We start from the raw sequence: 115,343 nt of genomic DNA, 5'->3' as shown, positions 1-115,343 counted from the left end.
GCCCGACGGACAGCCGGTGGTGGCCATCAGGCCCTTGGAGTTGGCCGCCAGCAGCTCCCGGTCCATCCGCGGCCACTTGCCCAGCTGGCCCTCGAGGCTGGCGTAGCTGGAGGCGCGCATCAGGTTGTGCAGGCCCTCGTTGCTGGCCGCCCAGATCGTCTGGTGCGTGTAGGCGCCGCTGGCCGACACGTCGTCGTTCTTCTGGTGCGGCTCGCCCCAGGTGATGCGCCGCTTGTCATGTCGGGAGCCCGGCGCCATGTACGCCTCGATGCCGACGATCGGCTTCACCCCGGCGGCGGTGGCCTGCCTGAAGAAGTCGTAGGCCCCGTACATGTTGCCGTGGTCGGTGATCGCCGCCGCGGGCATGCCCAGCCGAGTGCACTCGGCGAACATGTCCTTGAGCTTGGCGGCTCCGTCGAGCATCGAGTACTCGGTGTGCACGTGCAGGTGCACGAACGAGTCGGACATTGGTGACGGCCTCCCCTGGGCTCAGCGACGTGCCCGCCTATCTTGCCTCCTCACCCGCGCCCCGCCGGCATCGGACACACGGACTACTCTCCGCTACTTCCACTGGACAGAAAGTCCCAGCTCAGCATCGGGCATTCGCGACTGTCGGCGAACACGAGGTCACGGGCGTCTAGGGGCCTGCCCCCTTCCGCCCGGGCGCGGTCTTGGTGAGCATGCCGGCCATGGACGATCTCCTGGCCACGGCGCGGCGGAGGTTCGACGCGGGGGACGCAGTGGCAGCGCTTGCACCGGCGCAGCGGGCGCTGGCCGAGGCGGAGCCGGGCTCCGCGCAGGCGGCCAACATCCACGTGGCGTTGAGCGCGATCCACGAGCGGCTCTCGCAGTACGACGAGGCGGAACACCATGCGCGACAAGCGGTAGCGCTCACCGACATGCCGCCGCACGGCCGGTTGCGGGTGCACGCGCTGGCCAGCCTGGCGGTGATGGCGCGCATCCGCGACCGTCTCGACGAGGCCGAGGGGCTGTACCTGTCGGCGCTGGCGCTGGCCGAGGAGGACACCGCGAGCCTGCTGTGCGGCCTCGGCATCGTGCACAAGTGCGCGGGCCGTTACGACGACGCGGAGCGGGTGTACCGGGAGGCGCTGGCGCTCATCGGCCCGGACGAGCCCGAGGCCGCCGCCGTGTGGCACAACCTGGGCGGCATCGAGCACTCACGCGGTCGGCACGCCGAGGGCGAACTCCACGCGCGGCGGTCGGTCGCCTTGCGGGAACGGGCGTTGGGCCCCGATCACCCCATCGTGGCGGCCGACCGCGCGGCGCTGGCGTCGCTGTTGGTGGGCCAGCGCCGGTTCGACGAGGCGAAGGACCTGTACCGCCAGGCTTTACTGGTGTTCCAACGCGTCTACCCCGCCGACCACCACAGCGTCACCGTCACGGCGCGGAATCTCGCGGCGCTGGAGCGCTGAGCGGCACGAGCACCGGGCCGGACTGTTGACAGGCCTGGCCGCAGGCGCTCTCCAGCGTGCAGCACAGAGAGCAGACGGCGCCGCCGTGGTGCACGCAGTCGACGATGTCCGGCAGCTCGAAGGGGTCTTCGCACACCTCGCACACGTGCGTGGCGGTGAGGTCGACCGCACCGGATTCGGGGCCGGACACGAGGTTCGGGCGCGCGAGGTAGTACTTGCCGCCGGTCAGCTTGGCCATCACCGGCACCGCGACCATGGCCAGCACCAGCGCGATGAACGGGCTCCACGCGGCGGCGATCGGCCCAAAAGCGCCGAAGTAGGCGACGACGGAGACGAGCGAGGCCAGCACCATCGAGCCGAAGCCGACGGGGTTCACGGCGTACAGGTAGGCCCGCTTGAACTCGATGTACGGCGGGCTCCAGCCCAGCGGCTTGCAGATCACCAGGTCGGCGACGACGGCCCCGATCCACGCGATGGCCACGTTGGAGTAGAAGCCGAGGATGTTGTTCAGGAACGCGAACGCCCCGAACTCCATGAGGGCCAGCGCGATGCCGCAGTTGACCAGCACGTACCAGGCGCGGCCGGGGTGGCGGTGCAGGACGCGGGAGAAGAAGTTGGCGAACGACAGCGACCCGGAGTAGGCGTTGGTCGTGTTGATCTTGATCTGGGAGACGACCACGAACAGCGCGGCCAGCGGCAGCGTGACGGCGCCGAGCACCGGGCGCACGGCCTCCACGTAGGGGGCGATCGGCTCCAGGACGGCGGACTGTCCGATCGCCCCCAACGCGCAGAACGCCAGGAACGCGCCGCCCAGCTGCTTGAGCGCCCCCAGCACCACCCAGCCGGGCCCGGCGGCGATCACGGCCGCCCACCAGGCCCGCCGGTTGGCCTCGGTCTTGGCCGGCATGAACCGCAGGTAGTCGGCCTGCTCCCCGATCTGCCCGATCAGCGACAGCGCCACGCCGGCCCCGAGACCGACCCCGGTCAGCGACAGGCCGCCGCCGAACGTCGTGAACTGGCCGAACCGCTCCGGGTGGGTGGCCAGCACGACGACGAACGGCAGCACCAGGCCGGCCAGCCACACCGGCTGCGTCCACGCCTGCAGCCGGGCCAGCGCCCGCATCCCGAACAGCACGAACGGCAGCACGATCAGCGTGGTCAGCAGGTAGCCCAGCGCCAGCGGCAGCCCGAAGGCCAGCTGGAACGCCTGGGCCATGATCGACCCCTCCAGCGAGAAGAAGATCACCGTGAAGCTGGCGTAGATCAGCGAGGTCAGCGTGGACCCGAAGTAGCCGAAGCCGGCGCCCCGGGTCAGCAGGTCCATGTCCACGCCGTAGCGGGCGCAGGCGGTGGCGATCGGGATGCCGGTCAGGAAGATGACCACCGCCGCGATGCCGATGGCCAGCGCCGCCGAGGAGAAGCCGTGCAGCATCACGATGCTGGCCCCGATGGCGAAGTCGGCCAGGTAGGCGATGCCGCCCAGCGCCGTGCCGGCCACCGCGAACGGGGACCAGCGGCGGAAGGACTGGGCGGCGTAGCGCAGCGAGAAGTCCTCGCTGCCCTCGTTGGCCGCGAGCCACGCGTAACGGCGCTTGGGCCCGGTCTTCGGCGCGGTGATGGTCATGGCACCCGACGGTAGGAAGCCCCTTTTACGTCCAGGTTCCGGCACTGTTACCCCACCGGGCAGGTGATCTTCGCGGATGCGACGCACCGGGACGGACGGTGCGCGGGTCGACCGGGTAGCGTGCCAGGCGTGGCCGTGCCGGATCCTGTCGACTTCCGTCTGCTCTCCCTGATCGCCGAGATGGGTCGGGCCGCGGTGCATGACGTCGCAGCGCGCCTGGGCATGGACCCTCGGGAGGCCGCCGCGCGCCTGGTGGCGCTGTCCGCGCAGGGCATGCCGCTGTTGGTCGGCGTGGAGTGCGACCCCAACGGCATCCGGGCCGCGCTGGCCGCCGCGAGCCGGCCGCAGCAGCAGTGGCCGCAGGGCTATCCCCAGCAGCAGCCCCAACAGCAGCCTCAGTACGCCCCGCCCCAGCAGCAGATGCCGCAGCCCCAGTACCAGCAGCAGCACCCCCAGCCGCAGTACGCCCCGCCGCCCCAGTACGCGCCGCCGCCGCAGAGCGTGCCGTTCCCCGCGCAGCAGCCCGCCGCTGCGCCCACGCCCGCGCAGCCCGCGGCCCCCGTGCCGCAGCCCGCCGGGGGCACCTGGGGTCCGCCGCAGACCTCGGCGTGGGCCCGTGGCGACGAGCAGACCGTCAAGGCCGAGCCCGTGCCCCCGCCCAAGTTCACCGTGGGCACCTCGCAGCAGACCGTGGGCCTGGAGGGCGAGCAGCTGTCCATCCAGCTCGTCGAGGTCGTCGACCCCGCCGACTTCCTCTTCACCGCCGCCGGCTACCGCCTCCAGGAGGGCGAGCGGGCCGTGGTCGTGCACACCGAGCTCACCAACCGCGGCACCGTGCCGTTCTCCTCGCTGCCCGACCTCTACCTGCTGCTGATCGCCGCCGACGGCCAGACCGTCTCCAAGGCCCCCGTGTCCCTGTCCTCCCGCCCGCCCCACCGCATCGGCGTCCAGCCGGGCGAGACCGCCGGCGGCCACACCGTCTACGTGCTGCCGGACTCCACGGAGCTCACCTCCGTCCGCTGGAGCCCCCGCCCCGACGACCCCGCCCACTCCCTCACCTGGGAGATCGAGCTCTAACCCCTGTTTTTTTCGCTACGTGAGTGGCTTAGGCGGCTTCTGAGCGAAAATGAGCCACTCACGTAGCCCTTGTTCCCCACCTGAGTGGCTCAAGTGGCGTCAGAAGCGAAATGAGCCACTCACGTGAGAAAAAGGCGGGGTCAGCTCTCCGCGCGGATGCGGTCGAGGGCGATGCGCAGGTCGTCCGGGTACTGGCTCTCAAACGTCACCCACTGGCCGTCGGCCGGGTGGTGGAAGGACAGGGACTTGGCCTGGAGCCACTGCCGGGTCAACGCCAGGCGCTTGGCCAGCACGGGGTCGGCGCCGTAGGTCAGGTCGCCGACGCAGGGGTGGTGCAGGGCGGAGAAGTGCACACGGATCTGGTGGGTGCGGCCGGTCTCCAGGTGCACCTCCAGCAGCGAGGCGGCGCGGAAGGCCTCCAGCATCTCGTAGTGCGTGATGCTGGGCCGGCCGGTGGCCACGACGGCCCACTTGTAGTCGTGCTTGGGGTGCCGGTCGATGGGCGCGTCGATGGTGCCGCGAGTCGGGTCGGGATGGCCCTGGACCAGCGCGTGGTAGACCTTGTCCACGGTGCGCTCCTTGAACGCCCGCTTCAGCACGGTGTAAGCGTGCTCGCTCTTGGCCACGACCATCACACCGGTGGTGCCGGCGTCCAGCCGGTGCACCACGCCCTGCCGCTCGGCCGCGCCGGAGGTGGAGATCCGGATGCCGGCGGCGGCCAGGCCGCCGAGCACGGTCGGGCCGGTCCAGCCGGGGGTGGGGTGCACGACCACGCCCACCGGCTTGTCGACCACCACCACGTCGTCGTCCTCGTGCAGCACGACGAGGCCCTCGACGGGAATGGCCTGCACGGTGACGGGCTGCGCGGGCGCGGGCAGCGTGACCTCCAGCCACGAGCCGGCGATCAGGCGGTCGGACTTGCCGACGGCGCGGCCGTCGACCACCACGTCGCCGGAGTCGGCGAGGGTGGCGACGGTGGTGCGGGACAGGCCGAGCAGCTTGGACAGGCCGGCGTCGACGCGCATGCCGTCGAGGCCGTCGGGCACGGGCAGCTCGCGAAGGTCACTCACTGGTCTTGGCCTCTCGCGTGGAGCGGCCGTCGTAGTCGCGGCCCAGGATGGCCATCAGCACGATGAGCGCGCCGCCGACGCAGATGGCCGAGTCGGCGAAGTTGAACACGGGGAAGTACTGGGCGTTGGGCCCGAACACGGAGATGAAGTCGACGACGTGCCCCTGCAGCGCGCCGGGGGCCCGGAAGATGCGGTCCAGCAGGTTGCCGAGGGCGCCGCCGAACACGAAGCCGAGGCCGACGGCCCAGCCGCGCGAGCGCAGCCGGGGCGCGACCCAGACGATCGCGGCCAGCACGCCGACGCAGATCACGCTGAACACCCACGTCATGCCCGTGACGCCGAGCGAGAACGCGGCGTACGGGTTGCGGATCACGTCCAGGTAGACCAGGCCGCCGGCGAGTTCGAGCGGCGGCTTGCCCTCGAGGTTCGCGACGACCAGTGCCTTGGTGACGATGTCCAGCGCCAGGGCGACGACAGCCGCTGTCACCAGCATGCCGATCCGGCGGGGCAGCAGCCGCTGCGCCGCGACCGGTTCGGTGTTGGGCTCGGTGCTCACCGGGCCATTGTCCCTCAGGCGGCGACGAAGGGCGGCAGCGGCCGGTTGTCGTCGGCCGGCACCCACCTGCCGTCCTCCTGCACGTACGTCCACTTCGGCCCGTTGGTGACGAGTTCACGCAGCGCGGCGACGAGACGGTCCACGTGCTCCACGGTGCTGCCGAGGCCCAGGCTGGCCCGCAGCGCGCGCTGCTCAGTGGCCTCCACGCGCTCCAGCAGGCGCCGGGTCGCCACGTGCGCGCAGAAGGCGCCGTCACGGACGCCGATGCCGTACTCCGCGGACAGCGCGGCGGCGATCAGGCCGGCCTCGTGGCCGTGGACGGTGAAGCTGACGACGCCGACGCGGTCGTTGTCGCCCTGGAAGATGGCCAGCTCGTGCAGGCCGGGGACGGTCTTGAGGCCCTCACGCAGCCGGGTCAGCAGCGCCTGCTCGTGGGCGACGATGCGGTCCCAGCCGTGGCGGGTGATCGTGTCGCAGGCCGCGGCCAGCGCGTGCACGCCGACGACGTTGGGCGACCCCGCCTCATGCCGCTCCGGCACGGCCGACCACGCGACGCCGAGGTGGTCGCCCCAGTCGACGACGCTCTTGGTGGCGCCGCCGCCGACCAGGTACGGCTCGGCCGCCTGCAGCCAGTCGGCCCGGCCGATCAGCGCGCCGGCGCCGTAGGGGGCGTACAGCTTGTGGCCCGACAGCACGGCGTAGTCGACGTCGAGGGCCTTGATGTCCACCGGGCGGTGCGGCGCGAGCTGCGCGGCATCCAGGGCGATGCGCGCCCCGAAGCGCCGGGCCACCTGGGCCAGCTCGGCCACCGGCCACAGCTCGCCCGTGACGTTCGAGGCCCCCGTGACCACGACCAGGCGCGGGCCCTCCGGGCACAGCTTCAGCGCCGCCTCCAGCGCCGGCACGGCCGCGGCCGCCGACTCCGGAGTCTGAATGCGACGGACGTTCGGGCCGCGCCAGGGCAGCAGCGCCGCGTGGTGCTCGGTGTCGAACAGCACCACGGAAGTGCGGCGCGGCAACGACTTCGCCAGCAGGTTGAGGGCGTCCGTGGTGTTGCGGGTGAACACCACCGTGTCGCTGCTACGGGCGCCCACGAAGCGCCGCAACGTGTTCCGGGCCTGCTCATAGACCTTTGTGGACACCTGCGAGGCGAATCCCGCGCCACGGTGCACACTCGCGTACCAGGGCAGCAGTTCGTCCACCGCGTCGCGGACCTGCTCCAGACACGGGGCGCTGGCCGCGTGGTCGAGATTGGCGTACGTGACGCGGTCTCCGGTCACCAGCGGCACGGACAGGCGGGCCCCGACCACTGCCGGCACGGTCGGGATGGTCTTGTCCGTGTTGCGGGCCGGCGGGATCGCGATGGTCACGGGGGTGCTCCTCGGGTCAGGGACCCGCACTGCACCCGGGTCCGCGCTTGCCCTTGTCGCCTGGTGCGACAGGGCCTGGTCCTCACCCGGGGCACCCCACCGCGGAGGAGGGTTGCCGGCCAGCAAGCCGGGGCTTGACGCTGGCACTCATGACCTAACGTCGACCACGGTAACCGACCGTGCGCGGATCCGTCGAGACGTCCTCTCACATCGTGAGAGCCGTCACTAACGGGTGTTTCTGTTCCCGGAGGGGTGAAGGCCCGGTCCATTTGCCGCCCGCCCGGCGCAGACTCGGCGGCGCACCACGTGTGGCCGACCGCCCGGAGGTAGTCATGTTCCGCGAGCTCGACGACGAGCTCAGTCGCCATCTGGCGATGCTCGCCGACCTCGCCCTCGATCCCGACGACCGCATCGTCAGCGGCGTCACCCGGGCCCAGCTCCCCCGCGTCGTCGACGCCGTCGCCACCCTGCTCAGCGAGCACTCCCCGGACCCGGCCGGCCGCTGCGGCGCCTGCCGCCCCGACCACTGGTGGCAGCCCCGCCCGGCGTTCCCCTGCCCCGCCTACCTGGCGGTGCACCGCGCCCTGTTCGCCGGCACCCTGAGCTGATCCCGCGTCAGGACTCCAGCCGGGTCTTCAGGTTGGCCAGGTCCTTGCGGTTGGCCCGGCGCATCTCCATCGCCATCATCGGCGCGGCCACGGTGGCGAAGCCGGACGGCGACCCGCTGTTACGCAGCGTCATCCGTGTCCGCGTGGGCCCGACCGCCTCCCAGGTGTAGGTCGTCCGCATCGGGAACGGCCCCTGGGCGGTCTGCATGACCAGCCGTGAACCGGGCTCATGTTCGACGATCTCGTAGGTGTAGGCCAGTTCCCGGCCGAGGAACCGCGCCACGAAGGCCACCCGCGAGCCGACGGCCACCGGCGGCTCGGTCTCCCAGCGCACGGAGCGGATGTTGACGTACCACTCCGGGGCATTGCCCGGGCCGGCCGCGTAGTCGGCGACCCGCGCGAGCGGGGCGTCGATGACGATCTCGGTCCGGACGTCGACGGCCATGCTCGTTTGTCGCTCCCGCGCCGCCCGGGGTTACCTCGTAGGTGTGCGCGAAACCGTATTTCGGTGTGTCGGAGAGCGGGACTCGCGGGGGTTCAGTCTCGCCCCGATTCGCCCTTCCAGCGGGCGAAACGGCCTGCGCGGTCGACGGCGCGGATGCGGCGCTCGGTGGCGTCGCGGGCGTCGTCGGTGGCCACGACGAGGAGTTGGTCCTCTTCCTGGAGCCGCGTGGTCGACTTGGGCGTGAAACCGGCCTCGCCACGGACGATGAGGCTGATGGTGGCCCCCACCGGCAGCCGGAGCTCCGAGAGATACACGCCATGGAGCTTGGATCCGGGCTGCACCCGCACCTGCAAGAGCTCGGCGCCCAGGGTGTCCAGCGGCGCGGAGTCGACTTCGATCTCCTGTGTGTCACCGGTTTTGACGAGACCGAGCCATCGGGCGACCAGGGGCAGGGTGCCGCCCTGGATCAACGTCAGCACGACCACGAGCACGAACACCGCGTCGACCAGGTGCTGGGCACCGGGAACGCCCTGGGTCAACGGAATCAGGGCCAGCACGATGGGCACGGCGCCGCGAAGCCCGGACCACGACAGGAAGACCTGTTCCCGCCACTTCACGCGGAACGGGGTCATGGACAGCAGCACGGACAAGGGCCGGGCCAGCAGCAGCAACACGGCCCCGGCGACCAGGGCCGGCACGAGGGCGCTCAGCAGCCGGGCGGGTGAGGCGAACAGGCCCAGCAAGACGAACAGGCCGATCTGGGCCAGCCAGCCGAGTCCCTCGGCGAAGGAGAGGGTGTCGGAACGGTGCGGCAGCCGGGAATTGCCGAGCACCAGGCCGGTGACGTACGTGGCCAGCAGGCCGGAGGCGTGCACGAGGTCACCGAACGCATAGGCCAGCACACACATGGCGACGGTGGCGACGGGATAGAGGCCGGTCGCCGGCAGGGCCGCGCGTCTCAGCCCGAAAGCGCCGAGCCAGCCGACGAGAATGCCGACGGCGGCGCCGATGCCGAGCTCGTAGACGGCGAGCAGCGGCGTGGTCCAGCCCACCGGATCGGCGGCGACGAGCAGCACGACGGCGATGAACACGGGCGCGTCGTTGAGGCCGGATTCCAGCTCCAGCGCGCCGACCAGCCGCTTGGAGACGCCGACCCCGCGCAGCACGCTGAACACGGCGGCGGCGTCGGTGGAGGACAGCACGGCGCCCCACAGCAGGGCCATTCGCCAGTCGAGGCCCAGCAACAGGTGTAACGCGAAGCCGGTGACGGCGATGCTGACCGCGACCGCCACTGTGGACAGTGCGATTCCCTGCCCCAGCGAGCTTTTCACGGCCGACCACCGCGTGGTGAGCCCGCCCTCGGCCAGGATCAGCACCAGCGCGGCGATGCCCAGCGACTGGGTGAGCGCGGCGTTGTCGAAGCGGATCCCGAAGCCGGCCTCGCCGATGAGCAGGCCGATGCCCAGGTACAGCAGGAGCGAGGGCAGACCGAGGCGCACCGATACGCGCACGGCGAACACGGAGAGCAGGAGTACCGCCGCACCTATACCGAGCGCTGTCGAAAGAGTAGGCATCCCACCTCCCGGATGTCACCTGTCGGCATGAACAGTGTGCGTGACGATCACGGAAAAGTACTAATCGGCCACTGTGGATGTCCACAGTGGACACTGCAACTCGGTGTTATCCTAGAAGTTCGCGCAACCGGTCGTAGGCGTCCGGCAGCTCCACGAGTTTGTCCCGGCTGCGCTCGCCGGACACGATGAGCACGTCCTGACGGCGGATCCCGAATGCGCCGGCCAGCGCCTTGCGCACGGCCTCGTTCGCCTTGCCCTCCACGGCCGGCGCGGCGACGGCCACGATCAGCGCCCCGTCGCCCCACACGCCGCCGACGGCCTCCCGCCGCGCACCGGGTTTTACGCGCACAGCGAACTTCACGAATCGAATCCTACGGCGCGGTCAGCAGCCGGAAGGCGTCGCGCGCGTACTCGACGGGATCGCTGATCTCCACGCCGCGCCGCACCATCTGCACGTGTCCGAGCAGAAACGTGTGCATCTGCAGAGCCCGCTCACGGGCGGTGGCGGCGGTGAATCCCAGCTCCGCCAGCCGCGACTCCACGAGCGCGAGCCGCCCATCGCTCAGGCGCCGCATCGCCGCGGCCACCTGCGGGTCGTCGGTCGCGGCGATCATGGCGAACTCGAGATCGTTCTCGGGGCGGTCGACCACCACCCGGCTGAAGATCAGCCACAGCTGCTCCTCCGGCGGCCGTTCGACCGCGGCGAACGCGGCCATACCGCTGAGGATGTCGTCGGTCCACCGGTCCAGCGCCGCCTGTAACAGCGCCTCACGACTGGGAAAGTGCCAGTACGCGCTGCCCTTGGTGGCGCCGAGCCGCTGCGCGAGCGGTTCGACGGCGAGGGCGCTCACGCCCTTCTCGGCAATCATCACGAGGGCGGCTGCGACCCAGTCGTCCTTCGTCCGGCGCTTCCCGGCCACGGGTCCATACGCTACCGTATGGACCCGGGATCCGTACGGCTGCGTACGGAAGTCCCGCGCGAGCCGCAACAGCCGGTGGCGACCCCGGTGCCATGGGGGTGACCGGGGTCGCCACCACCTTTCTCAGGCCTTGACCACCTGCACCGCGACCTCGCCGCCGTCGCCCACCGCGCCGGTCACTCCGCCCTCGACCGCCCCGTACGCCACGGCGTCGGCCAGGGTCTCCGAGGCCAGGAACGCCTCGTGGACGCGCACAGCGGCCACCACGTCGTCGGCCGCCGAGACGGTCAGCGTGATCCGGTCCGACACGTCCAGGCCGGCGTCGCGGCGGGCCTGCTGCACCACGCGGACCACATCCCGCGCGACGCCCTCGGCCGCCAGCTCGTCGGTGACCGCGGTGTCCAGCACGACCAGGCCGGAGCCGCCGGGCAGCGCCGCCGTGGCGGCCGGGTCGGTGGCGACCAGCCGCTGCTCGTACTCGCCGGGCAGCAGGTCGATGCCGGCCGCGGACACCGAGCCGTCCTCGGCGGCGGTCCACTCGCCGGCCTTCACCGCCTTGATCACCTTCTGCACGGCCGCGCCGAGCCGCGGGCCGCAGGCCCTGGCGTTGACCGTGAGCTGGAACTGGCCGTGCGCGGCCACATCCGTGGTCAGCTCGACCGACTTCACGTTGACCTCGTCGCCGATGAGACCGACGAAGGGCCGCAGCGCCTCGGCGTCCGGCGTGGCCACCACGAGCTTGGCCAGCGGCAGCCGCACCCGCAGCTTGTTGGCCTTGCGCAGGGACAGCGCCGCCGAACAGACCTGCCGCACCTCGTCCATGGCCGACACGAGGGCCGCGTCGGCGGGCACCTCGTCGACCTTGGGGAAGTCGGTCAGGTGCACCGACCGGCCGCCGGTCAGGCCGCGCCACACCGATTCCGTGGTCAGCGGCAGCAGCGGCGCCGCCACCCGGCTCACCAGCTCCAGCACCGTGTGCAGGGTGTCGATCGCGTCCTGCTCGCCGGCCCAGAACCGGTCGCGCGAGCGGCGGACGTACCAGTTGGTCAGCACTTCGAGGAAGTCCCGGACGGCGAAGCACGCGCCGGCCAGGTCGTAGTCGTCCAGGGCCGCGGACACCTCGGTCACCAGGTCGTGGGTCTTGGCCAGCACGTACCGGTCGAGCACGTGCTCGCTGTCGACCCGCCAGGCGCCCTGCACGCCGGCCGCGTTGGCGTACAGCGCGAGGAAGTACCAGGAGTTCCACAGCGGCAGCACGGCCTGGCGCACCGAGTCGCGGATGCCGCGTTCGGTGACGACCAGGTTGCCGCCGCGCAGGATGGGGCTGGACATCAGGAACCAGCGCATGGCGTCCGAGCCGTCGCGCTCGAACACCTCGTTGACGTCCGGATAGTTGTTGAGCGACTTGGACATCTTCTGGCCGTCGTCGCCGAGCACGATGCCGTGCGCGATGCAGTTGCGGAACGCCGGCCGGTCGAACAGGGCCGTGGCCAGCACGTGCATGTTGTAGAACCAGCCGCGGGTCTGCGCGCTGTACTCGACGATGAAGTCGCCGGGGTAGTGGTGCTCGAACCAGTCCGTGTTCTCGAACGGGTAGTGGACCTGGGCGAACGGCATCGAGCCGGACTCGAACCAGCAGTCCAGCACCTCGGGCACCCGGCGCATGGTGGACTTGCCGGTCGGGTCGTCCGGGTTGGGCCGGGTCAGCTCGTCGATGACCGGGCGGTGCAGGTCGTTCGGGCGCACGCCGAAGTCCCGCTCCAGCTCGTCCAGCGAGCCGTAGACGTCGGTCCGCGGGTAGGCCGGGTCGTCGGACATCCACACCGGGATCGGCGAGCCCCAGAACCGGTTGCGGGAGATGTTCCAGTCGCGGGCATTGGCCAGCCACTTGCCCATCTGGCCGTCGCGGACGTGGTCGGGCACCCAGTTGATGCCCTGGTTGAGCTCGACCATGCGGTCGCGGAACTTGGTCACCGCGACGAACCAGGACGACACCGCCCGCTGGATCAGCGGCGTGTCGCAGCGCCAGCAGTGCGGGTAGGAGTGGTTGTACGTCTCGTGCCGCAGCAGCACGCCCCGCTCGCGCAGGTCCTTGATGATCTGCTTGCTGGCCTCGAACACCTGCACGTCGGCGTACGGCGGCACGTCGGCGGTGAACCGGCCGCGCGCGTCCACCGGCACCACGGGCTCGATGTCCGCGGCGTCGGTGACGACCTTGTCCTCCTCACCGAAGGCCGGCGCGATGTGCACGAGCCCGGTGCCGTCCTCGGTGGTGACGTAGTCGGCCGGCAGGACCTGGTGCGCGTTGCGCCGCCCGGCGAAGAAGTCGAACACCGGCGTGTAGCGGCGGCCCAGCAGCTCGGTGCCCTTGAAGCGGGCCAGCACTGTCGGCTCCTCGCCCAGCTCGCGGGCGTAGGCGCTCAGGCGGGCCTCGGCCAGCACGTACTTCTCGCCATTGGCCTCGACCGACACGTAGTCGACGTCCGGGTGCACGGCGATGGCCAGGTTGGACGGCAGCGTCCACGGCGTGGTGGTCCAGATCAGCGCCAGCTCGCCGGAGTCGAGGCGCATGCCCACCGTGACGGCCGGGTCCTGCCGGTCGCGGTAGGTGTCGTCCATCTTCGTCTCGGAGTTGGACAGCGGCGTCTCGCAGCGCCAGCAGTACCACAGGACGCGGAAGCCCTCGTAGACAAGACCCTTGTCCCACAAGGTCTTGAACGCCCACATGACGCTTTCCATGTAGTCGAGGTCGAGCGTCTTGTAGTCGTTGTCGAAGTCGACCCAGCGGGCCTGGCGGGTGACGTAGTCGCGCCACTCGTCGGTGTAGCGCAGCACGGAGGTGCGGCAGGCGTCGTTGAACTTGTCGACGCCCAGCGCCTCGATCTCCGCCTTGGACGAGATGCCCAGCTCCTTCTCGGCGCGGACCTCGGCCGGCAGGCCGTGGCAGTCCCAGCCGAAGCGGCGCTCGACGTGCTTGCCGCGCATGGCGTGGTAGCGCGGGACGACGTCCTTGGCGTAGCCGGTCAGTAGGTGGCCGTAGTGCGGCAGGCCGTTGGCGAAGGGCGGGCCGTCGTAGAAGACGTACTCGTTGCTGCCGTTCTCGCCGGCCGGGCGACCGTCCACACTGGCCTGGAAGGTGCGGTCGCTGCCCCAGTAGTCGAGGACCGCGGTCTCCAGCTTGGGGAACGAGGGCTGCGCGGGCACGCCGCCCTCGGTGAACGATTCGAGTGGATAGGCCATCCGTGTTGCTCCTCGCGGTCCCGTCGTCAGTCCTGACGGGGACGACGCACCTTCCGGCGCACCGCGGTACCACCCCGATTGCCGCCGAGGCGGCCACTCGTTTGCGGGCTGTGACGGGCCCACCCGTCCGGTTCTACTGGGGCTCGCGCCCGTTCTTCCGGAGGCTCCCCGGTGATGGCCGGATCAACGCCTGTGCTGTGCCAAGGGTAACGCGGGCTGCCAAATCGCTTCCCGGCCAGTGCCACGTGCGCTTCCCACTTGCGCTCTGACGCCACGGGGGAAGCGCATGTGGCATCACGGGTGGCGGGTGGCGGCGGCGAGGGTGGCGTCGGGGGCGCACACGGCGCAGGGGGTGAAGCCCAGTTGCCGGGCCTCGTTGACCGGCAGCGGGATGGTCGGGCGCTCGCCGACCCAGTCGCAGGCGGCGAGGTGGTAGCGGGGGCGCTCGTCGAGCACGAGCACCTCGTCGGTCAGCTCGGAGACGACCAGCGCGTCGGCCGCGTCGGTGTCCTCCTCGGCCGGTTCCTGCTGATCATCACGATTCGTGCCGATCCGGACACCCCCGGTGGCAACGTCCTCAAGATCACCTGTAGCCTGCGAATCACCCGGTCCACCCTCGTCTTCCTGGGGGTCCGCATCATCGTCGTCACCGCCGTCGACGGTCTTCCCGGCGACAGCCACCCCACCCGTAGACGGGCGCGCGTCGACGCGCCGGCGGCGCTGCCAGTCAACCAGCAGCACCACGGCGCCGACGATGCTGAGCGCGACGGAGCCCCACGCCCACAGGGTCAGGGTGGACACGAGGGCGACCACCAGCAGCGCGAACGCGGCCAGCACGCACAGCAGCACGACGTACAGCAGCCCGGAAGACCTTCCGGAACCGCCGGACGACGCTGTGTTGTTCGACGACACGCAGCGACCCTACGTCAACCCGCCGCTGTCCACGGCGTAATGACGCGTGCTGATTCGGTGGCGCGTGCCATCGCGAGCAGACCCGACCAGCAGGTCTGCCGTCTTTGGAGAAGTGGACCCGACTACTCAGCCGGCTTCGGCGCGGGCGCCGAACGTGTAACCACCGCTCTGGCGTCCCTCGCTGGGGGCGGCCGAGGTGCGGTCGTTGAGTTCGGCCAGCTGCGACTCGAGCAGGCTCTTGAGGCGGGTCCGGTACTCACGCTCCATGGTGCGGAGCATGTCGATCTTCTTCTCCAGCGCGTTCTTCTCCTGGGTGATGTTGCCCATCACCTCGGCGTGCTTGCGCTGCGCGTCGCGGTCCAGCGCCGCGGCCTTCTCCCTGGCGTTGCGCTCCAGGGTCTCGGACCGGGTCCTGGCGTCGTTGAGCATGGTCTCGGCGCGCGTGCGCGCCTCGTTGACCATGGTGTCGGCCTTCGCCCGCGCCTCGGAGAGCAGCTGCTCGGACTTGGTGCGGGCCTCGGCCAGCATCGAGTCCGCCTCGCCCTTGGCCTCACCGGTGAGCCGGTCGGCCATCTCCTGGGCGAGACCCAGGACCTTGGCCGCCTGCACGTGGTGGTCGCCACCGGGCGTGGTCTGCTCCATCACCGACGGCGGCGGGACGGAAGCGAGGCGACGGGGTTCCTCGCGGCCCGGCATCGGGCCGGAGCCCACCTTGCTCCGAGCGTCGTCCAGGTCGGCGCGCGCGGCCTCCAGCTGGGAGTCCAGCTGCTCGACCTGGGCGCGCAGGTCGGAGTTCTCCTCGATCAGACGGGCCAGCTCGCCCTCAACCAGGTCGAGGAAGGCGTCAACCTCGTCCTCGTTGTAGCCCCGCTTCCCGATAGGAGGCTTGCTGAACGCGACGTTGTGCACGTCAGCGGGGGTCAACGGCATCAGATCACCTCACGGCAGTCACGACCGCAGCAGCGCCGGGATCCCCGTCACCCGGGCTGCGACAGCCGCATCAGGATGTATGCGTCAGTTGCAGACTCAGTTGCATCAGTATGTACACAACCAGGAACACGACCATAATCGATAGGTCCAGCCCGACGCCCCCGATTCGTACCATCGGTATCACGCGACGGGCCAACCGGACCGGGGGGTCTGTCACTGTGTAGATGGTCTCCAGCGTGACCGCAACCCCACCGGCTGGCCGCCACTCCCGGGAGAACGCCCGGACGTACTCCACGACCAGGCGGGCCGAGAGCAGCAGCCAGAAGAAGAACAGCACGTAGTAGACGACCACGAAGACCGGTTGCACGCCACCACTGTGCCATCCGTCATGACTTGGGGAGGAAGCCACCCTCCGCGAGGCGCCTGCGGTCCTCGGCGGTCACGTCGGTGTTCGGCGGTGAGAGAAGGAACACCTTGTTGGTGACCTTGTCCATGCTGCCCCGCAGGGCGAAGGCCAGCCCGGCCGCGAAGTCGACGAGTCGCTTGGCGTCCGCGTTGTCCATGTCGGTCAGGTTGATGATCACCGGCGTGCCGTCCCGGTAGTGCTCGCCGATGGTCCGCGCCTCGGTGTAGCTGCGCGGATGCAGGGTGATGATCTTGGCCAAGGGGTGTGCCACCGGATCCTGGGCCGGTCGCAGGCGCGTGACCGGCTCGTGCTTGGGCTCGACCGCGAGCGCGCCGTGGGTCGGCGCCTCGGTCGCCCAGCTGCGGCGGCCACGGGGCCGGTCCTCGGGCAGCTCGTAGCCGTCCTCGTCGTAATCGGCGCGGTAGGACGAGCGGGCCGACAGCACGCTGTCGGACGAGCGTCGCCGACCGCTCGGGTAGCGATCGTAGTCGGCTCCGAGGGCGGAACGATCATCGCGGTTGCGGTCGTCGTAGTCGTCCCGGTAGTCGGCGACGTAGCGACCGTCCTCGTCGTAGCCGTCGAGGTCTTCGGCCGGCACCATCCCGAAGTAGGCCTTCAGCTTCTGAAGCGCACTCATGCCAGCCCTTCCTCCGCGACTCCCCGACGACCTGGACGCGCGGCGACGCGCCCTGGTTCCCCGCCGCCTACGGCGAGGCTAGACCTCTGTACCCCAACAGGCCCGTTCCGACACGCACGCACGTAGATCCCTGTCCGATCGCCGCAGCTAGATCGCCCGTCATGCCGGCGGAGAGCTCGACCGCCGTCGGATGATCGGCCCGAACCCTCGCTGCTGCCTTGGACAGGAGTTCGAAGGCCGCCGCTGGATCCATCGACAATGGTGCGACTCCCATCACACCGCGCAAGATCAGTTCACTCGATCGGCCTATCTCGTCGGCCAGCTCCATGAGTCCGGACAGCGCAACGCCACCGCGCTCGGTGTCACCGTCCAGGCTGGCCTGGATCAGCACGCTGAGCGGCTTCGAGCGGGTCCCCCTGGTCCGGGCCCCCGCGACGGCCTTGGCGAGCGCAGCGGCCAGCCTGGGCGAGTCCACGGACTGGGCCTCGTCCGCCCAGCCCACGATAGAGCGAGCCTTGTTGCGCTGCATCCGGCCCACCATGTGCCACCGGACGGGCGTGTCCGGCAGCCCCAGCGCCACCTCCGCGGCCTTGGGGGCCGCCTCCTGGTCCCGGTTCTCGGCGAAGTCGGTGACGCCCAGGCCGGCCAGCAGGATGGCGTCGGAGGCCGGGAAGGTCTTGGTGACGGCGAGCAGCTTCACCTCATCGGTGGACCGCCCGGCGGCCCGGCAGGCGTCGGCGATCTGCTCCCGCACGGCCGCCAGGTTCTCGGCGATCTGCCGGCGGCGCTCCTCGGTCATGCCTCGATCCAGGTCACGGCGGCCAGCCGGCCGGTCTTGCCGTCCCGGCGGTGGCTGAACAGGGTCTTGTCCTCGACCGTGCAGCGCGGGTCCACGCCGACCTTGGCCACGCCCAGCCCGGCCAGCTGGTTCCACAGGCCGGCCCGCAGGTCCAGGGCCGGCGTGCCCTTGCGGGACTTGGCGGCGCTGCCCGGCAGGTGCGCCTCGACGTCGTCCCGCATCGCGGCCGGCACCTCGTAGCACTCGCCGCAGACGCTCGGGCCCAGCAGCACCTCGATCCGGTCGGCCTTGGCGCCGGCCTCGACCATGGCGTTCACGGCCGCCGGCACCACACCGACCCGTGCCCCCACGCGGCCCGCGTGCACGGCGGCGATCACGCCGTTGTCGGGATCGGCCAGCAGCACCGGCACGCAGTCGGCCACCAGCGCCACCAGCGCCAGGCCCGGCCGGTTGGTGACCAGGGCGTCCGTCGCCTCGGCCGGGGCGTCGAGCGGGCCGTCCACCGTCGTGACGGTCCGGCCGTGCACCTGCTCCATCCACACCAGGCGGTCGGCGCTCAGGCCCACGCCCTCGGCCAGGCGGTCGCGGTTGGCCCGCACCGCCACCGGGTCGTCGCCGACGTGATCACCCAGGTTGAACGACTCGTAGGGGGCTGCGGACCGGCCACCGGCCCTGGTCGTGACGACTCGACGAACACGCATGCCGTTGATTCTCCCCGCCCGCCCCTACAACGACGTGAGTGGCTCACTTCGCGTTTTGCCCCCACCTGAGTGGCTCAGGTGGGCCCTGACGCGAAATGAGCCACTCACGTGGCTAAGAAGTGAGGTTGGGTCAGCGCCGCATGAAGGGGGGCACGTCTACCTCGTCGTCGGGGTCCTCGGGCAGCGGGACGCCGCGGGAGGGGAGCGAGCCGGGGCGCTCCGTCGAGTAGCCGTTGCCCTGGGTGGGGCGGCTGACCGGCGGCAGGCCGGAGTTGCCCTGGCCCACGGTGTTCTGCGGCTGGTAGCCCGTGTTGGCCGGCGGCACCGCGGTGTAGCCGTTGGACGGCTGCGGGGTGTGCGTCACGGGCGGCGCGTGGTGCTCCACGGGTGGCGGCGTGTACTGCTGGGCTTGCGGTTGCGGCGAGCTGATCTGGCCGGACTCGGCGACGGCGGTGGCCGTGGTCGACCTCGGGGGCGAGGTCAGCGCCGTTGGCTCCAGCTTCTTGTGCGTCGGCCCGCCACTGTCAAAACCCGCCGCGATCACGGTGACCCGAACCTCGTCGCCGAGCGAGTCGTCGATGACCGTGCCGAAGATGATGTTGGCGTCCGGGTGCGCGGCCTCCTGGACCAGCGACGCGGACTCGTTGATCTCGAACAGGCCCAGGTCGGAGCCGCCGGCGATGGCCAGCAGCACGCCGTGCGCGCCGTCCATGGACGCCTCCAGCAGGGGCGAGTTGATCGCCTTCTGCGCGGCCTGCACCGCCCGGCCCTCGCCCCGCGCCGAGCCGATGCCCATGAGGGCGCTGCCGGCCCCGGACATGACGCTCTTGACGTCGGCGAAGTCCAGGTTGATCAGACCCGGCGTGGTGATCAGGTCGGTGATGCCCTGGACGCCGGACAGCAGCACCTCGTCCGCGGAGCGGAAGGCGTCCATCAGGCTCACGCCCACGTCGCCGAGCTGGAGCAGCCGGTCGTTGGGAATGACGATCAGGGTGTCGCACTCGTTGCGCAGCTGGGTGATGCCGTCGTCGGCCTGCTTCGCGCGGCGCTTGCCCTCGAAGCTGAACGGCCGCGTGACCACGCCGATGGTGAGCGCGCCGAGCTTGCGGGCGATGGAGGCGACCACCGGCGCGCCGCCGGTGCCCGTGCCGCCGCCCTCGCCGGCCGTCACGAAGACCATGTCGGCCCCCTTGATGACCTCTTCGATCTCCTCGCGGTGGTCCTCGGCGGCCTTGTGACCGACCTCGGGGTTGGCGCCCGCGCCGAGGCCTCGGGTCAGCTCGCGGCCGATGTCCAGCTTGACGTCCGCGTCGGACATCAGCAGGGCCTGCGCGTCGGTGTTCACCGCGATGAACTCGACGCCCTTGAGCCCGACCTCGATCATGCGGTTGACGGCGTTGACGCCGCCGCCGCCGATGCCGACGACCTTGATCACCGCGAGGTAGTTGTGCGGGGGCGTCATCGGATCCGCCTTCCTGATCGTGGTACTCGAGCTCTCGTCCTGCGGTGGTCACCCTCCCGTCCTGGCCGCCCCCGGCCAGGCTCCGGTTTAACTCTCGACCTCAACCAGAGGCTTCGAGTTATGTCAACCCCGACATTGGGGTGGACGGTATGCACCGCAGGTGCGACGGTCCAGCAGCCACGCCGAACACGGACCCAGGTCTTCGACGGCCGAGTCGGCCGCACCTCTTTCAGGCATGTCCCCGAGTACGGCATCCACGCCGAACCACGCAATGCAGAGCGTAGTCTGTGCGGCCGTCACCCGTGTGGCGTGGGGCGATGTCCGGCGCGTTCCCGGACATCGGGGCCTCACTTGTGGAATAAGGCGCGGCGGCCCCGTTGACGGAGATCACCTCCGACCCGGCCGCGGTCACGCTGGGTAGCCACTACGGTGAAGCCGTGACTGGTCCTGTGCGCGTGTGCCCCGAGTGCGGTCGACAGTTCGAGTTCACCGATCCGGCGTGGCGCTGCTGTGGCGTGCCGATGCGGCTGGCCGCGCCGCCCGCGGCGCCCGTGCCGCTGGCCGAGTTGGCCGGCCGTCCCCTGACGACCTGGCGATACGGCGAGGCCCTCGGCGTGCCGGCGCAGCTGTGGCAGACGGCCACGCTCGGTGAGGGAATCACGCCACTGTTGTCCGCCGGCGACGGCATTTCCGTCAAGGTCGAGTACGCCAGCCCGACCCTGTCGTTCAAGGACCGCGGCGTGGTCCTGCTGCTGGCGCAGGCCTTGGCTGCCGGGGCGTCGAAGGTGATCGCCGACTCCAGCGGAAACGCCGGCACCGCGGTCGCGGCCTACTCGGCCCGGGTCGGTCTGCCAGCCGAGATCTTCGTGCCGGAGTCCACCTCGCCGAAGAAGATCGCCCAGGTCAGGGCGCACGGCGCGGTCATCAACCTGGTGCCCGGCAACCGCGAGGCGACCGCCGCCGCGGCCATCGCGGCCGTGGAGCAGGGCGACGCGTTCTACGCGAGCCACGTCTACAACCCGGTGTTCCACCTCGGCACCGCGACGTACGCGTTCGAGGTCTGGGAGCAGTTGGGCGGCCGGCTGCCCGACACCTTCGTGCTGCCGGTGGGGAACGGGACTTTGGTGCTCGGAGTCACCCGAGCGGTGGCAGGGTTGCTCGCCGCCGGGCTGATCCCGTCGGCCCCTCGCATCGTGGCCGTACAGGCAGCGAACTGTGCACCCTTGGCTGCCGCTCGGCGCGCGGGTTCGGCCCAGCCGCTCCCGGTGGAGGCTTCCGCCACCATCGCCGAGGGGATCGCCATCTCGGCGCCGGCTCGGGGGGCGGAGATTCTGGCGGCGGTGGACGAGTTCGCGACGGTGACCGAGGAGCAGGTGCTGGCCGGACGGTCGGAGCTGGCCCGGAAGGGTTGGTACGTCGAGGACACCGCGGCGGTGTGCTGGGCGGCGGCCCGGGCGGCCGGCGATAGGTGGGGCGAGGTTGTGGTGCCGCTGTCGGGCGCCGGCCTGAAGACCGGCTGGACCCCGGCGAGTCCCGCTTAGCGGCACACCGAATGTGTGAATCGGTTTCACACATTCGGTGTGCCTGTGGGCGGGACTCGCGGGGGTGTCAGGGGTTGGAGATGGTGGCCAGTTGGGGGCTGGAGACGTCGTAGACCTTGCCGGGCTGGGACATCAGGGCGGCGAGGACGGCGGCCTTGCGGGGGGAGTCGGCGGTGCCGCCCCAGCGGACCTGGCGGCCGGCGGACAGGGCCAGGACGACCGAGTTGGGGGACTTGGCGGACACGGAGAGGACCTCGGCGCGGATCTTGTCGGGCACGGCCATGAGCACCTGGACGACGGCGACGGCGGTCGGGTCGGTGATGGCGGAGCTGGTCAGCTGCAGCTCGGGCAGGCCGGCGGGGGCCGAGGGGACGGTGGCGAAGTCCTTGGCGGTGTGGTCGATCAGGTGCGCGCCGCCGGGAGTCTTGATCACACCGACGGCGACGCGCTCGGCGACGTCGATGCGGACGGTGGCGGGCCAGGACCGGGAGACGTTGACGGAGGCGACCCGGTTGAGGGCGGCGACCCGGTCGCGGATGGCGGCCAGGTCGATGGTCAGCATGGGATTGCCCGACGGCACGGCGGCGGCGTCGAGGACCTGGGGCTTGGTGAGGTCCTTGGTGCCCAGCACCTCCACGGACCGCACGCCGAGCAGGGGCGTGAAGTAGACGCCGTACAGCAGCCCGAGCGTGCCGAACACGACCACGAGGGCGACGATGCGGCGGCGGATGATCTTGCCGCGGCGGGGGTCGCGACGGCGAGAACGGGTGCGGGTGGTGCGCCGGGCCCGGTCGGAGACGACGCGCTCGCCGCTGGAACGCTCGGAGGAGGAACGGGTGGAACCGCCCCGGCCGGGGCGGGCGCCGCCGGAGCCGACCCGGCCCGAGCGAGACCGGTCCGCCTGCGAGTCCCGCGAACCGGCCCGAGCGGAGTCGGGCCGCGGGTCGACGCCGGCTCGCGAGGAACCCGACCGATCAGCGCCGCCACGATCCGAGCGGGCGTCCCCAGAACCGGACTGCCCCGAACCGGCCCGCCCCGAGCCCGAGCGGCCCGGCTCCGGCCGGCCGGAGCCGGGAGCGCCGGAGGCGGGCACGTCGGAGCCCGCCCCGGGGTCGGGGCGGCGGCGGGTCGGGTCCTCTTCGCTCACAGGGCCGCGAGGATCTCGGGACCGAGCATGGTCACGTCGCCGGCGCCCATGGTCAGCACCAGGTCCCCGGGCTTGACGACACCGGCGATCAGCGCCGGGATCCGGTCGAACGACGGCTCGTAGTGCACGGCCCCCTCGGGCAGGCGCACGGCGTCGGCGACCAGAACCCCGGTCACACCGGGCATGGGGTCCTCGCGAGCGCCGTAGACGTCCAGCACCACAACCTCGTCGGCCAGGCCGAGGGCCTCGCCGAACTGGGTGGAGAACTCCCGGGTCCGCGAGTACAGGTGCGGCTGGAAGATCACCAGCAGCCGGCCGTCGCCGGCCACCGGCCGGGCGGCCTTGAGAGCGGCGGCGACCTCGGTGGGGTGGTGCGCGTAGTCGTCGTACAGGCGAACGCCGCTGACGACGCCCTTGAACTCGAACCGCCGCCGCACACCGCCGAAGGCGGCGAGCCCGGCCAGCAACCCCTCCAACGGAGCGCCGAGCTCCAGGCCGGCCAGCAGTGCGGCGACGGCGTTGGAAGCCATGTGCGCGCCGGGAACGGCGGTGTGGACCTCGACCTGGGCGCCCTCGATCTCCACGACGGCCAGGCCACCGGTCTCCACCGGCTCGTACGACAGGATCCGCGCGTCGGGGCCGTCGGCGCCGTAGCGCCGGACCCGCACGCCGAGCTTCTCCGCACGGTCGGCCAAAGCCGCCGAGCCCGGGTCGTCGGAGCACGCGATCAGCACGCCGTCGGGCTCGATGCGCTGCACGAAGGAGTCGAAGACCCCCACGTACGCCTCGACGGTGCCGTGGTGGTCCAGGTGATCGGCCTCGACGTTGGTGACGACCGCGACCGACGGCGAGAACACCAGGAAGGAGCCGTCGCTCTCGTCGGCCTCGGCCACGAACACGTCGCCGCTGCCGTGGTGCGCGTTGGCCCCGGACTCGTTGAGGTCGCCGCCGATGGCGAAGGACGGGTCGACGCCGCAGTGCTGCAACGCCACCGTGAGCATGGACGTGGTGGACGTCTTGCCGTGCGTGCCGGCGATGCACGCGGCACGGCGGCCGACCATCAGCGACGCCAGCGCCTGCGACCGGTGCAGCACGGTGATGCCGCGCGCCTTCGCCTCGACCAGCTCCGGGTTGTCCTGCTTGATGGCGGTGGAGATCACGAGCGTCTGCGCGTTGCCGAGATGCGACGCCGCGTGCCCCAGCTCGATGCGCGCGCCCTGGGCCCGCAGCGCGAGCACGGTGCGCGAGTCCTTGGCGTCCGAGCCGGACACCTCGACGCCGCGAGCCAGCAGGATGCGGGCGATGCCGCTCATGCCGGCACCGCCGATGCCGACGAAGTGGATGGGAGGGATCACTTGTTCACCACCGAGAGAACCATCTGCGCCAACACGTCCGCGGCGACGCGGTGACCGCCGGAGCGGGCGGCGTTGCTCATCACGGCCAACCGCGTGCGGTCGCCGACCAGCGGCAGCACTTCCTCGACGACCCGCTCGGGCGTGAGCTCCTCGTCCGGGATGAGCAGGCCGCCGCCGGCTTCCACGATGGGCAGCGCGTTGAGCGACTGCTCGCCGTTGCCGTGCGGCAGCGGCACGAACACCGCCGGCAGCCCGACCGCGGACACCTCGGCCACGGTCATCGCGCCGGAGCGGCACAGCATCAGGTCGGCGGCCGCGTAGGCGAGGTCCATCCGCTCCACGTACGGCACCGCCACGTACGGCGGCGCGCCCGGCACCTGCTGCACCACGAGCGAGTTCTTGGGGCCGTGGGCATGCAGCACGCTCACGCCGGCGCGCGCGAACGCGGCGGCGGCGTTGGACACGGCGTTGTTCAGCGACCGGGCACCCTGCGAGCCACCGGAGACGAACAGCACCGGGGCGGTCGGGTGAAGCCCGAAGTACTGGCGGGCCTGCGCGCGCAGCGCCGCGCGGTCCATGGACGTGATCGAGTAGCGCAGCGGGATGCCGATCACCTGCGCGTCCGGCAGCCCGGACCCGGGCACGGCGGCGGCGACCTTGGCGGCGAACTTCGCGCCCACCTTGTTGGCCAGGCCCGCGCGGGCGTTGGCCTCGTGCACGACGATCGGCACCTTGCCGCGGGCGGCCAGGTAGGCCGGCAGCGACACGTAGCCGCCGAAACCGACGACCACGTCCGCGCCGACCCGGTCCAGCACGGCCCTGGTCTGCTTGATCGCGTCCCGGACCTTGAGCGGCATCTTGAGCAGGTCGGGCGAGGGCTTACGGGGCATCGGCACCGGCGGGATCATCTCCAGCGGGTAGCCGCGGGCCGGCACGATCTTGCTCTCCAGGCCGCGCGCGGTGCCCAGCGCGACCACCCGGGCGTCGGGCCGGGCGCGCATCACGGCGTCGGCCAGCGCCAGCGCCGGCTCGATGTGTCCGGCGGTGCCGCCGCCCGCGACGACAACGCAGGGGCCCATCCGGTCTGGGGCGGTCAACGCCGTCCTCCTTCTGTCGAACGTCCGTGTCCGGAGTGCCAGGCGCTCCGTCGCCGGTATTCGGTCGGCGGCGCAGAGCGGTGCACCCGTCGCCGCTCCTCGGGCGAGGGCACGGCGGCCCGGCTGCCACCGGTGCGCGCGGCTCCGCGCGGCGGTGTCGATGGTCGCACCGGTTTGCGCCGGGCCGGCGGCCGGTACGGCTCGGGCGCCGGCAGGCGCAGCAGGCCGCCGACCCGGCCGGGGCCGAGCGAGCGCAGCGCCGCCACCGCGTCCGGCTCGTTGCGGGCGCAGTTGGCGAGGATCCCGAACGCCATCATGGTTATCACGATTGACGTGCCGCCCGCCGAGATGAGCGGCAGTGTGATGCCCGTGACGGGAAGCAACCCGATGACGTAGCCGACGTTGATGGCGGCCTGGCCGACGATCCACGCGGTCAGCGCGGAGGCCACCAGCCGGATCCACGGGTCGGTGTTGCGGGCGGCGATGCGCAGGCCGACGACGGCGAGCATGGCGAACAGCCCGAGCACCACGATCGCGCCGATGAAGCCGAGCTCCTCGCCGATGAGGGCGAAGATGAAGTCGTTCTGCACGTTGGACAGGTAGTCGAACTTGGCCGCGCCCTGCCCGAGGCCGCGGCCGAACAGGCCGCCGTCGGCCAGCGCGTACAACGCCTGCAGCGGCTGCTGACCGGCGCCGAGCGGGTCCGAGCCCGGGTTGAGGAAGACAGAGAGGCGGTCGTTGCGGTAGCCGCTGCCGATCGAGGACACGATCACCGCGGCGGTGGCACTGGTCAGCACGACCGCGAACAGCCGGGCCGGCGCGCCGACGTACCAGAGCAGGGCCAGCAGCACGATGCCCAGGCTCACGGTGCTGCCCAGGTCGGGCTGCAACATGATCAGCGCGAACAGCACCATGGACACCGGCACCAGCGGCACCAGCAGGTGCCGGTACTGGCTCAGCAGGGCGCGCTTGGTGACGAGCACGTGCGCGCCCCACAGCGCCAGCGCCACCTTGGCCAGCTCGACCGGTTGGAACGACAGCGAGCCCAGCGTGAACCAGGAGTGCTCACGGCCGTTGGCGCCGGAGCCCAGCGGCGTCAGCACCAACGCCAGCAGGCCGCCGGCGATCAGCAGCAGGGTGGGGCTGAACTGGCGCAGCCAGCGCAGCGGGACGCGCAGCCCGAGGTAGAACCCGATCAGGCCCAACGAGTCCAGCAGCATCGGCTTGCCGAAGCTGGACAGCGTGGTCTTCTGCGCGTCCTGCACCGCCGACGCGGACAGCACCATCACCAGGCCGATCACCGCCAGCAGGCCGAACACGGCCAGCAGCAGGTGGAACGACGCCAGTGGGCGGCTCAGCCACGCGGTCAGGCCCTGCCGCACGCCGGCCAGCAGGCCGCCCTTGGCCTTGCGGCGGGACGAGCGGGCCGGCCGTTCCACGGACGCGGTCATGTCGGCAGCCCGAGACGGTTCAGCACCGCCTCGGCGAATGCCCGCCCCCGATGCCCGTAGTCGGTGAACATGTCCATGGACGCCGCCGCCGGCGCCAACAGCACGACATCACCCGGACGTGCGATAGCGCCGGCCAGGTCAACCGCTCTGGTCATGGCGTCATCGTCTCCCGAGGCCACCTGGGTGACCGGGACATCCGGCGCGTGTCGCGCCAGCGCGGCCGCGATCACGTCGCGGTCCTGCCCGATCAGCACCACCCCGGCCAGCCGTGGCGCGGCCTCGGCCACCAGGTCGTCCACGGAGGCGCCCTTGAGCAGGCCGCCGGCGATCCAGACCACCCGGTCGTGGGCGCGGATGGAGGCCGCCGCGGCGTGCGGGTTGGTCGCCTTCGAGTCGTTCACGTAGGTGATGCCGGCCAGCTCGGCGACCACGGCGGCGCGGTGGGCCGCCGGCCGATAGGCCCGCAGCCCGTCTCGCACGGCCTGTGCCGGCACGCCGTAGGCCCGGGCCACCGCCGCCGCCACGAGGGCGTCGGTCAGGCCGGGCGGGCCGCCGGGGGTGACCTCGGCGGCGTCGATGAGGTCCTCGGCGCCGAAGGCGCGGTCGACCAGCTTGCCGGCCTCGATACCGAGCTGGTCCTCGATCGGCTCGTCCAGCGTGACGCCGACCTTGCGCGGGGCCGGGGAGTTGATCAGCAGCTTGGCCACGTACGGGTCGTCGACGCCGCCGATGGCCACGGCGCCGGTCAGGGCCCGGGCCTTGGCCTGCGCGTAGGCCTCCAGCGAGCCGTGCCAGTCCAGGTGGTCCTCGGCGATGTTGAGCAGCGCCCCGACGGCCGGGCGGACCGAGGGCGCCCAGTGCAGCTGGAAGCTCGACAGCTCCACGGCCAGCACCTTCGGGTTGCCCTCCAACGCCTCCAGCACCGGCAGGCCGATGTTTCCGCAGGCCACCGCGTCCAGGCCGGCCGCCTTGAGTATCGACTCCAGCATGCCGACGGTGGTGGTCTTGCCGTTCGTGCCGGTGACGACCAGCCAGGCCGGCGGCTCGGCCATCGGCCCACTCGATTGACGCCGTCGCTGGCACAGCCGCCAGGCCAGCTCGACGTCGCCGATGACCTCGATGCCGGCCTCGGCCGCCGCCACCAGCAGCGGCGCGGTCGGCTTCCAGCCCGGGGCCGTGACCACGAGGTCGGTGCCGGCCGGCGGCTCGGTCAGGCCGGCGATCAACTCGACATCGTCCTGGGCCAGCTTGGCCAGGCGATCGGCGTTGCCGTCGGTGACCGTGACATGCGCGCCGTCACGCAGCAGCGCGCGCACCACCGAGGGACCGGTGACACCGGCCCCCGCGACCAGAACCCGCATGCCGTCAGCCACTCAGGCTCAGCCAGTCGCTGTAGAACAGGCCCAGGCCGAACATGCAGCAGATCCCGGCGAGCAGCCAGAACCTGATGATGACCGTGGTTTCCGCCCAGCCCGCGAGCTCGAAGTGGTGGTGGAACGGGGCCATTCGGAACAGGCGGCGCCTGGTCGTGCGGAACACCGCGATCTGGCTGCTCACCGAGACCACCTCGACCACGAACAGGCCGCCGATGATGATCATGAGCAGCTCGGTGCGGGTGACCATGGACAGGCCGGCCACCAGGCCGCCCAGGGCCAGCGAGCCGGTGTCGCCCATGAAGATCTTGGCCGGGGCCGCGTTCCACCACAGGAAGCCGATGCAGCCGGCCATCGCCGAGGCGGCCACCAGGGCCACGTCCAGCGGGTCGCGCACGATGTAGCAGCCCAGCGAGGACACCGTCGCGCAGTTCCAGCGGAACTGCCAGAACGAGATGATCACGTACGAGCCGAGCACCATCGCCGTCGAGCCGCCGGCCAGGCCGTCCAGGCCGTCGGTCAGGTTGACCGCGTTGGACCAGGCGCTGACCACGCCGTAGCAGAAGACGATGAAGCCGATCGTGCCGAACGAGATCACCGAGATGTCGCGCACGAACGACAGGTTCACCGAGGCCGGCGAGATGCCGTCCCGGTTGGCGAACTGGATGGCCAGCAGCGCGAACGTGATGGTGGCGACGAACTGGCCGACCAGCTTGGCCGTCGCGTTCAGGCCCAGGTTGCGCTGCTTGCGGATCTTGATGAAGTCGTCGAGGAAGCCGACCAGGCCCAGCGCCGAGGTCAGGAACAGGATCAGCAGGCCGGTGATGCTGATCGGCACGTCGGCCTGGCTGGAGCTGCGGGCCATGTAGCTGTACAGGTGGGAGACCAGGTAGCCGGCCCACATCGCGACCAGGATGGCGACGCCGCCCATGGTGGGCGTGCCGCGCTTCTTCTGGTGGCTCTCGGGCCCCTCCTCGCGGATCTCCTGGCCGAAGCCCTGCCGGGAGAACACCCGGATCAGGTACGGCGTGAGCAGGATGGACACGACCAGCGCGACGGCCGCCGCGACCAGGATGTTCTTCATGTGTTGAGCAGCTCCTCGGCGACCCGCCACAGGGCCTCGGAATTGGACGCCTTGACCAGCACGACGTCACCGGGTTGCAGTTCGTCACGCAGCAGCGCCACGGCCGCGTCGGCGTCCGGCACGAGCACGGACTCCTGACCCCATGAGCCTTCCAGATGCGCGCCCTGGTGCATCGGCCGGGCCGCGTCGCCGACCACGACCAGCCGGCTGACGTCCAGCCGCACGGCCAGCCGCCCGATCTCGTCGTGCGCGCTCACATGGGTGTCGCCCAGTTCGGCCATGGTGCCCAGGACGGCCCACGACCGGCGGCCGCCGGCCCGCGCCATCGAGGCCAGGCTCTTCAGCGCGGCCCGCACCGACTCCGGGTTGGCGTTGTAGGCGTCGTTGACGACCGTGACTCCGTCCGCCCTGGTTGTGACGTCCATGCGCCGGGCCGACACGCTGCGGGCCTGCGACAGGGCTTCCAGCGCCTGCTCCAGGGTCGCGCCCAGCTCTATCGCCACCGCGACGGCCGAGAGCGCGTTGCCGACCTGGTGCTCGCCGTGCACGCCGAGCGTCACCGGCACGCCGTTGACCTTGAAGCCGGCCCGGGCCTGCTCGTCCAGCTCGATGTCGGTCGCCCTGAGCTCGGCGGTTGAGTCCTCGCCGACCAGAACCACACGGGCCTTGGTGCGGCTGGCCATGCCCGCCACCAGCGGGTCGTCGGCGTTGAGCACCGCGACGCCGTCCTCGGACAGCGCCTCGACCAGCTCGCCCTTGGCCTGGGCGATGCCCTCGCGGGAGCCGAACTCCCCGAGGTGAGCGCTCCCGACGTTGAGCACGACGCCGATGCGCGGCGGGGCCACCTGGCACAGGTGCGCGATGTGGCCGGGGCCGCGGGCGGACAGCTCCAGCACCAGGTGCCGGGTGTTCTCGTCGGCCCGCAGGACCGTCCACGGGTGGCCGAGCTCGTTGTTGAAGGAGCCGGGCGGCGCGACCGTGGGCCCCATCGGGGCCAGCACCTGGGCGATCAGGTCCTTGGTCGAGGTCTTGCCGGACGAGCCGGTGACCCCGACGATCTTCAGGTTCGGCAGCCGGTCGACGACCGCGCGGGCCAGCTTGGCCAGCGCGGCCAGCACCGCGGCGCCGGAGCCGTCGGTGTCGCCGGCGAGCACGTAGGCGCGGCCGGAACCACCGGGGACCGGCGGGCAGATCACCGAGGGCGCGTCGATCTCCCTGGCCGCCAGCACGCCGACGGCGCCCTGGTCGACGGCGGTCTTGGCGAAGTCGTGGCCGTCGACCCGCTCGCCCGGGAAGGCGACGAACAAGGCGCCCGGGCCGATCTCGCGTGAGTCGAACTCGACGGAGCCGGTGACGATCTCGTCGCCCGTGCAGTTGTGCAGGCGGCCGCCGACGGCGTCGGCGATCTCGCGCAGGGTCAGTTCGATCACCGGGCGGCCTCGCCGATGGCCGCCGTCAGCTCGTCCCGATCGGAGAACGGGTGGATCACTCCTGCGACCTCCTGGCCGGTCTCGTGTCCCTTGCCGGCGACGACCACGACGTCGCCGGTGTGGGCGTGCCCCACGGCGTACCGGATGGCCTCCCGTCGGTCGGCGATCTCCACCACCGTGTCACGTCGGTCGGCCGGCACGCCCGCGAGCATCTGCGCCCTGATGTCAGACGCCTGTTCGCTGCGGGGGTTGTCGTCTGTGACGATCGTCAGGTCCGCGCGGACCGCCGCCGCCTCGCCCATCAGCGGGCGCTTGGCCGCGTCGCGGTCGCCGCCGCAGCCCAGCACCACGATGACGCGGCCGTCGGCGCGGGCCCGCACCGCGTCCAGCGCCAGGGCCACCGCCGCCGGCTTGTGCGAGTAGTCCACGACCGCTGTGAAGTCCTGGCCGAGGTCGACCCGTTCCATCCGGCCCGGCACCTGCACCTTGGCCAGTCCGGCCACGATGGCCTTCTCGTCGACGCCGACGGCGTCCAGCATCGCGATCGCGGTCAGCGCGTTGGCCACGTTGTACGAGCCGGCCAGCAGGATCTCCACCGCCAGCTTGCGGCCGTGGCCGTGGGCGTAGAAGGTCTGCGAGCCGCTGCGGGCGACCACGATGTCGCTGGCCGTCCACGTCGCCTCGTGCGCCGTCGACACGGTGATGGTGGCGGGCTTGATCAGCCGCTCGCCCCACGGCGTGTCCGTGCAGACCACCTCGACGTCGGCGCGGCCGTCGAACAGCTTCGCCTTCGTGCGGAAGTAGTCCTCCATGTCCGGGTGGAAGTCCAGGTGGTCCTGCGAGAGGTTGGTGAAGGCCCCCGCCGCGTAGTGCGTGCCGCCCACCCGGCCCAGGGCCAGGGCGTGGCTGGAGACCTCCATCGGCACGTGCGTGACGCCCTGCTCCAGCATCACCGCGAACAGGGCCTGGAGGTCCGGCGCCTCCGGCGTCGTCAGCGCGCTCTCGATCCGGCGGCCCGCGATGCGCATCTCCACGCCGCCCACCAGGCCCGTGCGCAGGCCCGCGGCCGCCAGGCCCGCCTCCAGCATGAAGGTCGTCGTCGTCTTACCCGACGTGCCCGTGACGCCCAGGACCTTCAGCCTTTGCGACGGGTTGCCGTACACCTCCGCCGCCGCCGCGCCGAGCACCACTCGGGGGTCGTCGTGGACCAGCACCGGGACGTCCTTGAGGGACTCTCGCTCCGCCCCCGCCGCGTCCGTCAGCACCGCCACCGCGCCCGCGCGCAGCGCCTCGTGCGCGAAGTCCGCACCGTGCGCCCTCGATCCAGGCAGCGCCGCGAACAGGTCCCCTCTTTGCACATGCTGCGCGCGCAGCGTCACACCCGTGACGGGCTTCGCGGCGTCGGCACGCTCCAGCCGCGCGCCGATCGACGCCGCCAACCGCTCGGGCGCGGTCGGCTCGATCTTGGACGGGCGTGGCGGGGCGGTCGCGACCTTGCCCGGTAGTGAGTTGGCAGGCACGCGCGGAAGGCTACTGTGTTTGTTGGCCCCGCCTTCGGCAGGGCGGGATCGGCCGCTCGTGACCGGTGCCTTCCCTGGCCGGATTTAACCCGCCGCATCAGCTCGGGTGGTCGGTTGCGTCGGGTGGCGGCGGGTGAAATCCGGCTACGGTCCAGGCACCGGCGCGGCCTCGCGACTCCACAGCGGACCGCACCACTCCTCGCCCAAGCCCCGAATCGTGGTTTGGAAGGGACCATTCCTCCACTCGGAGTGTGGGAATGGTCCCTTCACACCACCCCGCCCGCCAGCACAGGAAAGCGCTCGGCCCCGCCGGTGCTTCGCACGGTTGGCGGATTTCGATCGGCCGCCACCCAACGCGACCACCCACCCACGCCGACGCGGCCGATCGAAATCCGGCAAGGGCGAGGCACCGGTCACGATGGGCCGAGCCGCGACGCCGAAGGCGGCGCCATTCAGCACGGTTTGATGTTGCCGTTGTGGTGGAAGACGTTGTCGGGGTCGTAGGCGGCCTTGATGCGGGAGAGACGGTCGTACTTGGCGGGGCCGTAGGTGACGCGGACGCGGTCCTGCTCGTAGTCGGCCATGAAGTTCACGTAGCCGCCGGTGTTGCTGGCGTACGGCAGCAGCCGCTCCCAGGTGGACCGAACCCAGGCGCGGTCGAGTGGGAGGAGCTCGGGCACGGGGCAGATGGCGGTGAGGCCGACGACGAAGGAGGTGCGGCGGGGGCCGCCGAAGGCGGTGGCGTGGTCGGGAACCTCGGCGTAGGCGCCGCCGACGAGGGCGATGGGCGTGGCGGACAGGGGAGAAGCCTTGGCGGGCAAGGTGTTCACCAGCACGTCGATGAGCCCGTCGCTGAGGTCGTCGGAGTAGATGGCCTTCTCGTAGGCGAAGTTGCCGCGGAAGCCGATGCCGTCGAGCATCTTCTGCAACTCGGTGTACGGCAAGGGAGACACCATCTCGAACAGCGGCGGCAGTGCGTCGCGGACGCGCTGGGAGAGGGCGGCGAAGGCCTCGGTGCCGTCGAAGCCGGCCAGGATGAGGGCGTAGCCGACCTTGCCCTGGTGCTCCTCGGGCACGAAGGGAGCGGGCGGGGCGGTCATGCCGACGACCATGAGCCCGGTGGTGCCGAGCGTGGGCGCGAGCTCGCGGGCCAGGCGCAGGGCGTCGGCACCACGGTCGAGCTCCCAGAAGTACAGACCGGCGTCGACGAGCGGGCCGACGGGGTGCAGTTGGTACTCGAACTCGGTGACGACTCCGAAGTTGCCGCCGCCGCCCCGCAAGGCCCAGAACAGGTCTGGGTGCGAGTCGGCGGAGGCGCGGACGACCCGGCCGTCGGCCAGCACGACCTCGGCGGAGATCAGGTTGTCCACGGCGAGGCCGTGCTTTGCCGTCAGCCAGCCGAATCCGCCGCCGAGGGTGAGGCCGCCGATGCCGGTGTCGCTGTAGGTGCCGGCCGGCACGGCGAGGCCATGGGCCTGGGTTGCGGCGTCGAGGTTGGCGTTGGTGGCCCCGCCGCCGACCCGCGCGGTGCGGGCCTCGGGATCGACGTGGACGGTCCGCAGACCGCTCAGGTCGATCATCACGGCGTCGTCGGCGACCGCGGCGCCGCCCATGTTGTGGCCGCCGCCGCGGACCGTGACGTCAAGGCCGTTGGATCGGGCGTAGGCGAGGCAGGCGGCCACGTCGGCGGGCCCGGTGACCTGGGCGATCACCGCGGGCTTGCGGTCGATCTCCCCGTTCCACACACGGCGTGCGTCGTCGTAGCCCGGGTCGCCGGGGACCAGCTGCGGGCACGGTGCGTCGATGACTGGCGGCATGACGGACATCATGCGGCTGAACCGTCACCGCCGCGTCACGCGTAGCAACGGGGGACGATTTCCCAGCGGCAGAAGGGAATTCCATCGTGTCCGACGATGCCAACAACTGGTGAGAGCTAGGGACGGCGGCGGCGAGCCTGGTACCAGGTCAGGCCCGCCGCCGCCGCGACCAGTGTGCCGGTGATGCCGGCACCGGACAACACCGTCGGCGCGCCGAACTCCTCCGCGCACACGCCCGCGAGCAGCAGGCCGGTGCCCTGGGCGGTGCGCAGCGCCGTCACGGCGAGCCCGAATGCCTGGCCACGGCCGTGATCGGGCACCGACTGGACAAAGGCCGACCGGGCCACCATGTGGTACGCGGAGCCGATACCGGACACGACCAGAAGGGCAACCATCACCGGTACGGACGGGCGAAAGGCGCTCAGCGCCAACGGGAAGCAGGCCGCCATGGCCAGCGGCCCGATCAGTTTCAGGCGGCGGCCGGGCAGCAGCCGGCTGATCGCCCACATGCCCAGGATCGTGCCCGCCGGGCCGGCGGCCAGCAGCAGCCCGACGCCCCCCTCCGAGCCCGTCACGTCCATCGAGTACGGGACCGCCAGCGCCTCGATCGTCACGTAGAAACCGGCGACGCAGGCCAGCAGCACCAGGGCCCGCAGCTTCGGCGTCGTCCACACCGTCACCGCTCCCGTGACCAGCGACGGCCACCACGGCTGAACCGGATCTCGCACGGTCGGGAACGCCGGCACCGGGCGGTCGTGCACGCCGAGCCGCACGATCACCGCCGACACCAGGAACGTAGCCGCGTCGATTTGGAGGCCGCGGTCCGCGCCGAGGCCCACGATCACCAGGCCGCCGACCGCGAAGCCCAGCACCTGCGCCAGCTGGTCCACCATGTCCGCCGCGCCCGTGCCCAGCACGTAGCGGTCGCCCGTGAGGATCGAGGCCGAGCGTCGCCGCCCGCGCCGCGCTGAGCGGCGCCCCCAGCGCGTGCACGCCCACCAGCAGCCCGCACACCAGCGTCAGCGGCACCCCCGGCAAGGCCATGAGCGCCACCAGCACCGCGCGGGCCAGGTCCGTTGCCACCATCACCGTGCGCCGCGGGTATCGGTCGGCGATGCCCGCCAGCAGCGGCCCCGCGAACAGGTCCGGCAGGTACGTCAGGGCGTAGGCCAGCGCCGTCAGTCCGGGCGACTGGGTGCGGTTGAACACCAGCACCGACAGCCCCACCCGCGCGAACTGGTCCCCGACCACCGACAGCAGCTGGGCCGCGAACACCGCACGGAACTCCCGGAGGACGAACACGTCCGAATACCGCGCCGACTGTTGCTCGCAGACCATCCGCACCTCCCCAAGCCCGGCATCCCTTCGTACCTGACGCCCCGTCAAGGAGCCGACGCCTGTCACCCGATGAGCCCAGACGTCGGGCCTGCAATGCTACGTCTTTGGTAGCATCAAGGCATGCTCATCGCGACACCCCAACTCGACGCTGATGACCTGCGCGTGCTCGAAGAGATCGAGGAATACCGCCAGAAGCTGCGCTTTCAGGTACGAGAGCACCGCAAGTGGGAGGGGCAGCTCCGGCGCAGCCTCGTCGCCAACGCCATTCAGGGCTCCAACTCCATCGAGGGCATCCACGTCAGCTCGGAGAACGCCGCCGCGCTGGTCGAGCGCCAGGACATGTCGGCCGATGTGGACGACCAGACCCGGCGTGCGGTGGAGGGCTACTGCGACGCGCTCACCTGGGTGCAGCAGTCGGTCGAGATGAAGAACTTCAGCTACCACGAGATGATGCTGAGCACGCTGCACTTCATGATCCAGAAGTACGAGCTGCGCGAATGGCCCGGCCGCTATCGCGAGGGCAACATCTGGGTCACCGGGCGCGACCCGCTGACCCCTGCCTACACCGGCCCCGACCCCGACCTGGTTCCCGGGCTGATGGCCGAGATGGTCGACTGGCTGAACAACGGCGACCTGGAGTCACCGGCGCTGGTGCGAGCCTCGATGGCCCACCTCAACCTGGTGAGCATCCACCCCTGGCGGGACGGCAACGGCCGAATGTCCCGCTGCCTGCACACGCTCGTGCTGGCGCAGGACAAGGTGTTGGCCCCGGAGTTCTCCTCGATCGAGGAGTGGCTCGGCGATCCTCTCAATACCCAGGACTACTACCGCGCCCTGCAAACCACGCGCCCGACCTGGGAGCCCCAGGTCGCCGACGCGCATCAGTGGATGCGGTTCTGCCTCCGAGCCCACCACCAGCAGGCGCAATCGGTGCAGCGGCGGGTCGACCGCGCCTCGATGCTGTGGAGCGCGCTGGAAGCCGTCGTCGTGGAACACGAGCTCGACGAGCGCATGGTGTCGGCGTTGTATGCCGCAGCCGTCGGCGAGCTGCGCCGCGCCACCTACGCGAAGGACGAGAGCCTGACCCGCGACCAGTCCGTTCGGGACCTCCAACGGATGCGGCAGCATGGCCTCGTCCGATCCATCGGCCATGCCCGCACCCAGCGCTATGTGGCCGACGGCGAGCTCGCCGAGATCAACATGGCGGTCATGGACCAACTCCGCCGCCCGCTCGACGAGCCGTACGGCAGCTGACCGGGCGTCCTGGTGTCACATGCGCTTCCTCTGTGGCACCAGGACGCAAGTGGGAAGCGCACGTGGCACGAAAGGAGCGGTTACGGCAGCTGAAGCTGGACGACGGGGGCGGCGGTGGGGGACATCGGGATCTGGAAGTGCTGGACCAGGTAGGTGCCGAACTGGTGGAACAGGGGGGCCGCCGAAGAGCCGAGCTGGGTGCCGTACTTGGGCTTGTCGAGCATGATGCCGACGACCAGGCGGGGGTTGTCGGCGGGTAGGATGCCGGCGAAGGTGATCCAGTACTTGGTCTGGCTGTAGTTGCCGCCCAGCGCCGGGTCGGGCTGCTGGGCGGTGCCGGTCTTGCCGGACAGCTGGTAGCCGGCGATGGCGGCGGGGTAGCCGGTGCCGTTCTGCAGGGAGTCCTTGGGGTCCTTCTGCATGACGGCCCGCATCATGTCGCGCACGGTCCTGGCGGTCTGGGGGCTGACGACGGGCACGGGATCGGGCCGGGGCTCGTTGACCACGGTGCCGTCGGGCTTGGTGACGGACTTGATGATCCGGGGCGGCATGCGCACGCCGTCGTTGGCGATGGCCTGGTACATGCCGGCCATCTGCAGCAGGGTCATGGACAGGCCCTGGCCGATGGGCAGGTTGGCGAAGGTGGAGCCGGACCAGGTGCTGCGCGGCGGCACCGTGCCGGCGCTCTCGCCGGGCAGGCCGATGCCGGTCTTCTGGCCGAGCCCGAACTTGGTCAGCAGGTCGACGAAGCGGTCGGGGCCGATCTTCTGCGCGACCTCGAGGGTGCCGATGTTGGAGGACTTGCCGATCACGCCGGCAAAGCTCATCTGCACCTGGCCGTGCCCCCACGCGTCGGTGACGGTGCGGTCGGCCATCTTGAACGACGGCGCCACGTCCACGACGGAGTCGGGCTGCTCGATGCCGTACTCGATGGCCCCGGCGGCGGTGACGATCTTGTTCACCGACCCCGGCTCGTACGGCGTGCTGACGGCGGCGTTGCCGAGCTGGTCCAGCTTGTAGTCGCCGTAGTTGTTGGGGTTGAAGCCGTCGGTGACGGCCAGCGCGTAGACCTCGCCGGTCTTGGAGTCCATCACGACCATGGACCCGTCGGCGGCGCCGCTGGCGGTCTTGTAGGCGTCCAGCATCTTCTGGGCCTGGTACTGCACGTCGGCGTCCAGGGTGAGCTGCACGTTGGAGCCGGGCACGGCCGGCGTGCTGTCCCGCACGGTGCCGGGCAGCTCCAGGCTGTCGTTGCCGTTGGCGGTGTCGACGGTGGTGGTGCCGTTGACGCCCTTGAGGGTGTCGTCGTACGAGTTCTCCAGCCCGATCAGGCCCTGCGGCGTCTTGGCGTCCTCACGCCAGTTGGCGTAGCCGATGATGTTGGACGCCACGGTGCCGTCCGGGTACACCCGCTGCTGCCGCGCGGCCGGGGCGATGGACGCGTAGCGCTTGGTGATGGCGCCGGCCTTGACCGGGTCGGCGTCGCGGACCAGCAGCTGGTACGTGGTGCTGTCGTCCCGGATCTTGGTCAGCATGTCGGCGGCCTTGGCCTGGTCGCCGAGCTGCTGGTGGAAGAAGTCGGCCATGCCCTGGGTGTACTGCTCGTACGTGTCGCCGAGGCCCAGCGCCTTGAAGTCGGCGGTGTGCGTGGCCCAGTCGCTCTTCAGTTCCCTGGGGTTGATCGCCAGCGACCGGGTCTCCACGCTGAACGCCAGCTGGGTGCCGTTGCGGTCGAGGATCTGGCCGCGCAGCGCCTGCTGCACGGTCAGGGTGGCCCGCTGCCGCTCGGCCTTGGCCGACAGCTCGTCGGCCTGCACGCCCTGCACCTGCACCAGCCGCACGGCGGCGATCACCAGCACCGCGACCATGAGGATCCGGCTGAGCACGATCCGCCGGGGGTGGTTGCCGACGCCGGCGGCGGCCCCGCGGCTGGACTTGCGGGTCGCCGGGCGCGGTGCGGGCCCGCCACGGGCGACGGGACGCGGCCGGGTGGCCGGACGTCCGCCGGCGGTGCGGTTGGCGGGCATCTAGTGGCCTCCCCCTGAGGCTGGCGGCTGACTGGTCCCCGAGGTGGCCTGACCCGAGGGCGGCGGCGAGGACGTGGAGGACGAGGGCGGCGGCGTGGTGGTCGTGGTGGCGGCCACGGCGCTGCCGGTGACGCTGACCGAGCCGTCCTGGTTGACCTTGATCCGGGCCGGGTCCGGGGCCGGCACCATGCCGAGCTTGCGGGCCTCGTCGTAGAGCACCTCGGGCGACTCGCCCTTGGCCACGTCGGCCTTGAGCTGCTCGACGCGGCTGGTCAGGTCGGTGGTCTTCTTCTTGGCGTCCTCGAGGCGGTAGGAGTCGGAGACCGCCGAGATGGACAGGAACAGGGTGGCCAGCACGCCGGCCGCCAGCAGGGCCATCACCAGCAGCACGAACGGTGTGCGCGGGGCCAGCTTGGGCAGCCCGGACGGCGACAGCCGCAGCCAGCGCTTCTTGCGGCTGGCCTTGCGGGCGTAGGCGCGCTGGGCGGCGGTGGTCCGGCCGCGGGTGGCCCTGGTCCCGGGCTGCTCCGGCTCGCGCTCGATCTTGCGCTCGCTGCTGCGGCGCGCGGTGCGGGTGCGGGGCGCCGGCGCGCCCACCCGTGCGGGTGCGCTCATGACGCCCTCCGGATCCGTTCCGCGGCACGCAGCCGCACGGACGCCGACCGTGGGTTGTCGGCGATCTCCTGCTCGCCGGCCATCTCCGCGCCGCGGGTGACCAGCTTCAGCTCCGGGCTGTGCCCGGGCAGCTCCACCGGCAGGTCCAGCGGGCTGGTGGACACGGACAGGTCCGTCAGCGCCCGCTTGACCAGCCGGTCCTCCAGCGAGTGGTACGACTCGACGACGATGCGGCCGCCGACGGCCAGGGCCGACAGCGCGGCCGGCACGGCGCGGCGCAGCACCTCCAGCTCGCCGTTGACCTCGATGCGCAGGGCCTGGAAGGTGCGCTTGGCCGGGTGCCCGCCGGTGCGCTTGCTGGCCGCCGGCATGACGTCGTGCAGCAGCTGCACCAGCCGCGGGCTGGTGGTGAACGGCTCCTTGTCGCGCTCGGCGATGATCGCCTTGGCGATCTTGCCGGCGAACTTCTCCTCGCCGTACTCGCGCAGGATGCGGGCCAGGTCGGGGAAGGCGTAGCTGTTGAGGATGTCGGCGGCGGTGTGGCCCGTGGTCGGGTCCATCCGCATGTCGAGCGGGGCGTCCTTGGAGTAGGCGAAACCGCGCTCGGCCACGTCCAGCTGGAGCGAGGAGACGCCGAGGTCGAACAGAACACCGTTCACTTCAGCCACGCCAAGCTGAACCAACACCGTCGGCAACTCGTCGTAGACGGCATGCACGTATCGCACCCGGTCGCCGAACTCGGCCAGGCGTCGCCCGGCCAGGGCGAGGGCCTCGGGGTCGCGGTCCAACCCGATCACGGTGAGTTCCGGGTAGGCGGACAGCAGGGCGTGCGAGTGGCCGCCGAGTCCGAGCGTGCAGTCCACCATCACGGCGGGCTTGCCGGACAACGCGGGGGCGAACAGCTCCACGATGCGGTCGAGCAGGACGGGCACGTGCTTCGCCCTCGGCTGGTCGGACATGTCGGTCACGGCCAACCCCCTTCCACACGCGGTTGCCGCTCACTCCCCTCTCTCAGGTCGGTGGCCGGGTCGAACCGGAATCGGATGCAGTCAGGTCCCCGCCCGCCCGTCGAACCTGGCGCCGGGGAAGGTGCGCCAGGGCCGATAGCCGAGCGGACCGAGGCCAAACGGCACCCGGGTCGGTCATGACCCATTTCTCAGAACAGTCCGGGGAGAACCTCCTCCCGGGCCTGCGCGTAGTCGTCCTCGTGCTCGTCCAGGTAGCGCTGCCAGGCCTGCGCGTCCCAGATCTCCAGGCGGGTGATCGCGCCGATCACCACGCAGTCCTTGGCCAGTCCGGCGTAGCGGCGCAGTTCGGGGACGATGGAGACGCGCCCCTGGCTGTCGGGCCGCTGTTCGTCGGTGCCCGCGAACAGGTAGCGCTGGTATGCCCGGACCGCCTCATTGGTCAGGGGAGCCTCCGCCACCTTGCGGGCCATCTGCTCGAACTCCGCGCGTGGGAACACGTAGAGGCAGTGGTCCTGGCCCTTGGTGACCATGAGACCCCCTGCGAGCGCGTCCCGAAACTTCGCCGGCAGCGTCAGCCGGCCCTTGTCGTCCAGCTTGGGGGTGTGCGTGCCGAGGAACATCTCACGCCCACCTCCAACCCGAACCAGGACCCCGGACAGGGACCGGACCGGCGATGGGACCCCCGTTCGCCCCACCGGCCGCCACACTACCCCACTTTCCGCCACAGTCAACGGCGACAGGCCCGGCCGGATTCGTTTTTCTCGACGGTTTCCGCAGGTAGAAGCGGTGGGGGCAGGAGTGGGGCGGGATGGGGCTCACTCCACCCGGCGACACCTCCGTGATCGTCCGGGGAGCCCTCCGAGGGCCCTTCGGACACGAGGGCAGGGCGCGGCGGGTGGTCCGGGTGGGGCAAGGTGGGGAAGGCCGAGCAAAGCCGCCCGAAGAGGAATGCGCGGATTCCTTGGGGCACTTCGCCGCGATTTGACACACTGCTGAGAACGCTGACGCCACGCGAGCACATCGCGGTGGCCTTTGGAGGGCGAAGTTGACGTCGAGTACCCCGCCTACCACCCAGGCCGGTGTGCCTGAGCAGTCGTCGACGCTCGGCCGGCTGCACGACACCGTGCAGCGGATCGCGGCCAACGTCGAGCACGTGCTGGTGGGCAAGCCCGAGGTGGTGCGGATCGCGCTGGTCACCCTGCTGGCCGAGGGTCACCTGCTCGTGGAGGACGTGCCGGGCGTCGGCAAGACGTCGCTGGCCAAGGCGCTGGCCCGCTCCATCGACTGCACGGTCAGCCGCGTGCAGTTCACGCCGGACCTGCTGCCCAGCGACATCACCGGCGTCTCGATCTTCAACCGCAACACCAGCGACTTCGAGTTCCGGCCGGGCCCGGTGTTCGCCAACATCGTGGTCGGCGACGAGATCAACCGCGCCTCCCCCAAGACCCAGTCGGCCCTGCTGGAGTGCATGGAGGAGCACCAGGTCACCGTCGACGGGCACACCTACCCGCTCGGCTCCCCCTTCATGGTCATCGCCACCCAGAACCCGATCGAGATGGAGGGCACCTACGCCCTCCCGGAGGCGCAGCGGGACCGCTTCACCTGCCGCGTCTCGATCGGCTACCCGGACCCGCAGGCCGAGCTGGCCATGGTCGACGAGCACGCCGGCCGCGACCCGCTGGCGGACCTCCAGCCCGTCTCGGACGCCGAGCAGATCAAGCAGCTGGTGGCCACGGTCCGCGGCGTGCACCTGTCCCCGGAGATCAAGCGCTACGCCGTCGAGCTGGTCTCGGCCACGCGGCGTCTGCCGGAGCTGCGGCTGGGCGCCTCGCCGCGGTCCACGCTGCACCTGGTGCGCGCGGCGCGGGCGCAGGCGGCGTTGGCCGGCCGCGAGTTCGTGGTGCCGGACGACGTGCACGCGGTCGCGGTGCCGGTGTTGGCCCACCGCCTCGTGCTGACGGCCGAGGCGCTGGCCGCGCGGCGCTCCCCCGCCGACCTGATCCGCAGCGTGCTCCAGCGCGTGGTGATCCCGCACGGCGGCGCCAACGGCCAACAAGCCTCCCAACCGATGGCCACGCCCAACGGCCGGTGGTTCGGGACTCGGCAAGGGCGTTGATGAAGGTGCTCTCCGGACTGACGACCCGCGGACGCTGCCTGATGGCGGCGGGACTGGCGGCGGGCGTCTGCTCCCTGGTGCTCAACGAACGTGACCTGCTGCGCATCGCGGTGTTCGTGGTGGCGCTGCCCGTGCTGGCCGCGATCCTCACCGCGCGCTCACGGGTCGGCCTGTCGGCCACGCGAACCGTGGTGCCGGACCGTGTGCCGGTCGGCTCCACCGCGGAGGTCCGCATCGACATCCGCAGCGACGGTCGGCTGCCCACCGGCGGCCTCCTGTTGGAGGACGGCGTCCCGTACGCGCTCGGCGCGCGGCCTCGCTTCGTGCTGGAGCGCCTGCCACGGCACCACCAGGTGCCGCTGCGCTACCAACTGCGGCCCGTCCTGCGCGGCGTCCAGCACGTGGGCCCGCTGCTGGGCCGCATCACCGACCCGTTCGGCATGGCGGAGTTCGACCGTGAGCTGGCCGGCAACACCCGCCTGGTCGTCGTGCCGCGCGTGCATCAGCTGACCGGGCTGCCCAGTGGCGCCGGCCTCGGCGCGGGCGAGGAGGGCGCGGTGCGGCTGCGCTCGGGGCAGGGCGAGGACGACGCCGTGGTGCGGCAGTACCGGCACGGCGACGACCTGCGCAAGGTGCACTGGCGGTCCTCCGCCCGCCGCGACGAGCTCATGGTGCGGCTGGAGGAGAAGCCGTGGCGCGGCGGCACGACCGTGCTGCTCGACCACCGCTCCGCGGCGCACCGCGGCACCGGCCCCACCAGCAGCCTGGAGTGGGCCATCTCCCTGACCGCCAGCGTCTGTCTGCACCTGCACCGCCAAGGGCACCAGGTGCGGCTGGTCACCGAGGACGGCAAAGTGCTCGCCGGCGGGTACGCCGACGCCGGGCACAGCGACGTGGTGGTGCTGGACGCCCTGGCGTCGCTGCACTCGTCGCACCAGCGGGACCTGGTGTGCGGCGGCGACCCCGGCAACGGGCAGGAGCTGATCGCGATTCTCGGCGCCGCCAATCCGGTGGCCGCCACCGAGCTGATGCGGCACCGGCCGCGCGTCACGCGCAGCCTCGCCGTGTTGCTGGACGTGACGACGTGGGCGCCGGGCGCCGACACCACGACGGCCACCGAGCTGGCCGACGCGACGCGGCTGCTGCGCGGCTCGGGGTGGGGCGTGGTGATCGCCAAGCCGGACATGCCGATGGGCGTGGTGTGGTCGGAGCTGTGCCGTGCCGGCACCCGCGGCGGCACGCTCACCGTCGGCGAAGGGGGAGTCTCCTCATGACGATGGCGGACGTGCAACCGCCGCGGCCCACCAACCGGCCGCCGCAGCCGCCGCCGGCCGACCCGGTGTGGACGCTGCCGATGACGCCGATCGCCGCCGGCTTCGCCGTGCTGGCCGCGGCCACGGCGCTGTCCGGGGTCGTGCAGGGCACCCTGTGGCTGTTCTACCTGCTGATCGCCGTCGGCCTGATCGTCGGCACCGGCATGCTGCTGCGCTCGCTGCGGCTGTCCCCGCCGCTGGTGGCGCTGGGCGAGCTGTTCGCGCTGCTGTGCCTGGTGACGATGTCGTTCAGCACCAACGGGATCCTGCTGATCCTGCCCGGCCCGACGGCGCTGCGCGACCTGGCCGATGTGCTGGGCCAGTCGGTGACGGCGGTGCAGACCGAGGTGCCGCCGGTGCCGGCCGAGGCGCCGATCCTGTGCCTGATCGTGATCGCGATCGGCCTGGTCGCGGTGGTCGTGGACATGCTCACCGTGGAGGCCAAGGCGCCGGCCGCGTCCGGGCTGGTGCTGCTGTGCGTGTACGCGGTGCCGGCGTCTCTGGCCGACGAGATGCTGCCGTGGTGGAGCTTCGTGATGGGCGCGGCCGCCTTCGCCACGCTGCTCGCGGTCGACGGCCGGGCCAAGCACAAGGCCTGGCGGGGACGCCGGACCGGCCTGCCCGGCTACTCGCAGGGCGCGCCCAGCCACGAGGCCAGCAGCGTGGTGATCATCTCGGTGGTGCTGGCGCTGATCATCGGCTCCACCTTCACGGTCGTCGGCACCGTCGGGCGGCTGCCCGGCGGGGGCGGTGGCGGCGTGGCCGGCGGGCCGTTCGGGCTCAAGCCGTACACGAAGCTGGAGGGCCTGCTGACCGGCCAGGTCAACGTGGAGTTCTTCCGCGTCACCGGCCTGAAGTCGGAGGAGTACCTGCGGCTGGTCACCCTGGACAAGTTCGTGGACAGCGAGGGCTGGCAGGTCGGCGCCCAGATCACCGGCGGCGACCCGCTCGGCCAGCACGTGCTGGACACCAAGCCGATCGGCGACGGCAAGGTCAGCACCATCACCATCCAGCCCAACCAGTTCCAGGAGCAGTGGGCCCCGGTGTTCGGCCAACCGGTGTCGGTCAGCGGCCTGGGCTCGGAGTGGCGCTGGGACCCGACCGCCGACACCGTGTGGGCGCCGGGCACGCAGCAGTACGGCAGCTACGTGGAGCACGCGCAGCTGGCCTCGCCCACCGCCGAGCAGCTGCGGGCCGAGGGCGTGGTCGACGAGTCCAAAGTGGACGCTCGCTACCGGCAGCCGGCCCAGGTGGACGCCAAGGTCAAGAGCCTGATCAACCAGGTCACCGGCGGGCAGGCCTCGACGTTCGACAAGGTGCGGGCGCTGACCCGGTACCTCAACAGCGGCGAGAACGGCTTCAAGTACAGCCTGGACGCGACGCCGCAGGACCCCAAGGCGCCCAAGCTGGACGACTTCCTGTTCAACACCCGGCGGGGGTTCTGCGAGCAGTACGCGTCCGCGCTGGCCGCGATGACCCGCTCGATGGGCATCCCGACCCGGGTGGCGATCGGCTTCACGCCGGGTGTGCCGTACAACGGCGACCCCAACGTCCGCACGATCACCGGCGGCGACGCGCACGCCTGGGTCGAGGTCAACTTCCCGGACTACGGCTGGACCCGGTTCGACCCGACGCCGGCCGAGCCGCGGGTGATCCCGCCGCCGTACATGAACGACAACTCCACGGCCGGCAGCGACGACACCCAGCCCAGCAACACCGGCTCGTCCGGCCCGACCAGCAGCGCCGCGGTCAAGCCGCCGTCGGACACCTCGGCCGCCCCGGTGAACACCCAGGCCGACGCCTCGACCTCGATCTTCAACCCGAGCGCGCCGCCGCTGTGGCTGACCATCGCGCTGCTCCTGCTGGCGATCGTGTTGACCGCGCTGCTCCTGCTGACCATCGGCGGCGCGGCGGCGCGGTTGGTGCTGCCGCGCTGGCTGCTGCCCAGGTGGCTGGTGGTGTCGGCGGTCATCGGCTGGGCGGTTGTCCTGCTGCTCCTGACGTCCTACCTGTCGTGGTGGCTCACGGGCCTCGTGCTGGTGCTCATGGCCGTCGCCGCGCCGTCGGCGATCCGGGCGTGGCGACGGCGACGGCGGCTGCACCAGATCGCCGCGCTGGGGGCCGAGGCGGCCAACGCCGCATGGGCCGAGGTGCTGGCGGAGTCGGTGGACCGGGGCACTGTCGTGCCGCCGACCGAGACCGTCCGGGCCGCGGGCCGGCGGCTGGCCCGTGATCACGAGTTGGACGAGCCCGGCCGGGAGGCGCTGCGTCAGGTCATCACGGCCGTCGAGGGCTCGTGGTACGGCGGCCGTGAGACCGCCGATCCGGCGCTGGTGTCGGCCGTGGCCGAGCTGCGGGCCAGCATGCACCGGACCGCGCCGCTGGCGTTCACGGCCCGGGTGCTGCCCCGCTCGGTGGTCAACCGGCGCTGACGTGGTGGATGTGGTCGGAGATGAGCGTGGCCAGCTCCGACCACAGCTGCCTGGGCACGTTGTGCCCCATGCCGTCGAGGATCGCCAGCTTCGCGCCGGGGACGGCCGCGGCGGTGGCCTTGCCGCCGCTGACGTCGCACATGCGGTCGGCGTTGCCGTGGATCACGAGGGTCGGCGTCTTGAGGCTGTGCAGCCGGGGCGTGAGGTCGCCGGCCGCCACAGTGGCCACATCATGGCGCATCATCGCCAGCGGGTCGTAGCCGCGGTCGAAGTGCCGCCCCGCCCGCTCGGCGACCTTGTCTTCGTCCTGCGGGAAGGCCGGTGAGCCGAAGACCGGCAGCGCGCGCAGGTACCAGCCGATGTAGTTCTGGCGCTCGCCGTTGGGCTGCGGCCGCATCTCCGCGAAGACCTTGGGATCGGCCTGGCCGACGGCCCGGTCGCCGGTGCTGGACATCATCGACGTCAGCGAGCGCACCCGGTTCGGGTGCTCGATGGCCGTGAGCTGGGCGATGAAGCCGCCCATCGAGGCCCCGACCAGATGGGCGCTGTCGATGCCCAGCGCGTCGAGCAGGCCCACCGTGTCGTCGACCATGTCCTTGAGCGTGTAGGCGGCGCCGGTGAAGTCGCCCTCCAGCGCCGCCATCACCGCCTCCGGCGAGCCGCCCTCGAAGTGCGTCGAGCGGCCCGCGTCCCGGTTGTCGAACCGGATCACGTGCAGGCCGTGATCGGTCAGCCCCTCGCAGAAGCCCTCGGGCCAGCCGATCATCTGGGCGTTGGCCCCCATGATCAGCAGCACCGGCGGGTCGTCCGGATCGCCGAACCGCTCGTAGCAGAGCCGGATCCGGCCGCTGTCGGCGAACTGCTCGCTCATGGCCGGCCAGCGTAAGGGGCTCAGCCGTGCGCGGAGGCGAAGCCGGTGGCGATCCAGCCCTTAGGGGCTTTGTGCAGCTCGAAGCCGTAGGCCACCGAGCCCGGATCGTTGCCGTGCAGCTTCTTCATGGCGTCCCAGCCGTAGTCGCTCGGCTCGTCCGGGCGGTACGGGGCCTCCCAGTACACCGGCGTCGTCGTCCCGCCGCAGCTGCGGTGGCCCCAGAACTTCACCGATTGGGTGGCGTCGGTGAACACCGTCCTGGCGGTGTCGTCGACCGTCCACCAGTCCCGACAGTCCCGGCTGTTGGCCGCCGCCGTGCCGGTGAACACCACCCCGCCGGCGAGTGTGGCGGCCCCGATCAGCGCGATCCGTCGTGCAGCGGTCATGCGCACCCCCAAGCATCATGATCACCACCGACGCTATCCGCTATGTCCGTTATGTCAACCCCCGTGGCCGCACGTGAGTGGCTTATTTGCCTCCAGGGCGCACCTAAGCCACTCACGTGCCCCTGCCCCCTGGCCCCTGGCGCACATGAGTGGCTTAGGTGGGGCTGGAGCGAAAATGAGCCACTCACGTGCCGGCCACAAACGCCAAGAGCCCCCTCGGGGAGGGGGCTCTTTGAGCGGGGTGGGTGTCGAAGGGATGAGTCGGGGTCACTCCTCTTCGAAGCGCTTACGGAAACGATCTTCCATGCGCTGCGCGAAGCCGGAGCGGTGCGGGGTGCCGCCGGATTGCCCGGAACCCTCGGCGGAGGCGCCGTGGCCCTTGGTCAGCGTTGTCAGGGTCAGCAGAGCACCGACGAACATGACCAGGAAGCCGAGCACGCTGACGATCGGGATGCTGGCGAGCTTGAGCGGCACGATCACACCGAATACGAGCAAAGCCACACCAACAAGGAAGGCGACGATGCCGTACAGCCTGCGCCGTCGGGACGGTCGACGCAGACGGGCACCACGCACAGTGGAGGCGAACTTCGGGTCCTCAGCGTAGAGCGCACGCTCGATCTGGTCGAGCAGTCGCTGCTCGTGCTCGGAGAGTGGCATGACTCCTCCTCCGGCACAGGTGGGGTCGCGGGCGCCAGGACCTCGGTTGCCGCCGAAGCTGGCGGACACCCACTTTGGGGCGTCACCAACCAGGATACGATCCGCGAGGCTTGTCCACTAGCCGGTCGGGCCGCCGGAAGCGGTGGCGTCAGGCACGATCATCCACTAGGGGTAGCGGCCGGTCACCTCCGGCCCGCCTCGGACGGCTGTTCACCGCCACCTCATCCAGCGCGGCGCCGTCAGCAGCACACCCGCTCCCACCAGCGCCAACAGCGTGAGCAGCACGATCACGCCCGGCCCGGGCGGCTCCGAGTCGCCCGCGGGGGCGGGATTGTCGCGGTCGGCGTAGCTGGCGTGAAGACCCGTGCCCCTCGATGGCGATCCGGGCAGCGTGAGCAGGTATCTCTGTGTCACCGAGGACGGGAGCGCCACCACACCCTTCCGCCCTTCGAGGGATTGTTGGTACGACCGGGTGGCGTGAGCGGGCGTCGCCGCGGCGGGCGCGGCGACCAGCGCCGCCGCGACGGCGGCGGCCACGAGTGCGGACACGGTCTCGACCTCCTGGCAGGGGGTAAGGAGTTCGATGGCGCGCCGGTCGCGGGGTGCAGGGCACCGCGACCGACGGCCGGTGATGACTGTCCGTGACCTCACGGTGGCGAACAAGAGTGTCCGGTGACCGGGCGGAGCGTTCCCCGTCGATCAGGGCCTTCCGCCGTGCACCGCGGCCACCTACCGTGAACATTCACACCCCGTTCACACCCTGCGAACGCCCAGGACGGATGAGCACCGAGTCGACAGCACCCTCACCCGAACTCGACGCGACCCTCGTCGAGGCCCTGCGCTACGGCCCGTTCCCCCGGGCGCTGCGCACCGCCATCGCCCACCGGGGCCTGTCGCTGGCCCGGCTCGGCGCGCACCTGGACCGGATGGGCGTGCACGTCGGCCAGTCCACCCTCAGCTACTGGCAGCGCGGCCTGCGCCATCCCGAGGTGCCGCGGGCGTTGTCCGCCTTACGGGCGCTGGAGCGGGTCCTGGTGTTACCGCCGGACTCCCTGGTGGTGCTCGTCGGCCCCCGCACCCGGCCGGCCCCCGACCGCCAGGTCGTCGGCTCGTTCGTCGAGTTCGGCGCGATGTGGTCCGGCTCCGCCGCGCTGCTGAGCGAGCTGGACGTGCCGGACGAGGCGACCCAGTGCAACGGGGAGCTGAGCATGCTCTCGGTGCACGACATGATCACCATCGACCAGCACCGGTCGCAGCGTTCGTCGACGACGCGCATGGTCGTGCAGGCCAACACCGCCGGCCCCGACCGCTACATCGCCATGTACCACGCGGACGACGCCAGTTCGGTGGAGTCGTGCGTGGTGCGGACGGCCGAAGGTTGCCGCACCGGCCGGATCCGGCGGCACGTGGAGTCGGCCACGATGGTCGCCGAGCTGTTGTTCGACCGGCGGCTCACCGAGGGCGAGCGGCACGTCTTCTGCTTCAGCCTGCACGACGAGCCCGCCCGTCCCACGCCCGGCACCAACCGCACGTTCCGGGAGCCGTCCGGGGAGTACCTGCTGCAGATCGCCTTCCACCGCAAGGCGATGCCCGCCCGGTGCACCAGCTACTTCCGGCTGCGCGACGACACCGAGCCCACCCAGTCCGAGGACCTCGTGTGCGGCATCGGCGGCGTCGCCAGCGCCTACTTCTCCCGGGTCGGGCGGGGACTGGCCGGCATCGCCGTCGACTGGGACTAGGGACCTTCGACCCTGGACGATGATCAACCGGCCGATAGGTTCCGGGCATTGTCGTTGAACGTCAAGGACCTTTACTTATGCGGACGAGAATTGTCGTCGCGGCGGCGGCCGTCGCCGCCCTGCTCGTGATCGGCGGCGCCGTGTACCTGTTCTCGCCGCCCCGGCAGATCGCGGGCACGTCAGTCCCCGTGGCCGGGCCGCCGATCATCGGCGGCGCAACCTATGTCACCCCGTCGAGCAGCGCCCCACCCAGCACGACCACCACCGCCCCCGGCACCACGTCGTCGTCCTCGGCGTCGAAGCCCAACTCCACCGCCACCATCGCGCCGCCACCCCCGGCCGCTCCCCCGCCCGCCGCCCCGCCGCGGAACGCCAGCCCCAACGCCTCCGGGCCGATCACCTTCTACGGCGCGGCCGACAACGATCCCCCCGGCAGCCGCGAGATCGCCTTCCCGAACGTCATGCACGGCCAGGCCGGCGGCACCGGCACCTTCGACGACCCCCTCACCTTCGCCGCCCAGCAGGGCCGCTTCTCTCCCGGCACCAAGATCTACGTGCCCGACGTGCGGCGGTACTTCATCCTCGAAGACATCTGCGCCAGCTGCTCGGGCCCCCACATCGACCTGTGGGCGGGCTCGGCCAACGACCGCGGCATCGTCCGCTGCGAGGACTCCCTGACCCGCGAGGGCTCCCGCCCGTATCAGCTCAACCCACCGGCGGGCTTGGCCGTGTCGCCGGGAGACCTGTACCAGAACGGTCACTGCTTCCGGGGCTGACAAAGGACAACGCCGCGCCGGGACGAGCCCGGCGCGGCGTTGTGTTCGGTCGGGCTACCTGCCGATGTTGATCGTGAACGTGCTCGTGGTGTTCCTGACGTCCTGCGCGTTGTCGCACAGCTTCAGGTCGTGGAACGTCACCGAGCCGACGGCCGGGCCCTGGCCGGGCTCGGGGAACTCGTTGGCCCACAGGCCGAAGCCGGACTTGGCGTCGAAGGCGTCACCGCTGCGGTGGGCGCCGGAGACGGTGACACGGTCGAAGACGGTGTCGGTGACGGGATAGGCGGGTTGGCCGCCGATGTAGTCGGTCTGGAACATGATGCCGCTGTAGGTGGGGTCGACGATGTCCACATCGGACACCCGGATGGCCCGGAAGGCGTTGGTGGCGGAGAAGACCCAGATCGCCGGGAAGGTCTGCCCGCCCCAGAAGTGGCCGCCGGAGCGCACGACGGAGAAGTTGTTCAGCGCGGTGGGGTCGGGGCCGAAGTCCCGCATGGTGACGCCGAAGTTCAGCGAGCTGATGGTGACGCCGCTGCCGGCGAGGGTGTCGGCGACGAGCACGTCCCGGAAGGTGTCGGCCTGACCGCCGTAGACGGCGATGCCGGCGGCCCGCCACGGGGTGAGCGCGGTGAGGTGCTCGAAGAGATTGTCGCGCTGGTCGCCGTTGTGCAGGTCGGTGGCGGCCCACAGCGCGAAGCTGTCGTCACCGGTGCTGCGCGCCTCGTTGTTGACGACGTGGTTGCCGGTGCTGCCGTTGGTCAGGTTGATGCCGTCGGCCATCAGGTCCCGGGCCCGCGAGTCGGACACGGTGAGGTTGTGCACGTTGGTGCCCCACACCATGACCACGCTGTGCTCGACCAACACGTCGTCGATGCTCAGGTCGGACACTCCTGCCAGGTCGAAGACCCGCCCCTGGCCGTCCAGACGCGTGTCGTAGTCGCCGAAGTAGGACAGGCCGGTGAAGCTGGAACCGTTGGCGGAGCTGTCGATCCGGAAGCCGACGTCGACGTTGGTCCGGTCCTGCGGGGCGAGGAACCGGGTGAACCACGGGCCGGCGCCGACAATGCGAACGGCGGTGCCGGTGACGGTGAACTTGTCGGTGGTCTGGTAGTCGCCGGCCGGCAGGTACACGCCGGTGTACGTGCCGGTGATGTCGGTGCGGACCTTGTCCAGCGCGGCCTGCACGTCCTGCTGGCCGAAGCCGGCGGGCGTGACGAGGTGCGCGGGATCGGGGTTGGCCAGCGGCGAAACCTGTTCCAGGCTCACGAAGTCGACGGCGAAGGTCCCGGTGTTGGCGGCGTCCTTCTGGAGGCGGATCTTGCTGCCGGCCGGCACGGTGGCGCCCAGCAACAGATTGGCCTCGTCGTAGATGTGCCGCGCCGGACCGGCGGCCGGATCGTTGCTCGGCGACGCCTCGGGGCCGTAGAGCCAGGCGTACTTGGGATTCAAGGTGATCGGCTTGAGGAAGCGGCCGTTCACGTAGACGTCCAGAGTGGACGGAGCGCCGTCGGGCACGGAGAACCGGGTGACCAGCGTGTTGGTCGGCTCCTTGGTGGTGAACTCCACCGAGGCGCCGGTCTGGTTCAGGGTCACGGCCTGCCGGCCGGACGCCTCGCCGGCGAGGTCGCCGATCGTCTGATTAGGACCGACAACCGCGGCACCGCCGCGCAGGACGCCGCTTTCGGCCTCGTAGGTGTGGTACGGCATCGCGGCGCCACGGCCGACGTACAGGTCCTGGCTGGAGACGTTGTTGGCCCGCTTGATGGCGACTTCGTTGCCGTCGTTGGAAAGTTCCGTCTTCACGGTGTAGCGGCCGTCGGCGGCGGCCCGCCACTGGCCGAGACGCACGGTCGTCGAGGCGCCGGGGGCCAGCACACCGATCTGCACGCCGATCAGGACGGTCTGGAACCGGCCGGTGTAGGTGTCGGTGATCGTGGCCTTGACGCTGTGGCCGGCCGAGGAGGCTTTGGTGCCCTGGTTCTTCAGCGTGGCAACGAAGTTGACGAGATCGCCGGCGGCTGGCGTCGAGGGCGTGGGGGTGACCGTGGCGACCAGGTCCGAGCTGGCCACCGGGGTGACGACCAGCGTCGGCGGGTCGGCGAAGGCGTTGTTGGTCTCGTCCTTCTCGATGATCCGGTTGGCCTCGTCGACCTTCGCGGTCAGCTGGTACGAGCCAGCGTCGTGGCGGCCGATGTTCGCGGCGACGGTGGCCGACGCGCCGAGGGCCAGCGGCCCGACCTGGGTGGTGCCGACCTTGGTCGTGCCCAGGTAGAAGGTGACGTTGGTGGTGGCGCTGGTGGCCAGCTGTCCGACGTTCCGGACGGTGGCGCTGGCCGTGACGGCGTCGGTTTCGCTTGGTGTGCCTGGCGTCCACGCCGCGCCGGTGACGGTCAGGTCGGGATTGGGCGAGGGCGTGCCGAAGACGCCGAACTCGCTGATCTGGCCGCCGCCGGAGCCGGTGTTGGAGGTGATCTTCAGCTGCACGTCGGCGACGCGGGCGGTGACCGGGATCGTCACGATGTTGCCGGTGGCCGGGTCGAAGACATACGGGGTGGCCGCAGCGAGGCTGGTGAAGCCGGCGGCGTCCTGGTCGCGGCCGAGGACCTCGATGGTCTGGGTGCGGGCGCCCCAGTCGGTGGAGGGGTTGAGCCGCAACACCATCGACGTGACGTCAGCGTTGGAGCCCAGCGACACGGTGAGGGTGTTGGGGAAGCTGTTGCCGGCCGCCTCCCAGTACGTCGTGGGGTCGCCGTCGTCGGCGTTGCCGGCGGCGAAGTTGCCGATCACCGAGGAGGCGGTGATCGGCTTGCCGAGGGCCAAGTTGGTGGCGTCCGCCGCAGACGCGACCGCGGCCGGACCGCTCGTGAGGAGCAGTCCGGCCGCGGCCAGCGCGGGCAGAACTCTGCTGAGGAGCATCAGGGGCTACCAATCTGCCGTATTTGCGGCTCATTGGCGGCAATTCTGCGTCATCATGTCAATAATTTGCAGCCCCGTGACCCCGATTGCCGGCAGGGTGTGCCCGTTCAGCCCCTCGCCAGGGCGAACACATGCAGGCAGGGTGTGCCGGCGGTAGCCGACCCGCTCACCGCCGGTAGCCGCACGGTCCTGGCCGCCTTGCCGGCCTGGAGCGGCACGCCGACGTAGAACACGTCGGACGTGTGCTGATAGGTCGTGTTGCCCGGCCGGTTCTGGTACGACGCCTCGATCGCCACGTCACCGCCGCCGCCCCACCAGTCGGAGCTGGACAGGGTGAAGTCCTGAGTGCTGCCGTCGGTGTAGGTGATAGTGCCGATGCCGCCGGCCGTGCCGTACGTGGCGGTCACCAGGAATCCCAAGGTGTTGCCGGATCCTGTCAGGGCGATCGTCTGTCCATTGGAGACAGTGTTGTCCGCCGACCCGGTGCCGGCCTGCGACGGCCAGGTGAAGGTCAGGCCGCCGTGGCTGATGGTGCCGCCGGCCCGAGCGCCGGCGTTGGCCAGCGCCGTCGCGGACATGCTGGCCCCACCGCCGTCCAGGTTGCCGGGGTTGGTGTTGTTGTCGGCGGTGACGCCGATGTTGTTGTAGGTGGCCGAAAGCGAGTTGGCGACGGTGGCCTTGTCCAGGCCGATCTGCACCGGCCCGAAGTGCTTGGCCGAGTTGGCCGCCGTGCCCGTGACCGACACGAACGGCAGATTCGTGAACGGATCCGCGGCCTTCTCGATCAGGTACCTGTGGCCCGTTGTCGTGTTGACCGTGAACTGGTTGTTGGTCGTGGTGCTCACGGTCGCCCCGGTGTTCGCGTCGACCACCTGCACCAACTGCCCCGGCCACGGGCTGCGGACGGCCATCGCGGCGTTGTCGCCGGCCTCCAGCACCACCGTCACCGGCACACCGCTACGCACCTGAACGTCGACCTTGCTGTTGTGCTGCACCGAAACCGTGCCGTCGCCGTCCCAGTCCGACGGCCAGGCCGGCGCGATCCGCAGCACGCCGTCGTAGTCCTGGGCCAGGGCCTCGTTCATGCTCGCCGCGACGATGCCGGTCTCCTCGTTGTACGGCTCGTCGCCGACCGTGCCGAACAGGCTGGCCATGCCCGAGACGTACAGCTGGTACTTCTTGACGTTGTTGACCAGGTTGGCCTTGACCTCGCCGGCCAGGCCCAGCCGGGCCGCGTACAGGGCGTCGTAGTCCCAGTCCGCGTTGTTCTGGAACAGCCGGGCGTTGTAGGAACGCTTGGCCAGCGCGGTGAGCGGGCCGTCGTCACCGATCAGGCCGTACGAGAAGGTCGCCTCCAGGTCGAGGTTCTCCCCGTTGTGCAGCTCCGCCGCCGGCTGCGTGGAGAAGGCGATCACGTCCTGGCCGCCCGCGTCGGCGTCGGCCGTGAGGACCTGCTTGTGCGTGGCCGCGTCGGTCCGCGGCAGCGGCGGGATCTTCTTCTGCGCCGCCTGCACCTGCGTCACGAAGGCCTGGTCGGTGTTCAGCGTCTGCGCCGCCGAGACCACCACCGGGAACAACGCCTGCATGGCCAGGATGTCCGTGACCGGATCCGTGACGTTCCACTGCGTCTCATGGGCGTTGGCGGTGGTGTGCAACAGGCCGTCGGAGCCTTGCTTCGCGTAGGACAGCAGGAACTGCGCCGCTGCCTTCATCAGCGGATAGCCGTTCTGCAGGAAGGACTGGCTGTGGTTCTGTTGATACGTCTGCCAGATCCACAGGCTCACCTCCGCGCCCGTGGACAGGTCCAACGAGTTGTAGGTGGGCGCGATCGTCGAGTCACAGGAGGCGTTGTTGGCCGCGCTGCCGCCGCCGTAGTAGCCGTTTCCGTTGAACCGCATGGTTTCCGGCACGCAGGCGCCGGTCGTGCCCGGCACGTGCTGTTGCGTCCAGGCCTGAATGTTGGCCAGGTTGGAGGTGTACAGGTTGAAGAAGCCGGTGTTCAGCGTCGGCACGCCCGAGCTGAGGTTGGCGGCCAGCTGCATGCGCAGGTTCCAGAACCAGTAATCCGCCGGCACCCAGTCCTGCGTGTCCTGGGAGAACGCGAAGAGGTCAGCCACACCGGCCTGTGTCCCCGGGTATTGGCCGCGGTTGAGGCTGGCCTCCTGGTAGAGGTAGATCGTCCGCAGGTTCTCCAGGTACTGCCCGGATCCGTCGGCGGAGTTGACCTCCATCAGGTCGGCGGTCGACCAGAAGCCGTGCCACCAGCTCAGGTGTCCGGCGTCCACTGTGGACGCCGTCGCGTCGTTGCCGAACAGCTGCGTGGCGGTGGTCTGGGCGTTGCCGCCGGTCCAGCGCGGCGCCCCGACGACCACCCGGAAGCTGCCGTCCGTGTTGGGGTTGAAGGAGGTTCGCACCGTCTGGCCGTTGACCACGGAGGTGTTCACATTGCGGCCGCCGGCCGTGACGGCGAGCAGGCTGCCGAACGTCTGGCCGGAGCCGCCGGTCGGGTTGTCCACCCACGTCTCGGCCAGCGTGCCCACCGCGCCGGCCGCCTGGGCCTGCGGCGACCGCCCCGACCACAGGTTTCCCTGCACGGTCTGCGCGCTGTTGGGGTCCGCGCCTTTGACATCGACCACCAGCTCGTCCTTGTCGGCCCGGACGAAGATCCGGGCCGTCAGGCCGCCTCCGGTCTCCGTGAGCACCCCGTCGTACAGGTCGAGGCGAGCGGCGAAGTCCGCCGCCGCGGTCAGCTTGCCCAGGCCCGGAATCGTGACCTGGCCCGGCGATTTGCGGTCCGGGAACGTGTCGTCCCGGTTGAGCTGCGCCGTGAACCCGCCGGCCGCCCACACCGCCGCGCCCAGCGTGCCGTTCCCCAGGGGCAGGGACTGGGTCGCGGCTCCGTTCGGCGCTCCGAGCACGATGTTCGAGCGGCTCACCACGGCGTGGCGATCGATCTGGAAGGCCCCGTTCTGCCACGCCGTGGTCAACGTCGCGGCCTGGGCCTGGGTCGGGATTGTCAGTCCGGCTACGGTCAGGGTGGTCGCCACGAGGACGACTCGTAAGCGGCTGCTGGTGGCCACCATGTCTCCTTTGACAGGTGAGGACAGCAATCATCGGACGTATGATGTAACCCGCAAGTAGTGGACAACACCTCGCAAGACCCTGTCAACGCCCTGGACCGCCCCGGATCGTCGCCGACCCTGCTTACGATGCAGCGGCACCGGCAAATGGGGGCAGCTGTGGCGAACCTCGGGGACGTCCTGACCGCGCTGGGCCAGGTCGCCGTGACAGTCGAGCGCGCCGGCGCCCACGTCAACCAGGCCACCATGGCCCTCAGCTCGGCCGGCACCACACTCACCGAAGCCCTGGGCGGCAGCAGCGCCCCGGAGGCCGGTCAGGCAACGGAGCACATGGCCATTGCCATCAACACGACCACCGAGGTGGAGGAGCTGTTGCGCGCGATCTCGACCGCCGTGGGCACCATGGTGGAGCGGATCGTCGCCCCGAGCGGCCCGATCCCCTCCGGTGCGCGAGCAGCGCGGGCCCCAGTTGCCGGGCGCACGCATCCGACACACACGCCCGTGCCGCCGCCGAGCGAACGTGACCACGAGTGGGCTGCCCGGATCGGCGACCAGCTCACGGTGTGGAAGGAAGGCCGGTCCACCGAAGCGCTGGTGTTCGACACGGCCGGGCAGGACTGGCAGGTCAACAGCGGTGTGGACGCCGAGTTGACGGCAGCCGCGGAGGAGGCGATCGAGACCATGATCGCCAATGGCGAGGTGGGGGCATCGACCAACGTGGCCACCAACAGCGGTGAGCGAACGGCGATACGGTACGCGGCCAGCCACGCCGAGACGAAGGCGGCGGTGTGGGCGGCGGCCAACGGCAAGCGGTTCGTGGACGTGGTGCTCAACAGGGACTACGTGTGCGGGGACACGTACAAGCCGGGTGACCGGCGGAATCCACCCGGATGCGCACAAGCGGTCGCGGCTATCCTGCCTGTCGGGTCTCGGATGCGGGTGTGGCGTCGCGGCGTGGCGGCCCCTCTCGTGATCACGGGCCGAGACAGGAAGGGCTGACCATGGTGGACATCGAGGTGTTGCGGCGGGTCGGCCGACGGTATTACCGCCCGGGCGACCGCGTACTCCGCCAGCCCGGCCCGGCCGAGGTCGCGGATCTGCTGGACGAGCTGTGCCGGCCGGACGAGGATCCGGAGTGGTGGAACCACGGCGTTGTCGGACGATCCGACGCCGACGACGGGGTGGAGTTCATGGTGGCCCCCCTGACCGGCTACGTGGCGTTGTCGTGGACCGGAACGGCCGAGCGCAGCCTGAACCCGGAGCCGTTCGCCGACGCGCCTCTGCTGCCGGACAACAACGACAACGACCCGCCGTTGTACTGGCCGCGGTCGTCCTACCTGCCACCGGCCGAAGCCAAGAAGGCGCTCGCAGAACACATTGTGACGGGTGCTCAGCCCACGTGTGTGACCTGGCAGCCGTGGGGCTTCGAAGTCCGGCAGCTGCCGGACTGGCTCAAGCCGGAGATGCCGGAGTACAGCGGCTTTCACCTGATCACCGACTGACATCGACTCCGCTCAGCGGCGGCGGGGGCGGCGCTTCTGCCAGGAACGGCCGATGTGGTCGTCCATCTCGGCGGCGGCGCCTTCGACGTCCTTGGCGATGAGGCGCTCGTAGATGGCGCGGTGCTCGCGGTTGGATTGCTCCAAGTCGGCCAGAGTGGGGTCGCCGATGTAGCGCAGGCTGCGGAAGGCCTCGGCGTTGACGGTGCGGATCACGGCGCGGGCCAGGCGGTTGCCGGAGGCGGCCATGATCTCGTCGTGGAACTCCAGGTCGGCGCGGTAGAAGCGGGAGGCGTCGGCGACCTCGTCGGTGACATGCCGCAGGGCGGTGCCGATGCGGCGCAGGTGCTCGGCGTCGGCGCGGGCGGCGGCCTGGCCGGCCATCTGTGACTCCAGGGCCCGGCGCACGTCGACCAGGTCCTCCAGGATCGACAGCTCGGCGTCGTGACGGATGCTGGCGGCCAGCACCACGGGGTCGAGCAGGTCCCAGTCCTCGGTCTCGCGGACGGTGGTGCCCTGCCCCTGCTGCACCTTGACCAGCCGCATGCCCTCCAGCGACTTCACGGCCTCGCGGATCACGGTGCGGCTGACCGAGAACATCTCGCACAGGACGGGCTCGATGGGCAGTGCGCTGCCGGGCGAGATCTCGCCGCCGACGATGCGGTCGACCAGGTCCTCGACCACGGCGGTGGCCAGCCGGCGGGGCCGGCGCGGCCAGCCGGGCAGCGGCTGCGCGGTCTGCTCGTCGAGGCTCACGGCGGTCCGTTCCGTCGGGGAGAAGTCGCCGCGATCATACCCTTGACGGCATTCGTATTACGAATTATGTTGCCGCCGTGCGCATCACCGACGTGGCCGCGTTCCGCATCCCGCTCCCCGGCGCGAAGCCGGCCTTCGTGTGGCGGCGGGGTCTGCTGGGCTCCAGCCCGGACGGCGAGGCGGCGGTGCTGCGCATCGGCACCGACGAAGGTGTGACCGGGGTAGCCATCGCGACCCGGCCGGGCCTGGCAGCAGCGGTGCCGGACATCGTCGAGCGGGTGCTGCGCGAGGCCCTGACCGGCCAGGATCCTTTGCAGCGCGAGTTCCTGTGGCACCGGATGTGGGAGCTGGACCGGACCGAGGAGTTCCCGCTGCCGGTGCTCGGCCTGGTCGACATCGCCCTGTGGGATCTGGCCGGCCGGCTGAGCGGCCAACCGGCGTGGCAGGTCCTCGGAGGTTTCCGGACCACGATCCCGGCCTACGCCTCGACCGTCACCTTCCGGGACGTCGACGAGTACCTCGACGTCGCCACGCAGTGCCTCGACCTGGGCTACCAGGCCATCAAGCTGCACGCGTGGGGCGACGCCCGGGCCGACGCCGACCTGGGGCACAAGCTGCGCGCGCACGTCGGCGACGCCGTGCCGCTGATGTACGACGGCTCGGCCGGTTTCGACCGGCCGGACGCGACCTACCTGGGGCATGCCCTGCACGACGCCGGTTTCCTCTGGTACGAGGAGCCGATGCGCGAGTTCAGCGTCACCGCGTACGGGCAGCTGGCCCGGGCGGTGCGGATTCCGTTGCTGGTGGCGGAAACCTCGGACGGCGCGCACATGAACACCGCCGACTTCATCGCCGCCGGCGCCGCCACCTTCGGGGTGCGGGCCAGCGCGACGATGCGGGCCGGCATCACCGGGGCGATGCGGACCGCGCACCTGGCCGACGCCTATCGGCTGCGTGCGGAGGTGCTCGGCGACGAGATCCCGAGCCGGCACCTGGCGATGGCCATCTCCAACACCACCTTCTACGAGTCGCTGGTCACCGCGAATCCGGTGCGCCCCAAGGCGGAGATCGACGCCGAGGGGTTCGTGCACGCCCCGACCGGGCCGGGCATCGCGCTGCCGGCCGGCCTGGACTACCCGGCCGAGCTGGAGCCGTACGTCGAGGTGCCTACAGAGAGGTGAGACACCATGCGCACCCCACCACTGACCGTTGCGGTGCTGGCGATCGCGCTGTGCGTGGTCGGTTGCACCCGCAACACCGTCCACAGTGACCAGTCGAAGCTCGCCCCCGGGCAGGTGAAGGTCGCGCTCGTGCCGGGCGGGCCGCACCCGTACTTCCAGCCGTGGAAGAACGCCATGCAACAGGCCAAAACCGACTTCAAGCTCGGCGACGTGACGTTCAACGAGACCTCGGCGTGGAACCAGACCACGCAGAACTCGGTGCTGAAGTCGTTGGCGGCGCAGGGTTTCAATGCCTTCGGCGTGTTCGGGGTGTCACCGGACACGATCAACTCCACCTTCGGCGACCTACGCAAACAGGGATTCCACCTGGCGTCGCTGGGTTCCTGCCCGGCCGGCGACACCGACAACGCCGATTTCTGCCTGGCCACCGACGTGCGGCAGGCGGCCTACAAGGCGGCCAAGTCGGCGATCGAGGCCATGGGCGGCGCCGGGAACCTGGTGCACCTGACCGGGAACAAGACGGACTCCAACACCACCCGCCGGATCCAGGGCGTGCAGCAGGCCATCGACGAGACCGGCGGCAAGGTCAAGCTCATCCAGACCGTCACCGACATCGACACCGACCTCCAGACCGCGCAGAAGGCCGTGGCCGACCTGATCGCGGCCAAGGGCTCGCAGATCAACGGCATCGTCACCACCGCGTACAACCCGGCCGTGGCCTCGGCGGCGGCGGTGAAGGCGGCCGGGCTGCCGGTCAAGGTCGTGGCCATCGACGACGACCCCACCATTCTCGATGACATCAAGGACGGCTCGGTGGCGGCGTCCGTGGTGCAGAACCCGGTGGGCCAGGCCTACATCGGCTCGTACGCACTGTCCAAACTGGCCGGTGGCTGCACGATGAAGACGTCCGGCCAGGTGATCGACTCCGGCTCGTTCGTCGTCACCGAGGACAACGTCGACACCTACGACACGCAGCGTCAGCAGCAGACTTCGCAGCTGCGCAAGGACTTCGACGACAAGTACCTGATCTGCTCATGAGGATTCCGTTCTGGGCCAACCCGCGGCTCGGCCTGCTGGTCGTCATCGTCGTGCTGGTCGCCGTGTTCACCGCACTGCGGCCGGCCTTCCTCGACGTGGGCCTGACCATCGTGCCCATGCAGTCCGACCTCACGGTCTTTGTCGTGGTCGGCCTCGCCCAGCTGGCCGTGCTCTCGTTGGGGCACATGAATCTCGCCGTCGGACGCATGGCCGCCGTCTCCGCCTTCGCCTCCGGCTGGGCCTACGACAAGCTCGACGTGCCCCTGCCTGTCGGGCTCCTCATCGGCCTCGCCGTCGGCGCGCTGGTCGGCGCCGCCGCCGGCTGGACCATCGCGGCCACCGGCGTGAACTCGTTCGTGGTCACCCTGGCCCTCGACTTCGCCCTGATCGGCCTGGTCTCGTTGCTGTACAGCACGTTCAGCGACGGCGTCGCCTTCCACGTCGCCCCCGCCGGGCTCGACATCCTGCGCGGCGACACCTTCGCCGATTACTGCATGGGCGACCTCTGCGGGCCGCCCATTCCGCTGGTGGTGCCCATCGCCCTCGTGGCAGCCTTGGCCGTCGGCGTGTTCTTCCGTAACTCAAGGCTGGGCCGGGAGATCCTGATGACCGGCTCCAACCTTCAGGCCGCCCGGCTCTCCGGCATCCCCACCCGCCGGCGCATCATCCAGGCCCACACGCTCTCGGGTCTGTTGGCCGCCCTGGCCGGGTTCCTGCTGGCCGTCAACAACGGGGCGTTCTCCGCCGACATCGGAGGCTCGTTCCTCCTGCCCTCCTTCCTCGGGCCCGTGCTCGGCGGCACCTTGTTGGCCGGCGGCGCGGTGAGCGTGTTGGGCACAGTGTTCGGGGCCGCGCTGACCGAGGTGATCCAGACCGGCTTGAACCTGCTCCAGTTCGAGGTGGAGAAGTTCAAGATATACATCGGGATCGTGTTGCTGGTGGCGCTGTCGCTGGACCGGCTCCGGCACCTGTTGGCGGAAAGAAGGAGTGGCGGCGCCGCGGCACCGCGCCCGGCGGCCGATCCCGTGCCGGCGGAGCATTCGGGCGGTGCGGCATGACTTCCACGCGACCGACCGTCGAATCCGGGCCGGCCGATCGAGCTCGCCCACCATTTTCCCTTCGCAGCACCGAGTTCACTCTCGCTGTGCTCGCCGTGGTGGCCTACATCGTGCTGGCGCTGACCACCCACGGCAGCGTGCTGCATGCCGACACGCTCACCGCGATCTTCCAGTTCCTCGCCGTTCCCATGGTGATCGGGCTGGCGCAGATGGTGGTGCTGGGTGTGGGGCAGATGAACCTGAGCGTGGGCGTGGTCACGGGGTTCTGCGCGATGGTGACGGCCTGGCTGATGGTGGACGTGGGCCTGCCGGCGTGGCTGGCGCTGGTGGCGGGCCTGGCAACGGGGGCCGTGATCGGGCTGGTGAACGGGCTGATCGTGGTACTGACCAGGATCAACGGGTTCATCGTCACGCTGGCGACGATGACGGTCATCGACGGCCTGCGGTACGGCGTGCACGGCACGGCGACGTACCAGGGCTACTCGCCAGGGCTGACCAAGCTGGGCCAGGGCACGATCCTGGGCGTGCCGACGGTGTTCCTGGTGGCGGTGCTGGTGGCCATCGCGGTGGCGGTGTTCTTCCGGCGCATGGCGGCGGGGCGGCGACTGCTGGCCAGCGGCGGAAACCCGCTGGCGGCAAGGCTTTCCGGGGTGTCGAACGACCGGTCGCTGGTGCTGGCCCACCTGCTGTCGGGGCTGCTGGCCGGCGTGGCGGGGGTGATCGTGGTGGCGCTGAGCGGCTCGGTGAACGCGACGATCGGCGACGACCTGCTGCTGCCGAGCTTCGCGGCGCCGATCATCGGCGGGGTGGCGCTGGCCGGCGGCGTGGTGAGCGTGGTCGGCACCTGCCTGGCGGCGCTGATCGTGCGGCTGGTCGACGTGGCGCAGGCGCAGTACTCGATCAACCCGGACTGGGTGGACCTGATCGTCGGCGCCGTGGTGCTGGGCGCGGTGCTGATCACGCAGCTGCGGGGAAGGGCGGCGAAATGACCGTCACGGCGGAGAAACTCGTCAAGGTGTTCCCGGGCGTGCGAGCGCTGGACGAGGCGACGCTGCGGCTGGAGCCGGGCAGCGTGCATGCGCTGTTGGGCGAGAACGGGGCCGGCAAGAGCACCCTGATCAAGATCGTGACGGGCGTGCTGCGCCCGGACGGCGGCCGCATCGTGCTGGCCGACGGCAGCGATGCGCACTTCGGGGGCCCGCACGACGCCCAACGGGCCGGAATCGGTGTGGTGCACCAGGAACGGAACCTGATCCCGGCGTTCTCGGTGGCGGAGAACATCGCGCTGTCAGCCGTGCCGCAGCGATTTGGCTTCGTGGAGCGGAAAACCACGCGGGCAATCGCCAAGCGCTGCCTCGATCAGCTCCAGGTCGAGCTGGACGTGGACCGGCCGGTCTCCTCGCTGTCGGTGGCGCAGATGCAGTTGGTGGAGATCGCCAAGGCGCTTGCGGTGGACTCCCATGTGTTGCTGCTCGACGAACCGACGGCGTCACTGACGTCCGACGAAGCCCAGCGCCTGTTCACGGTGATGCGCGCGTTGCGGGATCGGGGCCACGCCATCGTGCTGGTCAGCCACAAGCTCGACGAGGTCTTCGCCATTGCCGACACAGTCACGGTGCTGCGCGACGGCCGCAGCGTCGCCGAGGCGCAGCCGCTGACCGACTTCGGCCACGACGAGATCGTCGACCTCATGGTCGGCCGCGCCCACGCGGTACTGGAGCTGGCCCGCATGCCGGTCGACCGTAATGCCGTGCCAGCGCTGGAACTCGACAACGTCAGCACCGCCGACGGCCACCGGGACGTGTCGCTCACGGTGCGTCCCGGCGAGATCGTCGGTCTGTACGGCCTGGTCGGCGCCGGCCGCAGCGAGCTGGCGCGCGCGGTCCTCGGCCTCGACGCGATCACCGCCGGAGCCGTGAGGATTCGCGGCGAACGGGCGCGGATCCGGGGCGTCGGCGAGGCCCTTCGCCGCTACCGCATGGGATACGTCACCGAGAACCGCAAGGAGGAAGGCGTTTTCCTGGAGCAGCCGGTCAGCCGCAACATCGCCGTCACGGTGTGGCGGCGCCTGGCCCGCTTCGGCCTCGTCCGCTCCCGCGACGAGAACGCCCTGGTCTCGACCTACCAGGAGCGCCTCGGCATGCGCCTGTCCGGCCCCGCGCAGCTGGCCGGGCAGCTCTCCGGCGGCAACCAGCAGAAGGTCAGCCTGGCCAAGTGGCTGGCCGCCGACTGCGACATCCTGGTCATCGACGAGCCCACCGTCGGCATCGACGTGCGCACCAAGGCCGCCTTCCACGAGCTGATCGTCGGCCTCGCCGCCGACGGCCTGGCCATCCTGCTCATCTCCTCCGACCTGCCCGAAATGGTCACGCTGGCCGACCGTGTGCTGGTCATGCGCGACCACCAGCTGGTCGGCGAGATCGACAACGCCCACGACTACGAGCACACGTCACAAGCGGTGGGCCGACTGCTGCACATGACCGGACGCTGAAGTCGAGCAAGGCTGGTCACGGTGGCGGCCGGCACTGAGCGGCGACTCGGTCAGACTGTCGCCAACTCCGGCTGCTTGCGCCGCGGCCGGGTCAGGAACCGCCGGCACGGCGTCTCCACGTACTCGTACAGCACCCACGCCAACCCCAGTGACACGGCGAAGATGCCGGCCACCACGAACAACTCCGGGGTGCTGTGCAGCCGCATCAAGCCCGGCTCGGCCCGCCGGACCACGCGGATCACCAGCAGGTGGATCATGTAGAACGCGAACGAGAGCTCGCCGAGCCGGACCATGGTCCGGGACCGCCAGAACGAGTGGTCGTTGCGCAGGTCGGCCACCGCGGCGGCCGGGATGAGCACGCCGAAGCCGATGATCGTGGCGACCGAGAAGGCGTACTCCCGCGGCCACACCGGCACCAGGAAGTAGCTGACCAGCATCACGCCGACGGCGATCTCCAGCCGTGGGCCACGCCAGGCCTCCAGCGCGACGAGCCGGGCCAGGGCCACCCCGAGCGTGAACTCGCCGAGCCGGGCGGCCGGGAACGACTGGAGCCAGTGCGCCGACGGAAACTCGCCCTGGATGACCGCCGGCAGAAGCACCAGGCCGACGCTGACCAGCGCGAAAACCCAGGCGCCACGGGCGGAGAGCCGTCGCGCCAGCGCGCCCCAGATCGGGAACGTCAGGTAGAAGAACACCTCGCACGCCAGCGTCCAGCTGACCGTGTTCAGCGACTGCTGCAATTCCGGGACCCACGAGTGGACCAGGAACATGTTGGCCAGAAAAACGCCGAACTCCGGCACGCCGTAGAAGACGTCCGGCCGGGCCCAGTGCCCGAGGGTCGCCCCGAGCACCACCGTCAGCAACGCCGTGACGACGTGCACCGGGTAGATCCGGGCCAGCCGACGCCGCCAGAACCGCAGCGGGCTGTCCCCCGGCCGCGCCGACCACATCAGCACGAACCCGGACAGCACGAAGAAGAACGAGACCCCGATCTCGCCCCCGCCGAACACCACCGACGCCACCTTCGAGCCGGCGCTGGCCGGATCGAGCATCGACGCGACGACGATGTGCAGGCCGAACACCAGCACAGCGGCGGCCCAGCGCATTCCGGTCAGTGACGGCAGGTCGGCTCGGGTGGCGGTCACGGGAAGACGTACGCCTCTCGATCGGGTGACGGTTCGGCCGCCAACATACGTCACCTCTCCGATGACTCCTCACGCACTGTGCGCGACCGTTGAACTCCCGGTGTCCCCGCGATGAACGGATCCAGTCATGACGCACCTTCCAGCCACGGCCCGTAGTCACCACGAGACCCATGACAGCTGGAACTTCGCGGCCCGCGGGGAGACACCGACCCAGCGGCTGGATCGCAACTACGCGGAGTTGCTCCAGGAGATCCGGGTCGCCCAGACCGGCGTCCAGCTGCTGTTGGCGTTCCTGCTGTCCCTGGCCTTCACGCCACGGTTCGGCGCGCTGGGCGAGTTCGACCGGGGCGCGTTCGTCGCCAGCCTGGTGCTCGGTGCGGCGGCGACGGCGCTGCTGATCGCCCCCGCGCCCGTGCACCGCCTGGTGTTCCAGCACCGGCTCAAGCGCCAACTGGTCCACCTGACCAGCTGCCTCGCGCTGTCGGGGTTGGTGCTGCTGATGCTGTCGCTGGCATCGGCGCTGATGCTGATCCTGGACGTGGTGCTGGGCCAGGAATGGGCCGGCATGCTCACCGCCGGCATCGTGAGCTGGTTCTCGCTGTGGTGGTACATCGTGCCGCTGTGGCTGCGCTGGAGCCGGGGTCAGTCGCCCCGGATGCGTCGCCGCGCCGTGCAGGCGGGCCCCGTGCCTCGGCAGCGCTGAATCCTCGGAGACCACCTGAATCCGTCTGTCCGGAGCCCCGACGCGCGCGGCGGCCGAGTGGCGCGGCCTCGACCAGCGCGATGTTCGGACAGACGCCAACCGGGGCCGGCCGGCCTACCTCAAGGCCGGCCGGCCCCGGCTTTTCCGCTGTGTCAAACGGATCTGCGTCAGCCGGATGCGGCCTGGCGCAGGCCCGCCTCGCGGGCGATGTCCGTGCGGGTGCGGACCTGAAGCTTGGCCAGGATGTGCGAGACGTGCGTGGTCACCGTGCGGCGGGACACGAACAGCCGCTCGGCGATCTGCGGGTTCGACAGCCCGGCCACCACCAGCTGGGCCACGGTCGCCTCGGCCGGCGTCAGGCTGTCCCAGCCGGTCTTGGCCCGGCGGTGCTTGACCTTCGGGCCACGGCGCAGGCCCAGCCCGCGCAGCACCGACTGGGCCCGGGCCAGCTGCCACTCGGCGCCCAGCTCGGCGTACAGGTCCAGGGCGCGTGACGCGGCCGCCCGCGCGGAGCTCGACTGTCCGTTGTGGACGAACGCGGCGGCCGCCGCCTCCAGCGCCTTGGCCCGGGACAACGGCCGCCCGCATTCCCGGTACGCCGTCGCCGCCCGCAGCAGCTCCTCGCCGTCACCGTCGACCAGCCCACGACAGTAGGCCGCGGCGGCGATGCGGTGCCCCACATCGGAACCTGCGGCCAGGCCGACAACACGCTCGGTCGTCGCCCGCGCGGCGTCGAGATCACCTATAGCCGTTGCGAGCCGAACGATCTCGGGCAGCACGTCGTCGGAGTCGGAGGTGCGCAGCGCGGCCAGCGCCCCGGCCGGATCGCCGTCCTGCTCCAGCCCCAGGCTCGTGACCAGCACCAGGTGCAGCACGGACCGGCCGCCGACCTGCGCCGACCGTGCGATGTCGCGATGCCGTTGCGCGGCAACGTGATCGCCGCGATGCAGGTGGATGAGCGCACCGATGCCGTGGTCGCTGGCCGCCACCACCGCGTCCTTCAGCTCGTTGGCCACGAGGTCGACATCGACCAGCGCGTCGTCCCAGTGGCCCGAGTCGTACGACAGTTGTACGAGGGCACTCTGCGCCTGCCCCGCCCGCACCGTGTTGCCGACGTGTTCGGCCAGCTGGCGAACGTCCAGCGCGGCGGTCACCGCCTCGTCGCAACGGTCGACGCCGCCCAGCGCCACGGCCCGGTTGATCCGCAGCAGCAGGCTCAACTCGGCAGTCCCGCCGTCACGACCGATCACCCGCACGGCGCGATCAAGCAACTCCAGCGCGGCGGCCATGTGCCCGCGCTGGATCAACACGATGCTGCGCACGTGCATCGACCAGCCCACGGCCCACTCGTCGTCGGGCGCGGCATCGGCGGCGTCGAGCGCGGCCTTCTCCGCCGCGTCGGTGTCGCCGTGATTGAAATGGGCGCGGGCGGTCAGCACGAGCAGCCGCGCCCGCACCCGGCCGGTGGTGTTCGGGTCCGACAGCGCGCGGTCCAGCTCGACCAGCGACTGCGCGTTGCGGCCGCCGATGTTGCGGCACTGCCACAACACGTGGTGCAGCCACACGATCTGGACCGGGTCGGCGGACAGCGCGAGGGCACGGGTGGCGACCTGCTCGGCCTCGTCGAAGTCACCGGTGCGGTAGAGCGCGTCGGCGAACCGGCTGGCCAGCGCCAGCCGCCGCGCGTCCCAGCTCGGCGTGGCGAGCACCTGCCGGAGCAGGTCGACGGCCGCCGACGGGGACTGGCCGATGAGCGCGCCGACGTTGTCGGACAACCAGTCCACGGTCCACTCGTCGGAGCCGGAGGCGACCAGCAGCTGCTTGGCCACCCGTTCGACCGGCGAGCCGGCATCGGCCAGCAGCCGTGCGGCTTCGAGGTGCCACGCGGTCCGCACCGGCGGCGACATGCGTTCGTACACCGCGGATCGCACCAAAGCATGCCGGAACGACAGGCCGTCCCCCGCCTCGACGAGCACGCCGGCCGCCGCGGCCTGATCCAGCGCGGGCAGCAGCTCGACCACGGAGCGGCTGAGCACGACGCCGAGATCGGCGACGGAGAACACCACGCCGATCAGGGTCGCGGCCCGCAGCACGTGTCGGGTCTGGTCGGACAGGAAGTCCAGCCGGTGGTCGATCGCCGCGGCCAGCGAGCCCGGCCGGTCCGCGCCGCCGGCCACCGCGCTGACAAGTTCCGTTGTGTACAAAGGGTTTCCGGCCGCCCCCTCGGCGTGCCGGAGCAGCTCGTCGGTCGGCTGCGCGCCGACCAGCTGCGCGACCAGCTCGCCGATCGCGTCCGCCGGCAGCGGGCCCAGGCTGACCTGGCCGTCAGCGCCGAGCTGCCGCCACAGCGCGGACAGGTCGTCGCGGACCGGGACCGGGCGCAGCGTGCCGATCAGCAGCAGCGGCAGCTGGTCCACCAGTCGCACCAGCCGGCTGAACACCGCGACGGTCACCTTGTCCGCCCACTGGAGATCGTCGAGCGCGAGCACCAGCGGACCGTCCGCGCAGAGCTCCTCGACCATGCCCAGCACGCGTTCCGCGGCCACCGCGGTCGGGTCGACGACCGTCGGGACCTCGCCGCGCAGCAGCCGCAGCACCGCCTGACCCTCGTCGGAACGCTCTGCGCGCAGGGCCTCCAGCAGCGGCAACAGGGGCAACAACCGGCCCAGTTCGTCACCGGCGCCCCAGTGCACGCGGCAGCCGTTTTCCAGGGCGGTGTCGCATACGGCACGCAGCAGCGTGGTCTTGCCGATGCCGGGCTCGCCGTCGACCAGCGTCGCGCCACCGCGGCCACCGGCGAGTTCACGCACTCGGACGGTCAGCCGGGCCAGCTCACGACTCCGCCCGATCAGCATGCGCGTCAGAATACAACAAAAACGGAAGTTGAACAAGACATTTCGTTTACGGGAACCATTCAAGGTGAACGCGGGGCGACACAATTGCTGCCCATTGTTCATTCGCCGCTGGTTCGGGTGTCATACGACGACTGCCACCCTGGGTGTCGAATCGCGCACCACCTGTGTACTGATGCGTAATCATCACGGAGGAACAATGCGCTTCACCCTGGCCGTCGTGGCGCTCGCGCTCGCCGTCTTCGCTGGTGCCGGCGCTGTCGCCGACGCCGCAACCCCGCACCGGACGACCGGCGCGGCGGCGCCCGCCATCGGAACGCCCTACGAATAAGCCGCCAATTCACCCCGGGTTTTGACGAGTTGTTCGCCCCAGCAATGAGGCTGGGCGCACGGCCGCGCCGCCGAATCGGGAACGTGCCGAGTCGGCGGCCTGGTCCGCTTCCCGCCAGCCCCGTTCCGGGGCGTCGATGAACAGTTGTTCGCCGATCTCGGACGCCTGCGCCAATTGCTCGACGCGTACACCGATCAGCCGAACGGCACCGTACGGAACGTTCTCGACGAGCAGTTTCACGGCCGCTTGATAGACCTCTCGGGTGACATCGGTGGCCACCGGGAGGGTTTTCGACCGGGTGATGGTGGTGAAGTCCTCGAACCGCACCTTGATCGACACGGTCCGGCCCCGCAGGCCGCGGGCCCGCAACGAGGCCGCCGTCCGCTCGGCCAGGTGCAGCAGCTCCCGCTTGAGCAGCTCCCGGTCGTGGTGGTCGACCTCGAAGGTCTCCTCCGCGCCGATCGACTTCTCCGCCGAGCCCGGCACCACCGGCCGGGCGTCGAAGCCGTTGGCCAGCGTGTACAGGTGCTCGGCCGCCGCGTTGCCGACCACGCGCCGCAGCCGCGCCACCGGGGCCGCCGCCACGTCGCCGACCGTCTGCAAGTCGATGCGCTCCAACGCTTCCGCCGTGCGGCCGCCGACTCCCCACAGGGCCGACACCGGTAGCGGGTGCAGGAACTCCAGCGTCTGCTCCTTGGGCACCACCACCATGCCGTCCGGCTTGGCCAGGCCCGAGGCCAGCTTGGCGATGAACTTGGTCGAGGCCACCCCGACCGAGCAGTCCACACCGGTGCGCTCCAGCACGTCCACGCGCAGCTGCGCGCCGATGCGTGACGGCGTCGTGCGCAGCCGGCGCAGCGCGCCCGAGACGTCGAGGAAGGCCTCGTCCAGGCTGAGCGGCTCGACCAGCGGCGTGATTTCCCGGAACAGGTCCATGACCGTGCGGGACGCCTCCGTGTAGAGGCCGAAGGTGGGCGAGATGAACACCGCGTGCGGGCACAGCCGGCGGGCCCGCGTGGTCGGCATGGCCGAGCGCACCCCGAAACCGCGGGCGATGTAGTTGGCCGAGGACACCACACCCCGATTGCCGGTGCCGCCCACGATGACCGGTTTGTCCTTGAGCTCCGGCCGTTCCCGGATCTCCACCGACGCGTAGAAGGCGTCCATGTCGACGTGCAGGATCGGGCAGGCGGTGTCGTCGGGCCAGACGGTGTCCGACACCCGGAACCGTTCTACCAGGCCGCGCGGCAGGTTTCCGCTGCGCCCCATGCCGCACCCCTCGCTCACACGTTCGACTCGGACCCCACCGAGTCTAGCCGCGCCCCCTGACACTTCTCGCTGTGACACCGCGGCAGCCGATCGAGGGATGTCAGACTGCCCGGCATGACTGGACAGGGACCGAAGGCGGATCTCCATCGCTACCTGCGACAGGCCCGCGAAGCCCTGCTGTGGAAGCTCGACGGGCTGTCGGAGTACGACGTCCGTCGCCCGCTGACGGCGACCGGAACCAACTTGTTGGGGCTGGTCAAACATGTGGCCAGCACCGAAGCGGGGTACTTCGGCGAGGTGTTCGGACGGCCGTTCGACCACCCGTTGCCCTGGCTCGACGACGACGCCGAGCCGAACGCGGACATGTGGGCCACCGCCGACGAGTCGCGCGAGGAGATCATCGGGCTGTACCACCGGTCATGGGCTCACTCGGACGCGACGATCGACGCGCTGGCGCTGGACGCGACCGGCCAGGTTCCCTGGTGGCCCGAGGACCGGCGCGAGGTGACGCTGCACCAGATCCTGGTGCACATGATCGCCGAGACCAACCGGCACGGCGGACACGCCGACATCGTCCGGGAGCTCGTCGACGGCGCCGCCGGGCTGCGGGAGGACAACGACAACATGGCGCCGGGCGACCAGGCCTGGTGGGAGGACTACCGGAACCGGCTGGAGCGCTCGGCCAAACAAGCCGACCAGGGTTAGAGCTGTTTGGCGGTCCCGTCGGCCGGACGCACCGCAAGTCCGAGCAGCGGCCCGAGCACGGCCGCGTTCGGGCTCCCCCACCCAGTGACGGGATCCCAGCCGGGGCCGGCTCGGTAACCGGTGATCCGGCGCTTTCCATCTCTCCCAAGGAAAACACGTTCGGTCAACTGAGTAGCACCTGGCACTATCGGTCGGTCATGACATGGCGCGAGCCCTGCGGCGCTCAGGCCTGCGCTGCGAGGGGATCAACATCTTCCTCTGTGACGGCGAAGTCGCCTTCCAGACGGTCTTCCACTTCCACCTTCACGTCATCCCTCACCACGCCGGGGACGGCTGGAACATCCTCACGGAGTCGAAGGAACGCGCGAGGTCGCTCCTCGACCGCGACGCCCGAACGATCAAGGACGCCATCGCGTCGACGGGCTGACCAGCGACTTCCGCTCACTCCGCGTTGAGCGGCCCAGGCGAGGGCAGTCGTAACTGTGAGTGCGGCCAGTCGTTTGGGGGAGTGTCACCCGTGCGGGTGGCACGGGACGATCCAGTCCCGATTCGTGACGTGAGTCACCTAGGAGGCGGAATGTCGCCCTGCCGTTCCCGAGTCCTCACCGTTCTCGCGTTGGCCGCCGCCGCGCTGCTACCCCTGGCGTTCACCGCCCCCGTGGCCCAGGCCACGCCCCTGCTGTCCGGTGGCCTGGTCGACCTGGGCTGCGCCACGAGCCATGCTCGCTTCCACTGCCTGGGCAAGGCCATCAAGTCGCCCGACGGCCCCGGCCCGATGACCGTCACCAACCCCGTCGGCCTCGCGCCGGCCGACATCCAGGCCGCCTACGGCCTCGCCGGCAAGTCGGCCGCCGGCCGCACCGTGGCCATCGTCGACGCCATGGACGCCCCCACCGCCGAGGCCGACCTCGCCGTGTTCCGCAGCAAGCGCGGCCTCACCCCGTGCACCACGGCCAACGGCTGCTTCAAGAAGGTGAACCAGAACGGCGCGGCGAGCCCCCTGCCGGCCGGCGACTTCGGCTGGGCCGAGGAGATCAGCCTCGACCTCGACGCCGTGTCCGCCACCTGCCCCGACTGCCACATCCTGTTGGTGGAGGCCAATTCCGCCGACACCGACCCGTTGATGACCGCCGTCGACACCGCCGCCAACACCCCCGGCGTCGTGGCCGTCTCCAACAGCTACGGCGGCGCCGAGGACGGCACCATCACCGCCGCCGACGCGCACCTCAACCACCCGGGCATCGCCGTCACCGCCTCCTCCGGCGACTCCGGCTACGGCGTCAGCTGGCCCGCCTCGTCGCCCTACGTCACCGCCGTCGGCGGCACCACCCTCACCAAGGCCGCCGGCACCCCTCGTGGCTGGACCGAGAAGGCCTGGTCCGGCGCCGGCTCCGGCTGCTCCACCATCGAGCCCAAGCCCGCCTGGCAGCACGACACCGCCTGCGCCAACCGCACCGTCGCCGACGTCTCCGCCGACGCCGACCCCGCCTCCGGTCTCGGCATCTACGACACGTACAACAGCTGCGGCACCAGCTCCTTCTGCGACTTCCTCATCGCGCTCGGCCTCGCCCAGGGCGCCGACGGCTGGGTCCAGGTCGGCGGCACCAGCCTGTCCTCCCCCATCATCGCCAGCGTCTACGCCCTCGCCGGCACCTCCGTCAACGCCGGCTCCTACCCGTACGCCCACACCTCCGGCCTCAACGACGTCACCACCGGCTCCAACGGCAGCTGCGGCGGCACCTACCTCTGCACCGCCGTCGCCGGCTACGACGGCCCCACCGGCCTCGGCACCCCCAACGGCACCACCGGCTTCTGACCGCACCGGCCGGCGGGTCCCTGTGGATCCGCCGGCCGCCTGTGCCAGCAGTGCGGGGTCGCCAGGGTCAGGGGCGGCGGGCCAGGGCGTGCAGGCGGGAGGCGACGTCGCGGAGCGGGGGCTGGGTGGCGGCGGCGACCTCGAGCTGGGCGAGGGCGTCGGCGGCGCCGGGGTTGCCTTCGAGGACGGCGCCGGGGACGAGGTCGGCGACGACGCCGTAGCCCTGGAGGAGCTCGACGTCGAGGCCGGCGGCGCTGAGGGCGGAGCGGAGGCTGTCGACGTCGAAGCGGCGCTTGAGGGAGTCGCCGGGCAGCTGGCCCTCGGGGTCGTCGAGCAGCTGGCGGGCGTCGACGAGGCGGCCGGCCAGCACACGGTTGATCAAGGCGGAGTAACGGTTGGCGACCAGGACGGACACCGCGCCGCCGGACCGGGCGGCGCCGGCGAGCTGGGAGAGGGCGGCGGGGAGGTCGTCGACGAACTCCAGGACGCCGTGGCCGAGGACGAGGTCGGCGCTGCCGGCGGGGACGAGGTCGGCCAGCAGGTCGCTGTCGCCCTGCACGGCGGTGACGTGGTCGGCGACACCGGCCTCGACGGCCCGGCGCTGGAGCGTGGCCAGGGCGTTCGGGCTGGGATCGACGACGGTGACCAGGCAGCCGGCGGCGGCCAGGGGCACGGCCCAGACGCCGGAGCCGCCGCCGACGTCGACGACGCGAGGGGGCTCGGCGTGCCGGCGGCGGACCGCGGCCAGCTCGGTGTCGAGCGCCAGACGGACGGCATCGGGTCGCATGGGCCCGAGTCTATGGGTGTGCCGGTGTCGTGATCTGCGCGGCTTGTCGGAGACCGTAGGCTGCCCGTGTGCATACGGTTGCGGTGTTGAGCCTCAAGGGCGGTGTCGGCAAGACGACGGTTGCCTTGGGGCTGGCCTCGGCGGCGTTGCGCCGGGGGGTGCGCACCCTGGTGGTCGACCTGGACCCGCAGTGCAACTCGACGGCGACGCTGGAACCGGCCGAGACCGAGGCGACCCTGTTCCACGTGCTCCAGAAGCCGACACCGGAGATCGTGCGGGCGGCGATCGCGCCGAGCGGCTGGGGCGAGGGCGTGGACGTGCTGGTCGGCGCGGAGGAGGTGGAGGGGCTCAACCACCCGGACCCCGGCACCACCAAGCTGAGCCGGCTGGAGACGGCGCTGGCCAGCGTGCACGACTTCCTGGAGGAGGACGAGCAGCCCTACCAGCTGGTGCTGCTGGACTGCCCGCCCTCGCTGGGCCAGCTGACGCGGTCGGCGCTGGTAGCGGCGGACCGGGCGCTGCTGGTGACGGAGCCGACGATGTTCGCGGTGTCGGGCGTGCAGCGGGCTTTCGAAGCGGTGCAGGCGGAGCGCATCGAGCACAATCCCGAGCTCCAGCCGCTGGGCGTGGTGGTCAACCGGGTGCGCCCGCGCTCGCACGAGCACCAGTTCCGCATCGACGAGCTGCGGGACATCTTCGGCCCGCTGGTGATGCCGGTGGCGCTGCCGGACCGGCTGGCGGTGCAGCAGGCGCAGGGCGCGTGCATGCCGATCCACATGTGGAACACGCCGGGGGCCCGCGAGGTGGCGCTGGCGTTCAACCTGCTGCTGGCCCGGGTGCTGCGGTCGCGGAGCCGGCGGACCCGGTCGGTGTTCGCGCAGTCCGAGGAGCCCGAGCAGATGTACGAGGAGGCCGAGGCCGAAGAGGTCGAGGAGGCGGACGTCGAGGAGGCCGCGGTCGAAGAGGAGCCGGCGGTCGACGAGCACGCGCCGCCGGACGCCGGCCCGATCGGACGGCCGCAGTTCATGGAACCGCACCTGCCCTGATGCCCGAGGGCGACACGGTTTTCCTCACCGCACACCGGCTGGACGACGCGCTGGCCGGCAACACGGTGACGCGCGGGGAGATCCGTCACCCCGATCTGTCCACTGTGGACCTCAAAGGTCGCGTGGTGGCCGGCGTGGGTTCGGTGGGCAAGCACCTGTTCACCCGCTTCGACGACGGCCTCAGCCTGCACAGCCATCTCCGCATGGACGGCAGCTGGCACCTGTACCGCACCGGCGAGCGCTGGCGCCGGCCGTCGCACCAGATCCGGGCCATTCTGTCCACTTCGGACCGTTCGGCCGTAGGTTTTCTCCTGCACGACCTGGAGTTGCTGCCGACGGCCGAGGAGTCGCGCCTGGTCGGCCACCTCGGCCCGGACCTGCTGCACCCGGAGTGGGACGCCGCGATGGCCGTGGAGGCCGTCGGCCGGCTCACCGCCGACCCGTCCCGGCAGATCGGCCTCGCGCTGCTCGATCAACGGGTGATGGCCGGCGTCGGCAACCTGTACAAGGCCGAGGTGTGCTTCCTGCTCGGCGTCTCCCCCTGGTCGCCGGTCTCGGCCGCCGATGCGGCCCGAGCCGTCGAGCTCAGCCACAAGCTGTTGCTGCGCAACGCGTGGCGCCCCGAGCAGTCCACCACCGGCGACCTGGCCCGCGGCCGGAAGCACTGGGTGTACGAACGGCAGGGCAAACGCTGCCTGCGCTGCGGCCACGCGGTCGTCCGGGCGACGCAGGGCAGCGGTGTGCAGCAAAGGCCGACCTGGTACTGCCCGAACTGTCAGCCGGGCCCGACGACATGACTTCCCTGTAGCGGCAAGTATTGTACGCCCCGGGGTTCTCAGCGATTGCCCATGTATCCACCAACGGCGCGCGTACACTTGACCTCACGGGGAATCTTTCCTGCACGGCCGATGACCACGGGGGTGACCGGCCGCTAGGTCCGCGACGCCGAGTTCGCACACACGCCGATGGCGCACGCTCTGGGGAGAGCGGCTGTCGGCGCTTGCACTGAGGGGGTTCAGTGACGACGACCAAGCACGGCTTCGAGATCCGCGGTCTTGACGTGCCGCGGGGCGCCGCCCCGCCCACCGGGCGGTTCGGCCGGATGTTCCCGACCCTGCCGGCGCGCCCGGCGACGGGGTTGCCGCTGGCCGAGCGGCTGGGGCTGCCGGGCGGCCTGATGGACGGCGGCGACACCACCACCCAGCAGGACAGCCCGACGCTGGACGCGGGTTTCACCTTCCTGGGCCAGTTCATCGACCACAACATCACCTTCGACGCCACCGGCAACCTGGGCCGGCAGGTGGATCCGGAGGCGACGACGAACTTCCGGCCGCCCATGCTCGACCTCGACCACCTGTACGGCTCGGGCCCGTTCGCCAGCCCGTTGCTGTACGACACGCGGTGGCACAACACGAAACTGCTGGTCTCGCCGGACGGCGTGGACCTGGCCCGCACGGCCGGCGGCGTGGCGCTGATCAGCGATCCGCGCAACGACGAGAACCTGCTGCTCAACCAGGTGCACCTGGCGTTCATCAAGTTCCACAACCGGGTGGTCGACGCACTGATGAGCGGCGAGATCACCGATGTGTTCGGCAACAGGTTCCCGCCGCCGCCCGCGGATTCCAACCCGAATCCGCCGGCCAACGCCTCCATCGCCGACCTGCTCAGCGTGCGCACGTACTGGGACGACCTGTTCGCGGCGGCGCAGCAGGTCGTGCGCTGGCACTACCAGTGGATCACCGTGCACGAGTACCTGCCGCTGGTCTGCGGGCAGGACAGCGTGGACAGCATCGACCGGGACGGCCTGCAGTTCTTCGACCCGGCCGGAAACCCGTTCATCCCGGTGGAGTTCGCGGTCGCCGCGTTCCGGTTCATGCACCCGACGATCCGGTCCGACTACACCATCAACGACAAGCACACGCTGCCGCTGTTCCCGCTGAACTTCGACGATCCCGCACCGGAGGACCCGCATGACCGGGCCGATCTGCGGGGCGGGGCGGTGGCACCGGAGTTCGCGCTGGACTTCCGGCACTTCTTCACCATCGACGGCTCGCGGCCGCAGCGGGCCAAGCGCATCGAGGCCAAGCTGAACGTGCGCCTGCTGGACCTGCCGCCGATCACCGACGTGCCGGCGGAGATCGGCCGCCAGCTGCGGTCCCTGGTGGTGCGCAACCTGTTGCGCAGCGAGGTGCAGCAGCTCCCGTCGGGCCAGGACATCTCCCGCAAGATCGGGCAGGCGCCGCTGACCGAGGCCGAGCTGGGCATCTCCGGGCCGGCCTACCTCTGGTACTACATCCTCAAGGAGGCCGAGCTGCGCCACCGCGGCGGCCGGCTGGGCTCGGTCGGCGCGCTCATCGTCAGCGAGGTGCTGATCGGCCTGCTGGACGCGGACCCGATCTCGTACCGCTCCACGTACCCGATCTGGACGCCGACGCTGGCCGACGGCGAGGGCCGGTTCGGCATGGCCGAGCTGCTCCGCTTCGCCGGCGTGGTCGCGGACTGAGGGGCCGGCCGTGGACCAGCTCTTCGTGCAGACCAACACCCTGGCCGGCAACCAGGTTCTGGTGTGCGACATCGACGACGACGGCGCGATCGAGGTCGTCACCACGCTCGACACCGACGGCGACGGCGGCGCGCACGACGGCCTCACCTCCGATCCGCTGGATTCGCAGGGATCGCTGGTGTACGACCGGCGGCACCGGCTGTTGTTCGCGGTGAACGCCGGCAGCAACACGGTGTCCGTGCTCGGCGGCACCGGCCCGCATCCGCACCTGCGGCAGGTCGTGCCGTCCGGCGGTGTGCTTCCGGTCAGTCTGGCGCTGCACAACGACCTGCTGTACGTGCTCAACGCGCACGCCGGCAGTTCGATCACCGGCTACCGCATCGCCGGCGGTCAGCTGCACGCGATCGAGGACTCGACACGGTCGCTGGAGCTGACGCCGGCGAGCGGGCCGGGGCAGAACGTGGTCAGCCCGGCCCAGCTGCAGTTCTCGCCGGACGGCCGCTCGCTGGTGATCGCCACCAAGAACGGCGGCGGCGGTCTGCTCGACGTCTTCGCCATCGGCGCGGACGGTCGGCCGTCGGAGGAGTTCGTGGCCAACCCGGCCGGCACGCCCGCGCCCTTCGGCTTCACCTTCGACGGCTACGGCCGGCTGGCGGTGACCGATGCCGCCCGAGGCGTGCTGACCACGTACACGCTGCGCCACGGCAAGACCCGGCAGGTGGCGGGCCAGCCGGACGGCAAGGCGGCCATGTGCTGGATCGTCGAGGCCAACGGGAACTTCTACGTGACCGACGCCGGCAGCAACACGATCAGCTGTTACCGGATCGACGAGGACGGCACGCCGACGGTGCTCACGCAGACCGCGACCGGCGGGTTCCCGGCCGACATGGCGGTCACCCGGGACGAGCGGTTCCTGTACGTGCAGCTGGCGGCGGAGGGCAAGGTCGTCGGCTACCACGTCGAGGACGACGCCGGCCTGACCCAGGTGGCCTCGCTGGACGTGCCTCTCAGCTCGCAGGGGATCGCGGTGAGCTGAGCGGGTGACGGGGAGGCGAGGACAGCAACACCGCGCCTCGCCTCCCTCTCCCGCTGCTACCGTGGGGCGGTTGCCGTGACGAGGGGTGAGGTATGGATCCGATCCTGACCGCGATCGCCGGGGCGTTGGCCAAGGAGGCCGTGACCATCGGCGGCAAGGCCCTCGGCAAGCTGCTGCAGCGGGTGAAGGAGAAGTTCGCCAAGGACGTCGGCTCCGAGGTGGTGCTGGCCTCCGCGCAGGACACCCCGGACGACCCCAAGGCGGTGGACCTGCTGGCCCGCGTGCTGGAGGGCGCCGAGAAGGCGGATCCGGCCTTCGGCGCCGAGCTGCGGGAGCTGTGGGGACCGGCGAAGGCGGAGATCACCGCCACCGCCAACACCATCACGCAGACCGCGGGCAAGGGCGGCGTCAACAACAGCTTCAGCGGCACTGCCAGCGGCAATGTCGTGCAGAGCGGCAACATCAAGGGCGACGTCAACTTCGGTCGCAACTGAGCGAGGCATGGTCGAACCGCCCAGGGTGCGGGTGCTCGTCTTGTGGTGCGGCAAGCCCATCGCCGGCACGATGCGGGCCGGGTGCCGGCGGCGGAGGTGATCGTCAGCTGAGGTCGTCGACCCGTTGCCGCGCAACGGGTTCGCGCGGGTGCTCCAACACGTGCAGGATGGCGTGGGCCTTGCGGGCCTCGGCCAACGCGGCGTCGCGATCGCCGAGCTGCTCCTGGGCCTGACTGAGCAGGCCGCGAACGACGGCCTCCTGGAACATGCGGCGCATCTCGACCATCACGTCCAGCGCCCGAGTGAGCTCGGCCAACGCCTTCGTCGGCTCGCCGGAGCGCAGGAAGGTCTCGCCGATGCTGGTGAACACGCGACCTTCGTGGTAGCGGTCCCCCTTGTTCTGCATGTGCTTCAACGCCTCGCCGAGACCGGCGAAGGCCTCGTCGTAGCGGCCCAGCGCGGACAGGAAGCGGGCCCGGTGGTGCCCGAGCAGCGCCAGCTGCTGGTCTTGCGTGGCAAGGGAAATCGCCCGCTCGACGCAGTCCAGCGCCTCGGCGTGGTCGCCCAATCCGTAGTGGGCCAGGGCCAGCGACTCCAGGTCGGTGGCCAGGCCCTGGTGGTGATCGGCCGGCTCGACCGCCACCGCGGCGGCGAATTCCTCTTTGGCCGCGACGAAGTCGTCCAGCTCGTAGTGACGGAACCCGAGCTGGCACCGCATCCGCGCCTCGGCCCGCTTGTCCCCACGCCGCACCGCCGCCCGCACGGCGACCTCGTTGACGGTCTTCCAGTCGGTGTAGAGCTTGCGGTGGAAGTACAGGCCCCACAACGCTTCCGCCAGCGCCAGCACGGCATCGTCCATTTCGGACTCGTACGCCGCGGTCGCGACCTGCACGAAGTTGGCCCGGTCCGGCTCCAGCAGGTCCATCGCCTCGGCGCCGTCACCGTCGAGGGCCGGCACCTGCCCGTACCGCGGGCTCAACCGCCACCGCAGCGGCGAAATCGCCTGGTCGGCGGCGACGGCCCGGTCGACATACCACCACACCATGGCCCGCAGGGCCTCCAGCTGCTCGGCCGCGCTGTCCGTGCGGTGCAGCTGCTGCAACGCGTGCCCGAGGGCCAGCGAGTTGAACGAGTAGCGGTCGCCGTGCGCGGCCCGCAGCAGCCCGGCGTCCTCCAGGCTGTTGAGCAGCTCCGTGCCATCCGGGTCGAGCGCCTCGGCCAGTTCGCCGGCGAAGTCGGCGCCGGGATGCATGGCCAGCAGCCGGTACAGGCGCGCCGCAGCGGGCGGCAGATTCTGGTACGACACTTCGTAGATCGCCCTGCCTTCCCTGGCCATCGGCTTGAGCACGGCACCGCCATCGGACAGTGTGCGCTCCGCCTGGCCTTCCGTCAGCCGGTTGCCGGCGATCACCAGGGGCTCGACCTGCGCCGCCGTCACCGCGTCACGCGGTGAACCGGCAGCTTCTCGCCCGTGGTCGGAGTGAAGTCCCGGAACTGGACGACGTCGCGGGCGTTGCCGTGAAAGCTGTCGTCGACTCCCCCAGTCACGCCGATCGAGCCTACTCTCGGCGTCACGTGCGTCACACCACCGGTGGTGGCTGTCCGTGTGCCGGCCGTGACCAGGCACGATAGGGGCCGTGGTGTACAAGCAGCTGGTCCGCAGGACGTTGTTCCGGTTCGGCGGGGGCGACCCCGAGGTGGCCCACGAGCGCACGATGAACGTGCTGCGGCGGGTCGCCGCGATGCCGCCCGTGCTGTCGGCGATGCGCGCCCGGTACGGCGTGGTGGCGCCGCGCACGGTGTTCGGCGTGCAGTTCCCGAACCCGGTGGGGCTGGCCGCGGGCATGGACAAGGACGGCGTGGCGCTGCCGGCGTGGCCCGCGCTGGGCTTCGGCTTCGTCGAGGTCGGCACCGTGACCCGGCACGCGCAGCCCGGCAACGACCGGCCGCGGTTGTTCCGGCTGCCCGACAGCGAGGCCGTGATCAACCGGATGGGCTTCAACAACCGGGGGGCGCAAGCGCTTGCCGACCGCCTCGACCGGCTGGGGCCGCTGCCCGTGCCGCTGGGCATCAGCCTGGGCAAGTCCAAGGTCACGCCGGTCGAGCGGGCCGTCGAGGACTACCGGCACTCGATGCGGGTCCTCGGCCGGCACGGCGACTACTTCGCCGTGAACATCAGCTCCCCCAACACCCCCGGCCTGCGCTCGCTGCAGGACCGGGCGGCCCTCAACGAGCTGCTGGCCGGCGTGCAGGAGGAGAACTCCGACCACCGGCCGCTGCTGGTGAAGATCGCCCCCGACCTCACCGACAGCGCCATCGCCGAGCTGCTGGAGGTCTGCGGCGAGCACGACATCAGCGGCGTCATCGCCACCAACACCACGCTCGGCCGTGACGGCCTGAAGCCCGCCGACCAGACCCGGGCCGGGGAGACCGGCGGCCTGTCCGGTCGGCCGCTGGCCGGCCGGGCGCTGGAGGTGGTTCGCCTGGTGCACAAGGAGACCGGCGGCCGCATGCCCATCATCGGCGTCGGCGGCATCTTCGACCCCGACTCGGCCCAACGCATGATCGACGCCGGCGCCGACCTCGTGCAGGTCTACACCGGCTTCATCTACGAGGGCCCCGGCCTCATCCGCCGGATCAACCGCTCCCTGCGCTGACCGCCCGGCACGTTGTGAAGGGACCATTCCTCACGTTCAACGAGAGGAATGGTCCCTTCCAAACGGTCCGGAGTTGACACGCGAACGGCGCCTGCCCCAGGAGAGGAGGGCAGGCGCCGTTCGTGTGCGAAGGACTAGATCAGGCCCAGGAAGAGCAGGCCGTTGGGCGTCCCGAGGCCGGTGACGTTGTCGTAGCCACGGGTCGTCTGGATCGTCTGGTCGGTGTTGTTGAACGACCGGACGGTGCGAACGTAGCCGTCGGCGGCGTCGATGCCGTTGACGAAGTCCACCCGGACCTCACCGGCGCCGGTGACCGGCTTGACGTCGGACACCGCGGGGGTGTGCGACACGGCCTTGTACAGCCACGGGTTGATGAAGCCGTGCCGGCCGCCGAACTGGTCGGCGACAGCCATCAGGCCGGCCATCAGCGGGGACGCGAGGCTGGTGCCGCCGATGCGGTACTGGCCGTAGCGAACGCCGTCCGGGAACGTCTGGGTGATGCCGATCAGCATGCCGGTGGTCGGGTCGGCGTCCATCGAGATGTCCGGCACGACGCGGCCGCGGTTGGCGCCGGTCTGGTTCTGCTTGGCCAGCGCGTCGGGCACGACGCCCTTCTGGTAGTTCGGCTCCGGGAACAGCACCGAGGTGCCGCCACCCGCGCCGTACAGCCACGCACCCGGCGCGGCCGGGCTCCAGGCGCCGGCGGTCAGCGTGGACTTGCCGGTGGACCAACCGGTCTCCAGCACCTTGCTGCCGTTGCGGCCGATGCCCAGGCTGGTGCCGCCGACCGCGGTCACCCACGGGCTGGAGGCGGAGAAGTCCGCGGACGGCTTGGGCAGGGCGTGGCTCTCGTCGCCGCTGTCACCGGAGGAGAAGTAGAGGCCGATGCCCTCGGCCGCGGCCTGCTTGGCGATCGACTCGAACGCCTGCACCTCGTCGGCCGGGACGTCCTCGCCCTGGTCGCCGTAGGAGTTGGAGACGATCTGCGCCTGGTTGCCGGCGACGATGCGGTTGAGGGCCTCGTCCAGCGAGGAGCAGTCGGCGCCGCCGACGTAGAGGATCTTCGCGCCGGGGGCCATCGCGTGCACGGCCTCGACGTCCAGGCTCTGCTCGCCGTACCAGCCGGAGGCGTCGCACTGCGACGGGTCCTCGGAGCCGGGGGTGGGCGGGTAGACGAACTGGCTGAACTGGGACTTGGTCAGCGGGTGCGACGGGTCGTTGCGCTTGGCGTACTCGGCGGCGTCCTGGTAGAGCGTCGGCGAGCCGAACGCGTCCACGATCGCGACGGTGGTGCCGCGGCCGTCGAGCCCGGCCCGGGCGGCGACGTCGAGCTGGCTGGCCGCGCGGAGCTGGCTCGGGGTGTAGCCGCAGACCGCGTAGGGCAGCTGCTTGCCCGCGTAGGCCGGGTCGGTGGTGTCGGTCTTCTGACCGAAGTAGTCCGAGCACGGCGTGGCGTTGACGAAGCCGGCCGGCGGCGGCGAGACCGCCGGGGACGCGGTCTTGGCCTTCGGCTGCGCGACGGCGTTCGGCGTGGCGTCGCCGGCCGCGCCGACGTGCTGCGGCTGCAGCAGCGCGGTGGCCTGGTCGATGTTCACGACGCCGGACACCAGGGACGCGACGGAGGTCGGCACGGACAGCGCCCGGTCCTGCGAACGCAGCGTCTTGCCCTTGACCGTGTACTCGCCGAGGGTGACGCCGAAGGTCTTCTGCACCTGGTCGACGGTGCCGGTGGCCGAGACGTAGGCGTTGTTGCTGGGCACGTCACCGGCGCTGAAGCCGGCGGAGCTCAGCCAACTGCGGACCGCGGAGACCGCGGCCGCGGTCGGCGCGAAGCGGGTTCGCACCTGGTCGGTGCTGAGGAACTTCTTGTACGACGCGCTGTTCGGGTCGGACACGGCGGTGGCCGCGGCCTCGAGACCGGCCTGGTCAGCCAGCTTGAGGTACACCCGGAAGGTCAGCTTGCTCGCCGTGTCGGCGTTGCCGACCTTGGCGTTCGGGTTGGCCCACGACGGGTGCGAGTCCGGGATGGCGGACTGGCCCGCCGCGGCGGCGGACGGCGCGAGGCTGGTGAAGCCGGCCCCGACCATCGCCAGCGCAAGCAGCATCGCTGGAGTTCTTCGCACGAATTTCGCCCCTTCTGAAGTCCCCGCGACAAAAAGTCACGGGCGTAGATTTCAGCCCCGGCGCGGCATTCGGGTCCCGCAACCCCCACACCGGGTGCCGAGAAGGCTAACCCTGAGCAGAAGCTGAGGAAACAGGGAGATTTTCAATGTGATCTCGGTTTTTAACAGAACCGGTTTCGTCAGGGCCTTGCGGACTTCAGCATTCGGAGCAAGGGGTGTCCCACCACGATGAGCAATGAGCCCCACGCTATGCCGCCCAGCGCGACGCCGCCGATGGCGACGGTCAGGTTGCCGACCCCGGCGACGAGCGCGGCGCCCGCGATCATGAGGTTGACGGGATTGGAAAGATCAACCCGATTGTCGAGCCAGATCCGCACGCCGACCAACGCGATCAGGCCGTAGAGCAGAACCATCGCGCCGCCGAGCACGCCGGTGGGCATCGTGTTGAGCAATGTCCCGAATTTCGGACAAAACGACAATATGATCGCGCTCACGCCGGCCACGGCATAGGCGGCGGTGGAGTAGACCTTCGTCGCCGACATGACGCCGATGTTCTCCGCGTACGTCGTGGTGCCGGAACCGCCGCCGATTCCCGCGAGTGCGGTCGACAGCCCGTTGGCGATCAACGCGTCGCCGACGCTGCCGTCGAGATTGCGTCCGGTCACGGAGGCGACCGCCTTGACGTGGCCGACGTTCTCGGCCACCAGAACGATCACCACCGGCAGCACCATGAGCACCACGTTGGGCCGCAGTTCCGGGCCGGTCAGCTGAGGAAAGCCGAACCAGGCGGCGTTGGCGACGTCGTCCAGCCGGGCCGCGCTCAGCCCGCCGGTCAGCGCCGCCACGATCCAGCCGGCGAGCACGCCGATCAGCACCGACGCCCGCGAGAGCAGGCCGCGACCGAGCACCCCGCAGAGCAGGATCACGGCCAGCGTGAACACCGCGAGCCCGGGCTGGTCCTGGAAGTTGTGGGTGGCCGACGGGGCGAGGTTCAGCCCGATCAGCATCACGACGGCGCCGGTGACCACCGGCGGCATCAGCGACTCCAGCAGCCGCACGCCCAGCGCCTTGACCGCGACGCCGACGAACACCAGCAGCACGCCGGTGGCCAGCACGCCGCCGAGCTGGGCCGGCAGGCCCTCCAGGCGGGAGGCGGCCAGCGGCGAGATGAACGCGAACGAGGAGCCGAGGTAGCTGGGCACCCGGTTGCGGGTGACGAGCAGGAACAGCAGCGTGCCGAGGCCGGAGAACAGCAGCGTGGTGGAGACCGGGAAGCCGGTGCTGGCCGGGACGAGCACGGTGGCGCCGAACATGGCGGCGACGTGCTGGAGGCCGAACCCGACGGTCAGCGGCCAGCTGAGCCGCTCGTCCGGGGCCACCACCTCGCCGTCCGACACGCGGCGGCCGTCGCCGTGCACGGTCCACAACGCCACGTCAGACCTCCCCGTGGGCCCCTGGCTCGCCCGAAGGCTCGGCTACACTGCCGCCCCGATACTGCCACGGCGGGTAGCGGTCTCGGCTAGATAACAAACTGATAATCACACATTTGCCTGAAGAATCTCCACCGGCCCGCACAATGTGTCGGCATATGTGTCACATAGAGTCACAGAGCACGCGAAGGCGACGGGGCATCCGCCCGGACGGCGCAACGGCGGGGGAACCGATCAGCGGAGCGGCCGATCATCCCGGCTCAGCCGGCGCTGCTGGGCCCGGACAGCTCCCGCAGCGCCGAGGCCAGGCCGGACAGCCGGTCGCTGGCGTCGAGCAGAGCCTCGTCGGGCGACACCGGGTTGCTGGCGATGACCGCCTGCCCGGCCGTTCCGATGAGCGCGACATAGCCGTCCAGGCCCTCTTCGAGGCGGCGGCTGAGATCGGTGATGCCCAGCTCCAGCGGCCCGCGCTGGGCCAGCGGCGCGATGTCACGGGCCCGCTCCACGGCCGCCAGCTGGGCGGCGACGGCCCGCAGGGCAGTGGCGGCCTCCTGCGCGGACTCCTGGGCGTGGGCCAGGGACTCGGCCGGCAGCGGGGCCAGCCCGCCCGGACGGGGTGTGCCGAGTTGGACGAGCAGTTCGGCCAGGCCGGCCTCGGCCTCGGCCAGCCGACGCATCGGCTCGCGGGCGATCGAGCCGCCGGGCGGCAGCCGCACGGGCGGCGGTGTGGCTGCGGGCAGCGCCTGACGGTGCAGCGCGATCGTCTTGCGCGCGGAACCGATGAGGCAGTAGAGGAACAGGGCGGTCACGATCATCGCCGTGACGCCGGCGAAGCCCAGCAGCGCGGCGTGCTCGACGCCGATCCAGACGCCGCCGAGCACGGTGGCGCCGGACCAGCCGACCGTGGCGCGCTTGGCCCGACGACGGCGGCGCAGCATCTTGGCGCGGGGATCACGCCAGCCGTGCACCTTGGTGCGGACGGTGTCGGCGACCGGGCCACGCAGCTGCTCGCTGACCGACTGACCGATCTTGATCAGTTCGCCCAGGTCACGCTTGCGCGGTCCGGCCGCCATCGTCCCACTCCCCCGCGTCTACCCGGTCAGGCCTGCTTCTCCTGCGCCACCCGCTGCGCGATCTCCGCCTGGATGTTCGCGCCCGGGCTGGCCGGGGCCGACCCGCTGGTGACCTGTCCGGCCACCGAGCCGCCGCCCAGCGAGGCGCGGATCTGCTCCAGCCGGGCGTTGCCGGCCATCTCGGTGGTGGAGGCCTGCACCTCGAGCATGCGGCCCTGCACCGAGTTGCTGGCCAGCTCCGCGGAACCCAGCGCGGTCGAGTACCGCTTCTCGATCTTGTCGCGGACCTCCTCCAGCGACGGCACGTTGCCGGGCGCGGCCAGCTCGCTCATCTGGTTGAGCGACTTGGCCACCTGCTCCTGCATCTTGGCCTGCTCCAGCTGGCTGAGCAGCTTGGTGCGCTCGGCCAGCTTCTGCTGGAGCATCATGGCGTTGCGCTCGACGGCCCCCTTGGCCTGACCGGCGGCCTGGAGGGCCTGGTCGTGCAGGGTCTTGAGGTCCTCGATGTTCTGCTCGGCCGTGACCAGCTGGGTGGCGAAGGACTGCGCCGCCTGCTCGAACTGCTGGGCCTTGGCCTCGTCCCCCTTGCCACGGGACTCGTCGGCCAGGACGAGCGACTGCCGGGCCGAGGCCTGCAGCTTCTCCACCTCGCCGAGCTGCCGGTTGAGCTTCATCTCCAACTGCCGCTGGTTGCCGATCACGGCCGCGGCCTGCTGGGACAGCGCCTGGTGCTGCTTCTGGGCCTCTTCGATGGCCTGTTGGATCTGCACCTTGGGATCGGCGTTCTCGTCAATCTTGGCGGAGAACGCCGCCATCAGGTACTTCCAAGCCTTCACGAAAGGGTTGGCCATCTCCTCCGCCTGCCTTCTGCCTACTCCTGGATGTACGAGAACGCCGCGACCAGGCCAACGAGCCGGTGGCGGTGCAGGTTCCATCGTGTCAGGTGAGCCGGACCGCTACCACCGACCCCGCCGAATATCAGGGTCGCCCCCGAGCCGGAACCTCGGGCAACCCCCTGGCCAGCACCCGGACCTCGGCCAGGTTCACCCGGAGTTCGACCAGCTCAACGGCCCGCCCGGTTCCCGCGGAGTGGCCGGAATCACGAACGCGTTCCAACCCGGTGACGCACGCGTGCATGCGTGTCGTCAGGGCGTCCCTGGCCGCGCGGAGCCGCTCGGCGGTAGCCAGACGATCACTCACCGCACGAAAGGCCGAGGTCAGCTCGGGGGCGCCGTCGCCGTCCGGGGCGAGGCGGGCCGCCAGACGGTCACGGGTCCGGCGCAGCTGGGAGGCGCGCAGCGCCGCCAGGACGCGATTGATGGCATCGACGTCGGCCTCGGCCGCCCGCAGCTCGGCGAGCACGCCAGCGGCGTCGTCGTACGGGTCAAGCTGTCCGGCCGCCGATTCGGCGCGCTCCACCCAGCGGAGGTCGTTCGACCGATCGCGTGCCGGTGAACCCGCCCGGGCGACGGGCCTGCGCCGGGTGAGCACCAGCAGCGATCCGGCGGCGACGGCCAGCAGCACCAGGGCCACCAGCAGCGCCACCAGCTCGAACTCGTCCAGGGTGGAGCGCCTCCTGTCCGTCCTTACGCGGCGACCACGACCTCTCCCCGCGGGGTGAGGGTGGGCAGACGGTGCGTGAGCACCGGCTGGAGCCGGATGTCGCTGAGGCTGTCCCCGACGGAATCGGGCAGCAGCCGGCCGCCCTCGTACTTGGCCTCCGCGTGCTCACGCGGCTTGGCGGCCTCGCCCGCGGTCGGCGCGTTGGCCACGGCGGCCAGCGCGCTCATGTCGGAGGCGACGGTGTGCAGCAGATCGGCCATCGGCAGGTCCAGCGCGTCACAGATGGCGGCCAGCAGCTCGCTGGACGCCTCCTTGCGGCCGCGCTCCACCTCCGACAGGTAACCGAGGCTGACCCGTGCGGACCGGGACACCTCACGCAGCGTGCGGTGTTGGGTGGTGCGAGTGTGGCGAAGCCGATCACCGATCGCCTCGCGAAGCAGCACTGTCATCGCGCGCCTCCTTCCAGCCGGGCCCGTACCGACCACGTTACCCAGACGGCACCCCCGCTGGCACCGACTTCTCACCACGTACGCCCAAGGCGAACGAGTGAATCAACCTGGATGTTCCCCGGGCCGCGGTGACCAGGCAAGATCCGCGGCACGGCCTTGACCTGGGCCAGAGCGGCTCCAGAGTGATCCTCACCCGATCTTGCCAACGCGTCGCGGGCGGGGATGGTTCACCACACGATCGAGCGGCTCGCCACACTTGCGCACGGGGGATTCGGGCAAGTCCGGCTACCCGCGGTTCACCTCAGGCAATCCCGCAGCAGGTCCAGCACGGCGACGACACTGCCCGTGCGGACCTCCCGGCGTCCACCCGAAAGGCCCAGTCGGCGCACCTCCACGCCGGGCGGGCCGGCCACCGCGACGTACACGGTGCCGGGGGCGATGCCGTCCTGCGGATCCGGGCCGGCGACGCCCGTCAGGCCGAGACCCCAGGTCGCCCCGCAGCGCTCACGGGCGCCCTGGGCCAGCTGTACGGCAACGTCGGGATGTACCGCGCCGTGCTGGGCCAGCAGTTCCCGGTCGACCCCCGCGAGCTGGGCTTTCAGCTCCGTCGCGTACACGATCAGGCCGCCGCGCAGCACCGCGCTCGAACCGGCGACCGAGGTCAGCTCGGCCGCCACCATGCCCGCCGTCAGCGACTCCGCCGTCGCGACCGTCTGCCCCAGCTCCCGCAGCCGGGCGACCAGGTCAGCGGTCCCTTGCTCCGGCGTCACGGTGTCTCTGCGACCGCGCGCAGCCGGAACGCCCGGACCACGTAGTCCGCACCCGTCACGACGGTGAGCAGCAGCGCCACGCCCATCGTCACCCAGCGCACGAAGATCAGGAACGGCGGCAGCGGCAGCAGGTAGAAGCCGATCGCGATGATCTGCATCAGGGTCTTGGCCTTGCCGCCGCGGCTGGCCGGGATGACGCCGTGACGGATCACCCAGAACCGGAGCACGGTCACGCCGATCTCGCGGGCCGCGATCACGATCGTCACCCACCACGGCAGGTCGCCCAGCACCGAGAGGCCGACCAGCGCCGAGCCGGTCAGCGCCTTGTCGGCGATCGGGTCGGCGATCTTGCCGAAGTCGGTGACCAGGCCGCGCTTGCGGGCCAGGTCGCCGTCGATGCGGTCGGTGATCGAGGCGATCACGAACAGGCCGAACGCCACCAGCCGCCACAGCAGGTCCTGGCCGCCGCCGGTGAACAGGGCGAGCAGGAAGAACGGCACCATGACCAGCCGCGACACCGTCAACACGTTGGCGATGTTGAGCAGCGGCACCGGGACCGCCGGCTCGTCCCCCTCGCTCATCGCGGCAGCACTTCGATCGGGCGAACGATGAGGTCCACCCCCTCGCTGTCGACGACCTCGGCGCGGACCAGGTCGCCGACCTTGAGCCCGTCGGCCTCGACCAGCACGCACTCCCCGTCGACCTCGGGCGCCTGGTGGGCGGCCCGGCCGACGCAATCGGTGTCGTCATCCTCCTCGTGCTCGACGAGGACCACCACCTGCTGGCCGATCCGGTCCTCGGCGCGCTGGTTGGTGAGCTCCTCGACCAGCGCCGAGAAGCGGGCCACCCGCTCCGCCACCGTGTCGGCGTCCAGCTTGCCGTCCAGGGTCAGCGCCTCGGTGCCGTCCTCGTCCGAGTAGCCGAACACGCCCACGGCGTCGAGGCGGCCCTCGGTCAGGAAGCGCTCCAGCTCCTTGAGGTCGTCCTCGGTCTCGCCGGGGAAGCCCACGATCACGTTGGTGCGGATGCCGGCCTCCGGGCTCAGCTCCCGGATCTGCTTGATCAGCGCCAGGAACGAGTCCGTCGACCCGAACCGGCGCATCCGGCGCAGCACGGCCTCGCTGGAGTGCTGGAACGACAGGTCGAAGTAGTCGGCCACACCCGGCGTCGTCGCGATGACCTTGACCAGGCCCGGCCGCGTCTCGGCCGGCTGGAGGTAGGAGACGCGGACCCGGTCGATGCCCGGCACCTGCGCCAGCTGCGGGATCAGCGTCTCCAGGGCCCGGACGTCGCCCAGGTCCTTGCCGTAGGACGTGGAGTTCTCGCTGACCAGGAACAGCTCGCGGACCCCGTGCTCGGCCAGCCACGCCGCCTCGCCCAGGATGTCCTCCGCGCTGCGGGACACGAAGGCCCCGCGGAAGCTCGGGATCGCGCAGAACGAGCACCGCCGGTCGCAGCCCGAGGCGATCTTCAGCGGCGCCACCGGCGCGTCGTCGAGGCGGGTGCGGAGCACCTGCGGGCCCCAGGCCGTGCCGTGGCCCGGCAGCGCCACCTCCGGCGCCTTCTGCGGCCGCTGCACCGGGCTGATCGGCAGCAGCGTGCGGCGGTCGACCGGCTTGTGCGCCTCCACCTTGCGGCCGCTGAGGATCTCGTCCAGCCGCTCGCCCAGCTGCGGGTAGTGGTCGAAGCCCAGCACCGCGTCGGCCTCCGGCAGGCTCTCGGCCAGCTCCGCGCCGTAGCGTTCGGCCAGGCAGCCCACCGCCACCACCTTCGCGCCCGAGTCCGACGCCGCCAGCAGCGTGTCCACCGAGTCCTTCTTCGCCGACTCCACGAAGCCGCACGTGTTCACCAGCACGACGTCCGCGCCGCCCTCGTCGGGGTCGACCAGCTGCCAGCCGTCGGCCGTCAGCCGGCCGGCCATCTCCTCGGAGTCGACCTCATTACGGGCGCAACCGAGGGTGAGCAGGGCGACACGACGGGACGTGGAGGGGGAAGACACGTGCCCAAGGGTATCCGCCCGCGGGCGTGCTTCAGCCCGGGAGGACCTGTCGAACTACTTTCCACACCCCTGTGGACGGATTCCGCCCGTGGTCCCGCCCACTCGGATCGAGCCGCTCGGCCCGCCCGACCGCGTCCTCGACGCCCCCGTCGTACCGGCCGAAGTCGACCCGTGACTTGTCGTAACCGGGCACGTGTCTGATCAACTTGGGCAGCAGCTGCTGATAGCTCCCGCACGCCCCGCGGTGATCCAACGAAGTGCAGCAGCAGCCAGAGTTCGAAGCACGGATTGGAGACGACGAGCCGCACGCCCAGCTCGTCCGCCAGGCGTGCGGCCTTGGCGATGTCGAACTCGTCGGTGTCCACGACGCACCAGATCTCATCGTGGTCCCCGGGGACGCGTTTCGCGTGCCGGACGAGCTGATCGGGCGCGATCCCCTTGCCGAGAATCGTGAACTGAACCGCCGGATTCCCCCGAGCCCTCGTCAACCCTTCGAAATAGTCGAGCTCGGTCCGGGTGCCGCCGCACACGATCAGAATGTGGCGCCGCGTGCGGGACTCGACGCGGTGGCGCCCGGTGTTGTCACGACGCATAGCGGCTGAGCAGTGAGTCCTCGAACTCGCGCTCGAACAGCATCGGCACGCCGTCGTAGCTGCCGCTCAGGTAACGCCGTTCCGCGCTCTCCCCCTTGCGTGGACGGAACTCCGCCAACGAGGAAAGCCTGCTCGCGCCGTCGGCCCCCTTCTCCACGAACCACACCTGGTCGCGCCGGAGCACCTCGTCGTCCTGCGCGCTTCGCAGCAGCGAGGCCTCGTGCGTGGTGAACACCAGCTGCGCGTGCCGCGGGTTCGTCTCCGCCTTCTGGAACAGCCGGATCAGCTGGGCCGTCAGCAGCGGATGCAGGCTGGTGTCGAGTTCGTCGACCAGCAGGGTCCGCCCCTCGTCGAGCGCGTCGAGCACCGCGGGCAGGAGCCGGACCCAGGACTGCGTGCCGGCCGACTGGTCGTCGAAGGAGAGCGTCCGGGCGCCTCCCGCGTGGGCGAACCGGATCTCCTCGCTGATCGGCAGGGCCGGTCCGCCTTCGCGCACGAGCAGGTCGCGCAGCATCACCTCGGCCCGGGACCGGGGCGAGACCTCGATGCCGACGATGCCCATGTCCGCGCACCGGACCAGGTTCACCAGGCGGTCCCGCGCGGCCGGATCGCCGAGCACCCGGGTCACCCGGTCGAGATCCTGCTGCCGCGAACTGCGGGCCCGGAAGGCGAGGTTCTCCACCAGGAACCGGTGGGCCGGCGCGACCGGCCCCACATTGGACTGCGCGGCGACGCTCAGGAAAAGCGCGTTCGGCCGGACCAGCGCCTTGAGCACGTCCATCTTTCCGCGCAGGTCGCCGACCGTGCTGCCCACCTTGATGGCGCCGTCCTCGCGTTCGAAGATGACCCGCTTGCGCTTCTCCGGGTAGCTGTACAGCCATTCCTCGCGCACGATCCGGCTGTCCACGACGAATCCGTACGTGAAGCGCACGTCCTCGGCGACGAATTCGGCGACGAACCCCGACGGCTTCGCGGCCGCTTCCGGATCGAGCTCGAACGGCCGCCGCGGCACGCCGCCGTCCGGCGTCCAGCGGCCGAACGAGTCGCGCACGGCCGAGGCCATGAAGTCCATGGCGTCGAACAGGTTGGACTTGCCGGCCGCGTTCGCGCCGTAGACCGCCGTGACGGGGACGGCCCAGCCGTCGCCGTAGACGGGCAGCAGCAGGAACTCCTGCTCGTCCCGGATCGACCGGTGGTTGGCCACCCGAAAGCTCCGCAGCACTCCTGACACCCCCGATTCGTGAGCTTCGAGCCGATCTGTGCGAGAAAACCGCGCGAATAGACCCGAAGCTTAACACAGGAGGGCCTCAGGGCTCCTCGGGCCGGATGTCGATCACCAGGTCGCCGTCCAGCCGAACCACCGGGTGGGCGGTCCAGGAGCCGTCGGGGCCGGCGACGTCGAGGGTGAGGCGCAGGACGTCGCCGTCGGCCCGGACGTCCCGGACGGTGAAGCGGACGCCCTGGTCGAGCAGGCCCCGGTACCAGGCGAGGACCTCGTCACGGTTGCGGCAGCTCTCGCCCCAGCGGGCGTCTGGGTGCAGGAGGGCGGCGAGCTCGGCGGGGTCGGCGGCGGACAGGGCGGCGCGGACGCGGTCGGCGATCATGGCATGCACCCTCGGCTGATTTGTCGACTTATCGGCACGAAGGCGGGCCCCGGCCGGGACCCGCCTTCGCCGCTCACCGCGTCAGCATGAGCCTCAGCTGACGGACTGCACCACCACCGACGAGCGGCCGACGACGGAGCCGTCCTCGGCGACGAGGTGGAGCTCGCCGACGAGCACCCGGCCGGCGCCGGGGGCGGCCAGCGCGGTGACCGTGCCGGGGACGACCCAGGTGCTGCCGGAGGCCCGGACGGCGTTGTTGTCGGTCACGGCCACGCTGCCCAGCGACGGCGAGATGTAGATGTCGCTGTAGTCGTAGGCAGTCGTGCCGGCGGGCACGTCGAAGCCGTCGACCTCGACCTGCCAGTGGCCGGCGGCCGGGTTGGCGATGGTGACCTGCTCCTCGGCGGTGGACCCGCCGCTGGTGCCGGCCTGCACGCAGGCGCCGCTCGTGCAGTCGTAGACGATCATGTCCAGGTCGGCGCCGTGGTCGGCCGGGTTGCCGATCTTGGCACTGAAGCTGGACATGCCGGCCGGCACGGTCACGTCGATCTTCTGGACGTCGCCGGTGGCGATGGTCGGCCGGGAGGTGGCCCGGCTGCCCAGGGTGCCGCCGACCAGCTTGCCGGTGAACGCGGCCAGCTGGTTGGCCACGCTGTACTCACGGGCCACCGGCGTGCCGAGGGTGGCCGAGGCGATGGTGTCCGGGTCCGGGCTGATCTTGGTGCCGATCAGCGAGGACGTGATGGTGAACGGCGTGTGCAGCGCGTCGGAGGTGCGCCGCGACTCGACGGCGATCTCCCACACGCCGGGCATCGGGTTGACCACGGTGCGGCTGGTCGGCGAGCCGCCGGCACAACCCGCGCCCGCGTCGGGCGAATAGCAGTTGGTGGACGTGTTGGAGTCCAACGGAACGCCGCTCGGGTCGTTGCGCAGGAACCGGATCTGCCCGGTGCTCGCGGCCATGTCGACCTTCAGCGCCGAAGCGCCGGCCGGCACCCGCACGAACACGCTCGTGCTCTCGTTGCGGCCCACACTTCCCTTGTTGGACAAGGTGTACGCGTTGGCCGGGGCGAAGTCCGTCACCGCCACGACGGTGTTCATGGCGAGCAGGCTGGTGCCGGCCACCTTGAGCACCGCCGAGTGGATGCCGGCGCTGCGCGGGTTGACCTTGACCTCGAACGACACCGGCTTGTTCAGCGGCAGCACAACGGAGCCGGCCGACCTGAAGGTGCCGTCATTGCCGGTCCACTGCACGTCGTAGCGGGTGTTGCGGTTGGGGCCACTGGTCCGGGTCAGCGTGTACGTGCGGGTGTACGCCTTGCCGGGGGTGACGCCCTCGTGGTCGTAGATGCCGACACCGACGTTGGGCGTGGGCTTCAGCTGCCCGCCGAGCACGGTGTTCACCGGCACGCTGGCGGTCACCGAGACCGGGGAGACGTTGTCCTGCAAGCGATGGAACGCCGCCTGCACGTCGAACAGGCCAGCGCCCTGCTCGTACGCGCCGACGCCCGGCACGAACTTGGCGGTGGACTTGATCGCCTCACGCAGCGCCGCCACCGACGGCCGCTGGCCGTGATGCGTCGCCTTGTACGCGCCGATCAGCAGCGCCGCCGCGCCGGTGGCCTGCGGGGCCGCCATCGAGGTGCCGTTGAACATGGCGTACCCGGCGGGCAGCGGGTACGTGCCGGCGACGGGACCGCCCGGCTGCCAGCCGGGGATGGTGGAGATGGCCGAGCCCGGGGCGACGATGTCGGGCTTGAAGCCGCCGTCCTCACGCGGGCCGCGCGAGGAGAACGGGTGCAGGCCCTGCTTCTGCGGCGTCACCGAGCCGTAGTTGGACAGCCAGGTGGCGTCGGTGATGTACGAGCCGACGCTGATCGCGTCGGTGGCCACGGACGGGTCGCCGACGGTGTTCATGCCCGCGCCGCTGTTGCCGGCGGAGATGAACAGCTGCACGTTGAACTCGGCGATGGTCCGGTTGTAGAGGTCGGCCCGCGCGTTGTTGCCGTCGTTGAGGGCGGGCAGGCCGCCGATCGAGATGTTGATCGCGTCGGCGCCGTTGCGCGCGGCGTAGAGCAGGCCGTCGATCAGGCCGCTGTTGGTGCACGAGGAGGAGGTCAGGCAGACCTTGACCGCCATCAGCTTCGCGCCCGGGGCCGCGCCGGCCATCTTGCCGCCGAACAGCGAGTTGCCGGCCACGATGCCGGAGACGTGCGTGCCGTGGGCGGCGCCGGCGATGCCGATGTTGACGTACGCGGTCGCCCCGCCCGAGTAGTTCGACTTGTCGGTCTGCACCACGAACGGGACGGTGCCGAAGTGGCCGACGTCCTGCTTGAAGCGGTAGTCGATCATCCGGGTGTTGTTGGTGAAGTCCCCGTCCCCGTCGACGTCGACCCGGACCTCCTTGGTGGTGACGTCCTGGAGGATGCCGAAGGAGTCGGTCTTGTCGCCGTCACGGTTGAGGTCGCCGGCCAGCTCGCCGCCGCGCAGGTCGCCGGCCGTCTCGGCCAGCGTGGCGATCGTGTACGGGCCGCCGGTGGCCGGCGCGGTCCAGGTGCGGCCGCCGGCGGTGAACTTGCCGGTGTAGCGGGTCTTGGACATCGCGACCCAGGTGCCGTCGCCCGACTCGACCGGGTCGTTCGCGTCGTACCAGTCGACGATCTTGCGCTCGCCGGTGGAGGTCTTGGCCAGCGCCGCCGTGTCCAGGTCGATGCCGGAGTCGAGGATGGCGACGGTGGTGCCGCGGCCGTCCCACTGCGGCACCTGCTGCGCGAACTGCGCGGCCCCGGTGTCGCCGGTCGGCATGTACGGGTTGACCCGCGGCGTGTCCTTGCCCGGCGGCTTCTGCGGCAGCGCCGGGCTGCTGCCCTCGGGCTTCGGCTCGTCCCGCTTGATCAGGCCGTCGACGTCGACGGACCGCACCGCGCCCAGCTTCGCGGCCTTCTCGGCCTTGTCGCGTGGCACCTCGACCTTGATGTAGTCGACGTCCTTGGCCGCGGTCTCGACCTTGCCGCCGAGGCTCTGCAGCTCCTGCACGGCCTGGTCGGTGCGGCCGCGCTCGGCCGCGACGACCAGCGTCACGGTCGGTTTGCCGGCCCGCTCGGCCTCGGCGACCAGCTCGCGGTCCTGCTTGTCGAGCTGCTTGGCGGAGCTCGGGGGCGTGTCCTGGGCGCTGGCAGCAGGGGTGGCCAACGCCAAGGAGCTCACGCCGAGCACGCCGGCCAGCGCGATCGCACCGGCCCGGCGTCTGAGATGGGCTGTCACGGGGGAAATCCCTTCCTGGGGGACAACGCTCCCGAAGCACACCTTCCGCACAGAGCCCGCTCAATCGGACATAAAGAGCATTTTCTGCCGATCGTCGTGAACTGTTCGGCCGAATGGTGCCGTGCACTGCCCCTAAGTACGCCTGCCTTTGTCGTAACGCGCCTGGTCAGGCCCCCGGCAGGTCGGCGACGTGCAGGGTCTGCAACTCCTCGTCGGGCAGCGCGTCGAGGTCGACCTCCGGCGCGGCCAGCCGCACGGCCTGCCGGGCGATGGTCCGTTCCAGCAGCTGCCGGGCGGAGCGGCCGTTGGCGAAGCCGACCGTGCGATCGATGCCGGCGACGGCCGCGGGCAGGGCCTGGCGCAGGTCGTCGGAGAGCAGGTAGTTCTGGCTGCGGGCCATGATCTCGAAGATGCCGGCCAGTTCCTCGTCGCTGTAGTCGGGGAAGGTGACCGTCGCGCCGAAGCGGGAGCGCAGGCCGGAGTTGGCGTCGAGGAAACGGTCCATGTCGGCCGGGTAGCCGGCGGCGATCACGAGCAGGTCGTCGCGCCGGTTCTCCATCTGCACCAGGAGTTCCGCGACGGCCTCCGGCCCGTAGTCGGACGGGCTGTCGCCGACGAGGGTGTAGGCCTCGTCGATGAACAGCACGCCGCCGATGGCCTTCTCGATCACGGCCCGGGTCTTCGGGGCGGTGGTGCCGATGTACTCGCCGATCAGGTCGGGGCGGCTGGTCTCCACGAGATGCCCGGACGACAGCACGCCCAGTTCCCGGAACAGCTGGGCGATCAGGCGGGCCACGGTTGTCTTGGCGGTGCCGGGGTTTCCGGTGAAGACGAGGTGCCGGCTGCGGGCCGCGACCTTCAGGCCGGCGGACCGGCGGCGGGCGTCGACCCTCGTCTCGGCCACGAGCGTTCGGACCTGGTCCTTGACCGGGGCCAGGCCGATCATGCCGTCGAGCTCGGCCATCAGCTCGGCCAGGCTGCGCCGGGCGCCGCCGTCGCCCTGCTGCACGCCGCTGTCCTCCGGGGCCGGCAAGTCGTTGGCCACCAACAGGTTCAGCGCTTCCGGCGTGATGTCACCCATCGTGGCCAGCCGGCCGGACTGCCGGGTGATCGTGGCCTCCAGCAGCTGCCGGGCGGAGCGCCCGTTGGCGAAGCCCCGGCCGCGCGGGATGCGCGTGATCCGTTGCGGCAGCGCGGTTTCCAGGTCCTCGGCCAGCTCGTACCCTTGCCCGCGAGCCATGATCCGGAAGATGCCGGCCAGTTCCTCGTCGCTGTAGTCGGGGAACTCGACGCGGTTGGCGAAGCGGGACCGGAGGCCGGGGTTGGCCTCCATGAACTCGTCCATCTCCTGGGGATAACCGGCGACGATCACCACCAGGTCGTCACGGCGGTTCTCCATCTGGGTGAGGAGTTCCGCCACGGCTTCGGCCGCGTAGTCGCCTTCCGTCAGCGTGTACGCCTCGTCGATGAACAGGATGCCGCCGATGGCGCTCTCACAGACGGCACGGGTCTTCGGCGCGGTCTGGCCGAGGAACTCGGCGACGAGGTCGGACCGCTGCGCCTCGACGACGTGGCCGGAACTGACCACGCCGAGCTCGCGGTAGATCTGGGCGAGCAGCCGCGCCACGGTGGTCTTGGCCGTGCCGGGATTTCCCGTGAAGACGAGATGCCGGCTGCGTTCCGCGGTTTTCATGCCGGCGGCACGGCGCTTGCGGTCGATGTCCATCTCGGCGACCATCGCGCGGACCCGCTGCTTCACCGGCGCCAGGCCGAGCATCGTGTCCAGTTCGGACAGCAGCTCGGGCAGCGTCTTGCGGGGGCCGCCACTTCCCTGCGCCACACCGGCTTCGTCCGGGGCGGGCAGGTCGGCGGCGGTCAGCGCGTTCAGTGTCGCCGCGTCGGCGTTGCGGATTCCGGCCAGCCGCGCCGACTGCTGGGTGAGCGTGGCCTCCAGCAGCTGCCGGGCGGAGCGGCCGTTGGCGAAGCCCCGGCCACGCGGGATCAGGCGAATCCGGTCCGGCAGGGCGCTTTCGAGCTCGTCCGAGACGGTGTAGCCCTGGCCTTGCGCCATCGCCAGGAAGATCCTGGCCAGTTCCTCGTTGCTGTAGTCCGGAAACTCGACGCGGTTGGCGAACCGGGAGCGCAGACCGGGGTTGGTCTCCATGAACTCGTCCATCAGCTTGGGGTAGCCGGCGACGATCACGATCATGTCGGCGCGGTGGTTCTCCATCTGGGTAAGGAGTTCCGCCACCGCCTCCGCGCCGAAGTCGCCCTGCTCCCCGGTCAGCGTGTAGGCCTCGTCGATGAACAGGATGCCGCCGAGCGCGTCCTCGCAGACCGCCCGCGTCTTCGGCGCCGTCGCCCCGGTGTGCTCGGCCACCAGGTCCGAGCGCTGGGCCTCGATGACGTGCCCGGACGTGACCACACCGAGCTCGCGGTAGATCTCGCCGATCAGCCGGGCCACGGTTGTCTTTGCGGTGCCGGGGTTTCCGGTGAAGACCAGATGTCGGCTGCGCGGCGACACCGGCAGGCCCTGGGCGCGGCGCTGCTTGTCGACGTCCATCTCCGCGACCATCGAGCGGACGCGCTGCTTCACCGGCGCCAGGCCGATCATTCCGTCCAATTCGGACAGCAGATCGGGCAGACCCCGTTGCGCCCCACCGTCTCCCATCCGCACCCCGGTGTCGCCCGGGGCCGGGATGTCGGCGGCGATCAGGCGGTTGAGCGAGGCGACGTCCGAGTTGGGGTCGGCCGCCAGCCGGGCCGACTGCCGGCTGATGGTGGCCTCCAGCAGCTGCCGTGACGACCGGCCGTTGGCGAAACCCTTGCCACGGCTGATCCGGCTCATCCGCACCGGCAGCGCGCCGACGAGGTCGGGGGCCAGCTCGTACCCCTGCGCCTTGGCCATCAGCTGGAAGATCCGGGCCAGTTCCTCGTTGCTGTAGTCGGGGAACTCGATGCGGGTCTGGAACCGCGAGCGCAGGCCCGGGTTGGAGTCCAGGAAGGTGCTCATCTCGCGCGGGTAGCCGGCCACAATGACGATCAGGTCGTCGCGGTGGTTCTCCATCTGGGCCAGGAGTTCCGCCACCGCCTCCGGGCCGTAGTCCTCGTCGCCGCCCTGCACCAGGTTGTAGGCCTCGTCGATGAACAGCACGCCGCCGTAGGCCTGCTCGATCAGCTTGCGGGTCTTGCCCGAGGTCTCGCCGATGTACTCGCCGACCAGGTCGGCCCGCATGCACTCGACGAGCTGGCCGCCGGTGAGCACGCCCAGTTCCTTGTACAGCTCGGCGATGACCCGGGCCATGGTCGTCTTGGCGGTGCCGGGATTGCCGGTGAAGACCAGGTGGCGGCTGCGCTGTGGGATGGGCAGGCCGGCGGCGCGGCGGCGCTCGTCCACCTGCATCTCGGACACCAGGTTGTTGACCTGGCGTTTCACCGAGTCCAGGCCGACCATGGCATTGAGCTCGGCCAGCAGCTCGGCCGCCGACTTGCGGTCGCTGGCGCCGGCGGCCTGGCGTAGCTCGGCCAGGTCCTGGACGTCGACGCGGGCCATGCCGCTGCGCATGATCGCGCTCTGGCAGGCCGTCTCGATCACCGCCTCGACGCGGCGGGCGCCGCCCATCGTGCGGTGCGTGCGGCCGCCGGTGATCAGGTCGGCCAGGCCGGCACGGGCCTGCGGGCTCACGGCGGCCTGGCGTTCCGCCGCGAGCACGTCCAGCAGCGCCTCGGCCGCCGGCCGCTGCTCGAAGTCCGGCAGGTGGTAGATCAGGGAGCGCTGGACCACGGCCGGGGCCGCGTCCGTGAGCTGCTTGAGGAACGCCGGGGTGCCGCACAGGACGAGGACGCCGCACTCCTCCTGGTCGTGCGCCACCTCGACCACGACGTCGACGACGCTGCCCTTGTCGCCGGCGTCGGCCAGCAGCGCGTCGGCGTTCTCGATCATCAGCACCGGCGTCTTCTCGTACGCCGAGGTGATGGCCCCACGCACCACCGCTTCGAGTGATTTTTCCTGTTCCTTGGCCGACAGGATCAGGCCGGCCGCCGTCTTGATCACCGGCTCCGACTCGGTGATCGCCTCCGTGGCCTTCATGAACGGCGCGAACGAGCGCACCAGGCGGCGCTGGCCGCTGTGCTGCCGGCCGATCAGCAGGATCACCGGATTGGCCTGGCCGGCCGTGTTCTCCGCGTGGCGGATGGCGTCCGCCCACAGGATCACCCGCTTGGCCTTGTCGAAGAAGGCGGCGACCGGCTCACCGGTGCGGACGAAGTGCCCGCCCCCGTACAGCGGCTCGACGTAGGCCTGGATCTGCTCGGCCTGGTGCGGCAGCGGCGGCGGCTGTTGCGGCAAGGGCTGCGAGGCCGGTTGCGGGAAGGGGTGCTGCGCCGGGAACGGCTGGCTCGGAAACCCCTGCTGCGCGGGGAATTGCTGCTGGGCTGGGAATTGCTGCTGGGCCGGGAAGGGCTGCGACACCGGCTGCTGCTGCGGGCCCGGCGGCTCCGGGTACAGCGATCCCGGCTGCGGCACGGACTGCGGCATGGGCTGAGGTGCGGGTTGCTGCGGGCCCTGACCGCCCGGGAGCTGCGACGGACGGGCCGTGGCGCGGAATCCCGGGTCCGGCGGCGGCATCATCGGCCGCCACTGGCCGACGCCGCGCCACCACAGCCACGGCTGGCCCGGGTTGAGCAGCCACCACGCGCCGTCCGCGGTGGTCAGCACGGTTGTGCGTCCCATCGCGGCCGCCCGCTCGGCCTCCGCGAACGGGTCCCACCCCGCGCCCGTCATCGCTCCCCCTCCGCCGGCTGTCGTCGCCTGGCAGCTTACGGCGACGCCGGTTCACCGGGGCGGTGGTGTGCGGCGGCCACGGACTAGGTTGTCTGCCGTGGAAACCGGTCTTCTCGTGCGGCGGGCTCGCATCGCCGACGTGCGCGCGATCAAGGCGCTCGTCGATCACTACGCGGGCAAGGTGCTGCTGACCAAGCAGCTGGTCACCCTGTTCGAGTCCGTGCAGGAGTTCTGGGTGGCCGAGCTGGACGGCAAGGTCGTCGGCTGCGGGGCGCTGCACGTGCTGTGGGAGGACCTGGCCGAGATCCGAACCGTCGCCGTCGACCCGATGGTGGCCGGCCGCGGCATCGGGCACGCCATCGTCGGCCAGCTGGTCGCGCTGGCCCGTGAGCTGGGGCTGGCCCGCATCTTCGTGCTGACCTTCGAGACCAAGTTCTTCACCCGGCACGGCTTCGTGGAGATCGAGGGCACCCCGGTGTCGCCCGAGGTCTACGACGAGATGCTGCGCTCGTTCGACGAGGGCGTCGCCGAGTTCCTCGACCTCACGTACGTGAAGCCGAACACACTCGGCAACAGCCGAATGCTGCTGCAACTCTTCTAATTACAACTAGAAGAGTATTGACTGGCCCCCTCGCCGCGCGCGAGGATCATCACGTGTCCGTGGAGGAGCTCGCCGCCGAGGTCGGCCTGCCGACCAGCACGATCCGCATGTACCAGACCAAGGGTCTGCTGCATGCGCCACGCCGTGTCGGCCGCACCGCCCGCTACGACGTCAGCCACGTGCAGCGGCTCCGGCTCGTGCAGCGGCTCCAGGACCGGGGCTTCTCCCTGCCCGCCATCGGCCAGCTGCTGGAGGCCCGCGACCGCGGCGAGTCCGTCGCCGATGTCCTCGGCCTGGCTCCCGACGGCCCCGAGGACTGGATTCCCATCGGCATCAACGAGATCCGCGCCCTCGTCTCCGTCCGTGAGCTCCGCCCCTCCCTGCTCCGCCGCGCCACCCAGCTCGGTCTCGTCAAGTGGCGCCACGGTCGTCCTCACACCCGCCGCTGGGCCCTGGAGAGCGGCGCCCGCCTCTGCCAGCTCACCATCGGGCCGCAGGAAGTCCTCTCCCAGTACGAGCGTCTCCGCGACGCCACCGACCGCGTGGCCGCCGACTTCGTCGACGTCTTCGAGCGCCACCTCTGGCCCGCCATCGCCGAGACCTCCGGCCAGGCCGACCAGCTCGACAAGGTCCGCTCCCTGCTCATCGAGCTCACCAGCACCGCCGAGTCCGTCGTCGTCGGCGCCCTGCGTGAGTCCATCCGCGACGCCACCGAGCAGTTCGCCGCCAAGCACGGCCTCCTGGAGGACGACCCGGCCTGGCTCCAGGAACCCGTCCCCACGCTCGCCGAGCGCCTCACCGAGCCCGGCACCGAGGAGCCGGACATCGAAGGATTCCTCGCGGGGGAGGAATGACCGGCTGGGTGCGTCGTCACCAGGGGGGATGACGCACCCAGCCGTGGTCGCAGGGGCCCGATCCGGTGGAGCTCCCGCCGACCCCGCACCGGCGCCGCTAGTCTGCTCGAATGGCCAGCGGTGGCACGGACAACACGTTCTCCGGCAATCCCTTCCACTCGGTGATCTTCCAGGTCGGCACCCTCAACGGCGGCGTGCACTTGTCCGCGCCGGCGGTGGAGTCGCCGCTGGAGCCATGGGCCCGGTTGGTTGACGACTCAAAGGCGTGGCGCAGTGGCCAGGACCGCACTTCCGCCGTCGCCATGGCCTCGCACCTCGCCGGCGTTTGCCTTGACCTGCCTGGAGATCCGTGGCTCGACCGCGGCCTGGCCGAACGGTTCACCAAGCGGGTGAGCTGGCTGACCCTCAAGCTGGGCATCGAGTTCGGCGCGGCCGAGGCGACGCTGCTCACCCTGATTCCCTTGCTGCATCAGGTGTTGTGGACCCGCGCCGCCGCCGAGCGCCTCGACGGGCCGCCCCCTGAGTTCTACCGGGACCACAGCCGTCTCGCGGCCCGGATGGAGGGCCACGACGAGGTTCGCTGGTGGCTGTTCCATCGCTGGCTGTGGCTCCAGGCCGAGGTGCTCAAGCCCGAGTCCATCGCCGGGCTGCTCACCGGCGTCGACCTGCCGCCCGTACTCACCGCCGACCGGGTCAGCGGCCTGTTGCAGGGCCTGCGCATCGAGCCGAACGTCTTGTGCGGCAAGCAACGTCTGGTCGAGATGCGCCCCCAGGAGACCCTGTTCGGCGGCACCGACGACGAGGAGCACGTCCGCCCCCCGCTGCTCGGCCTCCTGTTGGCCGTGGCGTACAGCATGGCCATCGACATCACGGCACTGTCCGACATCATCGTCTGGCACACCCCCGTGGATTTCTCGCACCTGCACGAGACCATCGCCTCCGCCAGCTGGGAGTCTCGCGCCGACTGTCCCGTGCTGTCCGCCGTCTGCCACCACGCTGCCGTCGTCGAGGCCCTGCGCGAGCACACCGTCCGCCTGGACGCCCTGTTGCACGCCGTCCGTCAGGCCGCCGACACCCACCAGGTCCTCGCGCCCCTGCGTTCCCTCCCCGAACGCGCCTCTTCCGACGAGGTTCGTCCCGCCCTCGGCCCCGACCGCAAGCCCGTCTTCTCCGGCTGGTCCCGCTTCCGTATGGACGAGCAGCGGGTGCAGGAACTCCTCATGGGCGAGCAGCTCTACCGGGACCGCAGCCTCGCCATTCGCGAGCTCTACCAGAACGCCCTCGACGCCTGCCGCTACCGCCGCGCTCGAGAGGAGTACCTCCGCCGCACCACCGACCGTTCCTCCTCCTGGTCCGGCCAGATCACCTTCTCCCAGGGCATCTCTTCAGATGGCCGCCCCTACCTCGACTGCACCGACAACGGCGTGGGTATGGGTCTCTCCGAGCTCACCGGCGTCTTCGCCCGCGCCGGCGCCCGCTTCGCCGACCTCGCCGAGTTCCGCGACGAGCAGGTCGACTGGTCCCGCCTCGATCCCCCCATCGAGCTCCACCCCAACAGCCGCTTCGGCATCGGGGTCCTGAGCTACTTCATGCTCGCCGACGAAATCACCATCACCACGTGTCGGATGTCCCGCTACACCGGCCACCCCGGCCCGGTGTACGAGGTGACCATCACCGGCCCCGGCCACCTCTTCGAGATCAAGGAGCTGCCGACCCAGGGCACTCCCGGCACGACGATCCGGCTCCACCTCCGGGCCGGCATCGAGGAATCCTGCGTGGAGACCCTCGGCCGGCTGCTGGCCATCGCCGAATTCGACACCACCGCCCAGCATGGCCCCGAGCACTCCCGCTGGCCGGCCGGGATCTTCTTCGAGGGCAGCTACCCCAGGGAAATCACCGTCACCGACGTGACCGGCCAGGTCGTGTGGTGCGAGTCCGGCGGTGGACTGCTCGTCGACGGACTGCACACGGGACCACACCGCGGCGACACTCTCGGCGCCTTCGTGAACCTCACCGGACACAATGCCCCTCGCCTGTCCGTCGACCGAACGACGATCCTGAGCGATGTCGCGCCCGTCGTGCACGAATTGCAGCGGGCGGCGATACCGGACCTGATCGGCGCGGGCACGCTGCTGACCGAGGAATGGCTCAGCCGCCTGGGATTCGACAACCCGGCAGTGGCCGACATGATCGCGGAGCAATCGCCGGGCCACCCTATTTTTCCGGCCGACAAGGCGCTGGTCGGGGAATCATGGCCGATGCCCCCGCACAGGCAGATCGATTCCTATCCGCTGGACCACATCTTCCTGTGGCGCCTGCTGGCCCGCAACGACGCCGTCGAGCTGACGGGACTCGCCGCCGAGCTCGCGGAGGCGGGCCCGCTGCTCGCGGCGAAGCCCTCTGATGTGCACCTGCTGTGCGCGGGCCGGGGATATTCGCTGACGTGGGGATCGGCCGAGCAGCTTGCCGCCCCGGGACACATCTTCTCCGTCGCGTCCATCACGGGCCTTTCCCCCCGCTCGACCGCGCGCCGCCTGTCCGATCTGGGCATCAACGGCATGGAGCCCGACCGGTTCCCCGCCGGCCGCTGGCAGTCGCACAGCACAGAACTGGCTCTGCTCAGCCGCAATCACGACCGCTCCGAACCGTGGCGACTGCCCGGGGAGACCGTCTGGATGGGCCAGGTCCGAGCGGCCGCGAGCCAGGAACACATCTCCATCGCCGAGGCCACCGACATCCTGTCGTCGTACGGGTTCACGGTCGCTCCGGGCGGCAAGGCCGTCAAGAAGAGCTACGCGTCGCTGCCCGAGCTGGTGCGGGCATCGATCGAGCGGGAAATCCGCCCGGAAGTGCTCACCGACGACGCACTGCCGGAGTGGCTGCCCGCGTTGTGGGAGAGCCTGTGCGCCGACATGGAGACACCGTCCGCGCCGATCCCGCCCGGCGCCATGCTCCGGATGATCAACCACCTCGGTGTTCCGACGGCACAGGCGATGCAGCGGTGTCGCGCCGCGGGGCTGACCCCGCCCGACCTGCCGGCGAAGACGTCGCCGGAGGACGTCCAGCTGCTCAGCGTGCGGCTCAACGGTTCCGCGCCCTGGCTGGATGTCCGACGGCCGGTCCGGCTGCACCACCTGATCAAGGCCCACGCCAGGCTGAACCAGTCGCCGTTCTGGGCCGCGGACCGGCTGGCCGAGCTGGGATTCACCGTGCCGTCGGAGAATCTGCCGTACTACCCGGAGTTCCGCGACCTGACCCTGCTGCGCGATGCCCGACACGACGGCGGATTCCTCGATCCGGACAAGCCGGTTCCGTTGGCCCACCTGGTTTCCGTCAGCCGGCAGCTGGGCCAGCACCTCACCCAGGTCGCCGATCGGCTCCGGGAGCTGGGGATGAACGTGCCGGATCCGGCCACGACGATTCGGAAAGCGCTGGCCAAGATTCCGTTGCAGCGCTGAGGGTTACTCCTCGTCGTCCTCTTCGGGCTCGGGGGACGCGCCGCCGCCGCGGATGGTGTAGAGGACGCCGTCGAGCTCGTCGGGCTTGATGAGGACCTCGCGGGCCTTGGAGCCCTCGGAGGGTCCGACGACGCCGCGGGTCTCCAGGAGGTCCATGAGGCGGCCGGCCTTGGCGAAGCCGACGCGGAGCTTGCGCTGGAGCATGGACGTGGAGCCGAACTGGCTGGTGACGATGAGCTCGGTGGCCTGCAACAGGAGGTCGAGGTCCTCGCCGATGTCGGCGTCGATCTCCTTCTTCTCGCCGGCCTTGGCGGCGGTGACGCCGTCGGTGTAGTCGGGCTGGGCCTGGTCCCGGGTGAAGGCGACGATGGTGTTGATCTCGTCGTCGCCGACGTAGGCGCCCTGGATGCGCACGGGCTTGGCGGCGCCCATGGGGAGGAACAGGCCGTCGCCCATGCCGATGAGCTTCTCGGCGCCGGGCTGGTCGAGGATGACGCGGGAGTCGGTCAGCGACGAGGTCGCGAAGGCCAGGCGGGACGGCACGTTGGTCTTGATCAAGCCCGTGACGACGTCGACGGAGGGGCGCTGGGTGGCCAGGACGAGGTGGATGCCGGCGGCACGGGCCTTCTGGGTGATGCGGACGATGGCGTCCTCGACGTCACGGGGAGCGGTCATCATGAGGTCGGCGAGCTCGTCGACGATGGCCAGGATGTAGGGCCTGGGCCGGTATTCACGCTCGGAGCCGGGGGGCGCGGCGATCTCGCCGGACCGGACCTTGCGGTTGAAGTCGTCGATGTGGCGGACCTTGTTGACCTGCATGTCCTGATACCGCTGCTCCATCTCCTCCACCAGCCAGGCCAGCGCGGCGGCGGCCTTCTTGGGCTGGGTGATGATGGGCGTGATCAAGTGCGGAATGCCCTCGTACGGCGTGAGCTCGACCATCTTGGGGTCGATGAGGATCATCCGGCACTCGTCGGGAGTGGCCCGGGCCAGCAGCGACACCAGCATGGAGTTGACGAAGCTGGACTTGCCGGAGCCCGTGGAGCCGGCCACCAGGAGGTGGGGCATCTTGGCCAGGTTGGCGGTGACGAAGTGGCCCTCGATGTCCTTGCCCAGACCGACGACGAGCGGGTGCTCGTCGGCAATGGTGGTGGGCGCGCGCAGGACGTCGCCCAGGCGCACCATCTCCCGGTCGCTGTTGGGCACCTCGATGCCGACGGCGGACTTGCCGGGGATCGGGGCCAGCAGGCGGACGTTGTCGGTGGCGACGGCGTAGGCGATGTTCTTGGTCAGCGCGGTGATCTTCTCGACCTTCACACCGGGACCGAGCTCCACCTCGTACCGCGTGACGGTCGGGCCGCGGGTGAAGCCGGTGACCTGGGCGTCGATGGAGAACTGCTCCAGCACCCCGGTGATGGCCTCGATCATCGTGTCGTTGGCCCGGCTCCGGGACTTCGGCGGATCGCCGTCCTGCAGGACGTCCAGCGACGGCAAGGTGTAGTCACCCTCGACGGCCCTCGGCGCGACGGGCTTGTCCGCAGCAGCGGCTGGAGCCTTGCGTGGCTTGGGGGCGGGGCGAGGAGGCGCGGCGGGTTCCGGCTCCTCGGTCGGCAGCTCCAGCTGCTGCGGCGCCTCCTCGGCGGCGTCGGCGGCCTGGCGGCGTCGCGACGGCCGGCGCAGGCGCACGGCGGAGCTGTCCTTGTCGGTGACGCCCTCGGTGGGCGTGGCTTCGGTGGCCGGCGGCGCCGGCAACGACGCAGCTGACTGGTCGATGAGGGCACGGAGCCGGTTCGGCACCTCGCGGATGGGCGTCCCGGTCAGCAGCAGCACGCCGTACACGGCGACGAGCCCGAGCAGCGGCACGGCGACCCAGCCGGTGAGGCCCTGAGCCAGGAAATGCCCGGCCAGCCACCCGATCGCGCCGCCGGCGCTGCCACTCTCCGAAGCGAGTTCCGGCGCGCCGAAGAACAGGTGCAGCAGCCCGAGCACGGCCACCCCGAGCAGGATCATGCCGAAGACGATGCGCGGCCGGGCCTCGGGCAGCGGGTCTGAGCGCATGAGCACGATGCCGATGAACAGCAGCACGAGCGGCAGCACGTAGGCGGCGCCGCCGATGACGCTGCGCACGGCCAGGTCGAGCCAGCCGCCGACGGGCCCGCCGGCCTGCCACCAGACGCCGGCGGCGAAGATCACGCCGAGGCCGATCATCACCAGCCCCAGGCCGTCACGGCGGTGCGCCGGATCGAGCTCCTTGGTACGGCCGACGGTGCGGGCCAGCCCCCCGATGCCCTTGGCGAAGAAGCCCCAGCCGACCTTCGCCGGCGCGGAGCCGGACCTGCGTGACGCGGGGGCCTTGCCCCTCGGCTTGCTGGCGGGGCGGGGCTTGGACGTGCTTCTCCCGCGCGCTGGGGTCCGCTTCGAAGTCGTCGTCCGGCCGGCCATGCCCCCTACGGTAGCCCTTTCACTTCCGTCACATACGTCACGGCGGGGCAAGTCGCTGATCAACACTGGCCCGGTGACGACTGCCCGACTCCGTTCCACCATCGCCAGCCTGCTCTCGGCCGTCGCCTTCGGCTTCTCCGGCCTGCCGGCCAAGGTCGCCTACGACGCCGGTTTCACGCCGCTCCAGGTGACTGCGGTGCGCATTGTCCTGACGGCGATCGTGCTGCTGGCCTTCGTGGTCCCGTTCGCCGGCCTGCCCAAGCTGACCGAGTGGCGGCTGGTCCTGGGTTACGCGCTCCTCGGCGTGATCGGCAGCCCGCTGCTGTACTTCGTGGCGGTCTCGCGGATCCCGGTCGGTGTGGCGATGGTGCTGGAGTTCCTCGCGCCCGTGCTGGTGGCGCTGTGGATCCGGTTCGTGCGGCGGACGCGGCTGCCGGCGTCGATGTGGTGGGGCACCGTGCTGGCCCTGATCGGCCTGGCGATGATCGCGCAGCTCTTCGACGGCGTCAGCTTCGACCTGGTCGGCACAGTGGCCGGCTTGGGCGCGGCCGTCGGCACGGCGGCCTACTACCTGCTGGGCGAACGCGCCGCCCGCGACGGCGATCCGATGGCCCTGACCACCGGCGGCATGGTCGTCGGCGCGGTGGTGATCAGCCTGGTCAGCCCGCCGTGGGCGTGGCCGTGGCACGCCATGGCGACACCGACGGCGCTCGGCCCGGTGTGGCTGGCCCTGCTGCTTCTCGCCGTGGTCAGCACGGCTTTCGCCTACATCGCCGGCATCCTCGCTTTGAAGCACCTGCCGTCGGCCGCCGCCTCCGTGCTGGGCCTGGTGGAGCCCCTGGTCGCCACGTTGGCAGCGTGGCTGATCCTCGACCAGGTGCTCAACGTCGTGCAGATCGTCGGCGCCGTCGTGTTGCTGGCCGGCGCCGCCATCGTGCAGATCGCCGCCGGCCACCGCATCGAACCCGACACGCCCCCCACGCTGTGAAGGGACCATTCCTACACTCCGAGTGGAGGAATGGTCCCTTCCGAACCTGAACGTCAGACCGGGATGACGGTGGGGATGATCATCGGGCGGCGGCGGTAGGTCTCGGCGACCCAGCGGCCGACGACGCGGCGGACGGACTGGGCGATGCGGTGGGTGTCGGTGATGCCCTCCGACTCCGTGCGGGACAGCTCCATCTCCACCAGCGGCACGACCTGGTCGAGCGCCTTGGGGTCGTCGGAGAAGCCGCGGCCGGAGATGGTCGGCGGGGCGACGGCGCGGCCGGTGGCGGTCTCCACGGCGACGGTGATGCTGATGAAGCCGCCCTCGCCGAGCACGAGCCGGTCGGACAGGGTGGACTCGCCGACGTCGCCGACGGACAGGCCGTCCACGTACACGTGCCCGACCTCGACCCGGCCGGAGATGGCGGCCTTGCCGTCGATCAGGTCGACGACCACGCCGTCCTCGGCGATGATCACCTGCTCGGCGGCCACGCCGGTGCGGATGGCCAGCTCGGCGTTGGCCCGCAGGTGCTTCCACTCGCCGTGCACGGGCATGACGTTGCTGGGCCGCACCGCGTTGTACAGGAACAGCAGCTCGCCGGCGGCGGCGTGGCCGGACACGTGCACCTTGGCGTTGCCCTGGTGCACGACGTGGGCGCCGAGCCGGACGAGGCCGTTGACCACGCCGAACACCGCGGTCTCGTTGCCGGGGATCATGGAGCTGGCCAGCACGACGGTGTCGCCGGAGCGGATGGAGATCTGGCGGTGCTCGCCGCGGGCCATCCGGGACAGCGCCGACAGCGGCTCGCCCTGCGACCCGGTGGAGACGAACAGCACCTCGCCCTCGGGCATCAGCATCGCCGCGTCCAGGTCGACGAACAGCCCGTCGGGCACGTGCAGCAGCCCCAGGTCGGCGGCGATGCCCATGTTGCGGACCATGGACCGGCCGACCAGGGCGACCTTGCGACCGTGCTTCACGGCGACGTCGAGGATCTGCTGCACGCGGTGCACGTGGCTGGCGAAGCAGGCCACGATGACGCGCTGGGTGGCCTTGCGGATCACCTGGTCCAGCACGGGCCCGATCTCGCGCTCGGGCGTGACGAAGCCGGGCACCTCGGCGTTGGTGGAGTCGACCAGGAACAGGTCGACGCCCTCGTCGCCGAGCCGGTGGAAGCCGGCCAGGTCGGTGAGCCGGCCGTCCAGCGGCAGCTGGTCCAGCTTGATGTCGCCGGTGTGCAGCACCAGGCCGGCCGCGGTGCGGATGGCGATGGCCAGCGCGTCCGGGATGGAGTGGTTGACGGCGAAGTACTCCAGCTCGAACGGCCCGTGCTGGGTGCGCTCGCCCTCGACCACCTCGTGCAGCACCGGGGTGAGGCGGTGCTCCCGGCACTTGGCGGCCAGCAGCGCGAGCGTGAACTTGGAGCCGATCACCGGCACGTCGGGCCGGTTGCGCAGCAGGAACGGCGCGGCCCCGATGTGGTCCTCGTGGCCGTGCGTGAGCACGATGGCCTCGATGTCGTCGAGGCGGTCCTCGATGGCCCGGAAGTCGGGCAGGATCAGGTCGACGCCGGGCTGCATGTCCTCGGGGAACAGCACGCCGCAGTCCACGATGAGCAGCCGGCCGGCGTGCTCGAAGACGGTCATGTTCCGGCCGACTTCGCCGATGCCGCCGAGCGCGACGATGCGCAGGCCACCGTCGGCCAGCGGCGGCGGGTTGTTGCTCGGCCGCGACGGGATGATCACGTCGGTCACGCGGACACCTCCAGGCCGACGGCGCGCAGCACGTCGGCGAGCGTTTCGGTCTGTTCGGGAGTCGCGGCCGGCAGCGGCAGCCGCGGATCGCCCACCTCGACGCCGGTCAGCCGCAGGGCGGTCTTGGCGAAGATCACGCCGCCGCCGATGGCGGACATGGCGCGGTGCAGCGGCAATAGTTCGTTGTGCACGGCCCGGGCGGCGGCGAGGTCGCCGGCGTCGACGGCGTCGGCCATGGCCCGCAGCCGGTCGCCGACCACGTGCCCGATCACGCTGACCATGCCGGCCGCGCCCAGCGCGAGCCACGGCAGGTTGAGCGGGTCGTCACCGGAGTAGTAGGCGAGTCCGGTGCTGGCCAGCACCTCGCTGCCGGCGAGCAGATCACCCTTGGCGTCCTTCACAGCCACGATCCTGGGGTGTTCGGCCAGCCGGCGCAGCGTGTCGACCTCGATCGGGACGATCGTGCGCGGCGGAATGTCATACAGCATCACCGGCAGCCCGGTGGCGTCGGCCACGGCCCGGAAGTGGGCGTAGACGCCGGCCTGCGGCGGCCGCGAGTAGTACGGGGTGACGGTCAGCACGCCGTGCGCGCCGGCCTTCTCGATCAGCTGCACCTGGCGCACGGAGTGCGCGGTGTCATAGCTGCCGGCGCCGGAGATCACCAGCGCGCGGTCGCCGATCGCGTCCACCACCGCACGGACCAGCTCCGCCTTCTCCGTCTCGGTGGTGGTCGGCGACTCGCCGGTGGTGCCGTTCACCACGACGCCGTCATGCCCGCGGTCGACCAACCGGTTCGCCAGCTCCTGGGCTTTGTCCAGGTCGAGCGCGCCCTCCCGGTCGAACGGGGTGATCATGGCGGTGAGCACCCGGCCGAAGGGCCGTCCTGGTGCTGTGGTGGAACTCCCGGTCATGGCCAAGACGCTACCCGGTCCACGCCTTGACCAAGACCAGGAGGTCACACGCCTCGGTTGAGGCCCTTGACCCGGGCAATGGCCGACTGCTCGCCGTCGAACTCCAGGCGGACCTGGTCGCGGCCGGACAGGAACAGCACCAGCTCACCGGGCTCGCCGGTGATGGTGACGGTGTTCGGGCCGCGCTTGGCGGCCACCTCGCTGCCGTTGGCACGGCGCAGGACGACACCGACCGGACTGGTGCGGAAGGTGATCTTGCTGGTGCGCGACAGCTGGTTCCACAGCGCGGCGTCACGCACCGGGTCGGGCGGGCGCGGCTCCCAGTCGGGCTGGGCCCGCCGCAGGTCCTCCAGGTGCACGAACATCTCGACGGTGTTGGCCAGCTCGTCCACGCCCGGAATGCCGAACGGGGAGAGCTTGGGCGGCCCGCTGCGCACCAGGTCGACCAGCTGCGGCCACGGCTTGGCCGCGTAGGAGTCCTGCACCCGCTGGGTGTGCGGGGCCAGGGCCTTGATCATGATGCCGGGCGTCGCGTCGATCCGGCGTTCCCGCACGGCCAGGTGCGCCGCCAGGTCGCGGGCGTTCCAGCCCTCGCACAGGGTGGGCGCGTCCGGGCCGAGGTCCTCGAACGCCTCGCAGATCAGCCGGCGCTCGTCGCTGGCCACGCCCATTGCTCAGCCCTCCGTCACGAACGGGCTCGAGGCCACCTCGGTGCCGTCGGGCAGCGTGGAGATGGTGAAGTCCTCGAAGATGTTGCCGGCGGCCTTCTTGAGCTCGCGCAGGCACTCGATGGCCAGCGCGCGGATCTCGACGTCGGCGGCCTCGCTGGCCCGCATGGCGACGAAGTGCCGCCAGGCCCGGTAGTTGCCGGTGACGACGATGCGGGTCTCGGTGGCGTTGGGCAGCACCGCGCGGGCGGCTTGGCGGGCCTGCTTGCGGCGCAGCGTGCCGCTGGGCACGTCGGCGAACTTCTTCTCCAGGCCCTCGAGCAGCTCGGTGTAGGCCTTGACGCTGGCCTCGGCCGCGGCCAGGAACTTCTCGTGCAGCTCCGGGTCGCTGGCGATGACCTCGGGCTCGACCATCGCCGCGTCCCGCTCGGGCACGTAGCGCTGGGACAGCTGCGAGTACGAGAAGTGGCGGTGCCGGATCAGCTCGTGGGTCAGCGACCGGGACAGGCCGCTCAGGTAGAAGCTGACCGAGCCGTGCTCCAGCACGGACAGGTGGCCGATCTCGATGATGTGCCGGATGTAGCCGGCGTTGGTCGCGGTCGCCGGGTTCGGCTTGGACCAGGACTGGTAGCAAGCGCGGCCGGCGAACTCGGCCAGCGCCTGGCCGCCGTCCTCGTCGGTCGTCCACGGCACGTCCGCCGGCGGGAAGAACTCCGTCCTGGCGATGAGCTGCACCTTCAGCGGCACCGTCTCGGTCACGAGCCTTGTCTCCTACTCCCCGGTGGCGGTTCACCCGAGCCTAGACGACCACCACCGGGTGACGGCCTGTGACATCATGGCGATGTCACCGATGACGTCACAGGCCTTGACTGACGTCACGAGTGATGTCAGAGTGACGTCATGGATCTCTCGCCGTACATCGCGACGTTGCGCGAGGACCTCACGACCGCCGCCGCAGCCGGGGACGACAACACCCGACGCACCGCAGCCGTGCTGTCCGCCGCGCTCGAGCCGGCCGTCCGGCTGGCCATCATGAACGCGCTGTCCGACCTCGCCGCCGAGGTCACCGCGTCGCTCGACGACCACGTCGTCAGCCTGCGGTTGGACGGCAGGGACGTGCAGGTGGTGGTCAACGCGACCACCTCGCCGTCCGAATCGGACGAGCCGGTCGCCGAGGAGACCGTCTTCGACCCGACCGGCGACATCAGCCGCATCACGGTCCGGCTGATGGAGGAGCTCAAGGCCAAGGCCGAGCAGGCCGCCTCCGCGCAGGGGCAGTCGCTCAACGCCTTCGTGGCGCAGGCCGTGCAGGGGGCGCTGAACAACCAACACCGCGGCGGCGGGCGCGGCCGAGGCCGCAACCGCGGCGGGCAGTGGTGGGACGACAACCAGAACTGGGGTCGCCACGGCGGGGGCCGTGGCAACTGGCAGGGATGGCACGACCAGGGCCCGGACCAGCGGCGCGGCGGCCACGGCGGCTCCCGCGTCAGCGGCTGGGTGGAGGGCTGAGGGGTGGAGACGGTGACCGAGAGCGAGAACGCGCCCGGCGACACGGGCTACGTGCGCGAGGAAGAGTTCGAGGCGGCCGGTCCGGTCGAGATCGACATCGCCGTGGGGGCGGGCCGGATCGACGTGCGGCTGTCCGAGCGGCCGGGCGTGCGGGTCGCCGTGCGCTACGACGGGGACGCCGCCGACCAGTGGATTCCCGGCCTGTCCGGGCTGCTCAACTGGGTCAGCGACCAGTTCGGCACCACGTCCGAGGGATCGCCCGACGACGCCGTGCGGCAGACCCGCATCGACCTGACCGGCAGCCGGCTGGTCGTGCGCACGCCCAAGCCGCTGCCCATGCGCGGCGTGCCGCTGGCGATCGTGGTCGAGGCGCCCAACGGCTCGCACGTGGAGTCCAAGAGCGGCTCCGCGTCGCTGGTCACCACCGGCTCCGCCGGGCGGCTGAACGTCGTCAGCGGCACCGGTGACGTCAGCGTCGACCGTGCCGACGGCGTCGCCAGCGTGCACAGCGGCTCCGCGGCCGTGCGGCTCGGCCCCATGATGGGCGGTGTCCGGGTGAAGTCCGGCTCCGGCGACATCGAGGTGTCGTCCGTCGGCGGGCGCAGCGCCCTGTTCACCGGCTCCGGCGACGTGTGGCTCGGGGCCGTGCAGGCCGACGTCATGGTGCGCACCGGCACCGGTGACGTCACCGTGGCCGACGCCGCCTGCGGCGCCATCGAGCTCGTCACCGGCAGCGGGGAGCTGCGGATCGCCGTGCGCTCCGGCACCGCCGCCATGGTCGACCTGGTCTCCCATGCCGGGCAGGCCCGCAGCGAGCTGGACGTGTCGAGCACACCGCCCGACGGCAAGGAGGCGAAGCTGACCGTGCGAGGCCGCACCGGCTCCGGCAACGCCGTCATCACCACTGCCGTCGGCTGAACTCGGGGGCGTGGCGTTCGTCGCCGTGGGGGCCGGGCGCCACGCACCTCGGCCCGGGGCCGCTCAAGGAGGGGATGAGCGGGCCCGGGCCGAGGTGTGAAGTTGGTGGCGAGAAGAGCTAGTCCACAGCCTCGGGGTCGTCCATGAAGGTGGGCGAC

General features: G+C 70.9%; 96 protein-coding genes and 1 riboswitch (1 of these 97 running past the window's edge). Of the genes, 34 read left to right on the top strand and 62 right to left on the bottom strand.

Translation table 11 applies throughout. The annotated features are described in order from the left end of the window. Positions 1 to 468, bottom strand: partial view of a DNA polymerase III subunit alpha gene (gene dnaE, locus AB0M73_RS19760; RefSeq protein ID WP_363892274.1) — the 5' end (the start) only. The gene continues 3,069 nt to the left of window position 1, outside the view; 468 of the gene's 3,537 nt are visible here — the first part of the coding sequence; the start codon lies at positions 466 to 468; its stop codon lies off the left edge, out of view. A 221-nt stretch (positions 469 to 689) separates the two neighbouring features. Here dnaE and AB0M73_RS19755 point away from each other — a divergent pair, with 221 nt between their 5' ends. Next, positions 690 to 1,433: a tetratricopeptide repeat protein gene (locus AB0M73_RS19755; protein ID WP_363892272.1), complete on the top strand. Its 744-nt coding sequence runs from the start codon at positions 690 to 692 to the stop codon at positions 1,431 to 1,433. Here the strand turns inward: AB0M73_RS19755 and AB0M73_RS19750 are convergent. Next, the gene (locus AB0M73_RS19750; protein WP_363892270.1) at positions 1,399 to 3,057 is read right to left on the bottom strand and encodes a hypothetical protein; all 1,659 of its coding nucleotides are present in this window, start codon (positions 3,055 to 3,057) and stop codon (positions 1,399 to 1,401) included. The genes AB0M73_RS19755 and AB0M73_RS19750 overlap by 35 nt on opposite strands. Positions 3,058 to 3,186: 129 nt before the next feature. Here AB0M73_RS19750 and AB0M73_RS19745 point away from each other — a divergent pair, with 129 nt between their 5' ends. Continuing rightward, positions 3,187 to 4,134 (top strand): AsnC family protein, encoded by a 948-nt coding sequence (locus AB0M73_RS19745; RefSeq protein WP_363892268.1) that lies wholly within the window; start codon positions 3,187 to 3,189, stop codon positions 4,132 to 4,134. A gap of 140 nt (positions 4,135 to 4,274) precedes the next feature. Here AB0M73_RS19745 and AB0M73_RS19740 read toward each other — a convergent pair whose 3' ends face one another. The 3 genes from AB0M73_RS19740 to AB0M73_RS19730 are packed head-to-tail and all read right to left on the bottom strand — an operon-like array spanning position 4,275 to position 7,130. Then, positions 4,275 to 5,159: an RluA family pseudouridine synthase gene (locus tag AB0M73_RS19740; protein WP_363892404.1), complete on the bottom strand. Its 885-nt coding sequence runs from the start codon at positions 5,157 to 5,159 to the stop codon at positions 4,275 to 4,277. A 37-nt stretch (positions 5,160 to 5,196) separates the two neighbouring features. Next, the gene (gene lspA / locus AB0M73_RS19735; RefSeq protein ID WP_363892402.1) at positions 5,197 to 5,718 is read right to left on the bottom strand and encodes a signal peptidase II; all 522 of its coding nucleotides are present in this window, start codon (positions 5,716 to 5,718) and stop codon (positions 5,197 to 5,199) included. 56 nt (positions 5,719 to 5,774) lie between these two features. Further along, positions 5,775 to 7,130 carry an aminotransferase class V-fold PLP-dependent enzyme gene (locus AB0M73_RS19730; RefSeq protein ID WP_363892266.1) on the bottom strand — a complete coding sequence of 452 codons (1,356 nt, stop codon included), beginning with the start codon at positions 7,128 to 7,130 and terminating at the stop codon, positions 5,775 to 5,777. Positions 7,131 to 7,168: 38 nt separating this feature from the next. After that, a riboswitch (SAM riboswitch) is annotated at positions 7,169 to 7,285 on the bottom strand. Between the two features lie 177 nt (positions 7,286 to 7,462). On the opposite strand from AB0M73_RS19730, the gene AB0M73_RS19725 reads away from it, so the two are divergent. After that, complete coding sequence (locus AB0M73_RS19725) at positions 7,463 to 7,738, top strand: hypothetical protein (protein ID WP_363892264.1); 276 nt, start codon at positions 7,463 to 7,465, stop codon at positions 7,736 to 7,738. 7 nt (positions 7,739 to 7,745) lie between these two features. On the opposite strand, the gene AB0M73_RS19720 is transcribed toward AB0M73_RS19725, so the two are convergent. From AB0M73_RS19720 to ftsZ, 12 genes are all read right to left on the bottom strand, one after another. Further along, positions 7,746 to 8,183 (bottom strand): SRPBCC family protein, encoded by a 438-nt coding sequence (locus AB0M73_RS19720; protein WP_363892262.1) that lies wholly within the window; start codon positions 8,181 to 8,183, stop codon positions 7,746 to 7,748. Between the two features lie 92 nt (positions 8,184 to 8,275). Then, complete coding sequence (locus AB0M73_RS19715; RefSeq protein WP_363892260.1) at positions 8,276 to 9,757, bottom strand: potassium/proton antiporter; 1,482 nt, start codon at positions 9,755 to 9,757, stop codon at positions 8,276 to 8,278. A 106-nt stretch (positions 9,758 to 9,863) separates the two neighbouring features. Further along, positions 9,864 to 10,118, bottom strand: a complete 255-nt coding sequence (locus AB0M73_RS19710) for a DUF167 domain-containing protein (RefSeq protein ID WP_043723094.1) — start codon at positions 10,116 to 10,118, stop codon at positions 9,864 to 9,866. Positions 10,119 to 10,128: 10 nt separating this feature from the next. After that, entirely contained in the window at positions 10,129 to 10,677 is a 549-nt protein-coding gene (locus AB0M73_RS19705; RefSeq protein WP_363892257.1) for a helix-turn-helix domain-containing protein, read from the bottom strand. Between the two features lie 123 nt (positions 10,678 to 10,800). Beyond that, complete coding sequence (ileS, locus tag AB0M73_RS19700) at positions 10,801 to 13,917, bottom strand: isoleucine--tRNA ligase (protein WP_363892255.1); 3,117 nt, start codon at positions 13,915 to 13,917, stop codon at positions 10,801 to 10,803. Positions 13,918 to 14,211: 294 nt separating this feature from the next. Continuing rightward, entirely contained in the window at positions 14,212 to 14,829 is a 618-nt protein-coding gene (locus AB0M73_RS19695) for a hypothetical protein (RefSeq protein WP_363892253.1), read from the bottom strand. 126 nt (positions 14,830 to 14,955) lie between these two features. After that, positions 14,956 to 15,759, bottom strand: coding sequence for a DivIVA domain-containing protein (locus tag AB0M73_RS19690; RefSeq protein WP_043723091.1), 804 nt, complete (start codon positions 15,757 to 15,759; stop codon positions 14,956 to 14,958). Positions 15,760 to 15,829: 70 nt separating this feature from the next. Beyond that, positions 15,830 to 16,126 (bottom strand): YggT family protein, encoded by a 297-nt coding sequence (locus tag AB0M73_RS19685; RefSeq protein WP_184866210.1) that lies wholly within the window; start codon positions 16,124 to 16,126, stop codon positions 15,830 to 15,832. A gap of 19 nt (positions 16,127 to 16,145) precedes the next feature. Beyond that, entirely contained in the window at positions 16,146 to 16,802 is a 657-nt protein-coding gene (locus AB0M73_RS19680; RefSeq protein ID WP_363892250.1) for a cell division protein SepF, read from the bottom strand. 67 nt (positions 16,803 to 16,869) lie between these two features. Then, on the bottom strand, positions 16,870 to 17,601 hold the full coding sequence (locus tag AB0M73_RS19675; RefSeq protein ID WP_363892248.1) for a YggS family pyridoxal phosphate-dependent enzyme: 732 nt from the start codon (positions 17,599 to 17,601) through the stop codon (positions 16,870 to 16,872). Further along, a complete protein-coding gene (gene pgeF / locus AB0M73_RS19670) occupies positions 17,598 to 18,302 on the bottom strand; it encodes a peptidoglycan editing factor PgeF (protein WP_363892246.1) in 705 nt (234 codons plus the stop codon). The genes AB0M73_RS19675 and pgeF overlap by 4 nt, the downstream gene beginning before the upstream one ends. Positions 18,303 to 18,432: 130 nt before the next feature. Beyond that, on the bottom strand, positions 18,433 to 19,764 hold the full coding sequence (ftsZ, locus tag AB0M73_RS19665) for a cell division protein FtsZ (RefSeq protein ID WP_363892244.1): 1,332 nt from the start codon (positions 19,762 to 19,764) through the stop codon (positions 18,433 to 18,435). A 437-nt stretch (positions 19,765 to 20,201) separates the two neighbouring features. Between ftsZ and AB0M73_RS19660 the strand changes: the two genes are divergently transcribed. After that, positions 20,202 to 21,305, top strand: a complete 1,104-nt coding sequence (locus AB0M73_RS19660; protein ID WP_363892242.1) for a pyridoxal-phosphate dependent enzyme — start codon at positions 20,202 to 20,204, stop codon at positions 21,303 to 21,305. Between the two features lie 67 nt (positions 21,306 to 21,372). On the opposite strand, the gene AB0M73_RS19655 is transcribed toward AB0M73_RS19660, so the two are convergent. From AB0M73_RS19655 to AB0M73_RS19610, 10 genes are all read right to left on the bottom strand, one after another. Further along, a complete protein-coding gene (locus AB0M73_RS19655) occupies positions 21,373 to 22,452 on the bottom strand; it encodes an FtsQ-type POTRA domain-containing protein (RefSeq protein WP_363892240.1) in 1,080 nt (359 codons plus the stop codon). Continuing rightward, positions 22,449 to 23,807: a UDP-N-acetylmuramate--L-alanine ligase gene (gene murC / locus AB0M73_RS19650; protein ID WP_363892238.1), complete on the bottom strand. Its 1,359-nt coding sequence runs from the start codon at positions 23,805 to 23,807 to the stop codon at positions 22,449 to 22,451. Before murC ends, AB0M73_RS19655 begins: the two co-directional genes overlap by 4 nt. Beyond that, positions 23,804 to 24,886 (bottom strand): undecaprenyldiphospho-muramoylpentapeptide beta-N-acetylglucosaminyltransferase, encoded by a 1,083-nt coding sequence (gene murG, locus AB0M73_RS19645; protein WP_363892400.1) that lies wholly within the window; start codon positions 24,884 to 24,886, stop codon positions 23,804 to 23,806. The genes murC and murG overlap by 4 nt, the downstream gene beginning before the upstream one ends. A gap of 14 nt (positions 24,887 to 24,900) precedes the next feature. Continuing rightward, positions 24,901 to 26,355, bottom strand: a complete 1,455-nt coding sequence (locus tag AB0M73_RS19640) for a putative peptidoglycan glycosyltransferase FtsW (protein ID WP_363892236.1) — start codon at positions 26,353 to 26,355, stop codon at positions 24,901 to 24,903. After that, complete coding sequence (gene murD, locus AB0M73_RS19635; protein ID WP_363892234.1) at positions 26,352 to 27,716, bottom strand: UDP-N-acetylmuramoyl-L-alanine--D-glutamate ligase; 1,365 nt, start codon at positions 27,714 to 27,716, stop codon at positions 26,352 to 26,354. Before murD ends, AB0M73_RS19640 begins: the two co-directional genes overlap by 4 nt. Before the next feature lie 4 nt (positions 27,717 to 27,720). Continuing rightward, positions 27,721 to 28,812 (bottom strand): phospho-N-acetylmuramoyl-pentapeptide-transferase, encoded by a 1,092-nt coding sequence (gene mraY / locus AB0M73_RS19630; RefSeq protein WP_043723076.1) that lies wholly within the window; start codon positions 28,810 to 28,812, stop codon positions 27,721 to 27,723. Next, positions 28,809 to 30,242 carry a UDP-N-acetylmuramoyl-tripeptide--D-alanyl-D-alanine ligase gene (murF, locus tag AB0M73_RS19625; protein ID WP_363892231.1) on the bottom strand — a complete coding sequence of 478 codons (1,434 nt, stop codon included), beginning with the start codon at positions 30,240 to 30,242 and terminating at the stop codon, positions 28,809 to 28,811. Before murF ends, mraY begins: the two co-directional genes overlap by 4 nt. Next, positions 30,239 to 31,762, bottom strand: a complete 1,524-nt coding sequence (locus tag AB0M73_RS19620; RefSeq protein WP_363892229.1) for a UDP-N-acetylmuramoyl-L-alanyl-D-glutamate--2,6-diaminopimelate ligase — start codon at positions 31,760 to 31,762, stop codon at positions 30,239 to 30,241. Before AB0M73_RS19620 ends, murF begins: the two co-directional genes overlap by 4 nt. A gap of 452 nt (positions 31,763 to 32,214) precedes the next feature. Beyond that, a complete protein-coding gene (locus tag AB0M73_RS19615; RefSeq protein ID WP_363892227.1) occupies positions 32,215 to 33,579 on the bottom strand; it encodes an FAD-binding oxidoreductase in 1,365 nt (454 codons plus the stop codon). 116 nt (positions 33,580 to 33,695) lie between these two features. Next, on the bottom strand, positions 33,696 to 34,496 hold the full coding sequence (locus AB0M73_RS19610; protein WP_363892225.1) for an MFS transporter: 801 nt from the start codon (positions 34,494 to 34,496) through the stop codon (positions 33,696 to 33,698). A 541-nt stretch (positions 34,497 to 35,037) separates the two neighbouring features. Here AB0M73_RS19610 and AB0M73_RS19605 point away from each other — a divergent pair. Then, positions 35,038 to 36,171, top strand: coding sequence for a Fic family protein (locus AB0M73_RS19605; RefSeq protein WP_363892223.1), 1,134 nt, complete (start codon positions 35,038 to 35,040; stop codon positions 36,169 to 36,171). An 80-nt stretch (positions 36,172 to 36,251) separates the two neighbouring features. On the opposite strand, the gene AB0M73_RS19600 is transcribed toward AB0M73_RS19605, so the two are convergent. From AB0M73_RS19600 to mraZ, 4 genes are all read right to left on the bottom strand, one after another. Then, positions 36,252 to 38,198: a penicillin-binding protein 2 gene (locus AB0M73_RS19600; protein ID WP_363892221.1), complete on the bottom strand. Its 1,947-nt coding sequence runs from the start codon at positions 38,196 to 38,198 to the stop codon at positions 36,252 to 36,254. Then, positions 38,199 to 38,813, bottom strand: coding sequence for a septum formation initiator (locus tag AB0M73_RS19595; RefSeq protein ID WP_157494975.1), 615 nt, complete (start codon positions 38,811 to 38,813; stop codon positions 38,199 to 38,201). Then, the gene (rsmH, locus tag AB0M73_RS19590) at positions 38,810 to 39,772 is read right to left on the bottom strand and encodes a 16S rRNA (cytosine(1402)-N(4))-methyltransferase RsmH (RefSeq protein ID WP_363892398.1); all 963 of its coding nucleotides are present in this window, start codon (positions 39,770 to 39,772) and stop codon (positions 38,810 to 38,812) included. The genes AB0M73_RS19595 and rsmH overlap by 4 nt, the downstream gene beginning before the upstream one ends. 197 nt (positions 39,773 to 39,969) lie before the next feature. Continuing rightward, positions 39,970 to 40,401, bottom strand: coding sequence for a division/cell wall cluster transcriptional repressor MraZ (gene mraZ / locus AB0M73_RS19585; RefSeq protein WP_043723071.1), 432 nt, complete (start codon positions 40,399 to 40,401; stop codon positions 39,970 to 39,972). A 461-nt stretch (positions 40,402 to 40,862) separates the two neighbouring features. Here mraZ and AB0M73_RS19580 point away from each other — a divergent pair, with 461 nt between their 5' ends. From AB0M73_RS19580 to AB0M73_RS19570, 3 genes are read left to right on the top strand one after another with little or no spacing between them, the layout of a single operon-like run. Then, positions 40,863 to 41,897 carry a MoxR family ATPase gene (locus tag AB0M73_RS19580; protein ID WP_363892218.1) on the top strand — a complete coding sequence of 345 codons (1,035 nt, stop codon included), beginning with the start codon at positions 40,863 to 40,865 and terminating at the stop codon, positions 41,895 to 41,897. Next, on the top strand, positions 41,894 to 43,171 hold the full coding sequence (locus tag AB0M73_RS19575) for a DUF58 domain-containing protein (RefSeq protein ID WP_363892216.1): 1,278 nt from the start codon (positions 41,894 to 41,896) through the stop codon (positions 43,169 to 43,171). The genes AB0M73_RS19580 and AB0M73_RS19575 overlap by 4 nt, the downstream gene beginning before the upstream one ends. After that, a complete protein-coding gene (locus tag AB0M73_RS19570; protein ID WP_363892214.1) occupies positions 43,168 to 45,642 on the top strand; it encodes a DUF3488 and transglutaminase-like domain-containing protein in 2,475 nt (824 codons plus the stop codon). Before AB0M73_RS19575 ends, AB0M73_RS19570 begins: the two co-directional genes overlap by 4 nt. On the opposite strand, the gene AB0M73_RS19565 is transcribed toward AB0M73_RS19570, so the two are convergent. The 4 genes from AB0M73_RS19565 to AB0M73_RS19550 all read right to left on the bottom strand — a co-directional run bounded on the left by AB0M73_RS19565 (position 45,629) and on the right by AB0M73_RS19550 (position 48,105). Beyond that, positions 45,629 to 46,513 (bottom strand): alpha/beta hydrolase, encoded by an 885-nt coding sequence (locus tag AB0M73_RS19565; protein WP_363892212.1) that lies wholly within the window; start codon positions 46,511 to 46,513, stop codon positions 45,629 to 45,631. The genes AB0M73_RS19570 and AB0M73_RS19565 overlap by 14 nt on opposite strands. A gap of 20 nt (positions 46,514 to 46,533) precedes the next feature. Next, positions 46,534 to 46,899, bottom strand: a complete 366-nt coding sequence (locus AB0M73_RS19560; protein WP_363892210.1) for a hypothetical protein — start codon at positions 46,897 to 46,899, stop codon at positions 46,534 to 46,536. Between the two features lie 267 nt (positions 46,900 to 47,166). Next, positions 47,167 to 47,556: a DUF3040 domain-containing protein gene (locus AB0M73_RS19555; protein ID WP_043723063.1), complete on the bottom strand. Its 390-nt coding sequence runs from the start codon at positions 47,554 to 47,556 to the stop codon at positions 47,167 to 47,169. A 210-nt stretch (positions 47,557 to 47,766) separates the two neighbouring features. Beyond that, complete coding sequence (locus tag AB0M73_RS19550) at positions 47,767 to 48,105, bottom strand: hypothetical protein (protein WP_363892207.1); 339 nt, start codon at positions 48,103 to 48,105, stop codon at positions 47,767 to 47,769. A gap of 230 nt (positions 48,106 to 48,335) precedes the next feature. Here AB0M73_RS19550 and AB0M73_RS19545 point away from each other — a divergent pair, with 230 nt between their 5' ends. Continuing rightward, on the top strand, positions 48,336 to 49,295 hold the full coding sequence (locus AB0M73_RS19545; protein ID WP_363892205.1) for a hypothetical protein: 960 nt from the start codon (positions 48,336 to 48,338) through the stop codon (positions 49,293 to 49,295). A gap of 77 nt (positions 49,296 to 49,372) precedes the next feature. Further along, positions 49,373 to 50,071, top strand: coding sequence for a hypothetical protein (locus AB0M73_RS19540; RefSeq protein ID WP_363892203.1), 699 nt, complete (start codon positions 49,373 to 49,375; stop codon positions 50,069 to 50,071). Positions 50,072 to 50,125: 54 nt separating this feature from the next. Here the strand turns inward: AB0M73_RS19540 and AB0M73_RS19535 are convergent, their stop codons facing one another. After that, on the bottom strand, positions 50,126 to 52,987 hold the full coding sequence (locus AB0M73_RS19535; RefSeq protein ID WP_363892201.1) for a CARDB domain-containing protein: 2,862 nt from the start codon (positions 52,985 to 52,987) through the stop codon (positions 50,126 to 50,128). A gap of 107 nt (positions 52,988 to 53,094) precedes the next feature. Further along, a complete protein-coding gene (locus tag AB0M73_RS19530) occupies positions 53,095 to 56,067 on the bottom strand; it encodes a hypothetical protein (RefSeq protein ID WP_363892199.1) in 2,973 nt (990 codons plus the stop codon). A 60-nt stretch (positions 56,068 to 56,127) separates the two neighbouring features. Between AB0M73_RS19530 and AB0M73_RS19525 the strand changes: the two genes are divergently transcribed. Together AB0M73_RS19525 and AB0M73_RS19520 are read left to right on the top strand one after the other, a co-directional pair. Then, complete coding sequence (locus tag AB0M73_RS19525) at positions 56,128 to 57,066, top strand: DddA-like double-stranded DNA deaminase toxin (RefSeq protein ID WP_363892197.1); 939 nt, start codon at positions 56,128 to 56,130, stop codon at positions 57,064 to 57,066. Positions 57,067 to 57,068: 2 nt separating this feature from the next. Continuing rightward, complete coding sequence (locus AB0M73_RS19520) at positions 57,069 to 57,569, top strand: Imm1 family immunity protein (protein ID WP_363892195.1); 501 nt, start codon at positions 57,069 to 57,071, stop codon at positions 57,567 to 57,569. Positions 57,570 to 57,581: 12 nt separating this feature from the next. Here AB0M73_RS19520 and AB0M73_RS19515 read toward each other — a convergent pair whose 3' ends face one another. Then, positions 57,582 to 58,322 (bottom strand): FadR/GntR family transcriptional regulator, encoded by a 741-nt coding sequence (locus tag AB0M73_RS19515; protein WP_043723054.1) that lies wholly within the window; start codon positions 58,320 to 58,322, stop codon positions 57,582 to 57,584. A 77-nt stretch (positions 58,323 to 58,399) separates the two neighbouring features. On the opposite strand from AB0M73_RS19515, the gene AB0M73_RS19510 reads away from it, so the two are divergent. The 5 genes from AB0M73_RS19510 (at position 58,400) to AB0M73_RS19490 (ending at position 64,090) form a co-directional block, all read left to right on the top strand. Next, on the top strand, positions 58,400 to 59,503 hold the full coding sequence (locus tag AB0M73_RS19510; RefSeq protein ID WP_363892193.1) for an enolase C-terminal domain-like protein: 1,104 nt from the start codon (positions 58,400 to 58,402) through the stop codon (positions 59,501 to 59,503). Between the two features lie 6 nt (positions 59,504 to 59,509). Further along, the gene (locus tag AB0M73_RS19505) at positions 59,510 to 60,541 is read left to right on the top strand and encodes a substrate-binding domain-containing protein (RefSeq protein WP_363892191.1); all 1,032 of its coding nucleotides are present in this window, start codon (positions 59,510 to 59,512) and stop codon (positions 60,539 to 60,541) included. After that, entirely contained in the window at positions 60,538 to 61,599 is a 1,062-nt protein-coding gene (locus AB0M73_RS19500) for an ABC transporter permease (protein ID WP_363892189.1), read from the top strand. Before AB0M73_RS19505 ends, AB0M73_RS19500 begins: the two co-directional genes overlap by 4 nt. Positions 61,600 to 61,685: 86 nt before the next feature. Then, positions 61,686 to 62,588: an ABC transporter permease gene (locus tag AB0M73_RS19495; RefSeq protein WP_363892187.1), complete on the top strand. Its 903-nt coding sequence runs from the start codon at positions 61,686 to 61,688 to the stop codon at positions 62,586 to 62,588. Beyond that, the gene (locus tag AB0M73_RS19490) at positions 62,585 to 64,090 is read left to right on the top strand and encodes a sugar ABC transporter ATP-binding protein (protein WP_363892185.1); all 1,506 of its coding nucleotides are present in this window, start codon (positions 62,585 to 62,587) and stop codon (positions 64,088 to 64,090) included. The genes AB0M73_RS19495 and AB0M73_RS19490 overlap by 4 nt, the downstream gene beginning before the upstream one ends. 50 nt (positions 64,091 to 64,140) lie before the next feature. Here the strand turns inward: AB0M73_RS19490 and AB0M73_RS19485 are convergent, their stop codons facing one another. Beyond that, entirely contained in the window at positions 64,141 to 65,235 is a 1,095-nt protein-coding gene (locus AB0M73_RS19485) for an acyltransferase (protein ID WP_363892182.1), read from the bottom strand. A gap of 127 nt (positions 65,236 to 65,362) precedes the next feature. Here AB0M73_RS19485 and AB0M73_RS19480 point away from each other — a divergent pair, with 127 nt between their 5' ends. After that, positions 65,363 to 65,938 (top strand): DUF6328 family protein, encoded by a 576-nt coding sequence (locus AB0M73_RS19480; RefSeq protein WP_363892180.1) that lies wholly within the window; start codon positions 65,363 to 65,365, stop codon positions 65,936 to 65,938. 167 nt (positions 65,939 to 66,105) lie between these two features. Here the strand turns inward: AB0M73_RS19480 and AB0M73_RS19475 are convergent, their stop codons facing one another. Further along, positions 66,106 to 68,793 (bottom strand): AAA family ATPase, encoded by a 2,688-nt coding sequence (locus tag AB0M73_RS19475; RefSeq protein ID WP_363892178.1) that lies wholly within the window; start codon positions 68,791 to 68,793, stop codon positions 66,106 to 66,108. Between the two features lie 196 nt (positions 68,794 to 68,989). On the opposite strand from AB0M73_RS19475, the gene AB0M73_RS19470 reads away from it, so the two are divergent. Then, the gene (locus AB0M73_RS19470; RefSeq protein ID WP_363892176.1) at positions 68,990 to 69,121 is read left to right on the top strand and encodes a hypothetical protein; all 132 of its coding nucleotides are present in this window, start codon (positions 68,990 to 68,992) and stop codon (positions 69,119 to 69,121) included. Positions 69,122 to 69,130: 9 nt separating this feature from the next. Here AB0M73_RS19470 and AB0M73_RS19465 read toward each other — a convergent pair whose 3' ends face one another. Then, positions 69,131 to 70,390: a DNA polymerase IV gene (locus tag AB0M73_RS19465; protein WP_363892174.1), complete on the bottom strand. Its 1,260-nt coding sequence runs from the start codon at positions 70,388 to 70,390 to the stop codon at positions 69,131 to 69,133. Between the two features lie 114 nt (positions 70,391 to 70,504). Between AB0M73_RS19465 and AB0M73_RS19460 the strand changes: the two genes are divergently transcribed. The 3 genes from AB0M73_RS19460 to AB0M73_RS19450 all read left to right on the top strand — a co-directional run bounded on the left by AB0M73_RS19460 (position 70,505) and on the right by AB0M73_RS19450 (position 72,911). Next, positions 70,505 to 71,095, top strand: coding sequence for a DinB family protein (locus AB0M73_RS19460; RefSeq protein WP_363892172.1), 591 nt, complete (start codon positions 70,505 to 70,507; stop codon positions 71,093 to 71,095). A 202-nt stretch (positions 71,096 to 71,297) separates the two neighbouring features. Then, positions 71,298 to 71,522, top strand: a complete 225-nt coding sequence (locus AB0M73_RS19455; protein ID WP_363892170.1) for an HIT domain-containing protein — start codon at positions 71,298 to 71,300, stop codon at positions 71,520 to 71,522. Positions 71,523 to 71,672: 150 nt separating this feature from the next. Beyond that, the gene (locus AB0M73_RS19450; protein WP_363892168.1) at positions 71,673 to 72,911 is read left to right on the top strand and encodes a S53 family peptidase; all 1,239 of its coding nucleotides are present in this window, start codon (positions 71,673 to 71,675) and stop codon (positions 72,909 to 72,911) included. 67 nt (positions 72,912 to 72,978) lie between these two features. Here the strand turns inward: AB0M73_RS19450 and AB0M73_RS19445 are convergent, their stop codons facing one another. Next, positions 72,979 to 73,698: a methyltransferase domain-containing protein gene (locus tag AB0M73_RS19445; protein ID WP_363892166.1), complete on the bottom strand. Its 720-nt coding sequence runs from the start codon at positions 73,696 to 73,698 to the stop codon at positions 72,979 to 72,981. 68 nt (positions 73,699 to 73,766) lie between these two features. Here AB0M73_RS19445 and AB0M73_RS19440 point away from each other — a divergent pair, with 68 nt between their 5' ends. From AB0M73_RS19440 to AB0M73_RS19420, 5 genes are all read left to right on the top strand, one after another. Next, positions 73,767 to 74,744 carry a ParA family protein gene (locus tag AB0M73_RS19440; RefSeq protein WP_363892164.1) on the top strand — a complete coding sequence of 326 codons (978 nt, stop codon included), beginning with the start codon at positions 73,767 to 73,769 and terminating at the stop codon, positions 74,742 to 74,744. Further along, the gene (locus tag AB0M73_RS19435) at positions 74,744 to 75,541 is read left to right on the top strand and encodes a DNA-formamidopyrimidine glycosylase family protein (protein ID WP_363892162.1); all 798 of its coding nucleotides are present in this window, start codon (positions 74,744 to 74,746) and stop codon (positions 75,539 to 75,541) included. The genes AB0M73_RS19440 and AB0M73_RS19435 overlap by 1 nt, the downstream gene beginning before the upstream one ends. A 221-nt stretch (positions 75,542 to 75,762) precedes the next feature. After that, positions 75,763 to 77,247: a peroxidase family protein gene (locus tag AB0M73_RS19430; protein WP_363892160.1), complete on the top strand. Its 1,485-nt coding sequence runs from the start codon at positions 75,763 to 75,765 to the stop codon at positions 77,245 to 77,247. A gap of 10 nt (positions 77,248 to 77,257) precedes the next feature. Then, positions 77,258 to 78,283: a beta-propeller fold lactonase family protein gene (locus AB0M73_RS19425; RefSeq protein ID WP_363892158.1), complete on the top strand. Its 1,026-nt coding sequence runs from the start codon at positions 77,258 to 77,260 to the stop codon at positions 78,281 to 78,283. 92 nt (positions 78,284 to 78,375) lie between these two features. Then, entirely contained in the window at positions 78,376 to 78,777 is a 402-nt protein-coding gene (locus AB0M73_RS19420; protein WP_363892156.1) for a hypothetical protein, read from the top strand. A gap of 103 nt (positions 78,778 to 78,880) precedes the next feature. On the opposite strand, the gene AB0M73_RS19415 is transcribed toward AB0M73_RS19420, so the two are convergent. Beyond that, entirely contained in the window at positions 78,881 to 80,215 is a 1,335-nt protein-coding gene (locus tag AB0M73_RS19415; protein WP_363892154.1) for a tetratricopeptide repeat protein, read from the bottom strand. Positions 80,216 to 80,414: 199 nt separating this feature from the next. On the opposite strand from AB0M73_RS19415, the gene AB0M73_RS19410 reads away from it, so the two are divergent. After that, positions 80,415 to 81,434, top strand: a complete 1,020-nt coding sequence (locus AB0M73_RS19410; protein ID WP_363892152.1) for a quinone-dependent dihydroorotate dehydrogenase — start codon at positions 80,415 to 80,417, stop codon at positions 81,432 to 81,434. Positions 81,435 to 81,568: 134 nt separating this feature from the next. On the opposite strand, the gene AB0M73_RS19405 is transcribed toward AB0M73_RS19410, so the two are convergent. From AB0M73_RS19405 to AB0M73_RS19340, 14 genes are all read right to left on the bottom strand, one after another. Beyond that, positions 81,569 to 83,557: a S53 family peptidase gene (locus tag AB0M73_RS19405; RefSeq protein WP_363892150.1), complete on the bottom strand. Its 1,989-nt coding sequence runs from the start codon at positions 83,555 to 83,557 to the stop codon at positions 81,569 to 81,571. A 179-nt stretch (positions 83,558 to 83,736) separates the two neighbouring features. Continuing rightward, the gene (locus tag AB0M73_RS19400; RefSeq protein WP_363892148.1) at positions 83,737 to 84,990 is read right to left on the bottom strand and encodes a solute carrier family 23 protein; all 1,254 of its coding nucleotides are present in this window, start codon (positions 84,988 to 84,990) and stop codon (positions 83,737 to 83,739) included. 257 nt (positions 84,991 to 85,247) lie between these two features. Then, complete coding sequence (locus tag AB0M73_RS19395; RefSeq protein WP_363892146.1) at positions 85,248 to 86,060, bottom strand: hypothetical protein; 813 nt, start codon at positions 86,058 to 86,060, stop codon at positions 85,248 to 85,250. Between the two features lie 26 nt (positions 86,061 to 86,086). Continuing rightward, on the bottom strand, positions 86,087 to 86,911 hold the full coding sequence (locus AB0M73_RS19390) for a PspA/IM30 family protein (RefSeq protein ID WP_043723033.1): 825 nt from the start codon (positions 86,909 to 86,911) through the stop codon (positions 86,087 to 86,089). Positions 86,912 to 87,038: 127 nt separating this feature from the next. Continuing rightward, the gene (locus AB0M73_RS19385) at positions 87,039 to 87,605 is read right to left on the bottom strand and encodes a hypothetical protein (protein ID WP_363892143.1); all 567 of its coding nucleotides are present in this window, start codon (positions 87,603 to 87,605) and stop codon (positions 87,039 to 87,041) included. A gap of 41 nt (positions 87,606 to 87,646) precedes the next feature. Then, the gene (locus AB0M73_RS19380) at positions 87,647 to 88,072 is read right to left on the bottom strand and encodes a helix-turn-helix transcriptional regulator (protein WP_363892141.1); all 426 of its coding nucleotides are present in this window, start codon (positions 88,070 to 88,072) and stop codon (positions 87,647 to 87,649) included. A gap of 296 nt (positions 88,073 to 88,368) precedes the next feature. Beyond that, positions 88,369 to 88,842 (bottom strand): CinA family protein, encoded by a 474-nt coding sequence (locus tag AB0M73_RS19375; protein ID WP_363892139.1) that lies wholly within the window; start codon positions 88,840 to 88,842, stop codon positions 88,369 to 88,371. Beyond that, positions 88,839 to 89,423, bottom strand: a complete 585-nt coding sequence (gene pgsA / locus AB0M73_RS19370) for a CDP-diacylglycerol--glycerol-3-phosphate 3-phosphatidyltransferase (protein ID WP_363892137.1) — start codon at positions 89,421 to 89,423, stop codon at positions 88,839 to 88,841. The genes AB0M73_RS19375 and pgsA overlap by 4 nt, the downstream gene beginning before the upstream one ends. After that, positions 89,420 to 90,841: a 30S ribosomal protein S12 methylthiotransferase RimO gene (gene rimO / locus AB0M73_RS19365; RefSeq protein WP_363892135.1), complete on the bottom strand. Its 1,422-nt coding sequence runs from the start codon at positions 90,839 to 90,841 to the stop codon at positions 89,420 to 89,422. Before rimO ends, pgsA begins: the two co-directional genes overlap by 4 nt. Further along, a complete protein-coding gene (locus AB0M73_RS19360; protein WP_363892133.1) occupies positions 90,748 to 91,434 on the bottom strand; it encodes an RloB family protein in 687 nt (228 codons plus the stop codon). Before AB0M73_RS19360 ends, rimO begins: the two co-directional genes overlap by 94 nt. Continuing rightward, a complete protein-coding gene (locus tag AB0M73_RS19355) occupies positions 91,424 to 92,656 on the bottom strand; it encodes an AAA family ATPase (protein ID WP_363892131.1) in 1,233 nt (410 codons plus the stop codon). The genes AB0M73_RS19360 and AB0M73_RS19355 overlap by 11 nt, the downstream gene beginning before the upstream one ends. Positions 92,657 to 92,741: 85 nt before the next feature. Further along, positions 92,742 to 93,038 (bottom strand): nuclear transport factor 2 family protein, encoded by a 297-nt coding sequence (locus AB0M73_RS19350; protein ID WP_363892129.1) that lies wholly within the window; start codon positions 93,036 to 93,038, stop codon positions 92,742 to 92,744. A gap of 93 nt (positions 93,039 to 93,131) precedes the next feature. Then, complete coding sequence (locus tag AB0M73_RS19345) at positions 93,132 to 96,302, bottom strand: S8 family serine peptidase (RefSeq protein WP_363892127.1); 3,171 nt, start codon at positions 96,300 to 96,302, stop codon at positions 93,132 to 93,134. 166 nt (positions 96,303 to 96,468) lie between these two features. Beyond that, positions 96,469 to 101,085: an AAA family ATPase gene (locus AB0M73_RS19340; RefSeq protein ID WP_363892125.1), complete on the bottom strand. Its 4,617-nt coding sequence runs from the start codon at positions 101,083 to 101,085 to the stop codon at positions 96,469 to 96,471. 97 nt (positions 101,086 to 101,182) lie between these two features. Here AB0M73_RS19340 and AB0M73_RS19335 point away from each other — a divergent pair, with 97 nt between their 5' ends. The 3 genes from AB0M73_RS19335 to AB0M73_RS19325 all read left to right on the top strand — a co-directional run bounded on the left by AB0M73_RS19335 (position 101,183) and on the right by AB0M73_RS19325 (position 105,998). Continuing rightward, positions 101,183 to 101,686: an amino-acid N-acetyltransferase gene (locus AB0M73_RS19335; protein ID WP_043723023.1), complete on the top strand. Its 504-nt coding sequence runs from the start codon at positions 101,183 to 101,185 to the stop codon at positions 101,684 to 101,686. Positions 101,687 to 101,739: 53 nt separating this feature from the next. After that, positions 101,740 to 102,540 carry a MerR family transcriptional regulator gene (locus AB0M73_RS19330; RefSeq protein ID WP_043723020.1) on the top strand — a complete coding sequence of 267 codons (801 nt, stop codon included), beginning with the start codon at positions 101,740 to 101,742 and terminating at the stop codon, positions 102,538 to 102,540. Between the two features lie 110 nt (positions 102,541 to 102,650). After that, positions 102,651 to 105,998 carry a hypothetical protein gene (locus tag AB0M73_RS19325; protein WP_363892122.1) on the top strand — a complete coding sequence of 1,116 codons (3,348 nt, stop codon included), beginning with the start codon at positions 102,651 to 102,653 and terminating at the stop codon, positions 105,996 to 105,998. A gap of 3 nt (positions 105,999 to 106,001) precedes the next feature. On the opposite strand, the gene AB0M73_RS19320 is transcribed toward AB0M73_RS19325, so the two are convergent. Then, complete coding sequence (locus tag AB0M73_RS19320; protein ID WP_363892120.1) at positions 106,002 to 108,440, bottom strand: DNA translocase FtsK 4TM domain-containing protein; 2,439 nt, start codon at positions 108,438 to 108,440, stop codon at positions 106,002 to 106,004. Positions 108,441 to 108,513: 73 nt separating this feature from the next. On the opposite strand from AB0M73_RS19320, the gene AB0M73_RS19315 reads away from it, so the two are divergent. Next, a complete protein-coding gene (locus tag AB0M73_RS19315) occupies positions 108,514 to 109,428 on the top strand; it encodes an EamA family transporter (RefSeq protein WP_363892118.1) in 915 nt (304 codons plus the stop codon). Between the two features lie 53 nt (positions 109,429 to 109,481). Here the strand turns inward: AB0M73_RS19315 and AB0M73_RS19310 are convergent, their stop codons facing one another. The 4 genes from AB0M73_RS19310 to thyX are packed head-to-tail and all read right to left on the bottom strand — an operon-like array spanning position 109,482 to position 113,517. Then, entirely contained in the window at positions 109,482 to 111,179 is a 1,698-nt protein-coding gene (locus AB0M73_RS19310) for a ribonuclease J (protein ID WP_363892116.1), read from the bottom strand. Beyond that, entirely contained in the window at positions 111,176 to 112,090 is a 915-nt protein-coding gene (gene dapA, locus AB0M73_RS19305) for a 4-hydroxy-tetrahydrodipicolinate synthase (RefSeq protein WP_363892114.1), read from the bottom strand. Before dapA ends, AB0M73_RS19310 begins: the two co-directional genes overlap by 4 nt. A gap of 44 nt (positions 112,091 to 112,134) precedes the next feature. Further along, positions 112,135 to 112,761, bottom strand: a complete 627-nt coding sequence (locus AB0M73_RS19300) for a TIGR03085 family metal-binding protein (protein ID WP_363892112.1) — start codon at positions 112,759 to 112,761, stop codon at positions 112,135 to 112,137. A 3-nt stretch (positions 112,762 to 112,764) separates the two neighbouring features. Continuing rightward, entirely contained in the window at positions 112,765 to 113,517 is a 753-nt protein-coding gene (gene thyX / locus AB0M73_RS19295) for an FAD-dependent thymidylate synthase (protein WP_363892110.1), read from the bottom strand. Between the two features lie 141 nt (positions 113,518 to 113,658). Here thyX and AB0M73_RS19290 point away from each other — a divergent pair, with 141 nt between their 5' ends. After that, on the top strand, positions 113,659 to 114,267 hold the full coding sequence (locus tag AB0M73_RS19290) for a toxin-antitoxin system HicB family antitoxin (RefSeq protein ID WP_363892108.1): 609 nt from the start codon (positions 113,659 to 113,661) through the stop codon (positions 114,265 to 114,267). A gap of 12 nt (positions 114,268 to 114,279) precedes the next feature. Beyond that, complete coding sequence (locus tag AB0M73_RS19285; RefSeq protein WP_363892106.1) at positions 114,280 to 115,185, top strand: DUF4097 family beta strand repeat-containing protein; 906 nt, start codon at positions 114,280 to 114,282, stop codon at positions 115,183 to 115,185. The last annotated feature ends 158 nt before the right edge of the window (positions 115,186 to 115,343 follow it).

Source organism: Kutzneria sp. NPDC051319, from assembly GCF_040682195.1.
Classification (GTDB): Bacteria; Actinomycetota; Actinomycetes; order Mycobacteriales; family Pseudonocardiaceae; genus Kutzneria.
The sequence above is the reverse complement of the archived record's forward strand: the minus strand, read 5'-3'. Positions and strand labels throughout refer to the sequence as shown.

Excerpts from the sequence above, each read along its gene's own strand:
- AB0M73_RS19750 (WP_363892270.1), bottom strand. The coding sequence starts at position 3,057 with ATGACCATCACCGCGCCGAAGACCGGGCCCAAGCGCCGTTACGCGTGG.
- AB0M73_RS19540 (WP_363892203.1), top strand. The coding sequence starts at position 49,373 with ATGCGGACGAGAATTGTCGTCGCGGCGGCGGCCGTCGCCGCCCTGCTC.
- AB0M73_RS19560 (WP_363892210.1), bottom strand. The coding sequence starts at position 46,899 with ATGACCGCTGCACGACGGATCGCGCTGATCGGGGCCGCCACACTCGCC.
- AB0M73_RS19460 (WP_363892172.1), top strand. The coding sequence starts at position 70,505 with ATGACTGGACAGGGACCGAAGGCGGATCTCCATCGCTACCTGCGACAG.
- AB0M73_RS19725 (WP_363892264.1), top strand. The coding sequence starts at position 7,463 with ATGTTCCGCGAGCTCGACGACGAGCTCAGTCGCCATCTGGCGATGCTC.
- AB0M73_RS19755 (WP_363892272.1), top strand. The coding sequence starts at position 690 with ATGGACGATCTCCTGGCCACGGCGCGGCGGAGGTTCGACGCGGGGGAC.
- AB0M73_RS19505 (WP_363892191.1), top strand. The coding sequence starts at position 59,510 with ATGCGCACCCCACCACTGACCGTTGCGGTGCTGGCGATCGCGCTGTGC.
- murG (WP_363892400.1), bottom strand. The coding sequence starts at position 24,886 with ATGGGCCCCTGCGTTGTCGTCGCGGGCGGCGGCACCGCCGGACACATC.
- AB0M73_RS19475 (WP_363892178.1), bottom strand. The coding sequence starts at position 68,793 with ATGCTGATCGGGCGGAGTCGTGAGCTGGCCCGGCTGACCGTCCGAGTG.
- AB0M73_RS19690 (WP_043723091.1), bottom strand. The coding sequence starts at position 15,759 with ATGCCGTTGACCCCCGCTGACGTGCACAACGTCGCGTTCAGCAAGCCT.
- AB0M73_RS19500 (WP_363892189.1), top strand. The coding sequence starts at position 60,538 with ATGAGGATTCCGTTCTGGGCCAACCCGCGGCTCGGCCTGCTGGTCGTC.
- AB0M73_RS19565 (WP_363892212.1), bottom strand. The coding sequence starts at position 46,513 with ATGAGCGAGCAGTTCGCCGACAGCGGCCGGATCCGGCTCTGCTACGAG.
- AB0M73_RS19640 (WP_363892236.1), bottom strand. The coding sequence starts at position 26,355 with ATGACCGCGTCCGTGGAACGGCCGGCCCGCTCGTCCCGCCGCAAGGCC.
- AB0M73_RS19450 (WP_363892168.1), top strand. The coding sequence starts at position 71,673 with ATGTCGCCCTGCCGTTCCCGAGTCCTCACCGTTCTCGCGTTGGCCGCC.
- AB0M73_RS19720 (WP_363892262.1), bottom strand. The coding sequence starts at position 8,183 with ATGGCCGTCGACGTCCGGACCGAGATCGTCATCGACGCCCCGCTCGCG.
- AB0M73_RS19395 (WP_363892146.1), bottom strand. The coding sequence starts at position 86,060 with ATGGCGGCCGGACCGCGCAAGCGTGACCTGGGCGAACTGATCAAGATC.
- AB0M73_RS19435 (WP_363892162.1), top strand. The coding sequence starts at position 74,744 with ATGCCCGAGGGCGACACGGTTTTCCTCACCGCACACCGGCTGGACGAC.
- AB0M73_RS19470 (WP_363892176.1), top strand. The coding sequence starts at position 68,990 with ATGCGCTTCACCCTGGCCGTCGTGGCGCTCGCGCTCGCCGTCTTCGCT.
- AB0M73_RS19545 (WP_363892205.1), top strand. The coding sequence starts at position 48,336 with ATGAGCACCGAGTCGACAGCACCCTCACCCGAACTCGACGCGACCCTC.
- AB0M73_RS19325 (WP_363892122.1), top strand. The coding sequence starts at position 102,651 with ATGGCCAGCGGTGGCACGGACAACACGTTCTCCGGCAATCCCTTCCAC.
- AB0M73_RS19520 (WP_363892195.1), top strand. The coding sequence starts at position 57,069 with ATGGTGGACATCGAGGTGTTGCGGCGGGTCGGCCGACGGTATTACCGC.
- AB0M73_RS19455 (WP_363892170.1), top strand. The coding sequence starts at position 71,298 with ATGGCGCGAGCCCTGCGGCGCTCAGGCCTGCGCTGCGAGGGGATCAAC.
- AB0M73_RS19360 (WP_363892133.1), bottom strand. The coding sequence starts at position 91,434 with ATGCGTCGTGACAACACCGGGCGCCACCGCGTCGAGTCCCGCACGCGG.
- AB0M73_RS19465 (WP_363892174.1), bottom strand. The coding sequence starts at position 70,390 with ATGGGGCGCAGCGGAAACCTGCCGCGCGGCCTGGTAGAACGGTTCCGG.
- mraZ (WP_043723071.1), bottom strand. The coding sequence starts at position 40,401 with ATGTTCCTCGGCACGCACACCCCCAAGCTGGACGACAAGGGCCGGCTG.
- ftsZ (WP_363892244.1), bottom strand. The coding sequence starts at position 19,764 with ATGACGCCCCCGCACAACTACCTCGCGGTGATCAAGGTCGTCGGCATC.
- murD (WP_363892234.1), bottom strand. The coding sequence starts at position 27,716 with ATGCGGGTTCTGGTCGCGGGGGCCGGTGTCACCGGTCCCTCGGTGGTG.
- AB0M73_RS19380 (WP_363892141.1), bottom strand. The coding sequence starts at position 88,072 with ATGACAGTGCTGCTTCGCGAGGCGATCGGTGATCGGCTTCGCCACACT.
- AB0M73_RS19420 (WP_363892156.1), top strand. The coding sequence starts at position 78,376 with ATGGATCCGATCCTGACCGCGATCGCCGGGGCGTTGGCCAAGGAGGCC.
- AB0M73_RS19570 (WP_363892214.1), top strand. The coding sequence starts at position 43,168 with ATGACGATGGCGGACGTGCAACCGCCGCGGCCCACCAACCGGCCGCCG.
- AB0M73_RS19390 (WP_043723033.1), bottom strand. The coding sequence starts at position 86,911 with ATGGCCAACCCTTTCGTGAAGGCTTGGAAGTACCTGATGGCGGCGTTC.
- pgeF (WP_363892246.1), bottom strand. The coding sequence starts at position 18,302 with ATGCGTGTTCGTCGAGTCGTCACGACCAGGGCCGGTGGCCGGTCCGCA.
- AB0M73_RS19555 (WP_043723063.1), bottom strand. The coding sequence starts at position 47,556 with ATGCCACTCTCCGAGCACGAGCAGCGACTGCTCGACCAGATCGAGCGT.
- AB0M73_RS19340 (WP_363892125.1), bottom strand. The coding sequence starts at position 101,085 with ATGACGGGCGCGGGGTGGGACCCGTTCGCGGAGGCCGAGCGGGCGGCC.
- dapA (WP_363892114.1), bottom strand. The coding sequence starts at position 112,090 with ATGACCGGGAGTTCCACCACAGCACCAGGACGGCCCTTCGGCCGGGTG.
- AB0M73_RS19535 (WP_363892201.1), bottom strand. The coding sequence starts at position 52,987 with ATGCTCCTCAGCAGAGTTCTGCCCGCGCTGGCCGCGGCCGGACTGCTC.
- AB0M73_RS19320 (WP_363892120.1), bottom strand. The coding sequence starts at position 108,440 with ATGGCCGGCCGGACGACGACTTCGAAGCGGACCCCAGCGCGCGGGAGA.
- AB0M73_RS19595 (WP_157494975.1), bottom strand. The coding sequence starts at position 38,813 with ATGAGCGCACCCGCACGGGTGGGCGCGCCGGCGCCCCGCACCCGCACC.
- pgsA (WP_363892137.1), bottom strand. The coding sequence starts at position 89,423 with ATGAGCGAGGGGGACGAGCCGGCGGTCCCGGTGCCGCTGCTCAACATC.
- AB0M73_RS19740 (WP_363892404.1), bottom strand. The coding sequence starts at position 5,159 with ATGCGCGTCGACGCCGGCCTGTCCAAGCTGCTCGGCCTGTCCCGCACC.
- AB0M73_RS19715 (WP_363892260.1), bottom strand. The coding sequence starts at position 9,757 with ATGCCTACTCTTTCGACAGCGCTCGGTATAGGTGCGGCGGTACTCCTG.
- AB0M73_RS19675 (WP_363892248.1), bottom strand. The coding sequence starts at position 17,601 with ATGACCGAGGAGCGCCGCCGGCAGATCGCCGAGAACCTGGCGGCCGTG.
- AB0M73_RS19600 (WP_363892221.1), bottom strand. The coding sequence starts at position 38,198 with ATGCCCGCCAACCGCACCGCCGGCGGACGTCCGGCCACCCGGCCGCGT.
- AB0M73_RS19615 (WP_363892227.1), bottom strand. The coding sequence starts at position 33,579 with ATGCCGCCAGTCATCGACGCACCGTGCCCGCAGCTGGTCCCCGGCGAC.
- rsmH (WP_363892398.1), bottom strand. The coding sequence starts at position 39,772 with ATGTCCGACCAGCCGAGGGCGAAGCACGTGCCCGTCCTGCTCGACCGC.
- AB0M73_RS19480 (WP_363892180.1), top strand. The coding sequence starts at position 65,363 with ATGACGCACCTTCCAGCCACGGCCCGTAGTCACCACGAGACCCATGAC.
- AB0M73_RS19605 (WP_363892223.1), top strand. The coding sequence starts at position 35,038 with ATGCTCATCGCGACACCCCAACTCGACGCTGATGACCTGCGCGTGCTC.
- ileS (WP_363892255.1), bottom strand. The coding sequence starts at position 13,917 with ATGGCCTATCCACTCGAATCGTTCACCGAGGGCGGCGTGCCCGCGCAG.
- AB0M73_RS19300 (WP_363892112.1), bottom strand. The coding sequence starts at position 112,761 with ATGGGCGTGGCCAGCGACGAGCGCCGGCTGATCTGCGAGGCGTTCGAG.
- mraY (WP_043723076.1), bottom strand. The coding sequence starts at position 28,812 with ATGAAGAACATCCTGGTCGCGGCGGCCGTCGCGCTGGTCGTGTCCATC.
- AB0M73_RS19490 (WP_363892185.1), top strand. The coding sequence starts at position 62,585 with ATGACCGTCACGGCGGAGAAACTCGTCAAGGTGTTCCCGGGCGTGCGA.
- AB0M73_RS19445 (WP_363892166.1), bottom strand. The coding sequence starts at position 73,698 with ATGCGACCCGATGCCGTCCGTCTGGCGCTCGACACCGAGCTGGCCGCG.
- AB0M73_RS19350 (WP_363892129.1), bottom strand. The coding sequence starts at position 93,038 with ATGATCGCCGACCGCGTCCGCGCCGCCCTGTCCGCCGCCGACCCCGCC.
- AB0M73_RS19290 (WP_363892108.1), top strand. The coding sequence starts at position 113,659 with ATGGATCTCTCGCCGTACATCGCGACGTTGCGCGAGGACCTCACGACC.
- AB0M73_RS19680 (WP_363892250.1), bottom strand. The coding sequence starts at position 16,802 with ATGAGTGCGCTTCAGAAGCTGAAGGCCTACTTCGGGATGGTGCCGGCC.